This window comes from Paenibacillus gallinarum (assembly GCF_014836635.1).
In the GTDB taxonomy this organism is placed as follows: Bacteria; Bacillota; Bacilli; order Paenibacillales; family Paenibacillaceae; genus Paenibacillus; species Paenibacillus gallinarum.
In genome coordinates this window covers 1-115,343 of record NZ_JACSQL010000011.1, presented here as the reverse complement: position 1 = coordinate 115,343, position 115,343 = coordinate 1, and the positions used below count along the sequence as shown (strand labels likewise).

The 115,343-nt window shown below is 40.3% G+C and carries 105 protein-coding genes (1 of these 105 running past the window's edge); 75 read left to right on the top strand and 30 right to left on the bottom strand.

What is annotated here, in order from left to right; all coding sequences use genetic code 11:
* Positions 1–86, bottom strand: partial view of a helix-turn-helix transcriptional regulator gene (locus H9647_RS19975; RefSeq protein WP_191803324.1) — the 5' end (the start) only. Its footprint begins 403 nt before the window's first position; the window shows 86 of its 489 coding nt (coding positions 1–86); the start codon lies at positions 84–86; its stop codon lies beyond the left edge, outside the window.
* 59 nt (positions 87–145) lie between these two features.
* Positions 146–292, bottom strand: a complete 147-nt coding sequence (locus H9647_RS19970; RefSeq protein WP_191803322.1) for a hypothetical protein — start codon at positions 290–292, stop codon at positions 146–148.
* Between the two features lie 418 nt (positions 293–710).
* Between H9647_RS19970 and H9647_RS19965 the strand changes: the two genes are divergently transcribed.
* The 9 genes from H9647_RS19965 to H9647_RS19925 all read left to right on the top strand — a co-directional run bounded on the left by H9647_RS19965 (position 711) and on the right by H9647_RS19925 (position 5,407).
* Positions 711–1,058 (top strand): hypothetical protein, encoded by a 348-nt coding sequence (locus tag H9647_RS19965; protein ID WP_191803320.1) that lies wholly within the window; start codon positions 711–713, stop codon positions 1,056–1,058.
* 1 nt (position 1,059) lies between these two features.
* Positions 1,060–1,308 carry a hypothetical protein gene (locus tag H9647_RS19960; RefSeq protein WP_191803318.1) on the top strand — a complete coding sequence of 83 codons (249 nt, stop codon included), beginning with the start codon at positions 1,060–1,062 and terminating at the stop codon, positions 1,306–1,308.
* Positions 1,309–1,395: 87 nt separating this feature from the next.
* Complete coding sequence (locus tag H9647_RS19955; RefSeq protein ID WP_191803316.1) at positions 1,396–2,004, top strand: hypothetical protein; 609 nt, start codon at positions 1,396–1,398, stop codon at positions 2,002–2,004.
* Between the two features lie 125 nt (positions 2,005–2,129).
* Positions 2,130–2,366, top strand: coding sequence for a hypothetical protein (locus H9647_RS19950; protein ID WP_191803314.1), 237 nt, complete (start codon positions 2,130–2,132; stop codon positions 2,364–2,366).
* An 84-nt stretch (positions 2,367–2,450) separates the two neighbouring features.
* Complete coding sequence (locus H9647_RS19945; protein WP_191803312.1) at positions 2,451–2,744, top strand: hypothetical protein; 294 nt, start codon at positions 2,451–2,453, stop codon at positions 2,742–2,744.
* Positions 2,745–3,040: 296 nt separating this feature from the next.
* Complete coding sequence (locus H9647_RS19940) at positions 3,041–3,550, top strand: hypothetical protein (RefSeq protein WP_191803310.1); 510 nt, start codon at positions 3,041–3,043, stop codon at positions 3,548–3,550.
* Positions 3,551–3,801: 251 nt separating this feature from the next.
* The gene (locus tag H9647_RS19935; protein WP_191803308.1) at positions 3,802–4,077 is read left to right on the top strand and encodes a hypothetical protein; all 276 of its coding nucleotides are present in this window, start codon (positions 3,802–3,804) and stop codon (positions 4,075–4,077) included.
* A gap of 110 nt (positions 4,078–4,187) precedes the next feature.
* Entirely contained in the window at positions 4,188–4,706 is a 519-nt protein-coding gene (locus H9647_RS19930; protein ID WP_191803306.1) for a hypothetical protein, read from the top strand.
* A 179-nt stretch (positions 4,707–4,885) separates the two neighbouring features.
* Entirely contained in the window at positions 4,886–5,407 is a 522-nt protein-coding gene (locus H9647_RS19925) for a DUF5983 family protein (RefSeq protein WP_191803304.1), read from the top strand.
* 362 nt (positions 5,408–5,769) lie between these two features.
* On the opposite strand, the gene H9647_RS19920 is transcribed toward H9647_RS19925, so the two are convergent.
* The 20 genes from H9647_RS19920 to H9647_RS19825 form a co-directional block, all read right to left on the bottom strand.
* On the bottom strand, positions 5,770–6,198 hold the full coding sequence (locus H9647_RS19920) for an HU family DNA-binding protein (protein WP_191803303.1): 429 nt from the start codon (positions 6,196–6,198) through the stop codon (positions 5,770–5,772).
* A gap of 64 nt (positions 6,199–6,262) precedes the next feature.
* Positions 6,263–6,892, bottom strand: coding sequence for a hypothetical protein (locus tag H9647_RS19915; RefSeq protein WP_191803301.1), 630 nt, complete (start codon positions 6,890–6,892; stop codon positions 6,263–6,265).
* Between the two features lie 1,077 nt (positions 6,893–7,969).
* Positions 7,970–14,041: a fibronectin type III domain-containing protein gene (locus tag H9647_RS19910; RefSeq protein WP_191803299.1), complete on the bottom strand. Its 6,072-nt coding sequence runs from the start codon at positions 14,039–14,041 to the stop codon at positions 7,970–7,972.
* Positions 14,042–14,443: 402 nt separating this feature from the next.
* Positions 14,444–19,717, bottom strand: a complete 5,274-nt coding sequence (locus H9647_RS19905) for a hypothetical protein (protein ID WP_191803297.1) — start codon at positions 19,715–19,717, stop codon at positions 14,444–14,446.
* Positions 19,718–19,916: 199 nt separating this feature from the next.
* Positions 19,917–23,612: a type IV secretory system conjugative DNA transfer family protein gene (locus H9647_RS19900; RefSeq protein ID WP_191803295.1), complete on the bottom strand. Its 3,696-nt coding sequence runs from the start codon at positions 23,610–23,612 to the stop codon at positions 19,917–19,919.
* Positions 23,613–23,764: 152 nt separating this feature from the next.
* The gene (locus tag H9647_RS19895) at positions 23,765–26,107 is read right to left on the bottom strand and encodes a hypothetical protein (protein ID WP_191803293.1); all 2,343 of its coding nucleotides are present in this window, start codon (positions 26,105–26,107) and stop codon (positions 23,765–23,767) included.
* Between the two features lie 414 nt (positions 26,108–26,521).
* The gene (locus H9647_RS19890) at positions 26,522–28,372 is read right to left on the bottom strand and encodes an AAA family ATPase (protein ID WP_225229432.1); all 1,851 of its coding nucleotides are present in this window, start codon (positions 28,370–28,372) and stop codon (positions 26,522–26,524) included.
* A gap of 171 nt (positions 28,373–28,543) precedes the next feature.
* Complete coding sequence (locus H9647_RS19885; protein WP_191803291.1) at positions 28,544–29,215, bottom strand: hypothetical protein; 672 nt, start codon at positions 29,213–29,215, stop codon at positions 28,544–28,546.
* 152 nt (positions 29,216–29,367) lie between these two features.
* A complete protein-coding gene (mobL, locus tag H9647_RS19880; protein ID WP_191803289.1) occupies positions 29,368–31,581 on the bottom strand; it encodes a relaxase MobL in 2,214 nt (737 codons plus the stop codon).
* Between the two features lie 74 nt (positions 31,582–31,655).
* Complete coding sequence (locus H9647_RS19875; RefSeq protein WP_191803287.1) at positions 31,656–32,699, bottom strand: hypothetical protein; 1,044 nt, start codon at positions 32,697–32,699, stop codon at positions 31,656–31,658.
* 233 nt (positions 32,700–32,932) lie between these two features.
* On the bottom strand, positions 32,933–33,403 hold the full coding sequence (locus tag H9647_RS19870) for a hypothetical protein (RefSeq protein ID WP_191803285.1): 471 nt from the start codon (positions 33,401–33,403) through the stop codon (positions 32,933–32,935).
* Positions 33,404–33,731: 328 nt separating this feature from the next.
* Positions 33,732–34,136, bottom strand: a complete 405-nt coding sequence (locus H9647_RS19865; protein ID WP_191803283.1) for a hypothetical protein — start codon at positions 34,134–34,136, stop codon at positions 33,732–33,734.
* A gap of 32 nt (positions 34,137–34,168) precedes the next feature.
* Positions 34,169–34,846 carry a hypothetical protein gene (locus H9647_RS19860; protein WP_191803281.1) on the bottom strand — a complete coding sequence of 226 codons (678 nt, stop codon included), beginning with the start codon at positions 34,844–34,846 and terminating at the stop codon, positions 34,169–34,171.
* Positions 34,847–34,848: 2 nt separating this feature from the next.
* Entirely contained in the window at positions 34,849–35,484 is a 636-nt protein-coding gene (locus H9647_RS19855; protein ID WP_191803279.1) for a hypothetical protein, read from the bottom strand.
* Between the two features lie 221 nt (positions 35,485–35,705).
* Positions 35,706–38,165 (bottom strand): phage tail tip lysozyme, encoded by a 2,460-nt coding sequence (locus H9647_RS19850; RefSeq protein WP_191803277.1) that lies wholly within the window; start codon positions 38,163–38,165, stop codon positions 35,706–35,708.
* A 166-nt stretch (positions 38,166–38,331) separates the two neighbouring features.
* Entirely contained in the window at positions 38,332–39,654 is a 1,323-nt protein-coding gene (locus H9647_RS19845) for a hypothetical protein (RefSeq protein WP_191803275.1), read from the bottom strand.
* Between the two features lie 235 nt (positions 39,655–39,889).
* Positions 39,890–40,264 (bottom strand): hypothetical protein, encoded by a 375-nt coding sequence (locus H9647_RS19840; RefSeq protein ID WP_191803272.1) that lies wholly within the window; start codon positions 40,262–40,264, stop codon positions 39,890–39,892.
* A 210-nt stretch (positions 40,265–40,474) separates the two neighbouring features.
* Positions 40,475–45,409 carry a hypothetical protein gene (locus tag H9647_RS19835; protein WP_191803271.1) on the bottom strand — a complete coding sequence of 1,645 codons (4,935 nt, stop codon included), beginning with the start codon at positions 45,407–45,409 and terminating at the stop codon, positions 40,475–40,477.
* A 98-nt stretch (positions 45,410–45,507) separates the two neighbouring features.
* Positions 45,508–47,421, bottom strand: coding sequence for a type 2 periplasmic-binding domain-containing protein (locus tag H9647_RS19830; RefSeq protein WP_191803269.1), 1,914 nt, complete (start codon positions 47,419–47,421; stop codon positions 45,508–45,510).
* Positions 47,422–47,457: 36 nt separating this feature from the next.
* Positions 47,458–48,342, bottom strand: coding sequence for a hypothetical protein (locus tag H9647_RS19825; RefSeq protein ID WP_191803267.1), 885 nt, complete (start codon positions 48,340–48,342; stop codon positions 47,458–47,460).
* A 641-nt stretch (positions 48,343–48,983) separates the two neighbouring features.
* On the opposite strand from H9647_RS19825, the gene H9647_RS19820 reads away from it, so the two are divergent.
* Complete coding sequence (locus H9647_RS19820) at positions 48,984–49,685, top strand: hypothetical protein (RefSeq protein WP_191803265.1); 702 nt, start codon at positions 48,984–48,986, stop codon at positions 49,683–49,685.
* A 176-nt stretch (positions 49,686–49,861) separates the two neighbouring features.
* On the opposite strand, the gene H9647_RS19815 is transcribed toward H9647_RS19820, so the two are convergent.
* From H9647_RS19815 to H9647_RS19805, 3 genes are read right to left on the bottom strand one after another with little or no spacing between them, the layout of a single operon-like run.
* On the bottom strand, positions 49,862–52,177 hold the full coding sequence (locus H9647_RS19815) for a DNA topoisomerase (RefSeq protein ID WP_191803263.1): 2,316 nt from the start codon (positions 52,175–52,177) through the stop codon (positions 49,862–49,864).
* Between the two features lie 32 nt (positions 52,178–52,209).
* Positions 52,210–53,346: a hypothetical protein gene (locus tag H9647_RS19810; protein ID WP_191803261.1), complete on the bottom strand. Its 1,137-nt coding sequence runs from the start codon at positions 53,344–53,346 to the stop codon at positions 52,210–52,212.
* Between the two features lie 9 nt (positions 53,347–53,355).
* On the bottom strand, positions 53,356–53,778 hold the full coding sequence (locus H9647_RS19805; protein ID WP_191803259.1) for a hypothetical protein: 423 nt from the start codon (positions 53,776–53,778) through the stop codon (positions 53,356–53,358).
* A gap of 281 nt (positions 53,779–54,059) precedes the next feature.
* Here H9647_RS19805 and H9647_RS19800 point away from each other — a divergent pair, with 281 nt between their 5' ends.
* The 18 genes from H9647_RS19800 (at position 54,060) to H9647_RS19715 (ending at position 72,532) form a co-directional block, all read left to right on the top strand.
* The gene (locus H9647_RS19800) at positions 54,060–54,239 is read left to right on the top strand and encodes a hypothetical protein (protein WP_191803258.1); all 180 of its coding nucleotides are present in this window, start codon (positions 54,060–54,062) and stop codon (positions 54,237–54,239) included.
* A 198-nt stretch (positions 54,240–54,437) separates the two neighbouring features.
* Positions 54,438–54,659 carry a hypothetical protein gene (locus H9647_RS19795; protein WP_191803256.1) on the top strand — a complete coding sequence of 74 codons (222 nt, stop codon included), beginning with the start codon at positions 54,438–54,440 and terminating at the stop codon, positions 54,657–54,659.
* Positions 54,656–54,874, top strand: coding sequence for a hypothetical protein (locus H9647_RS19790; RefSeq protein ID WP_191803254.1), 219 nt, complete (start codon positions 54,656–54,658; stop codon positions 54,872–54,874). The genes H9647_RS19795 and H9647_RS19790 overlap by 4 nt, the downstream gene beginning before the upstream one ends.
* An 89-nt stretch (positions 54,875–54,963) precedes the next feature.
* Positions 54,964–55,113 carry a hypothetical protein gene (locus H9647_RS19785; protein WP_191803252.1) on the top strand — a complete coding sequence of 50 codons (150 nt, stop codon included), beginning with the start codon at positions 54,964–54,966 and terminating at the stop codon, positions 55,111–55,113.
* 195 nt (positions 55,114–55,308) lie between these two features.
* Complete coding sequence (locus H9647_RS19780; RefSeq protein WP_191803250.1) at positions 55,309–55,482, top strand: hypothetical protein; 174 nt, start codon at positions 55,309–55,311, stop codon at positions 55,480–55,482.
* Positions 55,483–55,875: 393 nt separating this feature from the next.
* A complete protein-coding gene (locus H9647_RS19775; RefSeq protein WP_191803248.1) occupies positions 55,876–56,310 on the top strand; it encodes a hypothetical protein in 435 nt (144 codons plus the stop codon).
* A 1,138-nt stretch (positions 56,311–57,448) separates the two neighbouring features.
* On the top strand, positions 57,449–57,937 hold the full coding sequence (locus tag H9647_RS19770; protein WP_191803246.1) for a hypothetical protein: 489 nt from the start codon (positions 57,449–57,451) through the stop codon (positions 57,935–57,937).
* Between the two features lie 722 nt (positions 57,938–58,659).
* A complete protein-coding gene (locus H9647_RS19765; RefSeq protein WP_191803244.1) occupies positions 58,660–59,619 on the top strand; it encodes an SAF domain-containing protein in 960 nt (319 codons plus the stop codon).
* A gap of 22 nt (positions 59,620–59,641) precedes the next feature.
* The gene (locus H9647_RS19760; RefSeq protein ID WP_191803242.1) at positions 59,642–60,313 is read left to right on the top strand and encodes a hypothetical protein; all 672 of its coding nucleotides are present in this window, start codon (positions 59,642–59,644) and stop codon (positions 60,311–60,313) included.
* A 1-nt stretch (position 60,314) separates the two neighbouring features.
* Positions 60,315–61,178: a MinD/ParA family ATP-binding protein gene (locus tag H9647_RS19755; RefSeq protein ID WP_191803240.1), complete on the top strand. Its 864-nt coding sequence runs from the start codon at positions 60,315–60,317 to the stop codon at positions 61,176–61,178.
* Positions 61,178–63,067 carry an ATPase, T2SS/T4P/T4SS family gene (locus tag H9647_RS19750; RefSeq protein ID WP_191803238.1) on the top strand — a complete coding sequence of 630 codons (1,890 nt, stop codon included), beginning with the start codon at positions 61,178–61,180 and terminating at the stop codon, positions 63,065–63,067. Before H9647_RS19755 ends, H9647_RS19750 begins: the two co-directional genes overlap by 1 nt.
* Positions 63,064–65,154, top strand: coding sequence for a hypothetical protein (locus H9647_RS19745; protein WP_191803236.1), 2,091 nt, complete (start codon positions 63,064–63,066; stop codon positions 65,152–65,154). Before H9647_RS19750 ends, H9647_RS19745 begins: the two co-directional genes overlap by 4 nt.
* A gap of 59 nt (positions 65,155–65,213) precedes the next feature.
* Entirely contained in the window at positions 65,214–65,678 is a 465-nt protein-coding gene (locus H9647_RS19740) for an ABC transporter permease (RefSeq protein WP_191803234.1), read from the top strand.
* Positions 65,679–65,757: 79 nt separating this feature from the next.
* A complete protein-coding gene (locus H9647_RS19735) occupies positions 65,758–66,141 on the top strand; it encodes a hypothetical protein (protein ID WP_191803231.1) in 384 nt (127 codons plus the stop codon).
* Between the two features lie 78 nt (positions 66,142–66,219).
* The gene (locus H9647_RS19730) at positions 66,220–66,717 is read left to right on the top strand and encodes a hypothetical protein (RefSeq protein ID WP_225229431.1); all 498 of its coding nucleotides are present in this window, start codon (positions 66,220–66,222) and stop codon (positions 66,715–66,717) included.
* The gene (locus tag H9647_RS19725; protein ID WP_191803227.1) at positions 66,704–67,678 is read left to right on the top strand and encodes a hypothetical protein; all 975 of its coding nucleotides are present in this window, start codon (positions 66,704–66,706) and stop codon (positions 67,676–67,678) included. Before H9647_RS19730 ends, H9647_RS19725 begins: the two co-directional genes overlap by 14 nt.
* A gap of 208 nt (positions 67,679–67,886) precedes the next feature.
* Positions 67,887–69,098, top strand: a complete 1,212-nt coding sequence (locus H9647_RS19720) for an S-layer homology domain-containing protein (RefSeq protein WP_191803225.1) — start codon at positions 67,887–67,889, stop codon at positions 69,096–69,098.
* Positions 69,098–72,532 (top strand): DUF5704 domain-containing protein, encoded by a 3,435-nt coding sequence (locus H9647_RS19715; protein ID WP_191803223.1) that lies wholly within the window; start codon positions 69,098–69,100, stop codon positions 72,530–72,532. Before H9647_RS19720 ends, H9647_RS19715 begins: the two co-directional genes overlap by 1 nt.
* A gap of 114 nt (positions 72,533–72,646) precedes the next feature.
* On the opposite strand, the gene H9647_RS19710 is transcribed toward H9647_RS19715, so the two are convergent.
* From H9647_RS19710 to H9647_RS19695, 4 genes are all read right to left on the bottom strand, one after another.
* On the bottom strand, positions 72,647–73,900 hold the full coding sequence (locus H9647_RS19710) for a ParM/StbA family protein (RefSeq protein ID WP_191803220.1): 1,254 nt from the start codon (positions 73,898–73,900) through the stop codon (positions 72,647–72,649).
* A 107-nt stretch (positions 73,901–74,007) separates the two neighbouring features.
* Positions 74,008–74,493, bottom strand: coding sequence for a hypothetical protein (locus H9647_RS19705; RefSeq protein WP_191803218.1), 486 nt, complete (start codon positions 74,491–74,493; stop codon positions 74,008–74,010).
* Positions 74,490–74,915, bottom strand: coding sequence for a helix-turn-helix domain-containing protein (locus tag H9647_RS19700; RefSeq protein WP_191803216.1), 426 nt, complete (start codon positions 74,913–74,915; stop codon positions 74,490–74,492). Before H9647_RS19700 ends, H9647_RS19705 begins: the two co-directional genes overlap by 4 nt.
* Before the next feature lie 462 nt (positions 74,916–75,377).
* Positions 75,378–75,881: a DUF5662 family protein gene (locus H9647_RS19695; protein WP_191803214.1), complete on the bottom strand. Its 504-nt coding sequence runs from the start codon at positions 75,879–75,881 to the stop codon at positions 75,378–75,380.
* A 403-nt stretch (positions 75,882–76,284) separates the two neighbouring features.
* Between H9647_RS19695 and H9647_RS19690 the strand changes: the two genes are divergently transcribed.
* The 20 genes from H9647_RS19690 to H9647_RS19595 all read left to right on the top strand — a co-directional run bounded on the left by H9647_RS19690 (position 76,285) and on the right by H9647_RS19595 (position 93,532).
* Complete coding sequence (locus H9647_RS19690; protein ID WP_191803212.1) at positions 76,285–76,563, top strand: hypothetical protein; 279 nt, start codon at positions 76,285–76,287, stop codon at positions 76,561–76,563.
* 32 nt (positions 76,564–76,595) lie between these two features.
* A complete protein-coding gene (locus tag H9647_RS19685) occupies positions 76,596–77,450 on the top strand; it encodes a hypothetical protein (protein ID WP_191803210.1) in 855 nt (284 codons plus the stop codon).
* Positions 77,451–77,876: 426 nt separating this feature from the next.
* The gene (locus tag H9647_RS26210; protein WP_191803208.1) at positions 77,877–78,854 is read left to right on the top strand and encodes a DnaA N-terminal domain-containing protein; all 978 of its coding nucleotides are present in this window, start codon (positions 77,877–77,879) and stop codon (positions 78,852–78,854) included.
* Positions 78,855–79,773: 919 nt separating this feature from the next.
* Positions 79,774–80,067: a hypothetical protein gene (locus H9647_RS19675; RefSeq protein ID WP_191803206.1), complete on the top strand. Its 294-nt coding sequence runs from the start codon at positions 79,774–79,776 to the stop codon at positions 80,065–80,067.
* Between the two features lie 875 nt (positions 80,068–80,942).
* Complete coding sequence (locus H9647_RS19670) at positions 80,943–82,040, top strand: hypothetical protein (RefSeq protein WP_191803204.1); 1,098 nt, start codon at positions 80,943–80,945, stop codon at positions 82,038–82,040.
* A 102-nt stretch (positions 82,041–82,142) separates the two neighbouring features.
* Positions 82,143–82,715, top strand: coding sequence for a WxL domain-containing protein (locus tag H9647_RS19665; RefSeq protein ID WP_191803202.1), 573 nt, complete (start codon positions 82,143–82,145; stop codon positions 82,713–82,715).
* Between the two features lie 11 nt (positions 82,716–82,726).
* A complete protein-coding gene (locus tag H9647_RS19660) occupies positions 82,727–85,813 on the top strand; it encodes a WxL domain-containing protein (RefSeq protein ID WP_191803200.1) in 3,087 nt (1,028 codons plus the stop codon).
* A gap of 168 nt (positions 85,814–85,981) precedes the next feature.
* A complete protein-coding gene (locus H9647_RS19655; protein WP_191803198.1) occupies positions 85,982–86,137 on the top strand; it encodes a hypothetical protein in 156 nt (51 codons plus the stop codon).
* 301 nt (positions 86,138–86,438) lie between these two features.
* A complete protein-coding gene (locus tag H9647_RS19650; RefSeq protein WP_191803196.1) occupies positions 86,439–88,112 on the top strand; it encodes a DNA cytosine methyltransferase in 1,674 nt (557 codons plus the stop codon).
* Between the two features lie 25 nt (positions 88,113–88,137).
* Positions 88,138–88,869 carry an N-6 DNA methylase gene (locus tag H9647_RS19645; protein ID WP_191803195.1) on the top strand — a complete coding sequence of 244 codons (732 nt, stop codon included), beginning with the start codon at positions 88,138–88,140 and terminating at the stop codon, positions 88,867–88,869.
* A 54-nt stretch (positions 88,870–88,923) separates the two neighbouring features.
* A complete protein-coding gene (locus tag H9647_RS19640; RefSeq protein WP_191803193.1) occupies positions 88,924–89,088 on the top strand; it encodes a hypothetical protein in 165 nt (54 codons plus the stop codon).
* Between the two features lie 98 nt (positions 89,089–89,186).
* Complete coding sequence (locus H9647_RS19635; protein ID WP_191803191.1) at positions 89,187–90,131, top strand: hypothetical protein; 945 nt, start codon at positions 89,187–89,189, stop codon at positions 90,129–90,131.
* Between the two features lie 10 nt (positions 90,132–90,141).
* A complete protein-coding gene (locus tag H9647_RS19630) occupies positions 90,142–90,369 on the top strand; it encodes a hypothetical protein (protein WP_191803189.1) in 228 nt (75 codons plus the stop codon).
* A 233-nt stretch (positions 90,370–90,602) separates the two neighbouring features.
* On the top strand, positions 90,603–90,884 hold the full coding sequence (locus H9647_RS19625) for an LPD11 domain-containing protein (protein ID WP_191803187.1): 282 nt from the start codon (positions 90,603–90,605) through the stop codon (positions 90,882–90,884).
* 163 nt (positions 90,885–91,047) lie between these two features.
* Positions 91,048–91,251 (top strand): XRE family transcriptional regulator, encoded by a 204-nt coding sequence (locus H9647_RS19620; protein ID WP_404822643.1) that lies wholly within the window; start codon positions 91,048–91,050, stop codon positions 91,249–91,251.
* Between the two features lie 52 nt (positions 91,252–91,303).
* Positions 91,304–91,570: a hypothetical protein gene (locus H9647_RS19615; RefSeq protein WP_191803185.1), complete on the top strand. Its 267-nt coding sequence runs from the start codon at positions 91,304–91,306 to the stop codon at positions 91,568–91,570.
* A 169-nt stretch (positions 91,571–91,739) separates the two neighbouring features.
* Positions 91,740–91,928: a hypothetical protein gene (locus H9647_RS19610; protein WP_191803183.1), complete on the top strand. Its 189-nt coding sequence runs from the start codon at positions 91,740–91,742 to the stop codon at positions 91,926–91,928.
* 65 nt (positions 91,929–91,993) lie between these two features.
* Positions 91,994–92,311, top strand: a complete 318-nt coding sequence (locus H9647_RS19605; protein WP_191803181.1) for a hypothetical protein — start codon at positions 91,994–91,996, stop codon at positions 92,309–92,311.
* Positions 92,312–92,511: 200 nt separating this feature from the next.
* Positions 92,512–92,985, top strand: a complete 474-nt coding sequence (locus H9647_RS19600; RefSeq protein ID WP_191803179.1) for a hypothetical protein — start codon at positions 92,512–92,514, stop codon at positions 92,983–92,985.
* Between the two features lies 1 nt (position 92,986).
* Positions 92,987–93,532: a hypothetical protein gene (locus tag H9647_RS19595; RefSeq protein WP_191803177.1), complete on the top strand. Its 546-nt coding sequence runs from the start codon at positions 92,987–92,989 to the stop codon at positions 93,530–93,532.
* 687 nt (positions 93,533–94,219) lie between these two features.
* Here the strand turns inward: H9647_RS19595 and H9647_RS19590 are convergent.
* Complete coding sequence (locus H9647_RS19590) at positions 94,220–95,104, bottom strand: hypothetical protein (RefSeq protein WP_191803175.1); 885 nt, start codon at positions 95,102–95,104, stop codon at positions 94,220–94,222.
* Between the two features lie 810 nt (positions 95,105–95,914).
* Here H9647_RS19590 and H9647_RS19585 point away from each other — a divergent pair.
* The 27 genes from H9647_RS19585 (at position 95,915) to H9647_RS19455 (ending at position 115,222) form a co-directional block, all read left to right on the top strand.
* Complete coding sequence (locus H9647_RS19585) at positions 95,915–97,036, top strand: replication initiator protein A (RefSeq protein WP_191803173.1); 1,122 nt, start codon at positions 95,915–95,917, stop codon at positions 97,034–97,036.
* 162 nt (positions 97,037–97,198) lie between these two features.
* Positions 97,199–97,642, top strand: a complete 444-nt coding sequence (locus tag H9647_RS19580; RefSeq protein WP_191803171.1) for a hypothetical protein — start codon at positions 97,199–97,201, stop codon at positions 97,640–97,642.
* A gap of 189 nt (positions 97,643–97,831) precedes the next feature.
* A complete protein-coding gene (locus tag H9647_RS19575; protein ID WP_191803169.1) occupies positions 97,832–98,209 on the top strand; it encodes a hypothetical protein in 378 nt (125 codons plus the stop codon).
* A gap of 64 nt (positions 98,210–98,273) precedes the next feature.
* The gene (locus tag H9647_RS19570) at positions 98,274–98,813 is read left to right on the top strand and encodes a hypothetical protein (RefSeq protein WP_191803167.1); all 540 of its coding nucleotides are present in this window, start codon (positions 98,274–98,276) and stop codon (positions 98,811–98,813) included.
* Between the two features lie 224 nt (positions 98,814–99,037).
* Positions 99,038–99,199: a hypothetical protein gene (locus tag H9647_RS19565; RefSeq protein ID WP_191803165.1), complete on the top strand. Its 162-nt coding sequence runs from the start codon at positions 99,038–99,040 to the stop codon at positions 99,197–99,199.
* Positions 99,200–99,239: 40 nt separating this feature from the next.
* Complete coding sequence (locus H9647_RS19560; protein ID WP_191803163.1) at positions 99,240–99,554, top strand: hypothetical protein; 315 nt, start codon at positions 99,240–99,242, stop codon at positions 99,552–99,554.
* A gap of 77 nt (positions 99,555–99,631) precedes the next feature.
* Positions 99,632–99,847 (top strand): aspartyl-phosphate phosphatase Spo0E family protein, encoded by a 216-nt coding sequence (locus H9647_RS19555; RefSeq protein WP_191803161.1) that lies wholly within the window; start codon positions 99,632–99,634, stop codon positions 99,845–99,847.
* 81 nt (positions 99,848–99,928) lie between these two features.
* Entirely contained in the window at positions 99,929–100,177 is a 249-nt protein-coding gene (locus H9647_RS19550) for a hypothetical protein (RefSeq protein WP_191803159.1), read from the top strand.
* 114 nt (positions 100,178–100,291) lie between these two features.
* The gene (locus H9647_RS19545; RefSeq protein WP_191803157.1) at positions 100,292–100,849 is read left to right on the top strand and encodes a hypothetical protein; all 558 of its coding nucleotides are present in this window, start codon (positions 100,292–100,294) and stop codon (positions 100,847–100,849) included.
* 209 nt (positions 100,850–101,058) lie between these two features.
* Positions 101,059–101,574 carry a hypothetical protein gene (locus H9647_RS19540; RefSeq protein WP_191803155.1) on the top strand — a complete coding sequence of 172 codons (516 nt, stop codon included), beginning with the start codon at positions 101,059–101,061 and terminating at the stop codon, positions 101,572–101,574.
* Positions 101,575–101,828: 254 nt separating this feature from the next.
* Positions 101,829–102,104 carry a hypothetical protein gene (locus tag H9647_RS19535; protein WP_191803153.1) on the top strand — a complete coding sequence of 92 codons (276 nt, stop codon included), beginning with the start codon at positions 101,829–101,831 and terminating at the stop codon, positions 102,102–102,104.
* Positions 102,105–102,308: 204 nt separating this feature from the next.
* Positions 102,309–102,656 carry a type II toxin-antitoxin system RelE/ParE family toxin gene (locus H9647_RS19530; RefSeq protein ID WP_191803151.1) on the top strand — a complete coding sequence of 116 codons (348 nt, stop codon included), beginning with the start codon at positions 102,309–102,311 and terminating at the stop codon, positions 102,654–102,656.
* Positions 102,657–102,721: 65 nt separating this feature from the next.
* A complete protein-coding gene (locus tag H9647_RS19525; RefSeq protein WP_191803149.1) occupies positions 102,722–103,039 on the top strand; it encodes a helix-turn-helix domain-containing protein in 318 nt (105 codons plus the stop codon).
* Positions 103,040–103,428: 389 nt separating this feature from the next.
* Positions 103,429–103,752, top strand: a complete 324-nt coding sequence (locus tag H9647_RS19520; protein WP_191803147.1) for a hypothetical protein — start codon at positions 103,429–103,431, stop codon at positions 103,750–103,752.
* 348 nt (positions 103,753–104,100) lie between these two features.
* Positions 104,101–104,343: a hypothetical protein gene (locus H9647_RS19515; RefSeq protein WP_191803145.1), complete on the top strand. Its 243-nt coding sequence runs from the start codon at positions 104,101–104,103 to the stop codon at positions 104,341–104,343.
* Between the two features lie 26 nt (positions 104,344–104,369).
* Positions 104,370–104,684, top strand: a complete 315-nt coding sequence (locus H9647_RS19510) for a hypothetical protein (RefSeq protein WP_191803143.1) — start codon at positions 104,370–104,372, stop codon at positions 104,682–104,684.
* A 150-nt stretch (positions 104,685–104,834) separates the two neighbouring features.
* Positions 104,835–105,752, top strand: coding sequence for a hypothetical protein (locus H9647_RS19505; protein WP_191803141.1), 918 nt, complete (start codon positions 104,835–104,837; stop codon positions 105,750–105,752).
* A gap of 163 nt (positions 105,753–105,915) precedes the next feature.
* Positions 105,916–106,299 (top strand): hypothetical protein, encoded by a 384-nt coding sequence (locus tag H9647_RS19500; protein WP_191803139.1) that lies wholly within the window; start codon positions 105,916–105,918, stop codon positions 106,297–106,299.
* Between the two features lie 129 nt (positions 106,300–106,428).
* Positions 106,429–106,674 (top strand): hypothetical protein, encoded by a 246-nt coding sequence (locus H9647_RS19495; RefSeq protein WP_191803137.1) that lies wholly within the window; start codon positions 106,429–106,431, stop codon positions 106,672–106,674.
* A gap of 4 nt (positions 106,675–106,678) precedes the next feature.
* Positions 106,679–107,341, top strand: coding sequence for a hypothetical protein (locus tag H9647_RS19490; RefSeq protein WP_191803135.1), 663 nt, complete (start codon positions 106,679–106,681; stop codon positions 107,339–107,341).
* Between the two features lie 13 nt (positions 107,342–107,354).
* Positions 107,355–107,738, top strand: a complete 384-nt coding sequence (locus H9647_RS19485) for a hypothetical protein (protein ID WP_191803133.1) — start codon at positions 107,355–107,357, stop codon at positions 107,736–107,738.
* Positions 107,739–110,706: 2,968 nt separating this feature from the next.
* A complete protein-coding gene (locus H9647_RS19480) occupies positions 110,707–110,856 on the top strand; it encodes a hypothetical protein (RefSeq protein ID WP_191803131.1) in 150 nt (49 codons plus the stop codon).
* A 656-nt stretch (positions 110,857–111,512) separates the two neighbouring features.
* Positions 111,513–112,331: a hypothetical protein gene (locus H9647_RS19475; protein WP_191803129.1), complete on the top strand. Its 819-nt coding sequence runs from the start codon at positions 111,513–111,515 to the stop codon at positions 112,329–112,331.
* Positions 112,332–112,471: 140 nt separating this feature from the next.
* Positions 112,472–112,729 carry a hypothetical protein gene (locus tag H9647_RS19470; RefSeq protein ID WP_191803127.1) on the top strand — a complete coding sequence of 86 codons (258 nt, stop codon included), beginning with the start codon at positions 112,472–112,474 and terminating at the stop codon, positions 112,727–112,729.
* Between the two features lie 291 nt (positions 112,730–113,020).
* Positions 113,021–113,893 (top strand): DUF4326 domain-containing protein, encoded by an 873-nt coding sequence (locus H9647_RS19465; RefSeq protein ID WP_191803125.1) that lies wholly within the window; start codon positions 113,021–113,023, stop codon positions 113,891–113,893.
* 62 nt (positions 113,894–113,955) lie between these two features.
* Positions 113,956–114,939: a DNA adenine methylase gene (locus tag H9647_RS19460; RefSeq protein ID WP_191803123.1), complete on the top strand. Its 984-nt coding sequence runs from the start codon at positions 113,956–113,958 to the stop codon at positions 114,937–114,939.
* A 70-nt stretch (positions 114,940–115,009) separates the two neighbouring features.
* Positions 115,010–115,222 (top strand): hypothetical protein, encoded by a 213-nt coding sequence (locus tag H9647_RS19455; protein WP_191803121.1) that lies wholly within the window; start codon positions 115,010–115,012, stop codon positions 115,220–115,222.
* Positions 115,223–115,343 lie beyond the last annotated feature (121 nt).

The window sequence follows — 115,343 nt, the reverse complement described above, 5'->3', positions numbered from 1 at the left end:
GATTGTTCACCACATTCTCCACACCTGGAGTCCTTCCTACGTTGTTGCCTGAGTCTTTTCATGGATATTGCTTCAGTACTCCCCATTATTTTCTCACCTTTTTTCTATTTCTTTATTTCGGATTCATCAGTGCTACACATTAGACCTACTCACAATCCATAGTATTGGTTTCAGCACCACAACACGGACAATCGAAGACAAACGATTCTAACCCTTCATATTGGTCCTTACGTTTAACTACTACCTGCTCAGGTGCAAAGTCGTTACCACATTCTTTATGTACGATATTCATAATAGTTCCCTCCTTAATTTCCTGTGACATAACAGCATTCTGCATACTGGAGTCTCTATAATTTAATTATTCACCTTAAATTATATTCCAAAAACTCTGAGCATACAACAATTTATAAATCATTTGAGATGGAATAACGATGAGAGATGGGCACATCATTTTATATGTGAAGATAACTAGATATATGTTCAGACGATAAGAAAATTAAAGATCCTTTGACTTCTTGAAGATATGTTTCATTACTTCCACTTATTTAAATGTGACCCATATATTCAACTCTATAATGAACATTAACTAAGTTATCCTGGTAAAGCTGGATAACCGGTAAAATAGATGAACTTTCATAGAAAATTGCTCAATCTTCAATGAAGATATCTATGAACATTCAAACAAATTAAAACAAAAAGGGGTAATTTAAATGAAAAATCAGAATCAATTATTCTTCGTAAACCAATCTAAAGAGCAAGCACAACAAAAAGGATATGCCACATATAACAATTGTAATCATTACTTGGTTGATATGTCACACTTAGCTCCAAGAACTGATGATTACATGAACACCATTTCTATCAAGTTACCAAATGGCAACTTTGCAACAATTTGCTTAATGCAGACAAGCAAAATTGAAACATGCATCGATACATCTTTCCATGGCGAAAACTTGAGAGAACACCGAGTGTATGCAATGGGCGGGGAAGGCAAAGACGAAAATGTATACAACAAAAACATATATGCATTGATTGCACAGGCAAAGGAGGTTAAATAGTATGGAAAGAGAAAGACAAAAGATGTGGTTTAGACTTGGTGTAGAAGTTGAAGTTGATCCAGAATTGTTTTTGATCGACCCAGAAAAAGCTATAAATGAAGCGTTAGAAAGTGGAAATGCCATAACCGATGGTGATAGCTATATACCTGATTCCGTTGATGAGGATGATAGATACGATTGGGCAGAAGATATTGATAAGGAAGAATGCAACTTAAATATAATAGCAGGAACAATTAAAATCATAATATGACAAACCTTTTGGAGAGTGTGGAATTCCACACTCTTTTTATGTATCCATTAGAAGATTAAAAAATATAGAAGGAAAAGGATGATAAGCATGAGAGAACATATCGTAAATGTATATACAGTAAATGAACTTGATGAGAGTGCGCTAAATACAGCATTGGAATATTTTCAAAACGATGATTTTTATCCATCAGTTGAGGAACATAGAGAAACGATAAAAGCATTTGAGGACTTGTTCCCGATCAGTGTTGGCGAGTGGTATTACAATAGCTTACATGGAATAGATTTTAGATTCACAGAAGATAATGACATTGAAAATCTATCAGGTATACGCCTTGCTACATACATTTATAACAATTATGGAGACCGACTTTTCAAAGGTAAATACTACTCAACTATAGGCAAATACATAGAAGGAACGTATACGTATAAGCACAGATATTCAAACGTAATTCTTCATAATAGTTGTGTCCTTACAGGATATTACATGGACGACAATATACTAGAACCTGTATACAGATTCTTAAAAAATTCCGATAAGGATACTAATTTTAAAGATCTAATGCATAAATGTCTAACTTCTTTCCAAGAGTCAATCGATTCTGATTATGAGCATTACTACTCGCTAGAAAACTTTAAAGATATGAGTATCAACAATGAGTGGGAATATACCGCTAACGGTAAAACATTTACACATTAACTCTCATATTCGATAAAACAACCAAACATTGAACTACCTGGGGTTTCAAAGACGGCTGTACCTGTGTATTCGATCCATCTGCAGGAAAATATATCACAAAATAAGTTATTAGAGGAGAATGTCGAATGAATCAAGCATCTACGAAATTTAGTAATAAAGAATTAGAAATGATGTGGCTCGATTTAGGGAATATACCTTTCGTTGAAGATCCGGATGATGAAGTGTTGGTACTTTCTGAGGATTGGACAGTCTTCAAAAAGGGAATGTCAAGAGAAATCATCTGGGGCTGGTTTGACAATAACCATGGCCGGGGGCTCGTCTATCTAATGGATAACATCCGTCCTAAGAACTGTATGAAGTAAGAATCTAACACAAACCTCGTAGACCATATCTTTAGAATCATCACATCAGTTAGATCGTATAAATTTTTTAATGGAGGCAAAACAATGAAGGTAGTGAAAACAGGGACTTTAAAAGACGGGACCAATATTCAAATTGAAGACTGGAGCGAAGACTACACCTTCCATAATCGTGCAGATGTATTAGCAAGTTATCCAAAATCAAAGACGACTCATAAAGGAGCTTATGCGCCAAAGGCTGGAGAAACTTATAGATTTTCTTTCCGCTTTAGAAGCGCTGAAGAAACCAACGCAGCATTTAATGATTTAAAAGAAGGAAGAAAAATCTTGTCGGATTTTAAAAACTATATAGATAGTAATGAATATATAGATTGTATTTAATTAGACTTTATGAACTTCTGCTTTAATTAAAAAATATATTTAAACAAGAGAAAAGCGTGTGCTTATAGCATACGGTTTTTTCATTTATATCTTTCTGTTATTAATTTCTTCTTTTTATAATCACTTACTAATGAAGTTCTGACGATCGAATGTCTCCCAATTCGAAGGAAAAGATACCACAAAACTTCAGCATCATGGAATATTACCGTCCAGTAACATTTTCAGTATTTTCATAAATTTTAGATGTAACCTTATATTCTCTCTACGATCAACATTAACTTAAGAGGAGTCGAAAAATGAAAAATCAAAAGGCAGTTATTTGGGGATACACTGGAACCCTATGGATGAAACGAAAACAAATTACACTCATTGGTCCGGGCTTGTCATGTGCTGACCTGGATACATTGAACGAATATGACAAGGAGCACGGCGGGCATCATGCTTATTTACCGATGGGAATTAACCCAAACAAGCATGCTGTTATTAACCAAATGCGATCAATCGCAGAAACGAACGTGAAGCACTATATAGGTGACTTCTATCACATAGACGTTTATCTATACTTTGAATATGGCCAATCGGTAATATGGATGACCAGAGAAGCCGGGACTAATATATATCCAGCATGCTCTTTCAGTTCCGAACAACAACGGGAAAATATATGTATCTCGTTTAACTATTATGCGAGCCAAGGTCGGATCACCAACAAGCTTTACAAGGCCGATACAACCCAAGTGGTGCCCTTAAAAACAGATAAGGCCCGGTTGATCGTCGAGGGGCTACCCATTCTTGAAGTGTCCGCATGAGCGAACAGGAACAACGGGATCTGGTCGAAGTATTTGCCCAATGGACACAGTAAGCTTTTTATTTAGTTTCGGATAATCATATAAGACAAAAAAGGCGAATCCGCGATTGGGTTCGCCTTTTTATTCAGGTGATTTCTCTATTTAGACATGACATTCTGGCTAATCTAATAGATATCTCGGTTATCTAAATAAACTTAAGATAACCAAATACAATATTTGAATATTTCTAATCAAAAAGGAGCTGAACCATATTGCTAGTCCATGAAAGCAGCAATAAAAATAAGACTAAAGAAATAAATGCAGCGCTTGAAATCAAGAAATTAGATCACCAACGATTCAACGTTCCAGGTGGTTACATACAACCTAACGGATACGCCTTAAAACATCCTGAGTATGGTTATCTTGGATTTAAAGATAGACATCTCCCGTATAATCCAATCGGTGGAAAACAAGCTTTAAAAGAGATTGTAGAAGCTGGTGGTTTCACTGATTTTGACGATGTGATTTGGTTGAAGCCTATTAAATAGTCTGAAAAATATCCGGAATTTTATCGGATCGCAAGGCTACAACTAGCTGATAAATTTCATCTCATTTCCTCTGCATAATTAAAATTTCTCAAAATAAAGGAGCCCTTCTTATGAACAATACGCTAGTTATACATATCAATGGCGGCGTTACCGACATCGTTAACAACCCGGAAGAATCACCGGTGGTTGTCATCAACTTTAACAATTATGCCACACTTCCCAACATGGGCATGGACAATGAGAAGATCCGATGCCCGAAGTGTCAACACAACGGATCTCAGATTGACTGGAACACAGCAACGTGCGATGACGTCAGTGGTGATCACTATACTGTCTTCACACGTATACAAGATGCCGAATCCGAATCCCAATTCACTTGCGCCTATTGTTATGAGACATCGACAACAGAGGAGCTCGGATTAAAACCAGTTGAACCTTTAGATAATGCCCATGCTACCGATGAGAATTCCGACGACCTGAAATGTCCAAAGTGCCTATCTCATGCTGAAAATATCGGCAGCGGCTTTATTGAATCCGGAGAATGGAATGGTAAGAACTACGAGATGGAAAAAAGTGTTGATCAATACCGCTGCGGCAATACGGAATGTGGAAAGGAGTTCTTCTTATAATCACAGTTGCTCCTAACATCACTAAATACTTCTCCCAAATAATATCTTTTGCTAAGCAACGCTTGGTAAGCGCAGTAAAGTGACCGTGTTGTGAAGAAACAAATTAATACTGCTTTGACCATAAATACAATATTTACTATACGAAATAAAACAAATCTACTATAAAAGAGGGCTAAACCATGAAAACGCAACTCATTCTATCTGTAAGGATGTTTAAATATGACATCCAAGAAGTCAAAACTTACTTTGAGCCAAATGCTTATGAAAATGCAGCTGCCGATTTTGAAGATTGGACAAAAATCCCTTATTCGGAATACCTGAAGCGCATACAAGCAGGAGAATATAATTTGGAGATTCTAGGAAAAGATTTAGCGGGTTCGACTTTATATTTTGCACCTTGTGCTTCAGCACCCTCCTTGAATCATATTGAAAACGAAACAATGGTTACCATTAGCACAGCGCACATTACTGAAGAGGTTAACAGCATACTTCTTGATGATGAGATTCAAGGTTTGATTCAATATAAAAAGGGTGATTATGGTTACTTTATTTATGTTCCTACAGAGGAAAAAGATGAAACTTTAGAGTTCCCAGAATGTATTCAATCCATTCTTAACTATGCTCATCAACATGATGCTACCTGGATAATGCTTGATCGAGATGCTGCTATTACTCCGGAATTACAGACATATGAATGGTAAATCGAGTAATTATTATGACCTTAATGAATAATTCAAAAGGATCATTATAGCATCAGAGATATAAACATAGTTGCTATTATTTATAAAAAAAGACGAACCCCTCTTCCTGGGTTCGTCTTTTTTTTTTAGTTCACGAGCCAATTAAATGTATATCTCATGAACTAAAATATGCTCTGATTAGTTGTTTATTGTCGCGTTTTTTGGTCACAGAACAATATTTGTCTTTGATATTAAAAGTGAAATTCAATTACCACTTTTGAGTTAATTCACTTATCGCATTTCATTCTTCTTTCTACCTGAACGCCTTAATGTCAAAAACATATCCCTCTTCTGACTACAAATCAGAATAGAGTTTCATCTTATCAGTTCTGGGAAGATTTTCCCCCATTTTGTTTCATTGAACGCTTGCGTTTAGCACGAATTTCACGCAATTGTTTTCCATACGCTGGGCTTGTTTGGAAAGCCATTGCTTCCCTCTCAGGCACTTCAAATTCATCCCCAGTCGCAGGATTTCGACCAATTCGTGCACCTCGTTTTGATAAATAAAAGGTTCCTTTGCCATGCATCTTAACCCAATTTCCTACTTCCAATTCATGTTGTATTACAGCCCAACATGTATCAAATGCAGTCTTGACCGTATCTGGATGAATTCCTGACGCTTCTGCTGCGACCTCTATGATATAATTCTGTTTTCTTTCAACTCCATCGCCATACTTCTTAGTTTTACTTTTATGAGAATCATCATTATCTTCTACTTCATCATTATGATTGTTTATATTTTTCCTGCTCATTAACAAAACACCTCTCAGTCCAGTTAATTTCCTGTCTTATAAGTATAAAATAAAATGTTGTTTTTTAGATTTCCGGCCCGTTGCTCTCTAATTCTTGATCATTTACGGCATATTGCCGCTTTGAGTTAAGCTCTGGTTCGTCTTTATCACCACGAATCAATTCAGACGCAGCCGGCTCATAATCATAGCGAGCAACAGGGGCAGAAGCTTGAGGAACGTGAGCCATATACGATATCTTTGTACCGGCTTCCCCGTATTCAATTTTCTTATTAGTTTGTCCTACCAGAATCGAAGAAATTCCGTCGTTATTTCGAACGCTTCTTTCATATTCAGCTGCAAGATCAACGGACTCTCCCTGGTAATTCGCTTCGTACATTTTAAATGTTACATCATAAAAATTATCCCGATCCTTTGTGAAACGATCAAAGTTTTTAGTAAACGCTTTAATTTGTAATTCTGTCGGATCTGATCCGCCCAATTCTTTCATGGATTCTTTGTAGGCGTCCAGCATTACTTCCCGGAGTTTCCCTTGGCTTGGCCGATCAGATAGGAGCACATCGTGATCAGCAAATGCTTTCTGAATTTGCTCACGGAGAATTTCATCGGCTTCAGAATCTTTTGAGTCCGAATAGTAATAAAGTGACTCATAGCTGTTTATGACCCGAAGTTCTGGCGACATATTCAAAATCGTCATGCTAAAATTAACTCCCCTTTTCATGTCGAATCTATGTCGAATAATGACGAATAAAGATGTAATTATTCTTAATTTGACGCCATCTTGTATTGGTCTAGCTGTACTTTAACCCAGTATAGCATGAACAAATACCTACATATACAACATTTTAGAGCATTTTTAATGGGAAGTTTGAAGGAGCATCGTATCCTTTGATACGGGGTTTGGATTTATGGGTTTACTATGTGAATTTTTCATATAGTGTAATTATCACAATAATAAAAACCGATCTAAGAATCAGACCGGTTTTCGTCAGTTTAAAAGCTGTCTTGTGCCCTCATCCTTAGTAACCAATCTTTCACTCCAAATTCTTACGATATAAATCGCAAGAATTTTAGGACTATCTCGTATGTGGGTCCAAACCTGATTAAGCCACCACTTACAAACCAAGCTGATGAACTTCTAAAAATCATATTTGTGGCTCCGTTATTTCTTTCAGTATACCATAAATAAATGTTTATCAAAACACTGAGTAGTCAATGTTTCCATTACAATTTGTGGATATTTCTAACAAAAATCGGTTTGATTAATAGTTCCACTAACCCGATTTACGTTACTTGAAGGGTCTAAAGACTCATCTCTTTCATTTACTGCTGGGTCCAACGACTTTCATGAATAAAATGCTTTTATTCATAGTTTAGACACATTTTTCATACCAATTGACTGACAGCAATCTTTCAAGTTTTTCTTTCAATCCCTCTCGATGGAAAGATATAATACCCTATATTTGCTATATGTACTTCTGATTTAGATCTGGTATAACCGATTCACATTCAGCATAACAACTGGAAAAGGCTGTAACCTATGTCCCACTATATGGTACTCATACGAGCTATCCTGAATCAATTCTCTCAATTAGTCATGTCATTAACCTCTTTCTTCCGAAATTAAAGTTTCTACACTTCATACAATATACCACAATCAAATGTTAATAAAAACACTGTACACTCACCATTTTTTAAAATATTTTCTTTATTTTTGCATAAGAAAAAGCGGGTTAATGGATAAGTCCACTAAGCCGCTTTTCTTCTTAAATCTTTATTTCGACCCGTTTATCAATTCATACATCCTGTAGATTAACGCTGCGCTCTCTGCTCTTGTTAATTTCCCTTTTGGTCTAAATGTTCCATCAGGGTAACCCTGAATTAATTGAGTTACACCTAATCCTGCTACTTCATCTTTAGCCCAACCTGATATATCGGACACATCAGAGAATACTATATCTCCATCCGGTATCATATAACCATAGATGGCTCCTGCTAGCATCTTTGAAGCTTGTTCTCTTGTAATGACCTCGTGCGGCCTAAATTCTGAAGAATTGAAGCCGCTAGCCACATTGTTCTCGACAGCAGCCTTTAAATCTTCAGCATACCATCCAGAAGTATTTATATCTTTGAACGTAAGGTTTACATTTTCACTGCTTTTCAGATCTAACGATCTAACCAGCAAAGATACAAATTCAATCCTTGTTATAGGTCTACCAGGTTCGAATTTTGAACCAGTCCCTTTTATAATCCCCAACTCGTACAGTTTAAGTATCTCTTCTTTTGCAAAAGACTTATTAATATCCTTAAAAGGATTATTAATTACTATTTCGGTTGGAATCTCGTTCTTATCTTCATCTACTTCTGGATTCTGTATTACAGGAGGTGTAGGGTTTACTGGAATATTAAATGTGCGCCCTTCACCTACTTTGCTTATTGATTTATCACCGATAGCATTTTCCGTCCATACATCAAATGAATACCTTGATCCATACATTAGATTAGGTAGTCTAAAACTTTTATCGGTGCCTCTGTACACCTCATTCCCTCGATACTGCACTACAAATATTTCATTCTGCAGTTCATGATCAAAAATAAATTCCAATTCACGATCGCGTGATCCTTGAATCATTACTTTATATTTGTCTGATGGCAAAGTATAGATATCTGGAACAACGATCGTAGCTGATGTGCCCACTTCATTAAAAGGTATAATAGACCAGCCTGTAATCATAGACGCGCTCTTGTATCCGTCTATTTTATAATTTAATTCTGTTATCGTATCAATTAATTCTCCATCCAGATATATTTTGTATCCATCCACACCTTTTACACTATCCCAAGAAAGAGATGCACCAGTTTCAGTTACTTCTTTTACGTTCACTTCTACTTGTGCTTTCTCTGGATGAGTACGAAATGTAATTGGTGTCGTCTTACTATATCCGGATTTATTTTTAGCCTGTACAAAGAATGTATAGTTCTTTCCTGGTTCAAGATTGGTTAAAGTTGCTCTTGTTTCTGATGATTCCGAAACTACTTTATCTTGATCTGTAATTACCCTGTATGATGTTGCAGACATAACTTTGTCCCAAATAATAGTAACGGTATCCGCTGATATAGTTCCTATCCTTACTTTTTCAGGATGTATTGGAAGTGTATAAAAAGAAGTTTTTTCTACTAAACCCTTTCCGGACAGATTCCCTGCAACTGCTGTAATCTTGTATTCTGTTCCTTCGCTTAACTCAGTGAGCAGCAATTCATGTGTATCACCCTGTAATTCATACGATTGCTCATTTACATTAAGAGTATAGTATGTTGCCCCTGTTACTGAAGAAAAACTAACTAGTGCTTGGGTCTCATCGATATCAGTAACGATTATTTCAGAAATCACTCCTGGTAATGTCTGAGAACTGACTTCTCCTCGTATCCCTCTACCAGAATCGTTTACTGCATTAACATAAAATATATACTCGCTTCCTGACTTTAAATCATTAATAAGAAATTCAGTACTACTCGTAGTGGCAATCAATTGCTCATCTTGGTCATATATTTCATAAGACACGGCTGATTTAACTGAATTCCATTTTAAAGTAATTTGATCTGCTAATGGTTTAGCAACAACATTCTCTACTTGATCTGGTAAAGTAATAAATTCTCCCGAGAATTTCTCACCAGTTCCTCCTCTATTCCCTGCAGCAACACTATATGAATAAGTTGTACCTGGAGTTAGATCAGTTAAGTGTAGCTGGTTATCATTGACGATCTCAATTTGTTCATTAGTTTCAATTTCATAATAAACTGCACCATGTACCGTGGGAATACGAATAGTAGCTTCCTTTTCACTTATATCAGATACAGTAACATCTGTTGGGAGTGCAGGAATTGTTACATAAGATATAGAAATACCCTTCCCTGAACCTGATGGATTCAATGCTTCTACTGTAAAAGAAAACTCAGTTCCTGCTTCCAACTGTTTGATTTGATAATTTGCCTCCATTATCTCATCAATAAGTTCCTTCTGCTCATTGTATACTTTATAACTTGTAGCTGACTCTACTTTCTCCCACTGAAGAGAAATAGAATCTTTTGTAGATACTGCCTTTAATTTCTCTATCTTATCTGGAAGAGTCATGAAGCTTCCTCTATAAGATCTTCCTTCACCGGCTCTATTTCCGGATTTTATAGTATACTCATATGTTTTACCGGGTGTTAAATCAATGGCTTGTAGATTTGTAGAATTACGGATATATTTCTGGCCATTTAGTGATATTTCGTAATAGATGGCTCCCTCAACTTCGGAATATTTAATGTTTGCTCCATTTTCTGTGATCTCATCGATTGTTACTTGCTCAGGCATATCAGGAACAGTCCACCATGTGAATGAAGCGTTTTTACTTTCTCCACTTTCATTGATTGCTCTAATATTAAATTGATATTCCGATCCTGCTTCAAGGTTATTAACACTCAAGGCATGGTTATTCGTTTTATCTATAAGGTTGTCTTGTGTATCGTAAACTAAATACTCTGTAGCTGAAGGTACAGCATCCCACCGTAAGTTAATTGAATTTACCGTAGAATCTCCTTCTACATTGTTCGGCATGAAAGGCAACGTTAAGAACTCCCCTGTCGTTTCCTCGCTATATCCTGCCATATTCCCTGCTGCAACTTGGTATGAATAGGTTTGTCCTCCAGCAAGTCCTGTAATTAATAATTCCCCGGAAGATGTTTCATATTGTTGGCCATTTACAGAAACTAAATATTTGGTCGCCCCTTGAACCTCTGGAATAAACAATGTTACTTCTTGTTCCCCGATATTACTAACTTCAATATTATTTGGTACATCGGGAATTGTAGATAATACTAAAGAAGAAGATATTCCTACTCCACTTTGATTTTGAGCTGCCACAATAAACTTATGAGAGCTACCTGGTTGTAGTCCTGAAGCAACAAACTGCGTTACATTCTCCGGAAGATGAATCATCTCTCCCCCATCAAAGCTTAATGTATAACCATCTGCACCCCGCACCGATTCCCATTCTATTGTAATTTCGGAGGTGGATACATGATTTCTTTTAAGCCCTAAAACTGCTGCTGGTAGTGTTTTTACGTCATCTAAAGTTGAGTATTCTCCAGAACCAGATTCATTTTCCGCTGAAATTCGATAACTATATGAAGTGCCTGATTCCAGTCCCTCATCATGGTAGGAAGTATCTTCTCCTCCATAAATAAGGTTTAGATCTCTTTCTAGCTCAAAATATGTTGCTGATAAGACATTGTTCCATCCGAGCGTTACTGAATTGTCCGTTATTTCAAGACCACTAAAACTAGATGGTGCATCGGGCAAGGTAAGAAATCCAACCTGTTCTGCTTTACCTTCTCCAGTTGCATTGATCGCAGAGACTGCAATATTATATACCGTCCCAGCCAGTAAATTAGTAATCGGTTGATACACGGTATCTGTAACGGTTTGATTAAAGACTTCTTGATCAGTTACCGCATCGGTGGCAACTATGCGGTAACCCGTTGCAGAGTGCACCGGCTCTATTGTAACGAGAGCTCGATTGGCTTCTCTTCCATCTTTACTTACTTTAATACTGCTAGGCTTTCCTGGTAATGTCACAGCATCAACAATATTACTTTCTCCTTGGCCAACATGATTTTTAGCCACCACACGATACTGATAGCTACTCCCCTCATTTAGAGAGGAATCCGTAAAATGATTGGTAGGATGCTGAACTTGCCAGCTCTGTCCGGTGGTTAGATTTTCAACATGATAGCTATAACCATCCATAAGAGTAGAGCCGTTAGGTAAGGTCCATTCTAGTTTAGCTTCATCTTCTTCTATCCCATTTAACTGAAGAACAGGAGACTCAGGCATCCCTTGTAAGCGCAATGTATCTGTCTTACTTATAATCTCATTGCCCACCCGATCCGTTGCTTTAGCATGAATATACCAAACTCCTTCTTCTCTTATAGTAAGGACTTGGTTATCAGAGGAAGCTACTTCCCAATCTGTTGGGGGATTAGGACTATTAGTCGCTTTAAAAAGACGTTTATTTGGATCGATACCCGATTCAAGATCCTTATAATTAATTACTATATCAATGTTCTCATCGGACCATGGTCTATCCTGTGGTGAAATATTGATTACTGGATTCGTAAGATCAATGTTTTCTATAACAATATTTTTTTCTCTCTTGTTTCCTGCATTATCCTCAGCTACAAAACTATAGTTTCCATTTTGAGTTGCTGTATAATTGGCTGAACTTTCATTAACTGAGGTCCCATCCGGTAATTGAATCTTCTTTATACCTGTTTCGTTATCGCTTGCTACTACCGTCAGAACAACTGAATTCGATGTCCAATCATCGTTGTTAGAAGATATATCCAAATTTGGATTGATAGTGTCGTTATAAGGAATGTGTACTACATTGGAAACGTTATTCTTTTTATCAACAGCTGCAATATGTACATAAAAGTTCCCTGTAGCTGCATCTGAAGCAGTATAACTTGTCCCTGTAGTAGTAATAGTTGCTGGTGGTGTTGTATTTGGGTTTTGATCAATCACAACACTATATCCCTTTATACCTGAAGTTACTGTCACCGGATTTTTTACCGACAATGATGTTTGACTTGTATTTTTTGGATAACCTTTAATCTGATAATTATATGTAGTTCCTGTATCTAAAACAGCATTCCATGTGATTTTCGGCTTTCGATCTGGCCCGATAGTCACTCTTGTATTGCTCGGCTCATTTGGTTTTGCTTTATCTGTTGCTGCCATATCTTCATAGTCCGAAAGATATCCTCTATAAATGGTTTGACTATCTCGATAAACCTCTACCTCTGTAGCATATCCTAACTTGTAATCATCTAACTCGATTTTCCCATCCGTTGACCATGTAAAGTAAGGCTTAACACCGCGTTCAGAAAAATCATAGTCTGGATTATCAGATATATAAACATTAGCGTTGTACGTAGTCCAATTACCATCTGATGTAGTCCATCTTGTAGGGAAAGTAGCAGCCTGCTCTCTGTAGACCAGTAAAGGTTCTCCAGAACTAAAAACATCTTTCCTCATTGTCATTTGTTGGCCCAATGGAGTTGGATTATTCCAGACACCAGATACAGAATCACGAACAAATTTACCCCGTTTTTTATCCCAGTTATAGTAGATCACCCCATAGTCATAATTCGTACCGTGAGAGCTAACTACTACAAGCGTAGTTCCATTGTTCATAGATAGATTTCCATCATCTACATACGCAGCAAACTCGGTTGGAGGATTATTAAAATCTACATTTTGACCAAAACGAATTATTCGTCCGTTATCGTCAGTTCTTTCATAACCTTTTTTAAACCACCCTGTTGATACAAAAGGATATATCATACTTGATGTAGATCCGGTTGTTCTAGCTTTATAACTTAAACTAAGGGTAGAACCCGAAGGAACTGATTTACCCTCGTAATGATTTATACTTGCTGTTGCTTGTGTTTCAGGATAGTTATACCAATTTCCTTTTTTACTTATAAATGTATCCGTTAGCTGAAGGACTTTTGTTCCATTTGATCCTTGAACAATAGACTGATTCCCAGGCTGTGCAATATCCCATCCCCAAGATAAATTAGGAATCTCTTGACCAGTCTCAAAAGAAGTTTCAGCAAGAACATCCGATGGGTGCATTTCAACTGCCCATTCCAATTTTACGTGATCATCTTTTTGAAATACTCCTGTAAAACTAGGAGGACTGGCGGCTGCTTCAATTGTATGGAGTGGTACTATTATAGATACTCCAAGACTTATAGTAAGTAATGCAGAAATAGATCTTTTCTTTATTATTTTCATTTAATATGTAATCCTCCCTTTTGCGCTAGATAGATCCAAAGATCAAACGGTTCTTTGTTGAGTATTCTCTACATAAGAGGTGTACTTTTGTTACCTCCCGCTCACCTGGTATAAAATCAACTCGTTTTCCTTCCCTTTAAGGAAACGGGGGACTTCATATGTACTTTGTCCGGTGGCTATATGAGTATCTCTCTCACCGCTATATACCAACTCTTTTCTTCTTCCTACTAAATACTAACAAGTCCCTTTCTTTAAATTCAGTTCATAAACTGATTATATCACATACAAATATTTAACAAAACACTATATAGTCAGTGTTTTTAATCATCTTTACACAAAATATGTAAACAAAAAAGCGAGCGGATGGACTTTACACCAGCTCGCTTTATTGAATTAGAATTACTAGAGAGTCATTCCTATTTCTTCAACTTCTTCAACATCCGAACCCAACTGAGCCACAGGAGGGGTAAGAGATGGTTTAATCACACGCTGCGTATCCTTCTTCGCAAGCTTCGTCTTCTCATTCGCATTTCGCATGGAGAACGGGGAAAATAACTTATTCTGTTCCCCATCCAGAAGTGACTCACCAACATTAGCAATGCTCTTCAGCTCGTCATATCCGCCGCCATACGCCACACGATCCATTGGGGAACCTTTAAGACTCATTGCATCTTTAAGGGAGATAATCTGCCCCTGATAGGTCAGCGTATCCGTAACGGCTTTAATGAACTTCTCATTGACGTCAACCTTCATCTTATTTTCCATGATATTAGTGAGCTGCGATTTAAATGTGTTTGGTGTAAGAGAACGCTTAGGATTATTCATATCCTTACCTCGGAACGTTTTATTCATGTCCTCGGTTAGAATTTCATTGACCGTTCTCGCATGCTCCGCATCATGTTTAATTTGAAGCGTTCCTTGGGTCAACGGATACATCGATTCAAGTGCAGCTGTAATGTTTTCATTACGCATAATCGCAACAAGCTTTTGACTAAATGCACCAGCAAGACCTGTATCATCGGATTTTACGCCAGTCGCATATTGGATCTCACGAGCGTCATGTCCCGTTTTAACCCCCATATGGTACCGCATGTAATCATCAAGCTTTTTCGTACTTCCTTTTGCTCCGTTATCAACCATTTGCTTAAACGAACGGTGAACGGACTTATCATCAGTTAGTGATACGAAATCTCCACCAAATCCATGTTCACGGAAGCATTTGTGGCTGTAAGCCGTAAGATCTCGAAGCGATTGTTGAAGCACTTTCGGACTTTTCGATCCCGCGTTTTTCTTCGCACGGTCGTACAGCTCCTTAGGCGAGTTATCTCCGAGTTTAACCGCCCTCGCTTCAGCTGATGCCAAATCCATACCTGTCTGGTAATACAATTGGTCTTTCCCATTTCCCTTATCAATCATATTCGCCCAATGGGAGAACTTCTCGATAAGATCACTATTTGCGGCAGGCGTATCAAATTTGATAAGACCCACTGAATCTCCATCGAAATCCATATCATGAGACTTGTCAGCAATCGGATTAATTGCTAGACCGTGAACACTGTCATCTTTAACGACTGTAATCGCACGGATCGCACCGTCACGCCAAACCGGGTCACGCCACATCATGACGGTATCTCCTTCTTTTGCACCCAGAGAATCCATCATCTCTTGATTCATAGCACCTTCGCCAATTTTAAGGCGAGGATCAACCATGGCGACGGCCGTAGCAGAGTTTTGTTGGCGTTTGCCCATAATCTTGTCCCGAAGGAAACTATGCTTACCGTTATGTCCCCCGTTAAACTGCCGATCAATGATCGTCGATTGAATCTTATCAAACTGCTCTTTTGCCTTCATTTCAGCTTTCCGACGACCTTCATCATCTACAGATGCTTCATATTCTCCTACCGCCTCATAAATATTGGCATAATAGTTTGTATAATCAGACCGCCGCATAGATCCGTCAATCAATTCAACATTCTGCCGTAAGCTTGCCGACAGCACCGGAATTTCAGATGTTAGTTGGCCTGTCTTGAATGATATCTTAAACGGCAAATCCAAGAAGCCGCCATTAGACTTAATTTGTTCGAGGAAGCTAGATGCGTCCACATTAGGATCATATTTAAAATGATTCCGCTGCTCATCTCCATGAGGATGATACTTAAAAGCAAGCGTGCCATCCGGCTTCATATCCAGACCCGTTGCAATAAGATACTCCCGGTACGTGCTCCATGCAGCGTCATTACGTCCATAAATCTCATTTAGAATACCTGTTGCATTTTTAGATTGCAGTGCCCATGCAAGTTGTCCACTCGCTTTACGACCCTTCCCGCTTAATACGTCTTCACGGCTGTAAGCATGCGTTTTATCGTCTACCTTCATATCTGTGACTATGATGTTAAGTCGTCCCATCGCCGCTTTAAATACTTCACCTGTATCCGGATCTACCAGGTCTTTAACTTCTCCGTTCATCAATTCCTTCACGACACCCGCGTTATGACGCGAGAGCATTGAATATGGAGCGCTCACAACATCAAGATCTGGATTTGCTCGCATGAAACGAACTTCCTTATCTAGCTTCTGAGCCTTCGCTTCATCATCTGGCATATGTCGGTCGATGACGATACCAATCGTACCTTTGTTACCACCAAAATCTGAGAGCTTATCCCCCCGTTGCAACGGACGGAACTTTCCATGTTGCTCCAAATATGCATCGAACGAAACACCTTCTTCCAAATCCGAACTCCAAGCACGAACGCCTTCAGTAAGTACTTCATTTGACCACATCATACCTGTACCATTCAAAATCTCTTGCTTATCGCCACCATTTGCCATATGAGCTACAGTTTCTTTCAACACTTCCATACTTAATTCATTTGGGGTATTACCAAATATCTTATTACGCTCCGCGAATTCTTTCGAAACCGCGTAACTGTCATCAAACGTCCAACCACCAAAACTCATCAGCGCTGTACCGACACCTTCATCGACTTTTAGCGCTGTCATAAGCTGATTCGAGGACATTTGGTTACGATCCCACGCGTTATGTACCTTATTATCGAAATACGGAAGCTTTTGCAATGCCGTATCATCAGGAATCAACTTGCCGCTATCCGCTGCAATACCTTTAGACGGAATCAAACTTCCATCTTCGTTTACTTTGGCACCGTCGGTCAGATACCAGATCAAACCTTGCGTTTTGCCAGTACCCGTCATTGTCATGTCGGCATAATTCTCAAGATCTTTGCTCAGCACCCGCATATTTGTTTCGCCAGCTGCTTTCCAATAACTAAACGATGCAAGATCGTCCCCTGCACCTTGATCGCGTTTAGCTTGCGTCTCCGCACTCGTTGTTGCATGCTCTGAAAACTGGTTATCAAAACGAACTCGATTCGAAAGAGTTTTCAAAATCGCTTCTTTTGTTTCCATATTGAGCTGGTTTACTTCCATGAAATCCAGTTCAACACGCTTTCCGTATACATCACCGTGATAGAGGCCGTTAATGCTGCTTGCATCAAGTGTTGTTGGTATATTACCAATCGTTCGGTCAAAAGGGCGTGTTAGTTGATGAGTGACCTTCGCACGAATTTGCTCCGTTAAATGACGTTCAAAACCTTTGACGCGGAACCGATTCATTCGGTTATCGTAGTCACCTTCGAAGGAGAAGTATCCTGTATAGCCAGGCACAATACCGTAGTTATTGCCCCCTAAGAATTTGGTTTCGATAATACCGTGTTCATTAGGAACCAATACTTGGCCGATTTCACCACTAATTTTTTGCCATCTCTGGGCCTCCTTATTGGAACCAGTTTTCCGATGACCTTCCCACTGGATAATGCCGTTATCGTCAATTTTTACTGACGTTTTAGAACCATATCCTTGGTCACCAATCACGCCTCCTGCTTTTAACGTATCTTGAACGGTCTGTAGTGCTTGTTTCAGCATTGGATCGTCAATCTCATCAATAGTTTTAGCCGTTTCATTGTTGAATGTAATCAATCGATCACGGGTGGCGCCAACAGCAAAATCATTACCCTTGATTTTCGATATATCGTACTTCGTAATTTTCAGTGCGGAAATCATTGCATCTCTTTCATTGCCTCGACCGGTTTGCATCATGTGATTCATCACAACTTCCGGATTGAAACCCTCATCGTAACTACCAACAAGTTCGTTTTGAATTCGTTCCAGATACTCACGACCGCCATCCTCTGAATGGTATGCAAACTTAGTTGCTCGCTCCTGTGCTTCCCTAATCATATCGTCCGCTGATAACAGCGTTTCAAGCTCACCTTGGAATTCTGGTCCCGTAATCAAAATGTCATCATCATCTAAAGCTTTGTCAATTAATGCTTGAATCTCATCAGCTTTAAATTGATTGTTGATTGAACGATGAGCATCCGCAATCGCAGTTTCGATATACAATTGCGCTTCAGCTTCGCTAGTGAATACGAGCGAACGGTACCGTCCTGCGATCGGTTTTACTTGTAGAGATTTTTTTGAATCCACCCCAGCAATCTGAACACTACTAGATTCTGTACCAAAGGATTTCAACACACGACCCGTTTTATTTCCCGTTACATAATCGAGCAACGCAATCGAATCAGCAGACGTAAACTTGGTAGCTTCTTTAACGTTTTTCGCACCTTTAACATTGAAATAATACGCGTTCGATGCATCATAGATACGGCCGATATAACTCCCGTTAGCTTCTGGATCAAACACACGAACATTCGTCCTATCACCGACCGTCATCCGAACCTCAATTTGATTTCTATTCCCGTTATCCCGGACGCTAAAATCATAACCGTTGGAGCGCATGTGTCTCAACAGCTCTGCGCCGTTATGAGCCAATTCAGCATCAAACAGCATATCGATGTCGATATTCTTTGCCACTACCTCAGCATCAGCCTTTGTTAGATACGCCCCCAACACATGGCGAAGACCTCTATGGTGCCGTAATTCAACAACCCCACCATCCCAGCCGAGGAGCTGCTCTCCGCTCTCAAACTCAGCATACCTTTCAGGATCACCAACTGATGGTTCCTTTTCCGCTACTGCTTCAGAAGGTGTTCGTTCAGATCCCTCTGCCGTTCGCTGACCAGACTGCGTCACTGCTGCCCGATTAAATCCTTCACGCACAGGTTCCACTTCAGCCGATAGGCGGCTAGTATATTGATATGTTGTATCAACGCGATCATACAAAGTAACTGAATCTCCTGGATTCATCTCTCGAAGTGATTTCGAACGATGAACAAAGAAAGCTTTACTCATAGGAGTCTGACCATTACGGAGTACGTGATGACGAATTTCCGGGTCGGTTACAACATGTAGAAAGTTTCCCTTTGCAGCAGCATTATCATATTCCTCCACGCATTTCTTCCAAAAACTAGTCACTCCTTCTTCGAGTGTGTCATTTCCACCGATCTCACCGAAAGTGGTTGCACCTGTGTCGCGCAGCAACCTAACAACATCGCTCTGTCTTACTCGCATTGTGGTAAAATCAAACGTCTGGCCATTCTGTTCCCAGGTGTCTCGGAACTCTTGCATCATCCTCGCTGTGACGGTTATACCCTTCTTTTTTAAATCGGGTATTATCTGTGAAAGCATTCGCATCGTTATGTATTCCGCAAGATCGCGATAACGTCTATCGTTTGTATTTTCTCCATACTTTCCTATCATTTTCGCAAACCCCTTTCACTTCTAATATTGCACTCGTATCGCTCTGCGTTCAGTGTTTTTATAACAATTACTTAATAATATTATACCATATAAAAAAGGAGCTTTCGCTCCTCATCCCCTTGCATTTGTTAAACATTCGGTAGTCTCTAGTAACAAAACAACTATTTTAAAAAAACTCAATGTCTATTTATTTCTTGACTTATTGCATGTTCCGTTGATATGCACGATTTGCCTCTTTATCGAAGCGACCCTGTGCTAGATCCCTCCATGATTCAAGACCTGATAGATACCTAATAAACTCATCCGTTATTTCGTAGAAACTTTCATTTCCGGTATTTTCTTCACCGAATACGCGGGACTCCTCGTTGCGCTCTGCTTCATGTAGAGCATCGATGTCAGCTTTATTCGATCCAAGCGAGCTTCGGACATACACCATACCGCTGTCACTCTCCAGTTCTCCATTCTCTCTCGTACGGAAACCCGGTGCATCTTCAAAATACAATCTCGATTCCGAGTAAGCCGTCGCCAATACCTTATCGAGCTGCCGGTTAACCTGGCCGCCGATTGAAATCAAATCCTCACGACTGATTTGTCCGCCGGCATAACGTTTTTGCTGATGTGTGCTTTGCGTATTCTGAGCTTTAGCCGCTTCTTGTGCTACCTCTACGTTATCGACTGCAGTATCTAAAATGGTACCGAACTCATCCATCTCAGGTATGTTTTCCATATCCTCAGCGCTAGCTGCAGGTCGATGAGAAATATTGAAGAGCTTACTGTTAATCGCATGCATGATGTCATCCGCTACAACGTTTTGATCTTGACGAATCAAATCAGTTTCGCTGAGTTCATACGCATCCAAATATGCCTGTTTCATCATATCAGCCATTCTCGCTTGTTTCAGACGTTGTTCCAACATATTAAAAAAGTCTGGCTGATTTTTTCTGACGTCAAAATCTTTCGCCGATGAATTCGTCGGGATCGTCTGCAGACTGAATTTCTTACCTGGTAGACTGATCTGGTTTTGAAAGAGCCGGAAAGACATCGGATAGGCTGATTCATTACGATTCCAGATCGGGCTCGTGCCCGCCTTAATGATGATTGAATTACGTGCTTCAATAAACATAAAATCATTAAATTGAAGTACCGGACGCTCTTTTGTCTGCATGGTGTAACTAATTTTACCTTCATTTTGATTCAGAATCCGCTCGTTATCACGCGTGACTGTTTTTTGATCGACCCGCGCTTCGTGCGTTGTGCCGCTCATTTTCACGAGCGTATCAATCATGGAATCATCGGTCGATTTTAGGAAAACAATGTTTTCCGTATTACCTTGAATTATTTTATCGACGGATTCCCCGTATACATCCCGGAGTTGCTGCAACGTCTGTAAAATCAGAGTGAACTGCTGATCTTGGCCCAGACCGATCGAGAGCATTGTTTGAAGCGCAGGGATACCATTACCCTCGGATTGTAAGTTTCCGACCTCATCGAGCATGTAGCGGGTCTTATAGAGTGGCTTTTGATTATCTTTCGTCATATATGATCCTTCGAAATTTACATCTACCATCTGCTTGATTAAAATCAGAATCAATTTAGCATAGCTCATAAGGTGCGGCGGTGTAATAAAGAAGATCGCTTTCGGACGCTCCGTATATTTCACTGTCTTCTGACTGAATGCAGGAATTTCGACGACCTGCTCTCCAAGCTCTGGGTTTAGTAAATCATGGTATCGACGCTTGACCAGTGTGTCTTTGTATTCGTACTCGCCTTTTTTTCGATTGAAGCGCATTTCACGAAGTACACCATCTTTAATGATTTTTTCGTTCAGTACCGGATCTTTAACATACCGGCGACCTGAAAGATCAGTCTTATAGGTAAGTTCCACTTCAAAATAAAACGTACGAACGAGGTTCTGCGTTTTTGGATTGCGAATTTCAAGCTTGATGTAACTCTTACGATCAGCAAATTTACCTTCAAAGAAATAACGAGCCCAACCTTCACGGTCAATAATTTGAGTGTGACCAAATAATTTCTTGTCCAGTTGCTTTTCGAATTTGGGATCTTCATACGCCGACCAAACCGACTGTAGACCAATTAAACGATACTTTTCTAAATACTCTGAAGCGAACCGAACGCCAATACGACGTGGAAAAGAGAGCCCTTGCGCATCAAAATTCTGGGACGGTTTTCCGCTAGTCAACGTCGATATCGTAGGGTCGGTGAAAAATGACATCGCTGTTAGTGCGATTCCATAAACTGATGCTATTGTTTTATCCGAGCCCGCCATGGCACGCAGCGCATTATCCGTATTCTGTACAAGCTTCCTCATTTCATTTTGCGGCAGTTTAGCAGTTGCATCAAAAAACAGTGTTAAGAAGTCCTTTTCCTTTGACGGATCGTCTTCTTCAATACGGATCGTTTCCAAAACTGTTGATTTCTTTGCTGATAATACAACGAAGAGCTGATATGCATTATATAAGGTTACTTTCCCCCACATGTCATCAAGTGCCTGCATCAATACTTTTTCAGGTCGCCCGTCAAGTTCTGCCTCCTTTCGAATTCGTTTTTCTTCTTCCAGGTAGAAATCGATCAATCCGAAAGCCGAACGCTTAAAAGCGTTGTTCGCCGCATTCGGCCACATTGGATCGTCCGCACCTTCCTTTGGAAAGAAAATATCGCCGATGTTTTCGATGTATGATGCTGCTTTCGTGAAGTTACCTTCACGTGCACTTTCCGCCGCAAAACCAAGTGGATTATATATATCAGTATTCAGCGGATTGATTAGATTGAACTGTACAATTTCATAACCTCGGATCGTAGCAGGGATGAAAAATTTAACAAGTAGTTCGCCCTTAGGGTCATTTATAACAATGTTATTTTTACGCTTTTCGCGGGTCCACATATCAATTGTCGGTTCAATTACCGTCTGACCTTTACCCGCTCGCGTAATGGCGAGAACCATTGTATTGACCGGCGCAGTATCGACCAGATATGCTCCAGCTGGCCTCTGTACTTCATGATCTAGGAACGTCCAATCGTTATTGATTAAATCCGCTACCATATCATATGGCTGCTTATCTCGGTCACTTCGATCTCCCGCTTCATTGATTTCGTTGTATTCAATTTTACGAACATCAACTGGAGTACGAATATCTTTTTCCGATAAAGGTATTCCGCTAGCAGTAAAAAGATCACGTCCAAATTCCTCGTCAATGATGGGCATTTTTTTAGTTATTGGCTGACCACTGGCGTTGTACATAATTTCACCTTTATGCGCAACTATTACCCCGTCCTCAACAACATCATCCTTGTAACGCTGTATCATCTCAATACTTTTGAGTCCCTTGTTGCTTAGCATAACGTGACTGAGCATACTCGATACCTGGACGCTTGATTCAGCTCCTGCATCCGGAAACCAGTCATACATTCTACGCATTTCTTCCGGAAGAGCGATATGCTGATCATTTTCGTATGTATTAATATCTGTTGAATCAATCATGCTATTTCTTGACCGCCATAATGCCATCATGCGGTCGTTCACAATCAGCCAGGACATTAATAAAACAAAACCTGTCCATAAAAACAACTGCCAACTCGTAAAAACACCATTAAGTGTACTTAGATCAAATTCTAGAAAAGAAGCCCCACTCGATGTCGTGACAAAATCAAAGAAGGCCCTACCAATAATAACGAAAGCACCAATCACATAACCCAATCCAGCAAATAGTACCGCAATAAATACGGCAGCAACTCGCTCTTTTATCGGCTTATCAACTTCGCCCCGTTCACCGCGCACCATATTTTGCGTCTCATGGACTTCTCGGTTTTTTACCCGCTCTTTATATTTTTGGTTCTTTATCTGTTTCCAGTTTTTCGATGCTTTTTTCTTCGCCACAGAACCACCCCTTTATTTGTTAAAACATCCACTAGACCCCTTGGATAACAAAATAAAACCGCCCCAAGTAGGAGCGGTTCATATCTAAACGTAAGCGCTAGACTACGCTGCCGTTTATAGGCTCCGTGCCTATCGATGAAACGTCAGCTCGATTAATTATTAATTGTACTAACCGGCTGTGTCTGTGCCACTGGAGCATTAGGCACTGGCTGATGTGCAGAATTAGCGCCAAACACGAAACCAAAGAGGACTCCAATCGCAAGAGCTGCAGCTCCAATCGCTGTGTATACCAACGTCAATTGCTTTTGTCCTTTTCCTGCGCGATCACGCGCGTAGGCCAGTTCTTGTTGTTGCGCTTCAATCTGGTTCTCGTACACCTTTATCTGATGTTTGATTTCAAGATCTTTTTGATCGCCAATTTTAACATTGTTATCATTCGCAAGTCTCAGAAGATCTCGTAAACTTTCGTTCTCCTGCTTCTCACGATCGATGTTACGCTCATAATCAGCTTTTAAATCATTGATCTGTTCTTTTTGCTTGTCTTCAAGCTGAAGAATCGCAATTCGAGCTTTTTCATCCGCTTCTTTAAGCAGCTGCGCTTTGGTTGTCAGCATCTGCTCATATTCACGACGTACGTGATCTGCTTCTTCATTTTGCTTGAGTCTTTCTGCTTCCGCTTTTGCTCGTAACACTTCATCAGCAAAATGTTCACGCAAGTACATTTCAATGCTTTTACGGAATGCGTCGTACATATGCAGTTCTTTTGCCATGATCGTTTGATACTGCTCATGCAAACTTTGTAGCAGTGCTGTTATCGCCTTATCATATAAGCTGGCTGCAACAGTGCGGCGATCATTGTACAGCTCTCCACGAGCCACGTCTCGATTCGACTTGATCTCACTTTTTAGCGCGTCTTTGACGCTCTCAATCTTACGATTTCGTTCGTCACGGTAACGAGTATCGTAGACAGTCATTGCTTCACGCTTCGCATTTTCTCCATATGTTTCTCGTTCTTCGTTATATGCCGAATGAATATTTTTAACTTCATTAGAAACCAACCTGTCCATATCCGACATCGCAACATCAAACGTCGTGTCGATCTCATAGAATCGATTTCCGTATATGGTGCCTTGATCATTATGATCGAGTGAAGTTACTAATTTAGTGTGAATATCACGAAGGTTTGTAATGTATGTATTGCGCAGCATGGAAATTTCTATTTCGTGATACTTCTCTATCTCAACGTTCGCATCTTTACGGAAATTCGAAACAACACGTTGAAGCTCGCTGTCATCAGTAGTTTTTTCATCGAATTTAACAACTGACAATGCACCGAAGTAATCATCAAATTTAGTAAGATCGATTGTCAGATTCAGTTCCTGATTGTTAAATGAATGTTCCAGGGCTTTCGTGACTACCGCTTTCGATTCCTCAACCGTCATATCAGATTGATGAACACTTAGGTTGGGGGAATACCCACCGTCCACGTCCAACTCTAGTTCATCACTAGTCCCATATATCTCATCTTCTTCCGAATAACCCTCCAGTTCATCTTCATCCGTAGGGAATTCATCTGATTTTTCTACATCGAAATTATCAACTTCTAGGTATCCTGATTCTGTAAAACTCTCTTCTTCAATATTAAAATCATTATTGTTTTCAGCTAAAAAGGGGTCGTATGATCCATCTCCGATATCTTCTGAAGAGCTGTAAAATGTACCATCGAACGGTTCGGGTTCTACATCCATTTCAGCTTCGTAATTCCTGCCGGCTTGCTCGTCATCTTCATGATCGTCACTTTCGTTCTCCCATGTTTGCTCGTTATCTCCGCTATCGACAACTACGTTGCCTTCAACATGAAGCTCAATAGATGGCGATTTAGCAATTTCTATCAATCGATCTAAATGGACTGTTGAATCAAGTAGGATTAAACGGGAATCGTCGGTCAAATCAAAGGGTACAATCGCCCATTGCAATGGCATATCGTGAATGAATTCAAATTCATCAAGAGAAACAAGTGTATCCATTGAAGGAATGATACCTATGATGCCATTTTCTAAGTCATCCGCTAAGGTCATAGAGTCAATCGATTCCGATATAAGCGCTTCTGCGAACGAGCCAAACTCTTCACCAGTTGGGTCAACACCCGAAGCAACAAGCATATCGTTCGTGATAACAACGATTAATAAACCATTATCTACTTCACGGACCGCCGAATCATCAAGCCCTACCAATTCATGAAGAACATCAAGCGAAGCAGCTGCAACCGATTCAACAAGTTGCATTCGTTCGACGAGTGTCATATCTTTTTGCTTCCCACCGAATAGTTTCGCTTTCCCCTTCTCTTTTCGGTTGTTCTTTACCCCACGACTTAGAAGTTTTGAGCCCTTTTCATTTTCTTCCGATATTTCTTCTTCATCTTTACTCGCGACCGCAACTGTGCTTTCTTCTGAATCGCTCGGCTTAACTTTCTTACTTCGTGTGAAAAATCCCATTAAACGAACCCTCTCTTCCTTTAATCAACTACACCACGCAGGTGAAAAGCGTGTCTGTCACCAGCGTGAATTTGTTGTTCGTTTCCCGTTTATCAAGTTTTCCGAACCATCCATCCACTCTTCATCAGTTTCGATGACTTCAAGAAATGGATATAATCGCTCAAAATCTGATCCTTACGATTAATCTCGAAACCCCTTACTCATTCCCCCTCATTTCTAACAAAACATACGACATATTGCCTAAATTTATATTAACATAAAAAACATACCGATACAACACGAATATTACTGTCCACTCAACGTTTTTAAATGAATTTAAAAGTAGTATGTAACGACACACTATTTATTTTATGGGTCGTTTGAACCAAGAATCATTATTATCTAAGGTCATATTCTAAAATCTAAAAATCTAATTTACATTCGTCTCATTTTCTTTTTGTCGATAGACCCTATTTCGATACTCGCTGACGATTTCAACATCTCTTTATTCTCATATGCCATTTTTCCTTTGACATACACACCCATATGTTTGGTATCTGGATGATTATTGATATAACGAGAAAGCGGCGCAACAACATGTGTTTCCATCAAGGAAACTAATCCTCTTGCCCCCCCGGAATTTGTATCTATGTCAAAAAGATCATGAACCAAATAAATAACAACTTTATCTTCAATTAAAAGTTCTACACCATGTGTTTGATAAACAGCAGATTGTAGGTATTCAAGCTTTTTAATAAGAATATGTTCGTAAGTCTGTGATGAAAGAGGTTGAAAAGGAATAATGGCATTCATCCGATTGATAATTTCCGGTGCAAACGAGGAGTTATTCATCAAAGATTGACGAATGACTTTCCAATATTTCTCCATTCCATCAGAACCATCATCACTACCAGAGTAATGAGCAATGTCTTCATAAACTTCATTACCTGCGTTCGTAGTTAAGATAATATACGTATTGAGAAAACTAACTTCACGCCCTTGTGAATTTGAAAGTCTACCATCATCCAAAATTTGAAGCAGCAATCGTGTAATAGATCGGTGAGCTTTTTCAATTTCATCCAAAAGGACAATGCAATGCGACCGATTCCAGACGCGATCTGTAAGCTCCTCACGGAAATAATTAAGGGAAGATTCCATGGCATATTCAGACATATCGAAACGAATCATCGCACGGTCATCACCAAATAGAAGTGCTGAAAGAGCTTTAGCCGTTTCTGTTTTACCGACACCTGTGGGACCCGTAAACAAAAAACTTGAAATGGGACGCGTTTTATCGTGCAAGTCAGCCACTGCAATTTGCAATCGGTTTTCCAACGTCTTCATCGCAAATTTTTGGGAAAAAACCCGCTCATTAAGCTGATTTTCAATTGTTCGGCCATTCACTTGGAATGTAACCTGTACACCCGTACTATCATAAATCACGTCGCCTAGAAGATTCTTATCCATCTTGTATTCGCCCGGATACGTACGCATCCAACCAATCATACTATCGAGCATCAGAATACTTTTACGAGGCTGTGAATCTGCCGGCACATACCGATTGCTTAGTTCATAAATCAAATCATATAAATGATCATCATATATCGAATCCGCCACCTTATGCGTTTTTGCGATCGACTGTAAGATAGCAATAACCGTTTCTTTATTAGGTTCGCGAATATTGATACGTTGCAAGCGCTGCATGAGAGCTTGGTCTTTTTCAATATACTCATGAAACTCAGCAAAAGTCGTAGCCGCAATCACCTTAATTCCGCGACGTCCACTTTCGGCAAGTGCTGGTTTAATCGCTTGAGCTGCAGCAGGGGAGAGCTGCACAAGCAGATGAAATTCATCCATAAACAAAACGAGCTCTGAGGATTGGTCACGAGAAAGATGACCTACTTCACTCTTGAATTTTTCAGCATCATCAAACAATCCTTTGACCCGAGATGCCATTTGTGTAGCTCCGTCCTCACCGTTATCACTCGCTGCCATCTTTGCGAGATCCACTTCTACATAAATTCGATCAGCATCCCGCGCAAGGGTCCCTTGTACAAGCATCGTTTTACCCGATCCTGCATCCCCCAGTAAAAAAGCATTAGATAACTCCGCGCGATTAAGTGACGCTAGAAGCCGCCGCATTTCACGTTCTCGGCCAAGAACCGGACGACTGGGGGACTTCATAAACGTTGCGTATTTTGAAAGGAATGGGTATTTCTCTTCATCAAAGCCCTCTTCTTTTCTGAACACCTTTTGTAATTCTGGCGATTCGAGAATCATAGACATAGAGATCTCTCCTTTATTTCTGTGACTCATCTTTATAGGAACCCGCATTGTTATTTCACAGCGGATAAATCAGTAACGGTCCATAAGAAGGACCACACGGCAAGACAAACAATATGTCTAAGCAATGTGGCCGTATACGTTTCATCGGCAAATGTTGAAAAAAACATCAGTCTATTCCACAACGACAGCCTGTTCGTTTTCTACATAGTCAGTTCGCAACTTGCGAATATCTGTCTCAATCAATCCTGGAACAAGTGAACTGGTTCTTATAGTCAAATATTCATCAAGATTAATATCCGTTCCTTGCCGTGTTTCTTTGTGTTCACCACTTTTTATCTCATTGCCTTCAAGCGGAATACCCTCTGTCGTATGTATTAGATCATTGTTCTCGCTAAATTCCGAAACACTTAACGTTTCAGTTTGTACTGAACCTGGAAGCACTTCAAATGGGCGATCATACTCCGGTAAATGGTGAGCTATATCACGCGGTGTAGTTTTCGTATACTCTTGTAGAATTTGATCGGCTCTCTGCTGTGCAGGTGACAACGTAATCATATCTTCCGACTTATTCATTAATTGATTTTGCTGTACATTTTCCTGTACCCAATCTGTTTTATTACTATAGGTTGGAAACAACTTCATTCCCGGATTACTTGTAAGTGCTCCGAAAAGCTCATTCAACGTATCTGACAACACGTTAACCTCCGAAATACGAATCGATCTTTCCATTTGTATCGCTTGATTGTTTTGATGCTTAATCCCATCGTTCAACCTATCAAATTCTCTCGAAAAATACTGAGTTAACCGCTGCGTGGCAGTCAGCATCTCCAATTCTTTCATCATGCGTCACCCTCTCTAATAATTGATGATATCTATAACGGCAAATTTCAAACAAAACGCTCAGTGCTCAATATTATCTAGATTTTATTATACCATAAATATAGAATGTCGTATCCTGTTTCTTCTAATTTTTTAAAACAAATCCAGTGGTTTGATCACTCTAATTCTTCTTCCTCCTCCTGTTCCATCATTTCAACTTGCTCAAGGCTTTGTCGCACCTGTCGTGCCACGTTGATTGATCGATCGAGTGGTAATGTATAGAGCTGACGTTCATCCTCCGAGCTTAGATCCGAAAGCATCACTGTTTGAATTAAACCTTCATCCACCGCTTTTTGGACAACCTGTTCCATATCGTCAATATCACGTTTTGCCGTACTAAGAGCTTGTAGCTCCTGCCCCGTCTCTTTCACGTAAATTTCAGCCGCTTCAGCACGCTGTTTACGTGCTTTAAAAACTCCAGCGAACGATAATGTGTTCTTGGTGTCGATCCGAGCATCAGGCTTATTGTAATAATCGAGTCCAAGATGATGAACATCCCATGCTTTAACTGCATCAAAGTGAATTGGACTTAAATTTTCAGCTCTCGTTTTTGGGCGAACTGGCAAAACAAACAGAGTTTCAACGGTTCCCGCTTCCCGATCATAATTTGTAATTGCCCGCCATTCCTTCAGCGATCCTATTCCTTGCTGAAAACAGTCAAAAGTGTATGCCCTCAAATCACGTGCATACTCATTTCGTCTCTGCCGATCAACGCTAAGCGTCTCCTTTTCCCTTTTTGCAATCTCTTGATAGCGACTCACCAGCACTTCGTATCTCGGAGTCATATGCTGAACACTTTCCACATCCTTGTTATGATGAAAGGAAAGGAAGGTACGATATTTATCGGCAACCCCCATATGATATTCCAATTCTTCTTCGTAAAAGAGTCGCATAACGTGAGCAGTCTCATCAACAAGTCCGTTTTCTTTGGCCGTATCATACTCCATGGCAAGCGTATAGTACGTACCTACACTTTCTGTATGCAAGTCTTGTCTTTTATTGTAGCCTCGGACTCGAAGCGCAAATGCTGCCGGATCAAACGCCCCTGATTGATTCGATTGTTTAAGTGCCTGTGCTAGCTTCTCATCTGAACTTGACTGAATATCGGTCATCGTCGTCCGGGTCGTAAATTCTGCTGGATCGATCCGTTTGAGCATCTTATATAGCCCATTGACGGACCTCTTTATAATCCTCTCTAGGCCTTCTTTGATAAGCCGCTTTTTCGAGCGATCATTCAACTTATTTTTCACACTGGATTCATCCGCATAATCTAATACAGCCTTCATTGCTTTGTTATACCCGCTTTTTTCCGGTTCTGTTGCAAATGCTTTCTCTACAATCTGCACAGCAAGAGCGTTGGAATGCCTCATTGATTTTCGATTCGTTCCATATCTCCATTCTTTCTTATTTTTCGGCAACCCTGCGACTAAAAGCTGAATAGCAGCGTTCTCATGAAGTGTCGCATAAGCATAATCCTTAACAAAAGCAACAACGTTACGCCGTTCAACTGATGCTTGCCCGTGAAACGATTTTAACTGACTCATGTCTTCTAAACTGAAATGAATACCTTTACGAAGCATCTTTTTCTCACGTTCGTTTATTTTCCCACGATCCGCTCCGTCGTTTTTCATCCGCGATTTCGAGAATTTTGTATCTGCCAAGGCGATATGAACGTGTACATGACTTGTATCGAGCTGAATCGTACCGACCCACTCCGGATCAATAAATCGGCCAACCTTCGTCATCCGTTCAACACCTTTCATAACGGCATGTCTCAACTTAAGTTGGTCAATATGTCCTTTATACGAACCTCTCCCTTTATGCTTAAATTTAGGATCTAGTACGCCTGTTTCTCTCAAGTAATCCTCAGTAAAACTCAAAACGATTTTTTGAACCGAATGCCCTTCATCAAATGCATTTTGAATGTTCTGGGAGGAACTTTCTAACTCTTCATGCGTTAAGCTAATTCCGCCTTTCCCGAACGCTCGGCCAGACATCTTATCAATCTTACGAAATTTATGTTTCAAAACTAGCGGAGAACCAAAGTCATTCTCATTTTGTAAATCTTCATCATCTTTAGATATGAGACGCTCTGTTGCTTGATCGCGAGCCATATACCTAGTAAATGTCGCGCTGTCATATGCTTCGAAATTCTCAGTTCCGGATGCTTGTGACATCCGAACGGGTGCAAGCACTTCTGTAGCATCCTCACGCGCCATATAACGCATTACATATTGTCCAGGCGACGAACCTCTCGATCCTTTTCCAGAGCTACTACGTGCGTTGTTTGTATATTCACTTTTGATCACGATGTCTTGCTTCATTCCCATCGTGGATCTCCTTTCCCGCAAAAAAGCGATAAGGTTAACCCCTTATCGCTTTCGTTTTATTAGGAGCAATGTCCTTATAGACTTGGACCTTCATCATCTTTAAAACGATCTTCGTTCTCCTCCGACGACCGCCGTTTTGAACCGATGCCTCCCACAAATAGGTTCGGATCAAGTGGTTGCTCTGCTTCCAATGTTTTAACATCATTTATGGTTTTCTGACTTATCGCAGCTGCTTCCTGTTGCTGCTTTTGCATTTTTTCATAACGATCGCGCTCTTTCAAATCACGAATACGATCATCCTCGCTTATACGTCCCAATCCCAATGTGCTTTTAATTTGTTCAGTCACATCGATTTCTTCATCCAACAGACTTGATGTTGTTTTAATCGAATCAACATCATCAATAATACGCTGTTCATTGCGGGTCACAATAACGTCTTGAATCGTGTTCTGAATTACTACTTCCTTTATTTCTTCTGGTTCTGAGTTAACTAAATCTTCAGTTTTAACGCCTTCTCTTTGTAGTTCAATCGCATTATTTGCGGCCAATCTAACAAGTTCTGCTAAATTTGTACGTTCCGATGAATCATGCTTGTCATGGACAATATTCACTGGATCAACCAGTACTAATGGAGCCTTTCTTCCTGAACCCATGCCTTCTGCTATGTCCAGATACGCGAGATGCATATTTCCTTCGGCATCAAACGTCTCTCCTGCCATGAGCTTGCCCATCAACTGTTCGAAACGGCCATCTCTATATAACCCAGCGTCAATCAGTACTTTAAGTGTTTCATCTTCTAGCGGTTGTATGTACGTAAGGGGGAGTTCTTGTTTTTCATGCTTAAAGTTCAAAGCCGAAATGTGGTCAGCGAAATCTCCCCATGCCAGTTCCACATCTGCTTCGACGTGAACTTGAGGTCGTTTGAACCCCGATAAATTACTTTCAAATAGAAACTTCACTTTATTCACTCTGCTGTGCATCACTGCAGGAACCTCATACAATCCAAACGTTTTTGTCTTCCCATCTACATCAAGCTGGCTTTCGTTGTATTGAACATCTAGGAGCCGGCGTATGCGTACTCCTTCATTACTCGCTCGATTATACGAGAAAACTTCCATTTTTACTTTCGTCCCTTCTCTTTCGGCTGCTCGCCGATGGTATTTGACTCGGGTTAGTTCTAGGCTTCATTATATCATGGAATTTATCAAATTAACAAGACAAATCACATGTAAAAAACTATGCACTCAACGATTTCGGATTAATTTCGAGAAATATTAAGGCCTTATAATCCATAAAAAAAGACACTGAACAAAAAACGTCCGTGTCTTATGTAGATTCAAAGATTGTCCTCCTAGACCGAAAGCTCCTCTTCACCCTGCTTCTGTGACTCTTGTTCAGCCTTTGTTTCTTTCTTTATCTCTCGTGCAGCTAACGTATTGGCCTTATGCTTTTCTCGGTCAAATGGAATTTCTGGTGTTTTTAACGTGTTCGTGTTCACAAGAAGACCCGGTCCACTTTTGCTCATAAAGAGATCCGCTTCAATAACCAGGTCATCACCATCTTTATTCGCTGCGGCTTCAATGGCTTCCCACTGTTTTGCCGAATACTCTGCCGTGAACGAGTTTTGTTGCTTCCCGTTTTTATCTACATATGAATCGTATACCAACATCGGGTCCGTAAATATGTCATCCCCATCGCGAGTGTCATTTGAAATACTGAATGATACATTTTTTCCACTCATGCCTCTCCCAGTTTGATCAAACGCACCTACGACGTGAACTCGCTGATTCTTAAAACTCTGACCTTTTTTAAATCTTGCCATGAGTAGATTCGCTCCTTTATTTTGCGTTTTTTACTTATCTTATACGTTAATTATACGCTAATAATGCTGAGCAGCAAGGCGTTTATCAGAACAATTAAACACATTTGTTAAACAATCGAACTAAGAAATATAACATAGATAATGATCTATTGGGGCTCACGCTAGAGGTTCTAAGTCGACCCACTACGCCGACTAAGGGCCTCTATTGCGCCGCTGTCCGCTACTCAGCGCGATAACTACAACCCCTAAGCAGTAAGACTGCTAAGAGGTAGTACGTTCCTGCCCTTCGCTTCACGCAGCCACGGAGCGGAAACAAAAAAAGAGCCGATTACTCGGCTTCCTTCTTTCGGCGTTTTATAAATAAGAAAATCGACTTCGGTTGGCTAATCAAGCGGCGCCATACAAACTTCATCCAAGCGATAAAACCATATACAATAACGAGCATGATCGTGACACATGTAAGAATCCAAACCATCGAGTTCATATTGTTTAAAGACTTGTCGGCTGGAATACCTATATATCCTGCAACAAAGAGAAATACAAACGGAACAAGTTGTACAAAAAGCGAAACGCTCAATCCGAGCGTGAAAATTCCAAAAACTCGGGTCATAAACAGGGAAGCTTTACTCATGCTTGATTCGCCTGCAGGCAATCCACCGTCCTGCAGTTCTGCTTGAGATGGAACAAGATTAAACCTACGTTCAGTCTGAGATACAGCTTTATTATTTTTCATCGAAGTACAGTCTCCTTTTTCCGTGCCTGTTTTTAATTGTCGAGCAAACCAGCACTATAACCGGCTCTCGCACTAACCTCTGTGATCCGCCGCTCTCCATCAGCAGATTCACCGGCTGCCGTAAATTCAATAATCGCTTCACTTCGTTCCAGTGCATCTGTATTCTCTAAATCTGTTCCATCTTTATGCATGATATATTGCACAAAAGCAACATAACGTACACGGTTACCCTCGGCTGTAATCGGTACGACATAAATGCTATCCATCGTAGTTCGTAAATTTTTAAAGTCAATATAGGACAACATACCATCGTTCGTTTCGATTTTAGTATCAGGTGGGAGATACGTTTTCGTGAATGAATTATCTTCACCCAATGATTCAATATACTGATTTCGAACCCCTTCATATTCAGCCCCGTTGCTCCAACTAAATGCAGCCACAAAGTATTTCTCGGCTTCCGTCGAATCCGATTGAATAAGTCCAGGATCAAGACCTGTTACTTTTTTAACTGTCTGTGTTTTTTGTTCCGTTTCCTCAGCTTGCTTTGTAGCAATATTCTGCTCTGTTTGATTAAGTTGACTATTTAATGCCGCATATTCAGTATCAAGCTTTTTGATCTCATTATGATTTTTTATATATGTGATCCCCGACAGCACCAACAGCAAAGTTGCTGCCGATATAAGCAAGAGAAATTTACGCTTTGTCCCCATCCTTATGCACCCCCCACATCGACTTCATCATCTAAACCATCCGTCGTATAGTGCCGACTAATATTGGTCAGTTTATAGTTGACCACATCATATACGGCATAAATTAGACCTGCCGATTTCCCGCTTTTTGTCGTCATACTAAACAAAACAGGAACGTTGTCGGTATCCTGGTATGTAACGATCGATTCAAGCTTGAGTGTCCATTCAGGATTCAACTTCCATGTTTGAATGTGATCGCCCTCAGTTGCATTTGTTAAACGAGTATTTTCAGCTTTCGCTTTTTCAAGGTCTTTAACTATTTTGTCATACTCGTCTTGATCATCGGGCAAGGGCTCGTTTGATTTATAAAATGAAGTGAGCACATCTTCCACTGCAATTATTTCTGCTCCGATCTTCTTCGCGGAAACCGTTCGTGATTGAAGAATCTCTTCATGTTCTTTTGAATCGAAAGGCTGATCCACCTTTTCCTTTGTCGCCTGCGCACCCTGTAACAACTCTTGAGTTCCTGCAATGTCGGATTCTAACGCTTCGATTTTTTTGTTCTGTTGCAAGATTAAAAAAACCAAGATTAAAGCAAACAAGCCCAAAACGATTGGTATCCCATATGCTTTCAAACCGCTAACAGTTCGACTCTGCATATTTCAAACCCCTCTCTATAATATATTCATTTTTATTCACACTATTTGCACACTCTATATGCAAAATATTCGTAATTTATGTTTGTATAGTATGTAAGTTATATAGTACGAAGATTTTGTTTATCAAACGCATATTTCATATCATACGATATGATAAAAAAAGAAGGTATGGCATGAATATTATTCCAATTATACTGTATGATCAGCGTTTTATCAATCTTTTAGTAAACATCAAGCTCGGTCCATTGTGGTACTGCATTTGCAGGTTTGAAGAATTTCCAATGAGCTTTCTCATATCGATCTTTCTTAATCACACGCCAGCTCCACGAATAACTAAGACCTGGTGCATTTCGCCCACTAACACCCCGAATGTTCTGTTCATTAACGAGAATGTCTCCGTTGGCAAATACGTGTTGGACGATACCTGTGTGTCCATATCGACTTGTTGTTGTATCACTGAATACAGCGCCAGAGGCTGGTATAGCTGATACCGTTTGATCGTAATGCTTAGCCCATCCATCCGCAACGTCCTTCCCGTCACCATACGGTCGCTCTGTCGCCTTTCCTCCCTGGTTCCAGTCCGGATACAGGCGCATAAAGTAACTGTGCGCAAGCGCGGCGCATTGGTCCGCTATGATCCCATTTGCCCATCCTGTCGCATTCCCCCACGCAAGCCCTGCATCTTCCGGATTCTTTGCATAAGTTCGAAGAGATGCAGGTAACGTTTCTCGTGACCATGGAACCAAAACCAAGTCAGCTGGAACCTCTCCTGTACCGTCAATCGATTGATTTCCGTAATGAGACTTTATCGCATTGCCACAGCCATCGTCCTGGTAATAAGCCGCTACTGCACTATTGCCTTCAGCTCTTCCTATGTTTACATCGCTCAGAATGCTATCGGCATACGCTGTATCCGCCGTAGCCCGCTCTAGCACAAACATGAAATTAGTAGAATTCTTAAGTCGCTGCGATAGCGATTTATTTGGAGAACTCAAGCCAATCCATGTATTCATAAAACGCTCTGTCTCTTTCTGTACGTTGCTTGGCGGAGTATGAAGGAAGTCGATCAATTGTTTTTGTCGAAGAGTATCATCGCCTTCAAGCATAAACTTAATCTGTGTATCAAAATCATACCAATTCGCATCGCGTGACTGTGCATATTTGACCAATAAAGTATTTCGCCCATTTGTCCACTGAGCAATTCCGATTCCAACATATTTTATTGCCGGATATTTCGCAGCATATTTCGCGTCGATCTTGCTTACCAGGAAGCCCGCACTCATAGCGGTCTGTTTACGCGGACCAATCTGAAACGGCTCATTATAAATCGTTTCGACACCTGTTGGGTCGAGGGCGCTTTCATGCTGTAAGTTTCCAAGCACCGCTGCTGTCTGTTCTTTTGAACCACCAAGCCGCTCATATACTGACCAAACCTTAACAGCATTTGCCTCACGAACGATTTCCAATTCTCCATCCAGTAAATAATCCTGCGAGCCCGCTCTTACGGTTGTTCTCTCCGGGACGCAATTTCCTATTGAATCATCCTTCAAGTTCATTTCTTCTATGACTCCGTAACCAAGTGCACTCGTTACGGTAATTGAAACGGCTACCACTCCCGCTGTGATCGCATTACCAATCGCAGTACCTACGCCAAGAACCCCTGAAAAAAAAGAACTAACTGCATTAAAAACCGTTCCAATGACGCCTGCTACCTTACTAATGGCCGCCACAGCAACCCCTTTGAGCATCATTAACATTTTCATCATCATGAGGCCCATCAGAGCTTGGCCAGCCGCGTTGGTACCCGCCGCTGAAGCTGCAAGGATCTTCGTTGCTTTGATCCCTTTATCCACGGCTTTGTCCGCCGTGTCCTCTACTTTATTCGTGATGCCGTCGTCTCCGCCGCCAGCGTCTTTTTTTTGTTTGTTGAACTCTTTTAATTTTTTTCGCGCGCTGTTCGCTTGTGCCAGTCCCGGCGTAGAATCCATCGCTACATCCGCTGCTTGGTGTTCGAGCTGATCCTTCATGCTCTTGTCACTATAATCGACACCAGTAGCATTAGAAGTCATACCTTTTGCTTTATCCATTAATCCATCTTTTTTACCAGATCCAGTTTCGGTGTTTTTAGAAGCAGCCAGGTCTTTCTCTTTAGAATCTCTGTTAGACTGCTCTACCTCATTACTACCTGTTAGGTCATCTTTTTTCTCTCGGCCTAAGTTAGCATTATTGACGCTAGTTGCTCCCCCATTATTGAAATGACTAGGCCCCCTAGCGCCATGGTTCTCTCCTCGTTTACCCGGAGTTCCAGTATCAGGATCTCCATTTGCCGATTTTGCTGACGTTCTATCAGGGCTCTCTCTTTTATTCGCCGCATTCACAGCACCTGATGGTTCCTTCAATTCGTTTTTCGAACCTGTGACTGTTTTTGATTTCGAATTATCTGGTGACTGTGGCAGATCCGAATCTTTTAATTTATTTATACCGCTAGAGGGCGATCCGCTTCGAACACCACTCGAAAGTTTTGATTTAACATCACCACCACCTTTTGGTGCCTCAAGGGGGGCGCTTGTACTTTCCGTTGCTTTGCTTTGTGGCCGCTTCGGAGCTGCTCTACCCGAGTTGTTGCTAGTACCGTTCCCCCCTGGCGGTTTCGATCCTCCTGCTCCCCCGTTCATACCCATGTGCATGACTCCTCTCTCTGCCCCCGATTTGTTATCGGGATTTAACCTTTAGTCAGTTAGTCACTTTATATTAGTTAAAAATAAAAGCCTGCTGAGCTGTGAAATCTTTTTCACTCAACAGACTCTATGGTCACACATTTCACATGAATTTGATTAAAAGCTACGCTTAGTAATACGTTACACTTTTATCATTCTGTTGCTCTGAAAAACCAAGTTCTTGCGTTAGAACATCCGCATCAAGCACCAATAAACTACGCATCAAATCCCTTTGAACCTTTTGTTTAATGGAAAGATAGGAACTCCATGTTTGCTGAAGCGACTCCGTCGAATCTTTTGCTGCCACCTGAGCAGATGGGCTGCTGCCCGTCGATACCAAGCGTAGATCAAGTGTCGATCCATCTTCATTTTTCAGGGTTTCAACTTGTTCAACCCGCTCTTTACGAGACGCGTTTCTGTCATCGGTTGCGATATTAGTAGATTCTGTCTTCTTTTTCATATATACATCAAATTCAGAAAGACTACCCATCACCTGTTTGATGTAACCATCCCTGATCGTTTTTGTTGAATAATCAATAAGGTGCGCCCCTGTCAAATTCTTCGCTACAACCAATCCGCCATTTTCGTCGATATAATCACCTTGTACAAACCAAGGCGTTTTAGGTGCTTCATATCCAGCTGCCACCAAACGGTTTGTGTACTCTTTTGCTCGATTCAACAGGTTCCCCATTTCGCTCACTTGTCCTTTAAGCTGTTCCCGAATTTGAGCATCTTTGGATTCCGCTACAAGCGCAGTATACAACTTCGAAGGATTCTTTTCGCCAGGTGTCAGCCAGTCCAATATTGTGATATTATCCGCCCCAGGGTTAACATAGAATCGACCCTGATCATACTTTGCAAACGACCCATCCGTGTTGCTTTTATTTCCGCTCGTTCCCGATCCCTCTTGACTAGAAAGTTGTTCGTTCGCTCGAATCGTCACGTCTAGAATCTGTTTCGACATTGGTTCATCACTTTGGAAACGGAGTACCGCATACCCAGTTGAACCAAACATGGCGAACGACGTTTTTGGACCCGAATCAATACTCTTCTCTAATCCAGTGATAAAAAATTGATAATTACTTGCATCTACCGACATTCCCTTCGGATCTTGTAAACGCAGAAGAACCATAACATCCGTATGATTCTGATCACCAAAAACCCCATCAACATACATTTTCTGACCAGACAAAGAGAACGCAAAACTTTCAGTATACCGCGCTTGAGACGAGGCCTGTTTCGCAGTATTCGATCGATCTTGTGCTAACGATAAACCGGAGAACAATAGAAGAAATGCAAGCGTTGCACTCAGCGTAATAGTAAAACGTTCCATCCGATGATGAGGGCCCAATTTAAATCGATCACGTAATTTGATGAGACGTTCGAATATCGGATCTTTTTCTGTATTATCTACTTCGTCATTTTCAGGATCACGATTTTTTAGTCCTTTCATAAGGCTTTTTCCCATACCGCCTTCACCCCTTTCAGCTTTAAATATTAAACCAATATGTCTTGAATAACACTGAGTGTAAAGTGTTATTGAAAACACTCTTAATTAATATATCATGTAACTATGCATTTGCATAACCGTAATTCCCACAATTTAAAATGATTTTTATTTGCTACTTCAATCAAAAAAAGAGAGCGGTTAATCCGCTCTCTTTCATACCGGTCGCGAATATCGAAATTCACTTAAAGAAGAAAAACTTCGAATATTCAAACAATAAAATTGCTCCGCCGCCCAAATCTTCGATCGTTTTCCGTCCACCGCCAGCAATTGTTTTAACAAATTCAAAGCCTGTTGATGCCGATAACACACCGCCTACGAGCAACAAGACAATAGAAATGAACCAGTTTGTCTGCTTTTTCCCGTGAGACCACAGTCCTGTTGCAATTTGCCAAACTGCAAAAACCAAGCAAATAATACCGATAATCATGACGAACCTGCTGCCCCACGTTCCCAGCGTATCGAAGGAGTTTTCTAAAAAACTCCCCAGATCCCAGGAGCCACCTGTACCTGTTAAAATATCCACCTTAAAAACGTTCTCTTTAAAATCTCCCATGAGCCTACTTTGCCCCTCTTTCATAAATTAAATGTGAATGAATTGGGTATAAAATTATGAACAAATCACTGAGCACTCAATGATTTAACAATGGAATTATTATAACATAGCCCTTTTGGGAAGACAATACAATTTGGTAAACATCTTGCATACTTAGGTTAACAAATTGCACCGTCTTCTTAATTAGAACTATTACTCACTAACGGCTAATCACTCAATACTTTTACCTTGCACAAATGCTTCCCATGACTGCTGCATTTGTTTGGTACTCTCCACGATTCTTCCTTGATCACGTAACGCATCCTCGCGAATACCCGCGCCGACCAATTCCTTACGCATGAATGAAAGACGATTTCCCAAGGTTTCAAGTTGTTTACGGCCAGCTTGTGTGATCGTACCCGCTTTTTCCTGGTGTGAAAGACTATCGTGTAAAGCTTGAGTATGACTCAGATTAACCAATTGATTAATGATAGATGAACCATCCTTACGAATCGGACGACTTGCTACAATAGGCTGAAAGTTTTCTGTTTTTAAAAGTCCTTGTGCATGATTCATTAGATGCCCCATTTTACCCTGAGCACTCTTCATCTGATTCTGCAATCCACGTATCTCAGACTCTGCATGAGAAATTTGGAGCGGAGAACGATCCTCACTACGAAGTGATGCCAGACGTTGCTGAGCTTGTCTTAACTTTGATTGACCTTGTCTAATCGTTGCCGATTGCTTAGTTACTTCTCGGCTATAATCACCATAATTATTGATTCCCGCTGTCGCTAGCTCCGTGAAGCTTTTGTTTGGCGTTACTTTAGGCGTGTCCTGAACAGTTGGAGATTGCACGTTATTCCATCCTGTAGGACTCGTCATTTTCAACTTTTCCCCGTACGCTTGCGAAGCTTTACGCTTCGCTAGTGCTTGCTTACGCTGAGCCCACTTAACGTCGGTCTCTGAAGCGCCACTTTGGACAAGTTGTTCCACTTGACTCTGCGCTTTTTTATACTGCACTTGAGCTTGTTCAAACATTGCAGTCGCCTGATCGATCTGTTGAGGCGTACCACTTGGCGCCTGAGAAACCCGATCCATATTACGCTGCGAATCCGACAAGTACTTCGATGCTTTGTTAACCCGTTCTTCATGTTTCGCAATCACTTCTTGCGGTGCTTTCGAAGCAACAGCTTGAGCATGAGCCGCTTGAGCATTCATAAAGAATTTTGAAGCCTTCTCAACTCGATTTCTTGCTCCGCTGACTTCGCCATACGAGCGGCCAACCGCTTGAGCTGCTTTCATATCCTGCTCAGCCGCAATAGCTTTCTGAACAACTTGACGCTGATCATCAATTCTACGCTGTTGACGTGCAATTTCCTTAGTAGGAGCGCCTTGCGCTTGTTTTACACTAAGTTGACTAACTTCTTTTTGAAGCCCTGCTTGCTGTTCACTCAAATGACGAGATGCGCTCGCCACATGATCATTTGTTACAAGTGCTACAGGTTCTAATGTAGCCGCTTGTGCGGCTGCAGGTGACATACTGCCACTGCTTTCCATCGCCTTATTAAATGCCCCTTGTGCTGCTTTAGCATCTTTACCTGCTTTATTGGAAAAACGCTGTGCTTGCATAACGGCATAAGGTGAAGCTCCATTCGATTTAAGCTCTTCCACGCGGGCATTAGCTCGCTGAGCTATCTCATTAGCCCTATTCGCTTGCTTAGAAAGTGTCGTCAGATTTTGAGCGACTCCTGCAGTAGCACCATTCATCGAAGTAGCAGATTTAATCGCGGCATCACCTTTATGACGTAGGTGCATCTGTCCCGAATCTTGGTCCATGACTTCTTCAAAGCCTCGGCCGTCTACTGATCCCACAATTGCTGCCGCATCTACGCGATTACCATTTTGATCTGTAACGAATCCTTTTTCGTCAAGCGAAACGGGTGCCACACTGTTCCCAGTACGATGTTTCAGCAATTCGCCCTCCGTACCCACGACGTTCCCATTTTTGTCCATACCGAAATGGGTAGCATCCTGCTGATCTTTCATTGCCGCAAATTTCTCAGCATTAAAACGCATATTATCTAGCTTTTTGGCTTCTTTTTCAGCTTCTACCGGTTTACCGTTTCCACCTGGAACGTTCGCTATTGGAGTTAATACACCGTCATTACCAAGAGCAACGAACTGTCCTTTGTGATCAACAAGTTGACCTTGTTCATTCTGATGGAACGCGTTGCCCGCTTCATCCCTATATGTGTTACCTTCGCTATCCATAAGCGAACCGTCATTTGCTACCATTGCTTTGGCGCCAATTTCGCCTAGTGGAGACATTGCGCTAATTTGCTTTCCTTCACTGTCGAGAGCATGCCCTTGAGCATTATGCAAAATCTCGCCGTTTTCATCGGTTTTTTGACCGCTCTTTGTGGTATTCGGTGATTCAATACCACCGAGTCCGCTACGAGCATCATCAAATTCATCCTGCAAAGGCTTACTATACGGAAGCGCGTTGATCCCCGCTTCCTTGGCCTGCAATTCACGAGCATACGACTGTCCGTCGATACCCACCACGCCTTTCGCGAAGTCCTTCCCTTTCGCGCTAGCAAGATCTTTCGCCGTACCCATGCGGGCCTTGATTTTATCGCGAACTGAGCCGCCTTTCTTGTTCATCTCTTCGCCGAGCTGTTCTCGTCTAGCCTCGATACCATGAGCTGTACCCAGAATACCGCCCGCTCCAAACAGCCCGCCAGCCTTATCAGCATTTCTTGCATCCTGTGTAAGTCGTCCATCCCCACCGATACGACCTTTCGACATTTGTCCCACATCAAGACCTCTGCCACCGGTTCCTGTATCGAGTGCACCCATCATACGATTAATCGCACCAGATACAACTTCTTCCATCAATTCGTTAAAGACTGTCTTGTTTTTAATCATAAAGAGAGTCGTAGCAATCGTAATCGCGATAGTAAGAAAACTACCGACAAAATCGAAAATCAATCCTGAGCCGAAGTATTCTCCTCCAGCATCAATCAGATCACTGAAATTGAGCAATATCGTCATAATAAGGTTTTCGCTCAGAGCGTAAAAGAAGATCATTCCAATGATTTGAGCGATCAACACTGCAGTAGAAATCAGTAGCTTTGTAATAAAGGCTATCGAACCGAGTGCTGTTCCGAACACACCAGAGAGAATACGAGGAATGCTTCTGATTGCGACACTGATCATAGCGATACCATACATAATTGAAAGGATCGCTAGGCTAAGCATAACTGTTACGTTTTCTATCCATCGCGTAAACGACGACATACCCGAACCGCCAAATGCAACTGCCGCATATGAGTCACGAGATAAGTCACTGGACGATTTAACAGGTGAATAAACGGTCAGTCCAGAATTTGAAAACGTAGTATTCAAGAAATTGTACATCGCGATCGGTGAAAGACCGCCAACCGTACTCGCCTCGTCACCGTCACTACCGATCGGGGCTATTTTTTGTGTAACTATTGAAGGCATACCCGGAACATAATATCCTTTGTCGGCATTGTATTGTAAATTTCCCGCGTTATAGATGTTATAACTGTAAATACCAAACTGAAATACAGGGTAAACAGCTCCACCTTTCGTGAATAATCCCTTCGCACTGTTAGCTACGTTGTTATCTACCCCGTTCCAGTGGATCGGTTCCATCCAATCGGGATTACCGCTCCACGGATTCAGTTTAGAACTCCACGTTCGACTGTCACTGGCAGAGAGAGAATACATGTGTGCGATTTCCTGATCGTTCGTTTCTGATGGATTCAACGCACGTATTTTTTGAATCTGACCAGCGACCTCACCGTCATAGTCACTACCCGAATAAAGGGCGCTATTCATATGGCGGCTCAATATACTATACACTTTTGAAAACGAACCCCGATTCAGTTCACCCGCTGCGGGCGAACCCGGAGCGCCTGGGGGCATACCTGGCACTGTCGATGTAGGCACATCCACATCCGTACGACCGCCACCTTCATTAAAGATTTCACTAATATTCGATGTACCCGAATACCGATTTTTCAGCTCTTCGGCTCTTGTATTCGCCGCTCGGGTTCCGTTAATTTCTAAAATGAGTTTCCGGTTACTTAACGTTCTCCGCTCATCTTCCTCATAGCGAGGATTGTGAATGTTACTTCCTTCTGGTGGTGCTAAACGGGAATATTTCACCCAATTTTCAAAATCCACATATGAGGACAAAACTAGATAGTCAGCATATTCAGAACCAACCGCTACTTTATTGTTCAGATCTTCGACGACACCCGTATAGCAGGCGCCGATCAGCGGTAGACCCGCAAAAAGCATAAATACCCGAACTCCATATCGACCGAACTTTTTCATCGCCGATCCTTTTTGGCTAAATACCAGAACGCTAAATACAGTCAAAACCAAAAGTAGAGGGAATAATAAGTAGATCGAAAAATTTTGTACCGTTTTGTAAATTGAACCGACGTATTCCGCAGCTCCTGACAAAATCCCTAAATTTGCGCTCGCCGTTCCATTAATAGCAGTCTCGAAAAGTTTAAACGGATTCAATGCACTCAAAAGCATGAGTGCTCCGCGGAACAAAAACGGCGCTGCATTCGCAAGTAGGTACACTAGTAGCATAAATCCCGACGCCAACAGTCTACCTATTGAGGACCCTGGCCGAACCGTCGTAATCAAACCCATTTCTGTCAACACGTCACCATAACCTGCATACTGAAAAAATGGATTATTCAACCCTGCATGATAAATTGAATTCCCGCCGTTATCAACGACATTCATCAACTGATCGTAGGTAATTGTAGCTGATGCCGCAGTGTAAGCGCTCATTAGCCAGCCTTTGATTCCCGTATCGTCTGATAGAATCTCAGCGTAGCCGAGCAAACCTCCCGCATTTCCGGCGGGTAAAAGGTCCGTGGTGTCGTTGCTTTCAAGCATATACATGTGCTTAACTTGAGAACCCGGTGCAAGTGCGGTTCCGAATTCGCGCGTTAACTCACTAGCTCTCTGATACAGCGATAAATCGGACACTCCATCATTAGCGGCAAACACATTACTTGCCGGAATGATAATGGACAGAGCAAGCAAAAGACTCATGACGCCCAAAAGCACTACACGTCCGGCCGTTCGCCTTGAAAATATCAATCGCATGTACCCCAATCTCCTTGCCCCCTTATTTTTCTTCTATATATGGAGCAAGCACACCCTGGACTTTCGGACGCGCTTTTTGATTCAAAAGACAAAAAAGTTTATTGAAATCCCATTTGAATATCGTTTGCAAACACAATGTTATCGAACCCACGGCGCAAGTAATACCGATATCTCTCTTTATGTTCCAACAACACTTTAAGATCACTCGGGACTTCATTTTTCAATGTATCTTCATAGTTATTGATCGTAGATTTCGACATGCCGCCAAGAAGGGTATAATCAGCGCTATCAAACTGATTGAACGAACGATCTTCGATCATTCGATCGATTGAAGCGTAAATGTATACAACCCGTACACCATTATCATTGAGTTGCCTGAATTGTTCATTGACGTATTCTTTGACATTTTCGTCCAAGTGATCGGCACCATGTAAAATCACCACGTCGCCCACAGAAAGATTCCCCACTGCATAACCAAGCGCATTTACAAATTGCGCCATCATCACTCCACGTCCTCGCTTCAACAGGGAACTGAAATCATAAACCACCCGACTAGAAACCGCAGCCCGGTCGATAATTGCTGAAGTCGTAGTATTGAACAAATCACCATTTGTATCGAGCATGTCACGAAATGCAGTCTTAAGAAATCCATAGGCATCTCTTACAGCTGGATCAGACTTATCGGCATATACCTCGCCTTGATAACCTGCATTCAGATAAGACAAAAATTCAGGAAGCTTGGGAACTTCTTGGTGAGGAATGCCCACCAAACGGAGCTTGTTTCGGTTCTCCATCGCATTTTTAGCCCACATCCGCTTATCTGCATAAAATTTGTTTAAAACATCATTTAATTCACCTTTAATGCGAGCCTCTTGTCCTTCCGGCATTTTTTGTAGCATCTGAACCATCAAATTAATTTTCAAAAGATGTGCCGCAAATATACTCAGTTCATCTTCTACTGGTCCGAACAGTTCAAAGGGGTTGATATCCCCTCGTGTCATGTCAACATTTGATGTGATATCAGAAAGATTAACTCCAACCCCTGAGACCTTTGCACCGTTCAACACTAAATGAACAACTCGCCGATTTCGAACCAGAGCACTCATGCCAAGCTTCGCTCCCCACACATCCACGCCTTTCTGTCCCCCAAAATTCCAAGCAGAAAGTGTCTGCGCTTCTCCCTTGCCGGCAATGACCACATGTGAATCATATTTGTCGACATCCAGGATTACCGCCGAATTGTTCACATCTCCTTCCATCTGCCCCACGTATTCGCCTTCCGGATCTTCAATTCCCCGCGTAACCAAACTATAATTGCCGGCGAACTCACTTGAAGTAAACATAAAATTACGACCCATCTTGTTTTCTACTTTCCCAAAAAGGTTCGATAATTCTCGTTTTTGCTCCCCTGTATACGGCGCGGCAGACACCGTCTCAAACCGGTCTTTATACTGACGATTGATTTTGTTAACCGCTTCATCAAGCTTTTCTAGCGACGGAGCTTTGACCATAAGACGAAACGCCACCCGTAGATAACTTGACCCATTCATCAGATCTGTTGCAACTTCAACCAGCTGCTGCTGTCGTTTGCTGAGCTTCTGCTTCGATGTGAATGATCCGCCTTTATTGGTCTCTCCTGCTTGGTTATTGAGGAGTCCTTCAGCCCTTCCTTGATGCTGAGCAATCCATGACTCACTCATACGACCGACGTGTTCATATCGTCTAACACTAACGTCATTCCCAAGGTTTCGTGGAATGAGATGAATACCCCAAAAATAGCTAAGAGCATCATCAGCACCGTTCTGGTGCAGAATCGTAAGTATCGTGGCATAGGAATTATCAATCTGGAAGTAATCAGATTTAAAAACAAATTTAGTTTTCGGTTTTATTGCCTTAAAAAATGGGAAATCACGAATCATCGATTTATTTGCTTTTTTATTGCTTCGTTCTTTTTCCTGCCTCTTCTTTTTTTTCATGACACTACTTAATCCTCGTGCTGGTGCATCACTCATAGAAGCTATTTCCCCTTCCAACCGGTATTCCATTTCTTACTGATCTAGGACTTTTATGACTGAACCCAAATAACGTTCCATTTCTTCGTAACTAAGTGTCTTCGCGAGTCTGAACATTAACCCATCATTTTCCACATCTCCGATTAGCAAGTTCTCAAACTCAGATAAGGCAGCTTCACTCGGTGCGCGAACAATCAAATACTGATGAAGCGACGTTAAACCTTGTTGGTCATTGATCGCATACTTCAAAATGTCACGTTGCTCGTCAAGTAGAACATTAAGCCCTTTTGATTTGACCTTGAGATTCGCTTTGGTCTCAGCTACCGCTGCCAATTGTTCATCGACTATATGACCTTCATTAACGGTGTCATAAATCACTTCGACGCCAACTGGGAGTTTGCGGTAAAAACTGTCCACTTTATCAAGGACTCTTTGCTTGTCCTGATCAAACATCAAGGCAGAGGCAGAACCCACAATGTGATAAGCGTGACCAATCTGTCCGTCTAAATAATGAATCATCCCATCTTCCGGATCGACATCCTTGATGTTAAGTAACTCTTGAAACCGATAAACCGAATCGCTCATACGGACAGGAACATACCGACCACTTTTAGGTAAGTAATTAAGCATTGAAAAAATCAATTCAATACCCATTCGGTTTGTCTTATCTGCTTTTATCAATAAAACTGATAAAATCGTCCAGCAAATCGTGAAGCCCATGATTACCGGGAAACCACCTTTACCGACGAATGTTTGAGCAACCAGATAAAACCAGCCAAACCCGGAAAGCAGCACCGATAGTATGATTTTGGCGGACACGGGTCTATTGATGCCAACACCGCTTTTTGATTGCAGATTAAACTCCATATCGAAGTATGTAGCGTCTAACGTCGTGGGAATTTTGAATCTTGTTTTTGCCACAGCAGCCCCCCCATTTCTATGTAGTTTTCAAGGATAAACCAAAGTTAAATTCCAAGTATTTCCTTTGATCATAACTTCATTATATCATACCAAAAACACTGAGTCACCAACATTATTGAATACTTTTTGTTTATGTATTTATATAATTTCCGTTTCATATTCCCTACCTTTATCATAAGAAATAACCAACATACAACTTGAAATCAGCATATCTAATCGGAGCCTTTATATGAGACTAAACCAAACGATCACAAACCCACAGGATACCCCTCGAAACGCAAAAATTCACCCACCTGAACATAGCATGAGAGAAATGTGTTTCACGAGTGAACTAATCCACCTTAATTTCACTCTCAACTCGACTCATATATTAACGGCATCCTTCATGTTTATATTGAGCCACGGACTATAATTAAATAAATAAATAAATCATATATAATATATAAAAGAACTTAAATTAATACCAAATCAACTGGACATACAGAGGTATTGAATTCATATAACATAAATTTATAAATATTTCCATGTTATAATTGATAAGAAAAGCAAACATTTTAAGGACAACTAAACGATACTATTAATAACTAATTTATAAATTAATACATAAACACCGGTTATATATCCAGAGGAGGAATACCATCATGATCGAAGCACCAATTGCGTCAGAGGTACCAGCCTGGCTGCGTGAGTGTTTTGAGCAGACCCCGAAGCCTGATCTTTTAACGACATCATTCTTAAGCCAATGGGGGCCAACCCTGCTCGATGCAAAAATAGAACATCGTAAATATCTTGATCCCATATTACGTGGGGGACCTAAACCAACAAAACTTGCCTTTGACGAAATCGGAGCGACGCTCATGAACCTATTTTCCTTCAAGCGGATGGCTCTACCGGCAAAAAGAGACGCTCTGGGTATCCGCATTGAAGGGCAGGAAGGTATTTGGGAAACTACTTCGAAAAGAATTGGCGAGTACCTGACTGACACCCAATTCATCTATAACGCTATGCTTCTTATTACACCAACGCATAGAAAACACGATACATCTAACGTCACCCGATACATTCGAATTCACGCGCCTGAAATGATTCTCCCAATCCCGCCACAAGACATTCAAAACGAGTGCACAATGTCTAATTTCTGGAAGAACTTCGAAGAATTATACGATTGGGACATGATACCATTAGAACTGTTGTATCGGACTTATAGACAATGGTTCATAAACAACCAGACGAAGATCCAAGATAATACCCCAATAAGTCCATTGCTTTTTAAGGAGAAACTTCGCCTCTTATCCTCCGAACGATGGGTCATTTCCGATAGACGACAGATGAATAAAATATAAAACACGAAAAAACGACCTAACCCGAATCATCGAGTAGGTCGTTTTTTTGTCTGCTTTGGAGAGCAGGAGACTGTGTTCGACAAGAGTCTCACACAGAACGCTTATGATCTTATCATAGCGATAGTCCCCCGTCCTTCCTCACTCCATTTGTGAGCATCCATTAATCTATACTGGAACTAAGAACGTGATTTCCGAGTAGTCTTAGCTGCCGCCGATTTTGGTCTTTCCTTGAAATGGGGTTTTATTTTCCAAGATGCTACGCCTTTGAACGTTTCAACTTCAAACGTTACCTCGACTTCATAAGGATTTTTCGATTTGCTAATCGCTTTGATTTTAATCTTCTCGCCAGCACGTAATCGAGCCTGATCATTAGGAGTAAATTTATACCCTGACCATTCAAGCGGAAATGGAGCCGTTTGCGCCGTATATGCATCTGCTTCAAGTCGCTTGAATCCCCAAAATATGTTTCCTTTATATTTGCCTTTCGCCAGTTTACCTTCGGTCCGATAAGGATTCCCAGAGGTAGGATTCTTCCCTTCAATCGTAATCACTTCGCCCTGTAAAAGCTTCTGCACTTCTTGATCAGAAAACGCATATCCGTTCCATTCTCTATTAAAACTCACTTTCTCGCCTGTCGGAACATATTCGCCCTCGGCTTTTTCTTTCTCAACGATCGGTTCAGGCGCCCCAACTTTACTATGAAGTTTCAACGCATTATGGTAAAAAACATCTTTATCGTGCTTTACTAACTGGGTAGCTGTATGAAGCACGGCGTCCGGCTTCATTTTAAACTGGCCTGCATCCTTCATTGCGTTGAACAACTTTTCAGTAACCGCCGGATCTCCGATCATCGAACCTTCTAGCATAACGGCTGCAATCTCACCGGTTGTCGTCAGGTCAAGTTTTCCTCGCTTATCAGTAAGAAGTGCCGTTTTTCCCGTCGTGACTTCCGACAACGTACTAACGCGCGTTGCACCCGTACCAACTTCATATCGGCTGAGCTGCTTTTCAAGCCATTTATGCGTTGGATGCGCCGGCTTTTTATTTACACCTTCGAAAACAAATCGATCTGCTGACGCTCCCAGCCCCGTGCTGAGCGAATCACTGCTCTGCTCATCGTCTGCTGTTTCTTTATCAGCATCGAAAATCGCCTTAAATCCAAGAGAAAGAGGAACACTTATCGTTGCTGTAAAATCAGGATACTTTTCAATGTGACCCTTGATGGAGTTATATATGTAATTTTCGCCAAACATGGCAAGAAAGTTCTTTGCCAGAGTTTCATATATTGCTACCCCGCTCGGCCCATAAGCTTTGAGATCCGCGAGCGATGTTGGAATAGTCGTACCTGGACGGTTTGCACCATGAGCCCCACCGTCTTTGACATGCGTTTTACGAGGATTACGATGTGTCAAAAGATTTACATCCGCACCTACTACAGCTGCAATTTTGTTGACCAGGGGTGCCATTTCGTTAAACTGCTCCGTTGAAATAAACTTATCTTCAGTACGTGGATAACTGACAATCTTCGCTTCATACATTTTTTGATACGTTGCGAGCACTTCCTTCGGTTTATAACCCTGCGCACCTAGGATCGACGCTAGGCCCCCGAGGTCAAGCAATTTACCTGGTGGAGTTTCTTTCTTAGTCACACTATCTTGTACAACCTTCGACGGTCCGTATTTCCTTGCGTCAGCTTCCGCATCTGCTTTAGTTTCGTAACGGAATCGATCCCGGTCTTCGTCAAATGTTCGAGAAAACACATTCGCTTTGTTATCTTTATATTTAACTTCATAAAACGGCTTCTTTTTATAAGCCTTAACCCGTGCAATTTGATCGGCAACAAGTTTAGTCATGACAGATTTCAAGCGACCCTGCCGGACGACAACCCGGTAACCTTGAGTTCTCGCCGCATGAGTGGAAAGACGTGTGAGCTGTAGACTCAGATAGTCCCACTGGCTTCGCACATTAGCCTTCACGTACTCTCCATCTTTATCGTACGAAGGCAAGTCCAGGATATTAGTGAAGCCATTTTGCAGCTCTTTTTCAGATTCATCGATGAAATACAGCCGTTTCACGGGACCTTTCCAACCAATCGCCTGTATCACTTCCCAGCCGATAAGTTGACCTTCACCAGAAGGGTCTTTATCCGTGGCAATGACAATCGCACTCACACCTTTAGCGGCAATCGCTACGTCGGCAATTGCTTTCGCCTTTGATGACTTTTGGCCGGTTGCATTCGTCGTCACCTGTGCCTGCTTCTTCCAGGTCAGCTCCGAGGCATCCCAAGGCATAGTCTCCGGTGTCCATTGTTTGAATCGTTCTTTTGCTTCCTCCCCACGAACCATTTCATGAGGCTCTACGAATTCGAGCATGTGACCATATAGTTTTTGTATTTTATAGGGCTGACCGTTAAAAGTACCACTCATCCCACCAAGTGCTTTCGCAAAGTTATTAGCTGCACTTGGTTTTTCCGCAAGCAATAAATACGTCATCCATTATTCATCCCTTCAATATCAAGTTCAGCTCAGCTTCGTCTGTCATTCTGATACTGCCGAATCCGTTCTTCCCGTAGCAACGTTTTTTTACGTTCCTGTTCCGCTTCCATATGTTTGTTCACGGCATCGTTCGTTTTTCCAATCACATCACGGTTTTCTTCCATCATACGAATAAACTCTCCCATATCACGCGGGAGCGGACCGTTTAGCATCCCCATCCGATCGAGCAGCATAACGGTTTGAATCATATTACTTTGTTCCGCTTTCTCTTGGATCATCTGATCTTGTGCAGTCAATTTGCTGAGCACACGATCCACATTCACACTCAGCATAGAGAGTCGCTCCATCGCTTCAAGATCCAGGCCCACACGGCTATCATCCACGATGGAACGCTCTGGTTCCGCAGAATGAGCAACATGCAAAAGAGCGTAGACATCAAGTTCATCACTGCTGGCGTTCATGTCTCTTTTGGGCTTAAACTCTGCGTAAAACGATGTCGGATACTGTAAAGCAAACCATTGTCTCGCATACTGAACATGCGTACCGGATTCATCTCGAAGCGAGTCAAATAACAAATAACGGACAAGTGACGTTTTTGTCGTAAACACTTTGTTCGTCTCCTCAATTCGGTAAGCCCCCCAGGGAAAATCAATCACTGCGCCTAGATGACGTTTTTTGAGTAGATCTTGAATGATCGAAACCATGGGTTCCGGCACTCCGGAAACCTGTACTCTTTTAATATTTTGGTTAAGCATCACCGGGCGATCTCCACCAACATGTTCAAACACACCCGGTAGCGTCTTAAATTTCTTCCAATAAATCGGGTTAGCATCTGTTTTCTGAGTCGATCCCCCACCCCCACCGAGGTTTTCTTCATGAGAATGCTTCGCCTTTAATCCAGATTTATCTGCAGGTAGATTCGTCTCACGTTCGGAAAGAACATTCGGCTCAGTTAGTGGCTCCGCCGTGGATGTCTGCTCGGGGGGTTGACTTGTAGACGTTGCTGCTGCTGAACCGCTATTACCTTGGACCGACCTAATCTGGGGTTCTACGTTTGGTTTAGGTATATTAATTGTTGGATCTTTTGGTTTTTCAGGTGTTACTGAATTACCTGAACCTCGCATATTTTCCAACTCACTATTAAAGTCAAAGTCAAAACCTGACATGCAACACACCTACTCTCTTTCGTTTACAAGATCACCATTCTCTGGTTCAAGAAGATAGTTGTCACCACGCATAATTCCCATCATCGCGTCAAATCCGTTTGTCACGGTATTTGCCAACCTATCATTACTAGACGCCATGTTTTCCATCGCATCAATCAGCTGATTAAGACGTTGTGTTTCCGCTGTCGGTAAATCAAAGTCATGATTCTTCCAGCCGACATAGTGGCGTACCGCCCTCATCATAAGCTCTGTTGAATCCATATCATAGACTTGTGCCCAGTATGCTATAAACGCCTTATCTTCACTGAGAAGCCGCATTGATGCTCTCGCTGATTTAATTTCCTTTACTGATTTTTGTTTCTTAATCTTCTTTGTTCCTGTTATATTTCCGTCGTTTATATCCTTTTGGATCTTCTCCTGATTATCGCTCATAACCTCACCTCTCGTTGTGCACAAATCATCAATTTCAAAAATTATACAGTTTGCGTATGTACAAGTATATACCGCAAATCCCTAAGCACACAAGGTTTTTATAATCATTTGTCATACATAATTGCCAAAGAGACGCCGTGCAAAGAGAAACAATATCGACTTGCGGAAAGAACAAACAATTCAAACAAGCGGCTAGATCGCCGCCGGTAAATCAGGTGAAGGACGAAACATCATAACAATTCAATAAATAATAAAAATTTTATATAAGGGAGTGGATTTTCATGGAAAAGAAAATAGTAGAGGTACGTAGCAATACTAACGACAATGTGGTCATTCGTTTCGAACACGTTGAAGATAGTTCGATAAACATCTTCACTGAAGGATACAAAAAAATCTGCAATCGCTTAGGCATTAACCGCGTACAAGCAGAGGAGCGGTATTACGTGACTGAAAGTAACTGATTTTCTACAACAAAGAGAGTCTTTCGAATACTCGGATAACTCTCTTTCTTTGTTTCATCAATTAACAATTTTCAGCACATCCTCATCTCCAGAAACATTATTATCCATCAGCAAATCGCGATCCCTTTTGATCGCCAGTACAACGAATAATAATAAGGTCTAACTATTTTAACTAAATAATAGAAAAGAGAGTGAAAAATGGAAAACGCAAAATGTGTAGTAGGAAGATGCCAAGGAGGAATTACTTTAAATGGATTAGAGTTCCTATTAGATAGCAATGATGAGTTGATGACGTTTGAAAACGAAGACGAAGCAAAAGATTATTTGAAAGCTCAAGGTGTGTCCGAAGATGAGATTGATACCTATCATTTTATTAAAGAGCATGAACAACAATTAGATAAGAAGGAGAACCAATTATGATCTTAGGAGTTAATATTCCAGATGGTGCAAATGTTGAAATTTCGAATGGTAAAGTGCATTTTATTTTTGATGAAAAAGATACTCGAAGGGATTTATGGAAAGCACGTTTTGAGATATGGGTCACAGAAGGTAAAACAGTAAATGATTTTCAATTAAATCCACCTCATGAAAACAAAGGATTGATTCTAACATACAGAAACAAACTTAAATTTTAAATTGTTGCCTGCTAGGAATATCTAAGTAATAAACTTTAGATATTCCTATGGAAGTCGCAATACAATTTACGAGAGTTGGTGAAGTAATAATGGAAGAATTATTGTTAGATATTCTGTATTCGCTAGTCAGGACTGAACAAAATAGGAAACTGACGGAAGTTGAAAACGCTACATATATTAAGATTGCTGATTATTTCCATGCAAATAATATCGAAATTCCGTTTGGAATAGAAATGTAATAAAAAAACTAAAACTATTTAAATTGCTAGAACAGCCATACCGAGCATAATCGGTATGGCTGTTTTTCTTCCCGATACAGGAACCACCTTATCCATAACAGGCAAAAGCGCGATCCGTTCGATCGCCAATAAAACGAATGACGAACAAATAAATAAGCAGCTATGCATTTCATATATTTTTAGGAGGCAATTACTATGAACGATTATCAAACAAAACAAGCCCTACTCGGACAGTTGTCAAATTGGTGGATACAAAACGGCTGGCGCCTCGATACGCTTAAAGCAAAAAGTGTACCAGAACTACTTGGTATTCAAAGCCGCGCTCGGGCTCAGAGATTTAACATTTCGAGTCATCGCCGACGTGCATAAAATCATTAATCTAAAATCTTCATTAAAAACATGCAAACCACGCGACTCATATGTGTCGCCAATTAAACGGGTGAAGTTGAAGCCAAAAACGTCTGACGTTTGTGAGTTAAAGCGGGGAGCAGCCACGGGTTCGAACCCCGTTGCGTCGGTAAGTGCAGAGTGAATACTTTAAAGTCTGAGAAACTTTAATCATTCGACTTGATTCTGTCTCTCAACAGAGTTTATGGCATGTTGACCCGGCGTATCGCTTAGCGGTGAAAGCGGCTCTCGTCTTTAGCTCACAAACGTAGAATCAAAATGAAAACTACGCGACTAACGTCGCCAATTAAACGATTGACAGTGTTAAACCAAATTAAATTAAAAATACATTATACATAAAGGGAGAGATTTATCATGGCAAAAGCAAAAAAATATCAGGATCTGACACCAGCTGGACAAAAGAAAAGACTCGCGAAGTACGAAAAAGAACATGAAGCTAATGGCACTAAGGAAACTACAGCTCGCTTAGTTCAACAAGCTGTAATTAAAGAAATCAAAGATGGCAACAAGCAAGCAATCTTCCGCTTTGCCCTACATGAAAAAGGAGCAGAAAAGCCACGATTCGAAACAATGAAAGCCTTTATCGCTAAAGGTAAAGACAGTCTCGAAGAATTCTATAGAAGTCTTACGCCGCAACATTTGCTCTCAGTAACATACAAAGAATCCAATGGATACAAGAACGTATGGAACCTAATGGATCGCACCGAGGCTTATAAAGCAAACAAAGCAAATAAAGCAAACATGGTAGATAACGCTGAAGTACAAGGAGAACTACCACTTGAAGTTTAAATCACAAATAAAAGCCACGGGATTTATTCCTGTGGCTTTTTTTTATTGCATCGAAGACTTTCAGGAACTTACTCCCCTATCGCCTCCCCTTCATTGATAAAAGACAGTCTCCCCCGACCCTAATAACGGATCACCGATCCACCAAGTGACATAGACTATGGCTGCCACGTCCATACCCTTATCTGCCGATTCGAGTTGTACATATCCCCTTCTACGCAGAAATCATTATGAAATATATCCATAGCATCAACAGCAAACTTCTATTGATCAATATATACCTGTATAACTGTTTAACTGTAGAACTGAAAAACATAAATCTTAAATGTGCAATGTAAAATAGATCCTTCACAATAGAAGAGTCTTACTCTCTAATTCTGTAATTTATACTTGGCAAGCTCCATTCTAGGAGTCGTGTAGATCATCGTCATTTTTAATATTCGGGGGCTCATCTCTTTTAAAATGACCCATTAGTATGGATACTGTTGCAAGTCATTTCTGGAGCTAATTAAATCGTGGCCAAATGTATAACGTAGAGCAAGACGCATTAAATGTTCTAACTTTTTACCTTCTATAATTCTCAAAAATAGGTTGCACACCACGTGCAGCTAATTTCTTTGAATACTACAAACAAAAACATATGGACACGTATCCTCTCGACCATCAAAATATACTATTAGTGCAGAACGAACCTTACTACTTAGCGGTACTTCCAGGTCCTCCTTATCTCCCTTTCCTCCAACATATACTCTCCCCTATCTTGCGCTCATTGTTACCTCATTTTCAAAAGTTCATTAACTCGCTAGACAGCATGAGAAGAACCAATTACATAATCTCATTCATTTTTTCCTTGAATTTTCTCCACAAATGCATTCTGTTCGTTTCGGCTTAGCCATTTTGGCGAGCGACTAGCTGCCATTTTTTTAAAATTGGCCCCACCGATTTATTTTGGGTAAGTCCCTGGTTCACAAAAAAAAGGAAAGTAGCGTTTTTCGCCATATACATAAATGACAAATAAAGTATTTATAACTATAACTAGTCATATCTTGTATTACAAGGTAATATGGTCTTAATGCCTTGTATCCCCTTTCAGGATCTTGGTAATATTTTATATATCAACGATATTAATGGAGGAATGAAAATGAAAAAGTTCAAGAAGAGTTCTTTAATCACTGCCGCAATTGTCGCAACAATGTCGTTGTCATCTAGTTCAGTTTTCGCAGCTGATATTGTAGTACCAACAACTAGTGTTCCCGAATCTTCTAACAGTGTTGTAGCACCACCTACCATTGTAGATTCATCTAACAGTAATGTACTACCGAGAACTAGTTATTTAGTTATTGATAACGCTAATCTTAATGCTGGTGGAAATTCGTGGAACCAACCATCGGGGTTCAATCATGCTAGATTGTATGTCTCCAACACATCCTCCAAATCACTAACGATAACTGTCTCTTATAAATCGGGTAGTGGCAAGGTAAAGCTTGAGAGTTACCTTATTTCCGCTAAATCAAGTGAAACTGTCACTATCGCTGATGCTTCTGGGCATACTTTTTATGTAGATTATAGTACGTCTGATGGTACCGTAAGTGGTAAAATCAACGTGCGAGTATCTGATGTTGAGTTTTAAGATTACCTAGTTCGGGTATCCAAAAATTATTAAAAGGGATTATCAGATTAAAGACGTCTGATAATCCCTTTTTTATTTGTAGATTTTATAGCACCTAAATTATTTAGTGATATTGTTTTTCATCTCCTTTATAATACTTCCAGCGAATAGTCTTTTACTGACGTAGATGATAAAACATACAAGGAGTTAGAGATAAGCTTAGATAATCTCAAGGTCAACACTTCTTATTTTTTTAGATCTATAATCGACCGCCATATGGACTTAGTGTCTTCTGGTGTTTTTGAAAAACTTAAGATTGGACATAAATAAGATTGAGATTTAGTTTTCTTTGAATCACTTAAAGAAAAAACAACAAAAATAGCCTCCCAAATAATGGGGAGGCTTTTCTTTTTTTTAACGTAATAATGGAGAACAAAGTCACCTGTAACCTTATAGGACAATAGTTGTGTAATGAGTCCTTTGAATCATAAATACCTGCGCCCTGACGCAGGTATTTTTTTGTTCAAGCCCTTTTTTACCTAATAAATGACGAAATATAACAATAATCATCAAAAGATCATTTACTAAATTGGTTAATTGATATAGACTGATATTAGTTGCATATCATTGAGTGCAGAGGGGAGTTGAAACATTTTATAATAATAATCAGAAAAAAATAGCATCGTAAAATATGTCGATAGTCCTTTATATTTATCGGACTAAGACTTACGAATCATAAGATCGTGAAAACAAAGACCACGATCGAAGGGAGAATCGAAATGGCGAAAAATCGCTTGCGTAAAAACAAACACCTCGTCCCCGCCTTAATTGGGGCTGCTATCGTATTCGTCCCCTTTGCGGGAATCGGTGGATTCTACGTTTACAACTTGAACCAGGAACACGCACAAGAAACAGCACAGTATCAAACTCAGGTCAGTCAACTTTCCGGGAGTCAGACTATCGTATATGGGATATCTCGCGACATTAAAGCGGGTGAAAGAATCAGATCAGAGGATCTTCAAAACGTTTCGATCGATGCAAACAGCGTTCCTGCTGATGCAATTCTCGATGATACCGTAATTGGGAAATACACTAAAATCTCACTAACGGTAGGCACGCCTCTCACTCAAGAGATGGTGTACGAGAACGGTGTCACGCCACAAGATTTGCGAAATCAAGAATTCCGCATGATCGAACTGCCGACTAAGCTTGAAAAAAACGATTATGTGGACGTCCGGGTCAAATTCCCGAGCGGTGAAGACTTTATCGTCCTTTCCAAGAAACAAGTCGAAGATCTGAACGCCGGCACTGTATGGCACACGATGAACGAACAAGAAATCCTTACAATGTCTTCGGCCATCGTGGATGCCTATCTAAATGACGCATCGATCTATTCGATTAGCTACGTCGAACCAGGATTACAACAAGCAGCCAAAGTTACATATCCAGCAAACCAAGCTGTTCTCGATCTTATAGAGAGCGATCCAAATATCGTTCAGAAAGCCACAACGGCATTAGAACGCAATCTCCGCCAAAAACTTGAGCAGAACTTGAATGAATTGACACCAGAACAAATCCAAAAATATCTCAGCAACAAGCAAAACGCATCCACTATCAACCCGGATACGCAAACAAATCCACTTACGGAAGGTCAAACAACAGACCAACCGCTTGTAGATGACGGAAGTACTACAAACCCTTAAGGGAAGATCGTGAGGTTATACGATGAAAAAAGCGTATTTTATCGGCGATTATGAGAAAAGCGATCTGCTGTTTTATCTGGCAAAAGTATTGTCGATAACCCGCCGCGTACTTCTCGTGGACGCCACCAAGAATCAAAATTATCAATATCTAGTCCCCCGGATTGACAACGAACCGGGCATTGTTACTTATGACGGATTCGATGTCTTTACAGGTAGTGAAGATGAATTAAAAAATCAACGGCTCGGTGTCTATGATCAAGTAATATACGACATTGACGATGCCGAGCGATTGCCCCCTTACCGGTCAACGCATCGGTTTTTCTTTGTTACTAGTATGGATAAAACATCCATTATTCGGGGCGAGCACTTGATACAGGCCTTTACAAAACATCTTCCAACACCCGATGCCCTTCTCTTTTACAAATTGCTTATCGAAGACGCTCGACTACCGGGCGAAGCATATATAAACGAAATATTTACAGCCTACCCGATTACCTGGGAAGAAACCCTGTACTACAGCCCAGATGATCGTGACCACACCCAGAAAATTCACAATCAATACTCAGGCAAACTTCATATGAAGCGATTATCGTCTGATATGCGAAACGTGATTATAGATCTCGTATCACTCGTAGATAATGCAACTGCCAAGAGCGCAGCCCAGCTTTATAAGCAGGCAGAAAGGAGGAAATAACTTGGGACAAATTGCATTCTGGAGTCCTTATCCTGGTAGTGGTCAGACCAGTAGTATGGCAGCCATTGCCGCTGTTATGGGCAGCGAATACCATATTCGATGTTTGATTGCCCAGACCAAAGCTCGTGAATCATCACTTGAGCATAGTTTCTCTCGCTCACTGAACACCTTTAGCCGAAATCTCGGAAATCTGTCCGGAACCCGCAGTATATCCGGTACAGGACTTGACGCTGTAATCCGAATCGCGAGAAGCGGTAAGCTCGAAGGTGGCGCTGTTAAAAATAATACTCAAATAGTCGAACAAGGTAGACTGGATCTGCTTAGCAGTTCGGATCAAAAAGACCAAGCAAAATTCGAAACAGCATCAGAACTGATCCGATCCGTTTTCGACCAAGCGAGCAGATATTACAACGTGATATTACTTGACCTTCCTGCAGGAGATGATAGCGAGCTGAGCCGGAAACTAATAGCTTCATCGGATGTCGTTGTAATTTGCTTACCACAATCGTGGCGCTCACTTGACGCTTACTTCAATCAGAAAATTTGGCCAAGAACACTGAACGGTAAAAAGACCGTGCTCCTTTTCACTCAGCACGATCCTCACTCTAAATACAAAGCTGCTAACGTCACGCGGAAATATAAAAGTCCTAAAGGCTTAATCATCCCTTATAACACCACGTTTAAGGACGCGTTGAATGACGGCGACACTAAAGGTTTTTATAAAGCGAACCAAGCAGTAGAACGCCGGCACCCTAATAACGATTTCATAATTGAGGTACAACGAGCAGCAAAGCAATTGCTCGATGAAATAGGCATCGATTCCAAAACGAAACGAATAGACGCCGAAGAAAGAGGGGCTTCCTGATGTCGTGGCTGAATCTGCTCATTATCATTGTCATAATCGCAGGCGTCGGGTTGGGTTTGTACATTATCCTACGTAAAAATCCATACTCAGGAGCTGAGGGCTATGATGTCGATGCTGAGCACATGAACATCGACTCAATAACTGAATTCGCTACTGAAGTGATCAATGACTATGTCAATACCAACTTACTAGATCTTGGACTCACAGCCGAGGAATTTGAGCGCCGTAAAGAAGTTGTTGCGGATCTTAAAACAGCACTGAAAAACTGTAACACCGGAAGCCTAGCAGACAAGCTGTACGTGAAGGAGTTCATCTCCGATATCTTGTCTCGAAACTATGGAATTACTGAACAAAATATCAATCAGATTTTACCATTTCACGATGAATACTTACTCACCGACCAAGACAAGTTTGAAATTTTGCTCTATCTGTACAAGCAAGAGCACGGTTTTGACGGACTGAGTAAACTAATCGAGGCGTATGATCTCGCGAGACTCAAACGACTAATCGAAAAGGGACAAACCGAGTCCTATATCATCACGGGTGAGGAAATACGAAACATTTATCAAAAAGAGAACCCTAAGCTGACGTTTGAGGACAAATTTCAGATTATTGTACAGCGCGTATATCAACAGTACAAAGGTTTTGGTCCTATCGATGAGATTCGCGATCAAACGATTGACGGTGTATCGGGTGGAGTTTCCGGAGTTCCAGTCAACATGAATACTGTTGAACACGAAATTGACATGATGCAAGGTATGGGCAGTAAAGTACCCTACGGATATGAAAGCATTTGGATGTTTTATCGAGGTAAGTCTGTCCACCTCTCCTTCCTTAGCTTTGGCTCAGATTTAGAACTCCGCCGCGTATGTCAAAACGTTTACAAGTATGGTAATCCAGGACAACTCTCCGAAGCGAAGTCATTCATCGTTAATGATATGCAAGATGGATCACGTGTCGTTGTCGTTCGTCCTCCGTTTGCCGAAAGTTGGGCTTTCTTTATTCGGAAGTTTGACTTGCCGAATCTGGTTCTCGACCGTCTCTTGGCTGCAGACCGAGTGAAGAACGCCCATATCGCGATGCAACTGCTCGACTACTTGATGAAAGGCGGACAGGTTACCGCTGTGACCGGCGAACAGGGCTCAGGTAAAACGACCCTGCTGATGGCAATTGTTAAATCAATCTATGGGACGTACAATTTGCGGATTCAAGAACTCGCCTTCGAGTTACATCTCCGCCGACTGTACCCAGAGCGGAATATACTATCTTTCCGGGAAACCGAAAAAATCACTGGTCAAGAAGGTCTCGACATTCAGAAAAAAACCGACGGTAGCGTTAACATCCTAGGTGAAGTTGCAACCGACCCTGTCGCTGCTTGGCTCGTTCAGATGGCTCAGGTAGCCAGTAAATTTACCGTATTCAGTCATCACGCCAAAACCATGAAGGATCTGATCTGGTCACTTCGAAACTCACTGCTCAAAACCGGTACGTTCCAAAATGAACGAATCGCAGAAGAACAAGTTGCTAATGTGATCAGTTTTGACGTCCATCTGGATAAAGAGCAAAACGGTACACGTTACATTGAACGCATCACTGAATGTGTAGTCATCGATCAGCACGGTACCCAATTCTCAGAATTAGCGGAGAAGCTAGAAGACGAAAACATGGATCTCAGAACAATTGCTCTTGCAAACCTCAGCTACTACCAGAAAATGACCAGTAGCCCGTGGAAAGCAAGTAACATCCTTGAATTTAGAGACGGTGCTTACATACCAGTGAATCGGCCGTCAGCTAAAAAAGTCGAAGATATGGCTAAAAACATGACATCCAAAGACGCTAAAGCGTTTCGTGCTTTCCTGGATGAGTATTGGGGGCCAGAAGCCGCATGAAATTAACCACGATCCTCTCGCTCTCTATCGTAGGATATGCCGTTGTTTTTGGTGTAATTATGCTGATCTTGGCTCTAAATAAGCGGAAAACGAAAAAACAGCTAGACCGAATAAATCCCGGAGAATGGATGGCCCAAAAACGAAACGGTACACGTAAGGAGCATCCGAAGCTCGTTGAGTTTTATCAAAAATCATACGTCCGCTCGTCTCGCATTCCGTTCTTCGGTGCACAGGTACGGCGCATACGTCAACGACTGGCTGTTGTGAATCCATACAATGAATTCACACTCCGAAAAGAAACGATGCGAATCACATACATTACCCTGATTATTACGTTTTTTCTGATCTTGGCTTTCGCCCTACTTGGGAAAAGCTTACTCATGATCTTTCTCGGCATCATCGGTTGTATCGCGTTAAACGGGATGCTCATAGACGTGTTTGTTCATAGAATTGAAAGACAACTTCTTCGTGACTTTCGTGACTTTCTCGAAGATAACCGTCACCAGTACCAATCAACAAAAATGATTGATGAATCGATCTATCAGGCGTCACAGATTGCCGTTCACGACATGAAATTGCACGGAGATCGAATACATCGTGTACTTACAGCTAGGAACCCAGAACGGGCGCTTAACGCATACTACGAAGTCGCTCCCAACCGATACCTGAAAGTCTTTACTGGTATCGCACATATGATTCGGGAATACGGAGACAAAACCACAAGCAAAGGTTCCTTGTATCTCGGAGCAACTAATAAATTTGTGCAAGACATCAATTTTGATATTCTTCGGCAGGACCGGCTTAGCTATCAACTCAATAGTCTAACAATCATCGCCCTGGTACCAATCCTGCTCTCCTTCCCAATTCAAAGTTGGGCAGAAACTTATTTTCCGAGCATGAGCGACTTTTATAGCGGCCGAATCGGATATATCACACAGCTCACCATGTATGCTGTGTCCCTTGTTGCTTACCTACTGGTCCGTAAATTAGCCGAAACTGAAGAATCAAAATATATTCCTAAACCCTCGCGTAAGCGTTGGGAGAAAAAGATATACGAAATTAAAATTGTAAAATTTGTTGTTGATCGATTTGTCCCAAGCTCACATACCAAAAAATATTACTTAACAACGCAGCTCATTAAAGATTCAAATTCTCCGTTGCTGATCCAATGGTTAACGCTTAAACGCCTGTTGCTCGCTATCAGCACTGTGATTATAACGATTGCAGTATCCTTTGGCCTTCACTTTAATGCATCTCATCAGATTCTCCATGCGCCCACCTACAATAATGGTGGACTTATGATCGGCAAAATATCGCAGAAAGATCAAGAATCTGCGATCGCGCAAACTGAATTTGATAGACGCGTTATCGAGAATCTGAAAGGAGGCGATGCTACGCACAACGAACGCATCAGACAAGAAATCGAGGTCATGCTCAGCGGAACCACAAGCGTAGCGGATATCAATCAAGACGTGAGCAGAATTGCGGCTAAAATTGAGCAGTTGGATACCGAATATTTTAAATGGTACGAGCTGATCATCGCTCTGGCACTCGGAGTTCTTGCTTATTATGCTCCTATTTGGATGATGCTGTTCCAACGAAAAATACGCCGGGTAGACATGCAAAATGAAGTTGAACAATTTCGCATGTTGATCTCAATTTTAAGTCAATTGGACAGGATTGACGTTCGGACAATTCTCGAATGGATGGAACGTTTCAGTACAATCTTTAAACCCGCCCTTCAGCGGTGTCTAAGTGACTACGACAGCGGCGCCAGCGGTGCGATTCTAAGACTTAAAGAAGACGCCCCTTATCCTGAGTTCGTACGACTTGTTGAACGTCTAGAAAATAGCGTGGAGCGTATATCGATTCAAGAAGCTTTCGATGATCTGGAAATGGAACAAGATTATTATCGTGAACAAAAGAAAGAAACGATGAACCGCTTGATCGAAAGTAAAGCAAGTTGGGGAAGAGATATTGGATTCGCTCCAGCCATGTTCTTACTAGGTGGATATATTATCGTCCCCTTCCTCTACACATCGTTTATGCAAATGAAAGACCTTGTTACTCAGCTTATGCACCTCTAAAGTCAAACCAAGTAATTGTTTTAAACACTACTACTTAAATTCAAAGGAGATTATCTATTATGGGAAGTAATGCAACTTCAGGTCTAAAACTAGCAGCTGGTATTTTCTTAACACTCGCTCTTATCACAACTGTCGTAGTCATATTCATTTCGTCGCAGGATGCAGCAAAAGAAGGACAAACACAATTTTCCAACATTCAAACTCAATTATCGCAAACACGTTTCAATATCTATGAAAACACGACTCTCTCCGGCAGCCAAGTTATGAATGCCGTTCGTCAGTTCAACAACGAAGATCAATTCGGCGTTTACGTTCAAACAGGTAAAAATGGTGTTACATATTACGGAAGCACATTCAACCAAACAACAGGCGTGATCGATGGTACCGCCAAAAACACGAATTTAGTACCGGCGTTAGATGAAGCAAATAACAACTTCATCAACCCGTCGGGCAAATTCAAATCTTCTATTGTACGAGATGCCAACAACGCGGTCCGTGGCATTGTATTTACTCAAACTAAATAATAAACAACCCTAACCCGTCGCTTCCCCGAACATATCCGGGGAAGCGATTCTCTTGTTAAACCAGATTGGAGAGGTTCGAATGGGCAAAAATGCTCGCAGTTTTATGATACTGTCCGCTATCTTCTTTCTCTTTCTCGGATCAGTTACTTATGCCGTAAATGTCGTCAAGACAATCAATGACAGTACCGAAATTGCTTATAAACTTAATGCAGATAACGACAGGCAGGTCAAAGCAAAACTAGCTACGCCTGGCGAAGAAATGTATAGCGGGGCCACAATCGTTAATCTAATCCGAACAGAGGAACGAGATATTGATATCGAAGTTGGCGGCGTGCTATATAGTCGGCTTGATAACTACACTTCATTCAACCCGTCAGTTATAAATTTAAGTCAGAAATACAAAGCGACTTACAGCCGCGATGAGTCAGGCTATTTACTTAAAGTTTCTTTCACCAGTCTATAAGGACCAAAAAGGAGCCATGTACCTATGAAATACGTAACCGGCATATTCGCCGCCCTACTGGCCGTTCTGCTGCTATATATGTATCCACTCTATGAACAGGCTCGTAGTCAGGATAAGATCGCCAATACAATCGTACAAAGCGCATCTACTCAATTTATTGATAGCGCGCGAACCAAAGGATATATAACACCGCAAATGTGGAACGATTTCAATAGTCAGCTTTCGGCAACAGGTAATCAGTACGATGTGAAACTTGAGCATTTACATAAACTAACCAGTCCAAATTACAGTGATCCGGCCGACCCGGCTACATTTAAAGGCGACTTCACAACCTACTATACCGCCTATTACAACGATCAAATCATGCCTGTCATGTTCCCTAATAACGTTTTACCAACCGACGATTCATCGCGACGCTACACCATGCAGGTTGGCGACTATATCGGTATCAATCTAACAAATATCAATCGGACAGCTGCTACTCAGCTCTGGGACTTTCTTATGAACGATAATACCCAGCAAACCGCATCCGTCTTAATGAACTATAAAGGAATGGTTCTGAATGAAAATTACTAGTTTCTCTATTATTTTCGTTATGATTTTTCTTCCTTTATTTCAAATTTCGTCAATGCGGTTGAATGACCTTGAACTAGCCATTCAGCTTACCAACCGATACGACGTGGTTATGAAAACAGCAGTCCAGGATGCAGCCAATGTAATGAACGATACAGTTGACCAGGACTATGAGCCTGGTTACGGCTCGAAGAAATTCTTTCGGGCAAACAAAGAACGAGCTGTCGAAAGCTTTTACCGCACAATGACCTTAAACTTCGATATCAATGGTGATGCTGTTGCCGTAGGAAACCTTGCGGGATACATCCCAGCGATCCTTGTGATCGACTACGATGGATATTACGTCTATTCAACCGAGTCATTCATCGACTCCAAAGGTCATACTCAGCTCCGTCCCGTTTGGTCGCCGAAAAAACCCTACTCCTATTCTGATGTGCAAGGGAACATCGTACAGTTTTCCCTCGACGACTTCGTGAAAATTTACAATAAAGGCACTGACCGTTGGATTCAGGGAAAACGTCATGAAATAGCAGGCCAAACACAAATCACTCTACTGAAAGATGCACAAACATTCGAAAGCGTACGCCGGCAGACGATTATTAACGGCATTCAAAATGATATGGCCTACGTCATCAACCGGCATAATCAATATGCTACACGCTACGGCGTCGATTACATCTTCACGCTGCCGCAGATCTCGCAGGAGGAATGGGATAATGGAATCGATGATATCGGTATCGTTGCATTCGTTCAAGGCATCCCCGTCGGCGATCAGGCGTATAACAACTACGCATTCGGCGGCGGCCGGCTACAAAAGAAAAAAACACTTTATGCTGCAACCGATCCAAAAACCGGGATCAAATATTACGATCGTGATGCATCGAAACTTCCAGGCCGCGTAGAAGAGCGATTTGAGAACGAAAAAGACGCGGCAAGGTATGGATATTTCCCCCTTACGAAATAGAGAGCAAATCTCTAAGCTCATGTTGACGATAAAAGAATAGAGAGTGGTGTTCTCCCAATGTTAATCTTCGGAAAAACAGGAGTCCCCCCCTCTCGTTGCCCCGACGCGACAAGACAAGCAAAGCTTGTCGCAGACGGATGCAACCGAGCAATGGAGCGAAGTAGGAGTTCTCCCAAATAAAGAGCCCTAACCAAAAGGAGAGAGTCAAATGAAAAAACATTTTACCAAAATCGCAGGAATCGCACTGGTAGCAGCACTTACCGTAAGTATGATAGGTAACGCCGCTCAAGTCGCAACAGCAGCAACGACGCAATTTACCGATGTTAAACCGAATCACTGGGCTTACAGCGCCATTAATAAAGGCGTATCTAAAGGTTATATCGAAGGATACCAAAATGGTACATTCAAGCCTAACGCCAGTGTAACGCGAGCAGAATTCGTGAAAATGGTCGTATCCGCTATGAAACTTGAAACCACACCAGCAAGCGGTAAATGGTACGTTCAGTATGTTAATGCCGCAAGCAAAGCAGGACTTTACGCATCCGCTGATTTTTCTAATAACGAAGCAGCGTGGACGAAAGTCATGACCCGTGACGAAATGGCCCGTGTTGCTTCTCGTGCAATCGGAGAAACAACAAAAGAGAATGACAAATGGATGTACCTCGCCACAAAAACTGGATTGATCGAAGGTGTCGGTAAAGGACAGATTGCTCCTAAAGGATTGACCACACGTGCGCAGGCTGTTGTTCTGATCGAACGTATCCTCTCGAAGAACTCCGGCGGTTACCTTGAAGCCGATAAGTATGCAGTCGGCAGTGCCGAAATTTATTGGCATGGTACAAACATCTTCACCGTGATGCCAGAAATGTGGGTAACACCAGAATCCGATTTGAAACAAAATGGGAAGTCGTCGGTCGAAGATATGTGGAACGAAAATCTTATGACTATTACATCGAAAGATAAACTATATCAAGGTAAACTGGACGCTCTTATCGCCATTGACCTAGCAGATCCTAACGACCCTAACCTTGGGTTGATTACACCCATCAATACGCTCAAATGGTACAATAACCGCCCTTCCATCACTAATCTGATGGTTAAAGACCAGAAAAATAGTTACGTCCTGTTTTTCAAAGGTGGAACAGTCTATAACAAAGACACCAAAAAATATAACCCTAATAAAAATCTTCAATTCCGGGTCGATGGATTTGATAGCCCTGATCTTGATGCATTTTTCAAAAAAGGTGTGCTGAATACAAGCGCCCGCGTTTATCGCAATAGCCTGACCGATACTCCTGCCGTAATTATTCCAAAAACAGGAACTATACAACAAGGCGATTTAGTTATTAGACTACAAGCACCAGCAGGCGGATCACTATTCAGCGAAAATATTCTACTCCGTCTCGTAGGTATTCAATAATGAATATAAACCGACGACGCTTACTGCTTGTCGGGCTCAGTATACTTCTCCTATCGAGCAGTATACTGGGTGTTTTTTTTCCTTTAGCAGGAAAGTCTGAAGCTGCCGCTCCAATCAAAAAAGAAGTACCATACGATAGTGCATCCGGTGCGAAAAAACATCCGCAAAAACAAGCTTTCGTTTTCGCAAAAAATCCAACAGCCAAAACTACTATCTCTGAAGATGCTGGGGCTAATAATAAAATACAGAAAATTGTGTTTTACAAAGGAGACCAAGCCGTCAGAACAATTGACGTCAATGCCCAGAAGTTCAATCAAACCATCTCATTTAACGGAGAAAAACACGAAGTATTATCTAAAGAAAACGGATCTTCCGGCTCCTATTTCGCATGGAATCGTGGTGAGACTCTCGATTGGTTCGCAGCAGGTGAAAATGATAGTTGGCGAGCACTTAGCAGTCTTTCCAACGCAGAAATCGGTACTGAGACCATTAATGGAAAAACACACAGAAAATTTCCAGGTAAGAAAATTCAGATGACCATCAAATATGCACGAACTCAGCCCTTTTATAGTACGGTTGACGGAACAAAACTTTCGTTTGAAAAAGATTTAATCGACGACCGATCCAGCATCATTCGTACACAAAACCCCAGTACTCCGTCGTCAGATCGTGTAGAAGTTAACTACAAACAAGATGTAGCAACGGGAGGGCTAGGCATTACAGGAACAGCTGATTTCTCAACTGAAATTGTTCAAATCGTAGCCGGACTTGAAAAAGGCGCAACAGATGGATCAACCCGAAGTCTCGATTTTGCAACAATTACGTTTAATCAAGAGCATTATGCTGATGGTCACAAATATTATGTCAGACAAAACAGTTCTGATCCAATGGTTTTGTATGATGATTCAAAAAAGAACGCACAAGCAATGGCCTATTACTACGCCGCTTATAATTACACATACTCGTCATTTACATACCAATATCCGGATCATTATGAGGTCTACACCGATAACGGTGTTTTGCCACCGACTACTCCACCTTCTAATAGTAATAGTTGCACCATCAGCGACGGCCGCGTCATCGAGGGGGAGAAAATGACTCCAAACGCGAGCGCCGTAATCAAAGCTGATCAACGTGACCGGGAAACCTTTGACGTGCTGCTAGGAATCCCAACATCCGAGAATCTTTATGGTAATGTACTAGCAAATAGCTACCTACACCAGTACAAGTTCCAAGAAAAACTCGGAACATGCGTGTATGACCTCACAGTCACACGAGATTATACATTTAACTGGGACCCTGGAAAGGATGAACCAAATGCGGACGGTAAAGGAACACATAAAGTACCAGATCCACAAACAGAGAACAGCTCTCAAGATTATCCGGTCCGTATTGAACGTACTTTCTCCTATTGGGTCGTAGATAAACTTGGTGTGTACTCAATCGACAGCTCTCAACTGAAAAACTATGCTTTTAACGGAGAGACGATTACGATTCATCCGGCCGGATACACCCCGCCTAACGTCACGCTTACCCGAGACGGTAAATACGTCGCTGATGAGGGGCCCGGCAACTATACTGCTCCATCAAAAACCTTAAGCGGTGGAACCACTAAACCATCTATACCATCCGGTGAAAGCGCGGAGCTAACTAGTTTAACCGAATCTAAGATCAAACAAGTCAAAGTCAACAATGATGCGCTTGTGTTTAATGGCCAAACCCTTATGAACGGCAGCGTGGTCGAGAAGAAAACGCAAGACCCAACACGAGTACCGGACCCGACGATAATTAGTCGTGATGTCCTTTACAGCCCCGGAAACATGATTCCGAGCAGTAAGACGAATAAACAGAGCCAGGCGAGCAGCGGAACCATCACTTATAAGCCGCTCAGCGCCAATTATAACGCCGCTCCGGGCGATACCTACCCGATAGGCGGAATCAACCCTGTAACTGTGCATACGCCCGTGGTGAACTACTCATCGGCATCTGACGATCAGGCACATAACCAAAAAACGACACCGAACTACAGCCGGATGGCCTTCATCCTCGATCGTCCATTCACCGTGACGATACCAACGAGTGGGCAGCATCAAAACTATCCAGGCTACGGGAATCGAGATTACGCGAAGTATTTCCGAAGCAAAGAAGTCTACTTCCCATTCGACGTCTATTCTGGAGACAAATCAACATTTTATCCGAAAAACACCTGGATCAATATTCCGGTCGGACAGATCACAACAGATTTCTTCCTGCCCGTGTGGGTCGATGAAGGGGACTATACCGTCTATTACCGAAACATCGCGGAAAACGCGCCAGGCATAACCCCAACGCAGCAGGACGCAAACTTCGATCTAACCAACCATGTAGCATCGGATACCGTTAATGTAGAAGTCATCGGTCGTTTGTATGATTTCCACATCACTGACATCGCAGACTATAACTGGGAGATGGTCTTCCGTACACAGTCAGGCAGCCTTACGCCAACCGGCAATAGCTACTGGACCGGGCTACTTGGTATCGATGGTGCCGCGCGCGGCAACAACCAGCCATTCACACTGCCTATCCTGCCGGGTAAAAACCCGATTGAAGGCACAAAAAACGTGACTGTTAAGACCGGATATCACGTCAAATTTGATCTCAAAACAAAAGGAAATATGTACGGCAAGCAAGACGGTATCCGTATCACGCCAAGCTTCACGTTCGTCAGTCGCGACGGCAAAACAAAAACACCCGTCGACCTCTACTACAATGACGATCATCGGACGTTTATCAAGATCGGTTCACCAGAAGATACCGAAGAACGGTTTGTCATCTTGAACGACCGGCTTCGAAACGTGCCAGAAGAAGAACTGACCGATACGGCTCGCTATAAGTACGATAATTACTATACCTTTGCCGAAATGAACGGCGTGAGCCGGGAACTGTTCATCGCAGACTATATACGCCGGTTTACCAAGGAGAAAACTCCGGTTGGGGGATTTGACCTGATGCTACTTCCGGAACAGATCCGTACGCTCATCGGACCGAAGACAAACCTGCCAACTTCAGTCGACAATGCGAGAGCAAACGCTGCCGTACAGAAATGGTACGGTCAGTATTCCTTACCAGGAGATCCTTACGTCGTCAAAGCGGGAACCAACTTGGCTGAATATAGCCGTACAAACGGAGCCCTGACCAAGCGTGACCCGATCTTTCTAAAAGATGGATATATCATCCTGAACTTCAACATCGAAAGTATTAAAAATGGCAACCTTAGTCAACCTCACCTGCAGTACATCAACGCCCCACTGATGAATCAGTGGACGATGGAAGGCTTCAATCGCAGTGTACAGGATTCCTGGGGCCGAACGTTCTCTTTGAAAGATGGCGACATTGTATTCTTCAACGCGGATAAGTCCTACAAAGACGATTTCCAAGCTGAAGTAACGCACTAATTTGAAATTACCAAAAAAGCCCAACTCCATAAGGAGTTAGGCTTTTTTTTGTGAATATATCACTCAGGGAAGAAGAGAAAACCCTCTCCCCTTTTCTTCTACACTATCTAAATCTTACTTTGCAACAGGCACCGAAGCTTCTTTACGATTAGGACGCAAGCGAAGCGCTACTTGATACAATCCTTGTACATTTAGAAAGCGTGAGAACGCACTATCAAGATAAACAATTGGAATCATGTTATCTTTACCAAATTCAGAAATACGCGCTTGTAACTTTCCAAAAAGACTCCATTCAAGAGGTGTTGCTCCGCCACCGAATACAAAAATGACCTCAATAAACCCTGCTACTTTATCAAAAACCTTGCTAACCTCAGTCGAAATTGAAGATGAAAAGCGATCTTCTTCCTTTTGATTAATATTTTTCACATGTTCCCATTTATTCTTAGTGAAAACAGATGGTTTAGTGTGAAGAAATTCGGAAAGTTCTTTACGTGAACGGTAAGGATATCCCTCAGCTTGCAATTTATGAAGTGTAGCTTCGAGAACAGCACCATAGCCCTGTCTAAATGTGGAACTGGCATCTGAGTTGAATTTACGATTAGTAAATACGGCCCAGTCAATTGTTCCTTCGCCGATGTCTATACCGAGAGTATTAGGTGCTCCGACGAGATCTTTACCCGTGATACCATCCAATTCACCGTTCGGGAATCGTTTGACCGCTTCTTTAAGAATCATGTCCAACATCTCTTCTTTTGCAAACATCAAGCCGTACTGTGCTGATTCTCCTTCGTTAATGACTATTGCATAATCAAAGGTGATTTCTAAACGAATTTGCTGTTTAAAATTGTGGAAAGTGACAATATGAGCATTACCATTATTCAAAAATAAGTCACGAAAACGTTCCATGTGTTGTTTGTGCTCTTCGATCGGCAACGCCGTCGCAAGATCAACATTAACTTTCAATACGCCATCCTCTGGCAAGCTCCCTGTCTTTTCATAATGGTTTTGTAAACGGTCAGCTGCTATCGTACCGAGTGCAAGCACACCAGACAGATCAACTTCTGATTTTCCGACACGAGAGAATACATCGAATTCTTCAAGACTCATACCCGATTTAAGCGCTCTTTCACCGAATAAGCGCCGCTCTGTCGATTTAACCAACGGACTCAAGAAACTTAAATCCATTTGGTTGAAAATGTCTTCTATTACAGAACCAATTGCATCTGCGCTAACTGGCGGCGTATCTGGGTTAAATTGCTTAACTGCGACACTTGGGTGTACCCTAACCCGCCCATTAATATTCTGTTTAACGTAGCCATTCCCCAAATCGATACCGGCTTTAATTGGTTCCACAGTCGTTTTCGCCATTGTAATATCTTCTCCCTTTTCAATCATGAATTTTAATGGATTTTCTACTTTTTTGGAACCGTAGAATTTATATCTGACCAGGACGCCACTTTCTGAGTCTTGTCCGTTTATGGTCTTAAACCGCTTCCCGCATCCCGTAATAAAATGTCGATTGGATTGTAATCGTCTTCACTATCACTCTCTTGTACTTGAGTTCCTGACAAATTATCATCTGTGGAAATATTGCTTATATCTCCATGTTCGGAATTTCCACCTCTTTGCGGATCTACAAACCCAGCACCCTCGCTAGCATCCGCAAATTCATTCTGATATGTCTCATTTTCTCGAAAACTAGATACTTGATCTCTATTCGGCAAGCCGGTCACTGGTGGCTCTTGTTGTGAAGGAACGTAATTTGCGGACCCCTGAGACTGCATGTCCATCATGCGTTGATTTAGATAAGCTTTGATCACATCGCCTTTTCCATAAACCTTAATCGCATCTGCGATAATAAGGTCGAGACTTGTTCCCAAATTTGTTTGATCTTTGCACCATTGCCTAATTACTTCATTTTCTGATTCCCAGAACGAAATCCGTTTGGGTTTTTCACTCATTTAGGTTCACTTCCTTTCTCAAATTTCACCTTCCCAGACCCCATCCGTTGAACTTGAAGCTTTTTGGCGTATTCAGACAACTTGATGGCTGTTCCGAAACGAATAGCGGGCAGAGACGTCTCTCCACTTGTTATGCGGGAAAGTGTCGATTCACTAACATCGGATTTTTTACTTATCTGGTAGCAGGTCACACCACTTTTATTCAGCAACCACTCTATCAATCGGCTATCTGCATAACCGTTCCCACAAGCTATACTCTCCTGATACCGAACCATATTTCCAAGAGTTTGTAAGCTAATGACTAATGAAGTAATGGCTTTTTCTGCTGAAACTTCGTGACCATCTAAAAAATAGCTTCCATCTTTTACTTCAAAATGGATCGAGTTTTGTTGTCGTAAATCAACTGAAATCGGATCAACCATTACGAATCACACTTCTGTTTCTCACTAAACACTCTCTCCAAGTAGAGGCAGAGGCGAAATTCACTTGTGTTCATATTCGTCTCTCCTTTTCATATGTAAGAACTCAGAATTCAACACCAATATGTACCACAAAGGCTCTTACTGGATGTAGGAATATTGTACCATCATACTTTCGTCCATGCAAGTAATGCATATAATATATGCTTTTTATCCGTAATTAATAAGATAATTTATGTGTTTTTATATGCGTATATCATAAAATATTAAACTTTTTTTATTAGAATCCTCTTACTTCATTTCATATTTTATATGGTAAACATTTATTTTAATAATTATTTTCATATAAGATGCATTAATTATTACATATAAAATATTCTCGTATTTAATTATTTAATGGGAATTAGATTCAAAAAACACACGCCAAAATAATTTCAGCGTGTGTTTATCTTCCACCCTTACATCTTATTTTTGATCCATTAAGGATTGTTTACGAAATCGCACTGAAGTATTGATCAATATTTGAGCTAATTCATCCGAGTAACCAAAGCGCTTTTTGTTCTCCAAAATGGAATGAACAATATCACCGTCTCCATGTTCTCTGCATGCCACCATCCAATCACAAAACATTTCAACGACATCCAACAGATCCATTCCAGCAACACCATTCTTGTAATGTTGAGGGTGATGCGAATTCATCTCGTAATGATGATCGAGCGCAATCTTCACTTTCTTTAAATGAGCTTCGTACTCCTGACTACCGATTCTATATCTTCTATACTCTTCTGTGTTTTGGTGCAGAATACTTTTCTCTGGTTCTTCGAGCTTGGATATATCATGTTCTAATGATCGTGCATTGAGTAGAGTTGCGAACGCCTGCATATGTCGCTGTACATTTGCAATATGCGCACGAGTATCTCTTAAATAATCCTGCTCGGTATACGTAAGTTCTTTAGTCAATCCCGTCATAAAATTGTTCATCCTTTGCGTCTTTTTAGGCTTGGTCTGATCCATCGCAAATTCCCGTCTATGTAACCTTACGTACTTCTACTTACTCTTCTGAACCTCCCCCATTGGAAATTGTTCTCATTTCCTAATATAACTCTTGTCTATCTTTTAGTATAACGAATGATTGTAAAATCACAATATAATTTAGATAAAAACGTTGAACATACAAGTGTTTATTTAACACTTTTAATATTTTTGTGTTTTTAATATCACTTCACTAACCACTGTGCGATAAACCATCCGCACCAATCAAACATGTGTAAAATTGTATTCATCAAAGAAGTACATATAGGTTTCGCACCAATGTTGATCAAAAATAATCGAGCGTGACGTGTGATCGCTTTAATAAAGAGGTGATTGTGTAATGACACAAGCTAAGAAGTATTTCGTAGTTGCAATTGACAAGTTTTTGAGTGGTTGGGGCACTTCTGAAGGCAAAGAGACTGTATTTGTTATGGAATGCGATACCTTAGAGGAAGCAAATATTGTTCGTGATAATGCTAAAAACCGCACGGATATGACAAAGGTACGTGTCTTAACAAGTAAGCCATATCAGTATTACAACAACGGCAGCTACTATGTTCAATATATGACCAAAAAAGACATCCCAAATTGGTTTAGATCAGGATTCTTCAAACAATAGGAACCTATATAAGATAAAAGGAGAGATTAACTATGAAAATACGTTCTGTTCATTTTGAGTCAATTGCTAAAGAATTTGCACGAAAGCTATACCCACTACTTACTAAGGATGCTAAGTCTAAAATGTTTAACGAAGATGGTGAGTTGGTCGAATCCTTCTTAATATTCAATGAGTATGGAGACTTGTTCGACAAATTAATTAAGCCGCTAACGTTCAAGACATACATGGGTGTAACTGAACAAGGTAAGCAGCACCTTGTACGGACCTACGGCATAGACCGAGACGTGCACTCTTTGTTCATCATGATGCAAATTATCGAATGGATCTTGGAGGACACTCACAAGAATACGATTAGCCAGCAGCAACTTGAACAAGAGAAAGTACAGATAGCTGAGGGATCTAACGAACCATTACAACCATCAGATGTCATCAATATGACCCGAATAGCTGCTCAAAATATCTTAAATAGCATGAGCCCTGCTGATAAATCCGAGATGTTCGACGAAAAATCTGGTACCCAAATCACATCTATAGAGCATACAAAGTGGAACGCTCTGCTGAATCTAAAATATATGATAAAGATCAAAAACGCATACGCCCATATGGGTCTGACTGAATACAGAGAAATGATGGATATTATCCCTACTGACTATAATATTGAACACCACAGCATTCAGGATACGGTTGTTCAGATGACAAACTGGTTTTTACAAGATCTGCATGTAGGATCACTACTCACCTACAAATGCATGGTTTGCGGAACAATGATCCCTGAAGACTACGGTTATACTGCAAACGACGGATCATGGGTCTGTGGCGATTCCTGCGGTCCATTAGAGGATGATAAAGATCGAAATCGACAATCCTTACTTAAAGAGGTAGGTTAATCAATATACTAGTAGTTCGTGATCAATTGATGTACAAAAAGCCCATACGGAACTTCCGTATGGGCTTTTTTTTCTATATAAATCAACAAAATATTTAACTACTACATAATATCTTTTAACAAATATAGACTTTATATCCGATAAAAATGAAATAGGGATTCTGACCTATTGCGAATAAATACTTAAGATCTTGTCGTTAATAACATACGTTAGCAAATGTTATAAAATGTGGTAATATGATGAACAAGGAAAAGAGCCACCCCTTTCGCAGTAGGGAGTGGCTCCGGCGATACAAATCGCTATACTCACCAACCTTAAAGAAGACGTAAATCTTCAAAGAAAGGGAGTCTATAACAAATCAGTTTTATAGTTACGGTAAGTATAGCGGATAAATCACCCCTTTGTCAATTTTAGGAGGGCAATTCCGTGAAAAAACAAAGCAATGAAAGTGTCACCTATTTCCGTTATGTATCTACAGCTGAAAAGGTGCCTCGTACGAGAAAACGCGACGATCAAAATATAGAAGATCTCGTCACAGTAAACAAAAAAATCTATTTCACAGCAAGTGAAGTTGCTGCATTCAGTCTTGAAGGATTCGGGAAATCTTTAGTCGCACAATCTGGCAATAAAACGATCATTGAAAATTATATTTTGGATTACTGGCAACCCATTCTCGGGTTTCAAGCTACAATGGTATACATTAATTATCATAGAATGTGCATTAACAACGATATGCCCTTTCGGTCAATCGATAATATGGCCGAAATCATGGGGATCACCCGCCAGACGCTTTCCAAGTACCTGGAAATATTGGAATCGCACGCCTTTGTCATGCGATTTTGGGCAGAAAGTAAAAAGAGATCCGGTATGAATGATGCTACCCGAGTCAAAGTCCGAGCAACTATTCCACTGCTCAGCGAAGATTTGGTTGCTCAGCTACCTGACAATATTCGGGAAAGTCATAATGCATACATTTTAAAACTTAGTGAGTCATACGACATTGAACTCGCTGAAAACAGTCCTGATGTTTCCCCGGTTACGATAATCGAGAATCAAGGTTTCGAAAGAAAACCCCAATCCGCTGTAATTGGATCTGGAATCAAAGAACACATAGAGAGAAAAAACGAAGAAGTAAAATTATCTCGTACGGTCGAAGAAACGCGATTGTGGGAAGAAGCTTGCTCATTCATAAAGACCAAAATGACATTACCGTCTTTCCAAACATGGTTCGGAGAAGCCTACCTCCTAATTAGAGAAGGTAAGATCATTATTGTCGCCAGTCATGACATGGCGAGAGACTGGCTAGACAGAAACTACATGGATTTATTAAATTATACTATCACGCATTACTCCGGAATCGAACGTCCTATCATCATCAAAACTGCAGATCAAATCATTTTTTAATATGAAAGCGGGAGAATTTCTCCCGCTTTTTTTATTGTACGTCCTCTTTTGCTACTAGAATCCCCTTGGTTAATATTTCTAACATAACGAAAAAGTGGATAACTTTTGTTTGGTTAATTTTTCTAACATAAGCTTTCGTTAATTTTTATAACATAATGAAATCCATTTGGTTAAAAAAAATAACACTAGTTATCCACAGAAATCGTTTAGTTAATATTTTCAACATAATGTTTTAGGCTATTTGTTTGGTTAATATTTTAAACTAGGGGGGTTTAAAATATTAACACAAAGAACTACTTATTTAAGAATTACATTAATACATCTCCATATATAGCTGCGCTTATGTCTCGAAACTAAACTTCATGATTTCTCTAAAAATTCACAATATGAAATTGAAGACAAAAAAGAGATTTAAAGTAAATGACACCATTTTTTCGTCCCGAAAAAAGTCGCGTTCTTTCCGCGACCCATAAGCGATTTGATGTTTCCTTCGATTTCAGAATCATACATAGGGATATTAACGTTACGGAAAAGTCCCCCTTCCCATACTGAGATTTTACCCTTTTGGCCTAAATATGAGAAATCGATCATTTCATACACTCCCTATAAAAATCGCTGCTGTAAGGGAAAACATTATCAGACTTACATCCATCAACTGGAGATCTATCTTCATGAACTACAACTTCGATTCTTTAGTCGATAAAAGACGATCTGTATCACACCCAAATCTATGATGTCGAAAACAACCGTATGTAATTAACTATCACAGGTACTTGCGTTTCTCTCTTTTCTTTTTTACGATTGTTTTATAACACTTACGTCTTGTTCTTACACCAAACGTAAACGAACTACATTTGCTACATCACGCCGATCATGGCGAATATACTCGGCCTAAAGCCGAAAGGAGAAAATATATTATATGAATACCATCACTTCTCAGATACATAAAGGTTCCACAAAGGAGGACACTTTCATCATCACGAAAACTGAAACAGACGGTCAGTTCAACATCTACCAGTTATTTGATGAGCATAATGATGATGCAACGGCGTCAGATATCCGTGCTGCATCATCATCACTAAAGGATATTCCAGATGAAGAAATCATTGTCTCCATTCCAGGTGAAGAGAGAAATGCTTTTCTCATTAAGTATCACGTCGATATTCATGAAATGAATTCTTTCAAACTCACTTTGAATGAAAATCCGTTATAAATGTCAAAGTGCTAGGGATTTGGGGGATCTATGCAAGCTGCGTTCGAAGAAGCAATAATTAGTATTTTTATCCTCTCTTCTAACTACCAAGAACCGATTACGGATTTATCCGAAATCGGTTCTTTTTTATACTCAAATAATAAAGAACGTAATAAATATTAGGTCTTAAGACTTTATATCGTTCATAAAACCACCGACACAAAGTACTTATTATAGCAAAATCCTACAATTTTCTTGGAAATTTACGTAAAACGTATTATAATATGTTATGTACAGAGCATTATTATTTATTTTTATAATCCCTTCTTTAGTCCTATGTACCTAATACCTTAACTGAGTGCTGTAAATATCATATTTAGGCCTTTCAGCTTCTCATACATGAAATACAATTGATAAGGACTGAGAAAATTATGAAAACATGTAATCATTACAAAAAAATGATGTTTAACGAAGATAAAACAATAAGATATTGTTCTAACTGTGGTGAGATCCTTTTAAGGAGAAAAAATTTTGTTGGTATTCCTATATCACAGAATTCCAGAAAACTGACTGAAACACTTAATTAGTAGAATATAAGCACTTTATGTCACACATTATATGTTTGAGATTATTCAGTAACTTAATATATTACACGAGAATGCTTGATTAAGAAGATTCCATACATAACAACTAACAAGGCACGTACTGGTGTATCCCGTATGGTGACAGCTGAAGTTATTGGAAGATGTGCTGATTTGCATGAAGTTATGAAACTTGATGGAATTAAAGAAACGAGTCCGTTAGCTTAGGATCAGTGAGGGGTGCAATTGCACCCCTCTTTATTTAATGTATCGTAGCAAGTTAGTAAGACAAATAGAAGGTGATTGGAGATTATTATGAAGCAAGTGAAATGGAAAGTTGGTTTAATGTCGTTGTTGCTATCACTGTCATTGGGTTCGACAGTTGCAGGTGCTGAAGAAGGAAGTAGTTTCTTATTAACTCCTGTTAAGGAGATAGAACAGTCAACTGGTTTTTACAGAGACAAAGTGGCTGGTGGAGAAGAAAAGAATTATGTGTTTTACCTTTCTAATTTAACTAACAAGCCGTTGGATCTTTGGGTTTATCCAGCCGATGCCAGACCTGGGGTTAATGGTGGGAAAATGTTTTCAACGCGTGGTGATTATCTAAATTCGGTTGGATCATGGGCAGAGCCAAATGGTAGTTATAAAGTAGCACTCAAAGCGAGAGAGAAAAAAAAGCTCTCATATGACTTTACGATACCTAAGGATCTTAAAGCCGGACAATATGTTGGAGTAGTTGCTGCGGAAGAAGTTAAAGATGAAATACTAAACAGTGGTACGACTGAGAAGGATAAGACCACCTTATTAATCGAGAAAATCCAAAGAATTGGTGTGCAGGTAGTCTTTGAGAAGGACGTAGATAAAGCAACACATAGCATGAGTATTGATGGATTTAAGCACTCATACATAGCAAACGGTTATTCTCAATTGACTGTTAAACTTAGTAACAACGGAACTATTTTAGAAAGACCTAGTGGTTTTATCAGAGTCAAGGACTCGAAAGGAATAGAAATGTTTAGTGAGGAGTATGACGCTTCTGCTATGGAAGGTTCTATTTATGGATCAACTACGGCAGACATGGTTTATACCGTGCAAGACAAAGTTCTTTGGCCGGGAGAGTATACAGCTTATTATGAAGCCACTTACTCTGGCGAAACTATCAGCAAAGAATTCAAGTTTACAGTAACCCAAAAAGAAGCAAACAAGTCTCTAGAAGAGTTAACCAATGCTGGTGTCATTGCCGGTGGTGGATTGCTTGAATGGATTAAAAGTCATCTTTGGTTAACTATCATTATTATCTTTATTTTGATCATCTTTATTGTTGGATTCTTCTTCCTCCTTTTCTTGTTATTGAAACGTAAAAAGAAAGAAGATGAAGAACGTCGTAGGGTTAGGAGAGTTACAAGACGATAAGTTCATAACACACATTTAATGTTATGTATGCTAGGAGGTGATTCTCATGTACCTTGGATGAAGTGTCTCCGCTAACCAATACAAAAAGGATGTGAAAGAGTAATGAAGAAAATATTGCTTGGAATCTGCGCACTAGTATTAACATTCCCGTTAACTACATATGCGGCAGAGCAACAAAAAGAAGTGGTAGTATCAGGAGGTAACTTGGCTTTTAACCAAGCTCAGTTAAACTTTACTGATATCACACTAGCTTCAACTAAGTCAAACCAAACTTCGAAAGCTACAACTAAAGTTAAAGCGGTAGACTCTAGAGGTAATGGAAGTGGTTGGACATATAGTGTCTCGGCTACAGACTTCGTAACTACGATGGGTGAGGAACAATTCACTTTGCCTATTAGCACTGTTAAGTATTCGGCAACTGTTGTGGATACGATTAGTGGTGTGCCACTTGATTTTACTAGTGGTGGGGAAATTGCACAAAACAAAGTTTTATCAAATCAACCTGGGGTAGTGCTTTCTGTGGAACCAGGAAAAGGTCAGGGTGCCTATGAATTTGAAGTAGCGTATAACTTGACTTTACCTAAAACTATAAGAAACACTCAAGGTAAAGAAATCGGTGTAGTTGCTGGGAAATATCAATCTGTGTTCACTTATACAGCTACTTCCGGGATATAGGAGGGTGAGAGATGAATAAGAAGAAATTTGACTGGAAGAAAAGTTTAACTATTACCACAGCGATGTCCCTTCTGTTAGGTTCGTTGTCATTGACAATCCCACAGCCTAAGGCGGAAGCGGCGGATTCTCGAAAGGTTGTAAGTATCGAACCTTATTATCCCGATAACTTTACATTCTCCACAAATCAGGGGATAAAAATAACACTAAACGATGCAACGTCACTAATTCAGAAGACATTACCAACTACTGCACTTATCCAAACTCCGCCTAACCTAAAAAAGTATGATACATACTATCAAGGGGACGTAGAGTATCTTGATAATAACGGTACACTTTGGTATGGTACGAAATCTACTACTGTAGCAAAAGTGCTCGACGGTGTTAAAGATTATGCAACTAGGAATAAGGCGAGTAGTCCGGCCGGTTCGGGACAGTATTTCGCATTGATGGAGGATACTAGTGTTCTTGCATGGGGAACTGGGGAATCCGGCGGACTAGGTATCGGAGTTAAACAAACTAAACTAGTGCCTACAGAGGTTGTTGACCCTGAAACAGGAGACCCTATTAAAGGCATTAAAAAGATCTTTGAATTAGCAAACACGTCTATTTTATTAGTAGGTGATGGAGTTACGTACCTCATAGGTAATGATTTCAAGCTCACAAGTTTAACTACTGCTAAACCGTTAAAACTCACTCAATTTCCTGTCTTCAGTTCGGCTGATGAATTCCATATGGAGTTTCTTGAAGGGACTGTGCATTCTCCCGAATACACGGGTTCCACCACCAGCAATGCTGCTAAACGTATCTTTACTATCGCAGGTAAGAAGTACACTCTAACAGATTTAACTAAGTATGACGATCGAAATGCTGGAGGCAATGAAGCATTAAAAGCCTTAAGTTTAATAGAGGTGCCAGCTGATATAGATATCGATCATGTGACTAGAATGGCGAACTACACCAGTAAGTTTGGTGGAATCTCTAATAGTACTGGTTATTTACAATTAAAAGATGGCTCCTTAGATTATTGGGGTACCTCTCCTACAAACTGGGAAGCCCCGTTTAATACGAGTTTTGCCGAAAGAAGAACTATAGCAAGTAGTGGAGTTGTTTCAGTCTTCGGAACGAACAAGGGATCTATCCTGTATCTTAAAGATAATGGGTATGTTTATGGCTTAGGTTCCAACTCTGACTTTACATTAGGTCTTTCAGGAACATCTAATTTAGAAGACCCCGTTAGGATATCAGGAACTTCTAATGAGGTTAAAGACATAAAAACATTTGCTGTAGATAACCTTACAAGTTCATATGCAACCGTTTTTGCTTTAAAGAAAGACGGGACTGTGATTACATGGAAGAACTCGGTATTTACCACGTTATCTAAGAAGTTCTCAGAACTGTATAATATAAAGAACGGTATTGACGGTAGATCGTATGCATATGCGATAGATGAAGATGGAGTTTTAGGTAGTTTCAACAGTAGTGGAACATTCACGCCTATAACCGGTGGAACTAATCTTTATCCTGCTGACTTCGTACCACCTGCAACACAACCAACTACTCCAGTAGTTGCAATCACTAGCCAAGACAAATTTGATCGTTCTGTAGTTGGAATTAACTATGGTGCTGATGCTGACTTGGCAACTAAAGAATATCAAATTAATGATGGTGCTTGGACAGCTTATACTGCACCTATTACGGTAACACAAACAGGTACTGTAACTATCAAAGCACGTTCAACTAACACTGGTGATTTGACTAGTGAGATTGGAACTTTGACTTTAGATAATGTACCAATCGATATCACTAGTGGACATCCTTTGTTGGATAAAGTAAGTGGTACCGAGTTTAAAGTTAGCGCAACCTTTACAGGTAATGCCAAAGTTCAAGTTAAGGTAGATAATGATGCTTGGCAAGATCATAATGTTTTGAACAATTTAACATTAGCTCTTGGCGATCACATAGTACAAGTTAGGGTAGTAAACAGTAGAAATGAAGAATTAATTAGTAAGTCCTTTAATGTAACAGCAGACGAAGTAGCAATTCCGGATGTAGTGACTAAACCAGTGATTTCCCAGACTGGATTGAATGATGATTTCGATTTAAATATCGAAGTGCAATATGAACCAAGCGAAGGTGTTGCTTGGCATTCAATCGATGGCGGAAGCTGGATTAAGACTACTGGTGTTGTGACAGTCTCAAATAGTGTACATACTATTAGAGCCAAAGTAGTAAGTGCTGGCGGAACAGAAAGTGAAGTTGCCGAATTTATAACTACAACTGTTGACCCAAGCGTTAGGGCAGTTAATAGTGAAATGGTCATTGATCTTGGCGTATCTGCAACTGGTAAACAAGTTTATTATAAGAGCGATCTAGCTGATACTTGGACTTTGTATAGTGGGCCTGTAGTGTTGACATCGGGCACGCATAACATCCGTGTAGAAGTTAGAGAACAAGCGGATGGTACTGTTGTTTATTCTGGTGGACCTTTCGTCCTAGTGGTGCCTTCGGGCGAACCAATCATTCCTGAAGGTCCTTTCGAGAATTCAACTTCCGAAGATGTAAATATTAATATCAATGCAGGTGCTTTAATGTCTAGATTTGAAGGCGCTGACCTTTCTACAATAGTGATTGATAGTACTAAACCTTACCAACAAATCAACTCCGTAAGTAAAGCATTAGTTGACGATTATCGTGGTAATGGTAAGGGTTGGCAGTACAGTTTGAAGATCGAAGACTTTGTTTCAGATCCTTTGAATGATAACTCTACTAACACACAATCATTAGTAGTGAGTATCCCTGCAAGTTCATTAGCTGTAGATGTAAGTAATAGTAAGACTGTATCTGGACCTGAATCTGAACTAGCTAATGTAGGCAAGAAAGTATTTACGCCTAACATATCACAAACATTAGCAACTGCTCCTGCATTTGAAGGGATGGGTTCTTATGAGATTCCAATGGACTTCACCTTGAGTGTGCCTGATAGAGTTAAAGTTAATTCTGCAGGTGAAGGTAGTAATTACACAGTTGGTGGAGATACTGGTCTTATGGCAGGTACTTATCGTTCTGTGTTTACCTTTACTTTAGTTTCAGGACTGTAAGAAATCGAGGGGTGAACTCACCCCTCTTTATTTAATTAGTAAGTAGTTTAGATAGTAATTACAAACTAGATTGATCACAAATAAAAACCCGAATGGTGAACTTTAATTACTTATAGTGATTGAAGAAGGATAGGAGACAAGGTGAATAGTAGCTGGTTATCGGAAAAGTTGGCAGAAAATATGACTACAAAAATCATGCTGAGTTACGTGGAGACTAATCCATATGGGGTGATGTACATAATTATGTTAGCGTTGGTGATTGCTGTGTTAGGCTTTGTTGTAATTGAAGCTATGCCTTACAGAAATGTGGTTGAGTATGAATAACAAGGATCGCGTCAAAAGATCTCTCCCCCCCATCATATTTACTATCTAATAAACCGGTATGCAAGCCTGCATGCCGGTTTATTTTTTTATCCCTTTCTCAAGCAAATGGTTCAAACACGTCGCCAACCGCGACCAATACATAATACGAAATTAAAGCTTTTTCTGAACAAGTAGTATTTAAACCATTACGCTGAGCCCAGAGTTCATTTTATTCTCCAATGTGCTCGGTGTATTAACCATAAAAAATTGATACGTGACCTGGTTTAAGAAAAGCCTGTGCTCATGTAAATGGAGGATATACATGAAGGAAATTATCATAGACAACTTTGCTGGTGGAGGCGGCGCCTCAGTTGGTATTGAATTTGCCACTGGAGAAAGTCCAGCAGTAGCCATTAACCATGATCCGGATGCGATCGCCATGCACCAGGTAAATCACCCAGAGACAGAGCATTACTGTGAATCGGTATGGAACGTCAACCCGCGCGATGCAGCAGCAGGTCGGCCGGTTGGCTTAGTCTGGCTCTCTCCAGACTGTAAACATTTTTCAAAAGCCAAAGGCTCGAAGCCTGTTGAGCAAAGCATACGAGGGCTTGCATGGGTAGCGGTTCGTTGGGCAGCCACCGTCCACCCCCGCGTCATCATGTTAGAAAACGTAGAAGAATTCAAAACTTGGGGACCTGTTATTCCAGAACGTGATAAGGAAACGGGCCGTTTAATGAAAAAAGTTCTGAATCCAAACGATCCTAACAAGTATGAGTTGGTCCTTTCGGAGCCTGGTGAAAAAGTACCTCATGAACTAAGAGTCTACTACCCTGATCCAAAACGGAAAGGATATACCTTCAATTCATTTGTAAGCGCTTTAAAACGCCAAGGATATGATGTTGAATGGCGCGAATTACGCGCTTGCGACTACGGCGCTCCGACAAGTCGGAAGCGACTGTTTATGGTCGCTCGCTGTGACGGTCGTCCAATTGTATGGCCAGAGCCGACCCACGGGGCTCCTGATAGCCCTGAGGTACAGAGCGGGAAACTCGCACCATGGCGTACCGCTGCGGAGATCATTGATTGGTCTATTAAGTGCAACTCCATTTTTAGTCGCAAAAAAGAGCTGGCTGAAAATACGAAGCGCCGGATCGCTCGCGGGATTGATCGCTACATCATCAATAACCCCCGCCCTCTTGTCATGACATCTAAAAATGCCGTCACACCACGCATCGCCCAGATACGACAGACAAGGTTCGGAAGCGAGCAGCTGCAAAACGAGCTGCTTAGGACCCTTGCTTCGGGTGGGCATCACAAGTTAATTAGCCCGACACTCATTCAAATGGGCTACACAGAGCGAAACGGACAAGCCCCTCGCGTCCTGGACCTAAATAAACCAGTAGGTACGATCACAGCTGCAGGCAACAAGTTTGCAGTCGCCGAAGCAGTTCTAGCGCTACCAAACTCTATTCCATCAAAGAGCGCTCCAATTGACACCGTAGCGGCCACTGCTAGTGACAAGAGCGCTTTGGTTACAAGACCTCTACTCAAGTATCACGAGACTGATAAGGTCGTACAGCCGCTCACAGAGCCGGTACCTGCAGTTACTGCAGGCGAAACGCACATTGACGAAGTCCGCTCCTTTCTACAGCAATACTATAGTAGCAACAAAAGCAGTCTGAAAGATGATTTCGGAACGGTCACAATCGGAGACGTTGACTATCAAATTATAGACATCGGTATGCGTATGCTTGAGCCACATGAACTGTTCGCAGCTCAGGGTTTCCCGGAAAACTATATCATCGACGTGGACGCAGACGGGAAAAAGTATCCAAAAAGCAAACAACTTGCCCGCTGTGGCAATGCTGTCCCTCCGCTTTTTGCCAAATCACTCGTTCGATCGAATGTTCCGGAGCTATGCCTCGGAACCGGTAAAATACTTAAGTTCGAACGGTATAAACCAATCAATGGCCAAATGGCATTCAGTATGTAATAACAAAAAGTTGGAGGGAAAAATAATGAAAAACAACAAGACCGGTCTGCCCCCGGCACAAAAACGTTTCATAGAACTGTTTACAAAACTCACGCACCGACATAGTGCTTGGCAAGTATGGAGCGACTTCATTGAGATGGCAGCTAGTGGAATCTCTAACACTATCAATCATACCCACAGAAATGTCCGCGAAGCCAACTTTTTTAGCTTAAATGCAAAATATAATCCTAGCGAGCAAAAAATCTTTCCAATGCTCCTTGCTGAGATCGTGCAAGCTCTTGAAATAAATCCCGAACAAGACTTTCTCGGCGATTTATTTATGCAGCTAGAATTAAGCAATCATTGGAAAGGTCAATTCTTCACTCCATATAACATATGTCAGCTGATGGCTCAGATGGAGATCGCCGATTTATCTAAGAAGCTCACCGAAACGGGATTCATAACTGCAAACGACCCTTCTTGCGGTGCCGGCGCTACGCTCATTGCCTTCGCTAACGAAGCCCGCTCTCAAGGCATCAACTTCCAACAGAGCATCCTCTTTACCGCCCAAGACATTGACCGGACAGCCGCGCTTATGTGCTACGTACAGCTCTCCCTGCTCGGCTGTGGCGGATATGTAATCATCGGTGATTCGCTAAGCAAGCCCGCCACCGAATCCGATCTAGAAGGCCCGGACGTTTGGTATACCCCCCTTTACTTTTTATCAAATTGGCCAATGCGCCAAAGACTAGGACTTAGCAAAACTTCCCGATCGTAGAACGTACAGGGGAGTACCAATACTCTCACAATATAAAACCTATGGAGGAATTACATGAACACACAAATTGCAAAATCTCTTAAGTATGACGACATCAGGGAAGATGGAACTGTGCAGCTATGTGTACAGTGCGCTAAATTAACCATCTCGCCAGGAGCAGTGGGCATCTGCAGTGTTAAAGGCTGTACAAATGAAGCTGAATTCTACGAAAAACTTTAGCTTTATTAGGAATTGCTGAAGCCCCTCACTATTGTGAGAGGCTTTTTGGAGTCCCTAATGATCCCTACTACAAATCTCATAAAACAGGAGGAATTAATATGAATCAAACAACGCCAGTATCAGAAAAAGTTTTCGAGGTGAGCTACACCTACACGTATAAGGATGGTACACCTGAAACTTGTAGAGAAGAAATGAAAGAATCTAAGATCCATAACATGGAAAAGACCATTGCTAACGGACCTACATCCTGGGGAGCAACATACTCAAACCTGGTAATCCTCAAGGAGCTGGGTTATACAGATTTGTCCAACATCGAGACCTGGTACAAGATCGGGAATGAAAATCCATGGATCAGACAGGCCTACGACCCAGAATTCACACGTACAACCTTCAGTGAGTGTATGACTATCGGTACCCTAGTCAAGAAGCTACGTGGGGGAAATTGGTGCCTTGGCCAAGCGTTTTACTTCAAAAATTTGTGCTTTATTAATCAGATCGACGGCGGCGACGAGTGGCTGGTTATAAGAGATGGCATTTCTTTTGATAGCTGGAGTTGCGGATATGTGATTCGCGAAGACGGCGAAGAAAATTTCATTAACCAGATCAACCGAATGCTTGCAGCTACAGATGAACAGTTGCGTAATGGAGAATATATGGACGCTGGAGAGGTTTCCCGTTGCGAGCATTGCGCGAAGAAGATGTTCCCTGGATGTGAAGAGATATTTTTAGAAGGAACTACCTGTGAAAACTGTTACATCAGCAAAAAAATGTACCTGGATGCTATCGTAAATAAGGTTAAGGCGGGCAAACGACTGGTTAAATCAGACCTATCGCGTCTTCAATACTCAGACTCCTTTCTTGGAATAGGTAAAGGTATGGAAGGTAACGGAGGCCTGATCTTCTGGGACAACGAAGTTGCTATCGGCTACCCGTACGGGGCACGTGACGCAGTAGATATTAAGATCTATAAGACAAAACCGTATGAGGCGGCTAACCCATCTCTAGTGGAATGGGAGCTAGTTGATGAATACAAGGCAGAATAGGTCAAAAACGATGAGCATACCAGATAAATCACACCTGGATGCTCTTTACGTGCGGCTCTCCCATGAGTCCTCTCGTTTAGATGCAGCTAAAACTGATCAGGAGCGCGAAATACGTGGCATCTGGGTTAATGGCATTAAGAAAGAGATTGAATCAGAAAAGAAATTTCTTGGGATCACGGATAGCCAAACAAATCCCCCTCAAAGCGACAATGACTTGTTAAAGCTGTTGTATTCTTAGAATCCTCAGAGGGTCGGGAAGGCCCTCTCAGACATGATACACATTATGGAAAATTAGAAATGTGAAGGATAGAAAATGATAGCACCATTAATCATGGTAACAGTAACCACTGGGTATACACGTCGATAACGACCGGTTAAATCAGTGGTTCGCCTAGCTTGGGAAATTAAGCTAAACGCTCGATAAGATACGTTACAAATTATGATTGCGAAATAACAACGGAGGTTTTGGCGATGCAAGGTATATTAAAATCAGATGCAACATTTCGTTATATGATGTTAGGCAGGTTCCAAAGTGACTGCGAGTATTATTTAAACAACGGTAACAGAAATACCAATATCCTTTGGGCTTTAGATGAGAAAGAGCATATCGATAATATGAAAAAGCTACACAATAGTTTCGCTGAAGATGATAAACCTGAATGGCTTACATGGGAACAAATCTTAGACTATGAAAGAAAAATGCTAAGTCTCGAAAATGCTGAAATAAATGAAGCCAAAGATCAGTTAAATTAGCTGTTCTCTTATCTAATCAGGGGAGGTCTTCCCCTCTTCCCCATACAGCAATAAGAACTACAAAGGTGCCCGTAAACGATCGCCTGTACATGTTTGTCTATCTCTTAACTCTGGTAAGATAAAAATAAGGTTAATCTATTGAAAGAAAAGGAGATGATCCTACGTGATACAAAGTAAGGTCACACCTTTCGGCTGGGCAATTAAAAGACGCCTAGCTGAACTCGAAGTAGATCAGAAAACATTCTGCGAACAAAATAATATACCACAGGCTCGCTTATCAGATCTGATCCATGGTAGAAGGAAATTAAAGCGCTATAGAAAGCAGGTTATTTTACTCTTAAATTTACATGAGTACGACATATCTTAATCGTTCCTCAAAATAAAGGTGCATTTTACGCCAAAAAGGAGATATATGATTGATGAAACTAACGAAAAAACAAATAGAAAGATATGAGGTTCTGATTTCTCATAATGCTCCGGGGGAAGCCTATGAGCAAATTGCAAGCGATGTAGGTCAAATTCGGTTCATGAATCTCTTTAAAAATATCAACCAGATCCATACAATTGAGGGCTATTTATCTTATGACATTCATGCTGTAAGAAACAGAATTAAAGAGGAGTTCAAAGAATATTTACAGCAAAGTCTGACAAAAGAAAGTTATGAGAATCTGGCACGATTCATTTGATTACACGAAGGATTCGCTGATTGGATGCAAGAAGTACGGAAATTCGGACTGGTGCGATAAACGTGCCGGTCTTTTTCGTATATTCTCCTAAATGGATCTATTTGCGATAAATATGCTGAGAGGTAGGAATACATATGAAATTTTCAAAAGTTGAGAGGTAGGAATACATATGAAATTTTCAAAAGTTGAAATGGAGAAACTCAGAGAAATAAAAGCACTTTTCGTACAAATTCAAGAGAAATTTGATGCTCTTCAGAATGAGACTCAAGAAAATATAAAGGATTATCATAACGAAAACCACAGCTTAAATCATTGTATTAGATGGGGGGCTCAAGCATCTGACGAACTAACGAGATAAAAAGCGCCGTCAAGGGACACTCTGCTTCCCATAGATCAAAAAACTAAATAAAAGGAGCAACATCAATGAATAAAACAGCATTTAAAAAATCCCCCCAGCATCATGCAGCTACACCCAACCCAATGACAGAAGAGGTAGCAGGCTGGACCCTTAGCGGCTTCATAGAAGGCGGTCAGAGTACAAAGCAAGCATATACACAATCCGTTGCCAATTTTGACTGGGAGGAAGGCGAGACAGCCCCAAGTTTTGCGGAAATCATACAATATTTCAAGGACCGATCAGACGAGCTTGAACAGCTTGAGCGGAGCGGAGATAGCTTCATAGTAGCCGAGCAGGATGAATTACAGTTCATTCAGCTGCTATTACAGCAGGAAAACAATTAGAAAGAGATCTTAAGCCCCATGATATGCGTGTAGCAGCCAGAGCAAAGCAAGTAAGACGTAGCAATGTAGCAATCGGGGGACTCATAAGGCGATGATTTTAACGAAATAACCCCTGCTCAGACTGCTCACCATAAGTTTTCGTCTTATAGAGCGGTTAAAGCGATACAAAAAATGGCATAGCGCAGAGAGGAAACTTATATATGGGATTTACTAAAGGATCATGGGACATATTCAAACCTTTGATCGAAGCATTATATCCTAACAGCAAATTTCATCAGGTCCATCAGGGAGATTTTATCCTCATTGTTGAACAATTCGAAGATGAAACTTATGTTCACCGGATTGTTCCAGAAACAGGTGATTTACAGACCTTAGATAATTGGTGCTTGTGGATGTGGAAACAGAACCTGTGGCTTCAAGAACCAATTAAGATTATAGCAACATGGTCTTTACATACCAACAAGAATGGCTACTACAGCGTTTTTGATGACTACGATGTTGCCATAGAGTTAATGCAGCTTACTGGCCATACCGTAGTGCAAGGATTCTCTACAGACCACCCACTCCCAAACGTAGGTAAATTCTATGTAGACAAAGATGAACTTATTGAAGACATTCTCAACGAAGAATATATGACTCAAGATCTTATCACAGATACTACGGAGGTAAAATAATATGACACATGGTAAAGAAAAACTTACGCAAGAACAAAGAGAAACACTGTTACATGAGAACATTGCTGAAATTGGTACCCTTGTAGGTTGCCTAATCAGTAGCGGTGCTTTTCCGAAATCTGATTTAGACGTCCCTAGCACAGATGTAAGTCAGTCCATCATATCGTGGGCTAAGGAATTTGAAGACAAGTATCAGGGCCCTGATTTTGATTACAGTAAAGGTGTCCCTGAATTAGGTAACCCAGCAGGCTACCTAGATGCTATAGACCACTTTACGGAACTGAAGATGCGTGAAGCAAAATGGCTTACAGAAGACTACATGAATGACAAAAATCGCTTCTGGAACATGGAGTATTACGTCGATATAGAGTTCAGAGTTACTCGAACGATTAAGGTCACCGCAGTCAGTGATGAACACGCTAATTCACAGGCACAAGAGTGGTGGGACCAAGTATCACTAGAAGAAGCTACTGCAGATGCCGACAACATGGATGAATTCTGTATACGAGAAGTTCTTAGCGTACAAGAATCAGAAAAATGGCAATAACAGTTGAAACTTAAAGGGAATTGCTTAGCGAGTTAATATGCAAAAGTACTTTCCCTCATATAAAATTCAGACCAATAATCTTAAAATGGATCTTTGAAGCTCTTCCTAAAAGGAGATTCTAAAGGATCTGAAGGAGGAAAATTATACTACAGTCAAATCCACAACAAACAATCATTGAATGGGCCTGTCCAAACGAGTGCGAAATTAGTCATGTTTTAGTATGTGGTGGTGATTTTGGAAACACAGAGGTCCCTGACCAGTGCTTTCAAATGCAACTCGACGGGCTATATACGAACCGTTTTAGTGATGGATCATTAGGTGTGCCTAATGAGTGCTTTGAACACGCTGATGGCGGTTGTGGAACTGAACCAATCTGTCCGGAATGTCGTACAGAATGTGTAAATAAGAAAACGACCCACAATGGATAAATTCAATCCCCTTTTGAAGTGCAATGACTGGTACAGAATAAGACCCCTCTTTGGATCTCGTGTCTGTTTTTAATGGTCTCCCTTACTACATCGAAGCTGAATTATCGTTTAGCTAAAGAGATTTTAGTGAAAATAGAAAGTCTCTAAAGTTCAATTACAAGAAAATAGCTGTGAACTGTTCCATCCTGGACCTGATAAATAGCTGCTAGTACTGGAAAAGACCATCCAGTAAGAAAAATATGGCAAGATCTGTAGAAAATTAAGAGACTTGTCCGGTTTTCATCAATTCTATCTCCGTGCGCACCTTTAAATCTTCGTTGCTGAAGGTAGCTTTAAACCACGAAATTGGATTATGAATTTTGTTTTTAGCTAAATACTCCGTAAACTTCTCAAGTGACCTAAAAATCGAGTCAAAATGGTGCTTTTGTATGCTGCTCTCGATATGCGGATATAGCTTAGAGATCAGACGTGGTGGAAGATTAAAGTACTTGCAGCATGATAAAAATTCCTCTTGGAGATAACAAATCGTGCCTGTTCCTTGAAACTTGATCATTTTCTTAACCACGTCTGCATATTGTGCATATTTTGACAATTCAGACATGTGTTCGCGCGTATTTGGTGTATCTTCTTCTTCTTTTAGATCTGTTGAAGTATAAAGATCTAAAGAATCTTGATTAATAAAACCTGCATTATAGGGTGCATACTGTGCACATGGAAAATTGATATCAGATGCATCTTGTGCAGAAAATGCATGCTCTGCATGATAAATATCAAATTCAGGTGTATCTTTTACATTTATTGGTACTGTTGAATTCATTTCATTAACTGCTGAAGAAGATTCGATCACGGTATATAAATTGGATGTCTGTTTAACTGGACAACCTACGACTTCTTTAAACCGAGGTTTTTTTTCAATTTCATTACGATCAACCAAATCTTTGACAACATACTGTGCTTTGCGCTTCGACATGCTGCCAGCTGCTGCAATCGTATCGTAATCAGGAAAAACACTTCCATATTCCGCTTGATAGACTTTGAATATAATCATTACCATTTTCTCGTATATTTTAAGTTCCTGATTATCAAGTACACTTTTCAGACCTTTAACTAAATGTTGTTCAGATGAAATAAAATTTGTCAGCATGAATAGTCCTCCCAGAGTCCAATCATGCCAATCCCCTTGAATTTAAAGCTGATTTTGCGTATAATAAGGGAACTGGCATGTTAATTTTTGGCATGTTAATTTTTGCGAATTTAACACGCCCCCAGGATATCTGTTTTTTCCAGAAACAGTTACCTGCGGTTTTGTTTAATTGCTGTCAAGAGTTCGTACCTCAAGATAGCGAGTGATTCTAATCATTTTCGAATTGGCCATAAGGCCTGCTCCCATTGGGAGCTTTTTTTTTAGAAATTTTTAAGAGAATTGTGGTATAAACTAGTAATTTAACATTAATGCCATTGTATTTTGTCGTATTCTCTGAGTCAAGGTATCGTGGTTGAAAGGACATTTACTATATGTCGTGGTCGAAAGGACGATATATCGTGGTTGAAAGGACGGTATATCGTGGTTGAAAGGACATAATATCGTGGTTGAAAAACAAAAAAGTCCTTCGAAAATATTTTTTAGTATGGAGGTTGAAAGGAAGCTTATACTCAAAAGTTCATTCGACCTCGTATAGATCACTACTTTCAATTCATGATTATTATGGAACGCTATGTTATGGCGATTATTACTTTTTTTTGAGCTTAATAGAGAGAATGGTATTAAAAGTTGATAGCCAGATACACATAAAGCTAAGAAAAACTATCGTGGTTGAAAGAACATATTATCGTGGTCGAAAGGACGATATATCGTGGTCGAAAGGACATTTTAGTCAAATTTATAGTCAATATTAAAAGGTATGGTATTCTATATATACGAAAAATGCGGATATAAGAAAGGAGCTGTTATCAAATGCCTCCTCGAAAAATTAGTTTAGAACAATGGGTTGGTAAAATAACAGCGTTAGATCTTCCTATTGAAGATCCTAAAGTACAGGAACTCATTACTAAGGCAGCTGACCAATTAAAGACGAAAACAAAAGAAGTTGCTTTAAAGCAGATACAAATTGAAGGAACCAGTGAACTCCAACTAGCTAAAAGATTAGTCCAGGAGCAACTTACGGATGAAGAAAGAGACCAGATTAACAAGGAAATCTTCGAACATCAAATAAAACAAAAAATTTGGGTAGAATCGCAGGTAATCAGACGAGCTACCTACTACAATAAGCCTTCCCATCCCTATGGACATATTTTCTCGGAGAGTGCGATCAGTTCAATATCAACACCAAGGGCTAAAAAAACAGCTACTGAAGTGGAAAATACTCTCGTCCGCGACAATAGAAGAACAAAAATCTATCATCCAGCTAAGAAAGAACTGACCCTACAAGATGCAAAGGTATTAATTGGGATTCATAAGCTATGGGAAGTAAGTGGAAAACAGAAAGAATTCGAGTTCACTATTTATTCTCTTGCTAAAGCCATGAATCGTAATACGAGTGGAAGGACCTATCAAGAAATCTGGCAATCCCTTGAAGTACTCCAAGATAGTAAGTTTGAATTTACCTACTATCATGAAAAAGGTTTAATCGATTCATTAGATCGGATAAATATCTTACAGGCAATTGGGCGGCGCGATAAAAATGAAACATTCAAGATCATGTTCTCTGATCCAGTTTACCGTTCATTACAGTCAGGAGCTATTGCTTACTTAAGTCTAGCCATTCTTGAAGACTTAAAGGCAGGCACAGCACAGAATTTATATCTCTTTTTACCAGCACAAGTTGCTCAAGGTATCACACGCTGGCCTTTAGATGAAATTGCACTCCTCATGGGAATAAAAGCAAACAGACCTACTAAGAAAAAGCAGATCGTAGAGGAAGCATGTCAGAATATGATGGAGATTTCTCTTTTGGATGGTTATAAATTACATGAAGATGAGACTGGGTCAACTTTCCTAGAGATTAGACCTTCCAAACTATTACTCTCTTCAGGAAATAGTGTTAACACCGTGGAACAACTTACATTCTCACTATAAGAGAATGTAAGTTGTTTTTTTTATTTACGAAACCTGCCGGCTTTACCGACCGATAAAGAATATAGAAATATGTAATAGACATAGGACTTAGAAAGTATGAGTGTGCCTTTTGAAGTTATCGAAACAGAATGGGATGTAGTAGAACTTAGGAGGGCTTAGAGAGTGTTAGAAACACTAAAGAACCTTAGAGTGGTATGTGTGGTGCTTGGTACAGGGGCACTTGTGGTAGACTTGGTATTCTTAGATGGGGACAATACAGCTGTAATAGTTGTACTGACTCTAATAGCGATGTTGGTTCTTACTAATAGCGTAATCAAGGCATCTTCCCAAAATCAGGTTGGTAAAGAATATATTGACGTTAATCTCACTTTATCCAATGCTTTTTGTGACAAAGGTGAGGAAGACGGAATTACGTGGCAAGTTAGAAAAACAAGTGATGTTTGCTTTACGATTACGGTAGGGAAAAGAACTGATCACGTCTATGTAAAACGGGAACCAATCTTTGGCTTACCCGCTAGGGAACTGGATAAAATTAAGCTAATATTAACTAACGCGGTTAATATAGTTAAAGGGGAACAGAAGTATGCTGAAGATATGGAGTTTTAATGACTCAAGGCAAGAAATTAAATAACAATTAGCACAAATCATTGATGTTATATTTAATAGCATTAAAGAAGTACCATATTACCTAGAAACGGATGAATTGCTTTGTATTATTGAGAGGTGACTCGTACTTGGAAGATCGGTTGAGTTTGCCTACAAACTAACGCAGAAAGAAAGAAGGAAAGATAGAAAATGAGTATCAGTAGTTTTGTGCTTGGTCTGTTGGGCGGTTTGAATATTCCGTTTCTTGACAAAGCATCTAGAACTTCCGAAGCAAGCGGGGAAATAAGACATCAAAAAGTTATGAAACTGAAGGTGCCCAAGAACCCCACACAACCAAAGAGAAAAGAAAGGGTAAATTTTGCACAGTTTGATAGAAGAGGTGTCGAAGAACATATCACATGGGATGTTATCAGGACAGCGGATAAAGAGTTCATTGTCAAAGCTGGTAGGCATGAGGAAGTAGTAACTATTGGGCATACGCCTAAGTTTGAAGTTGCCCCAATGGACACGGTTAAAATAAATAGAGCCTTAGTCCTAGTGCTAGACTTTGCTAAGGTAGATAAATAGGAGAAATTAAATTGCTTAATAGAAAAGGTAAAGCAGGTAGTGAAAAGGAAGGAGGGTGTTTTAAGTGAGAAAATTGCAATTATCTGAATTGGTATCTTTATCTATACTTTCAGCATTTTTCGTTTTGGCTGGGGGTGCTGTCCTTACGATCGTTGGTGTAATAGAGCATCCTATGTTTGACAGATTTTATATCTTTGCATTGCTAATAACCATTTCCGGTCTCATAGCAGCACTTGCTATCTTGATGTATTCGGCAATCAAAACTAAAGAACAAAAACCTTACGGTTTTTACAACGTAATTTCTGACGTTGTAGAATTCCATATTGGCTCAAAGGTAAAGAGACCCATTGGATTAAGAAAATCGATACGCGTTATGAAAAGCTATGCAGAAGAATTAAATAAGGATATTGTATTCTGTACAAATCTGCTCGACACGGAAAAGATAAACAATTTAGAAAAACGGTTTAATGTAAAGATAGACATTTATCCAGTCAGCAAATTTAAAAAGGTATTATTTTATTTTCCATATCTGATGACATTCGTCTGGGTGAAAAAAGTTAAACGGTATCCGCTCGTTAAGGGAGTAGTACGTATCTCCAAATGACAGTTAACGGTTGAAACCTGCACTGAAGACGAATTTTATGGTAGTAAGGGTAATAGCACCGGCATGATTTTCATGCCGGTGTTTTTTTGTTGAATTCCACGAATCCTATGATCAATAACTCGCCCGAGAAGAACTTATTTCTGTCTTGGATAAACGAAAAGCGCCGGCAAGCCGGCCAATAAGCAGGACGAAGTAAAAAAACAAATCCATAGGGGGACTTAATAATGAACCTTAATAATTATAATGCCGTAAGCGCAGTGCCAACTGAACTGATCTCTGAAGACGTAATGCCGTTTGGAGAGGAAGTCGGCGCGATATACGGGCAACTCAAGTGGGAACGCCAAACGGATGAGATATTTGGAGAAGTATATGTCGCCAACATTTAATCCAAATCCTAAACAAAGAAAATTTGAGGAGTGATCATAAATGAAGATGAACATTAATAACTACAATGAAATTAGCCCACTGCCGGTGGATGTGCTCACAGGGAAAGTGATTCCTTTCGGATCTGAAATTGTACTCTATGATGACGAATCGATGTCATTAGCCAATGGAACAGTACCTAGTTGGTCTGTAAGTGCTCCATTTACGCTCAGAAGGGAGTGGTGGAATAAGCACGTTGAGCTTGAACGTAGTGCTTTTGCTGATGCTGCGGAGTACCTGGCATGGGAATATGAGCAGACAGATCTCGGCTATCTATTTTATGTGCCGGAATTTGATTTAGAGCCAATTGCAGGCTAAAGGAGTGAAGGCGGATTTCAACCCATAATTCTTTTTAATCGTCGTTGAAGCATTAGCGGAGAGGGTGTTGCTGAGATATGGAAAATCCAAGTTCACTAGAGGGAATACAGGATCAAATTCAGATTATTTGGACGGATCTGGAGGCGCTTCGATCATTGATGGAAAGAATCGGCTCAGAGCTTGGACTACTCAGTCAAGAGGTGATTGAAGTATCTCAAAAACTGGATGAGAAAATCAATCAATATATTCTACTTACCAAGCAATTGAAAGACATGAAAAAACCGACTACCTAAGTAATCGGCTTAATCCTTGAGGCGTAATAACTTTGCGGGTCATACGCCTCTCCATACTAACAAAACAGGAGTGATTGAACAATGAATATTATTAACACGCCTTGGTGGCAAGCAATTGGAGCATTTCTCTTTATCGGACTTATCGTGGTCTGTATGTATAATCTCTGGGACCTAAAGCGTGAACAACAGGCAGCAGATGATGAAGCTGAAGCTATAAATAGAGCTAAACAGGAATCAAAAAATGCAACAAAAATTTATCTCAAGCCAGCCCAATACATTTATCCAAAAACAGAGGATGTAGCTGTTAAAACCAGCTCACGCCCCATATAACAAATATATCAAAATAGCCATGAACCGTTAACACGGTACATGGCTATTTATTTTATAGCTGTTTGTGGGTGAACAAAGAATTACCAAAAACTAAAATAAGAGGAGCTAATTATTATGAATATTCAAACTGACTTACAGGTTCTTATGCCTACAGCCCAAGCAATCGAGTTCAATCATCTACAAGGATATACAGGATCTATCACCGAGGACATTAAGACTTTCCGTGGTATGCCTTATTTTATAACTGATGGCCATCGAGTAATGGCATTTGAGTTCGTGACGTACGCCGACTATCTTCTTATTGAAATTGCGTGTGTCGCTACGAACAATATTGACTACTACGCTATCCTAGCCGATGGATATGGTGCTCGTTACGATGGACCGAAAGTGGAATGGAATGACCCTCAATCTTACCAGTTAATGACTCGTGCATTAGAAGAGGTTGTTATTCCTGAAGCTCGTAAGGCGAACATCAAAGGGCTAGCACTTGATAGTCAGCTAATCACTTATAACAAAGAGTGGATGAAGATGTGCGTAGATCGTGGAATCGTTACGAACATGAATGGTGCTTTTGGTATTCCATTCACCACCGATTTCGGAGCTTACACACTTAGTAACGATGATCCTGTATTCAACAGAAAGATGGACACCGACGAAGATTTACCATTCTAAAACAAAGCAGAGAGGCAGAGAGAATGAACCTTATATTTCTGTCTCTTTTCTCAAATAAATTTACTATATCCGTTGATAAATCCCTTTGTTATCAATGGTTTTCTTCCTCCATCGGGAATCTCTAAAAGGAGTAATTTGATATATATAATCGATATCGGTTATGATTATAACCAATATCGATTAAATGTTTCGTTTGGAGGAGTTTATAAATGTCCATAATTGAAAGTACTAAAGAGAAAATTGTAGAGCTGGAGCGGGCTGCAGACCAATTTGCACTGATAAAAGACACGCTACCGTTTGAAGTACGGTTCACTACTCAAGGGCTAATAGATAATCAGTTAAAAGATTTGAGATATCGTCTCGAAAAATTAACATCCTTACGATCAAATAAAAGCTGTACTGTCTGTGATAATTGGATAAAGGAAGATCAAGAACCGGTACAATTATTTTATCAATATAATAACACGGCAGATCCAGCTAATATTACTGTTTGTCCATCTTGTATCGGTTCGATGAAAAAAGTGATGTTTACAAACGAAGCGGAAAAATTATGGGGATTGCAACCAGGAACAATCAAACAAGACCGCAGGCTAGGTAATCTGCAGGCATTTGAAGAAATAGGTTTGGTATATCATACAGGTAGATACATTAAGATACATGAGTTAGTCATGAAAAATTATTACGAGCCTAGAATAAAAGAACGTGAGAAAAAAGCTAAAAAATAATTGCAATACTCCATTAATCAAATTAGTTTGTCAGAACATATAGAGTAGATCTTTGCTCCAATATAGACTGGGGGCGGTTTGGTTACCCCCTCAGTACCTTTATTACTTAGTACGGTGTAATTTATACCTAGTATGGCGTAAACTCTTGGTCCTCAGAAGACGAGCTTTAAATAAATCAAAAGCGCCGGTAAACCGGCCGATAAAAAGCTTGAAATTAAACGAAAAGATAGAACGACTACATAGGAGGTTAATCAATGACAAGAATGCAACATATTCAAATAAAAGGGCATAACGGAACATGGAGCGAAATCAGTAATCGAAACACATCTGACGGACATAAGCTCTTCTTAATGGAGCACGACCAGTACGGGGAGGATGCAGCTAGCGTCATCGTTGATGAGAACGGTGAATTGCTATTAGAAGATGTTATGAACGGATTCGCTGATTACGCTTATGCGCTTGCATCAGAATCGGATGAGGAGACTCCTGACAGCCAAAGCCTGACTCGCAGAGTGATGGTTGACCGATAATCTTCAAAAAGCGAAAAGATGGGTAAGTTTGTGTTCTTGCCGAACAACCTACCTTCTACACAAACTTCTATTATAGGGCTCTCCATTGTGGAGAGCTCTTTTAATCGTTTGTAAATATTGTAATTTTATATCGTTGGAGATATAATTATATCGAGAATGATATAATTTATTCTTACTACTATCGACACAAGAAAGAGGTTATTCATGGCGGAAGTTATATTTTACTACACGGAGAAGGGCAACTCAGAAGTTGAGAAAGTCCTAACCGAATTAAACGAAAGTGCTAAGAAGGGTAATCGACAAGCGACGGCAGCGCTTGAAGCAATCGAATACTCGATAGACAAAGTAGAACATGGGATGCCCCATACAAGGCAACTCCAAGGTCCACTTTACGAAATACGAGCCAAGCGATACCGGATTACGTATTTCCGATGGGAAGGTTACATAGTGCTTTTGACGATATTTGTGAAAAGCACCCAACAAACCCCCAAGGCTGAAATTGATAGGGCTCGAAAACGAATGAAGGATTGGGTTGCTAGGGAAGGCTCGTAATATAGTGAAATAGGGTAGAAGATATGTGTAATCTTCTACCCAATCATAGTGGAGGTGATAATCAAATGAATAATAATAAAAAACTCAGAACATGGAGTAACTTCAAAAAAGAATTGGATTACAAGTCTGAGTATGAGAAAAAAGTGATCAGTGAGATGGCAAAATTGGTTGTACAGATCGTTAATAGACGTAAGTCTCTTGGACTCACTCAAGCCCAAGTTGCTGAACGAGCAGGAATAACCCAGGCTCAGGTAGCAAGGTTGGAGACTTCATCATCAGTCCCTTCCATCGAAACAGTGATGAAAATTGCAGTTGCTTTGGATATGACTGTTGGTCTGAGTGCTCTGGATGAACAAGCGGCGGGAGTAATGGCTCATGCTTAAGTAAGTCTAGGAACGTTGATCTTTAAATGATATGTAGTATTTAACCGCCATGAATAATAGAGCCCCTGCCGGGGCTCTATTTCTTTTGGCAATTATAACAATGAGTAGTAGTCGAAGTGATTTAAATAAACGATTGTTATAAAGAAGTTTAGCACCTTAATACCGCACCCATTAATGGGTGCGGTATTTTTTTTAGAAAAGCGCAGCTTACGCTGCCAATAAAACTAATGATAACGAAAATTAAATTATCACTACCGATTTAACTCTACCAGACATATTTAAGTTCGGTAATTCTTGAAAAGCGCGGCTAGCGCCCCCAATAAATAAAATGAAGTATGAAATAAAAGTTATAAAACTATCATTGATTTTATATAGAGGAGGATATTTTTATGAGAAAAAGATTTGAATTTGATTTTGAGGGAGAAAAGATCTCAGGAACGGATTGGGCAAAGCCCAGCAATGGATTATTTCAAGCACATCCGAAGACTATAATTTTTGATGAGCATGTAGCAAACAGAATTATAAGTTATCAATCTTTAGATGAAGATTTAGAAATCTACGACGATTATTTAAAACGTTTAGCTGATGCATTTAATCAAACAAAATTGTTCGATTATCAATTTAATAATAATGTTCTTGATTATTTTATGTTAACACATGATCATCATTTGTTAGTTTCTCCAGAAGAGGAGGATGCTGTAAGATGCATGTGATAGAAATACATGGGTGACGTATATGATAGGGACGTTCTGATGCTGATCAGGGAAGGCACGACTACATCATGCTCGCTACGACTTGCTGCGCTCCCATCAAGTAGCCATGCATAAGGGCAGCATCATGATTTTGCTACGCTTCATCATCATGCAAGGACCTATACAATAAGAGATGAAAAGGATAGAACCGATATAAGCCGAGACACTTCTAAGAAGTATCGTAAGCGAATTACAGAGACTAACCATTCTTTAGGTAACAAAGTACCAAGCTTGTTATTCATTAATAAATATAAATAGCGGAGAATTGGCTGAGATTTAAAACGATAAATTTAAGAAGGTGGAGATAAAATGTTTTATGTGGCAGTTAAGAGTGGAACGAACGGGTATGAAGACATTGATAATTGCGACATGCTTCTCACAAAAATCCCAAGCAACGATATTCCAAGAAAGGGAGATATCTTGGAATTTAACGACATCGAGGACAAAGTACATAGCAAATATCTAGTGAGAGAAATAAAGAGATATTACCAACGTGCAACTGAACAACAAGTATACGCTGAGTTCATTTACGTATATGTAATTAACGCATAATTTTACTTAAAGAATGGAGAATAAAAATGATAACTGTTGAAGCAAGTAATGAAGTCGTAAATGAGTTGTTAGATATAGCGGACAAACATGGTATTTCTTATGATAGTTATGATGGAGTTTTATTAGACAATTATATTATGCATAACGCTGAAATTATTAATATCGGAAAAAATAATGCACGCTATATTATCGTTGAGGAAACATGCTTAAATGAATGGTCTAGTGGTACTAGGTTGATTTTAACTAATTCATACGATGAAATGATGAGTTATGAGACAGAATTTAAAAATAGAATTTCAGAGATAGAAATTAAATATCTTTTGTCTCAAAATATGAGCTAAAATACCGAACCTCTAAGGTTCGGTATTTTTTTTGTGGCAAGCGCGGCTTATGCCGCCAATATACGAAATGATGAACAAAAGTACATAGTAAGACATTAATATTTGTCATTGAGTATTTTGCGAGAAAAAACGATAAAGGGGATTTTTAGAATGGAGAAAACATATCGAATTAACTATATTGAAGGCAACAAAAATAAATTTATAGATTTACCTAAAGGCGCTGATATTGAACAAGTATATAATCAAATGAATACGTTAAAGTTTGAAGGATACACCGATATAGTATTAGGTTTCACTCCTTTCTTTCCAGTGGAACAATATAGATTACTGGAAAGATTATTAGGGGTAATGGAGAGTTTGATTACAGCCATTGAATTAGATGATACCGAAATCCTAGAGAACCAATTAGCTGAAATGAAGATTTTCGGGAGTTCTATAGATGAAAGTGCAAGAGAATTAAGCTATGTTTTGGAAGGTATGAAGGGAACTATTTTGGATACAAGTTACCCCAAAAGCCTAAATTTAGATGATGTACAATCATTCTTGAAACATATGAACTCATCAAATTCTAATCTAATGGATCAATTGCAAGATCGCAAAATTGGGTATACGAATGATTATGATGTAACAATGACACTGAAAGGACAATCTATCAATTTGCCGATGAATGCGGATCTTTATACTGGATTAGATGCCCTTATAAGAAATGAATTAGATTATTCGAGTACTATTTCCCCTAAGTTAACAACTTTTGGATTAGATGCAAATGAGGGAATCGCATTTGAAGGTTACACACTTGGTGAAAAGTGGAATGGTTGGGCGATGCCGTACTTTACTAAAGATCAAGCTATTTTGATCACCCAAATATTTAATAATAACAATAAAGATAAAGAAGATTATTCTTCTAGTCATTATGATCCTACCAATGATACTTTTGAATTTCTTCTGTTCGGACAAACAGAAGAAGAAAAAGAAAAATATGATGCTACTGAATTATGCATTAATGGTGTTATAACTAAAGTTTACCAAATCGGAGCAGGTTCATGGACATGGGATGAAATAGAATAGGAAAGCAGCCCCCTTTGCAGGGGGCTGCTTGCTTTATAACTACCTGAAGCATATAAAATCTGATTACCGATCCCATTAAAAGGATTGGTAATTTTTTTTAACAAAAGCGCGGCTAACGCCGCCGATAAAACAAATGACAATGAAATATTAGGAGCGTGACGATATGTATACAACTGCCTATAGACCAACTCAAGATTTTCTGATTACTGATCTGTCAGATAGTCATTATGATAAACTGATTATTTTCAAGCACTGCGTGTGCCAAATCGGTGATATTGAAAATTATATGCCTTATTGTTTCACAGGAAGTATTCTGATTGATATGATGGCAAAGATGGGCGCGAAAAACAACGATAGATTCCTAACGTGTCGAGTAATTAATGGTAAACTCGAAGACGGATCTTGGGCTTTCGTTAAACTGAGCCGCAAAGACGATCTTCGCGTTCTAAGTAACCGTACTTTAGTCCAACACTGTCCTGATTCGCTTGTAGGAAGTGTTCTTACTCAGGTACAACGAAAAATGCTAATAAAAGGATTATCTATATAAATTTATTACATGCCACCTATACCTAAGTAAAAAAACCGATCCCATAAAAGGATCGGTTTTTTTTCTAAATCGCGGCTTGTACCCGCCAATAAATCAAATGACAATGAAATATTAGGAGCGAGACGGGATATGAAGACTACAACTTCTGATGTATTGAGCAGTAGGGGTGCTATAGGATCGGAAGGCATTAAAATAATTGGTCATAGAGGAACATGGTACACACTGGAAAGTTCGCACTATGAAGGCGAAAGAGTATTTCTACTTGAACATGAGCAGTACGGTGACGAAGCAGCTCACATCATCGTTAACCAAGACCGTAAAATTATAATGGAAAATGTCTGGAATGGATTTTCAGACTTGTGGGAGGGAAATTAAAAAAATGCCAAAATTTGAGATGGAAAGAAACTACGAGAGTCGAGTTACCCTAAAAACAAATGACATACTCGTCGCGATTAAAATGAATAGTAACTATGAAGGTGATCTATACGTAGATGGCCAGCTAGCAATGTCATGTCTAGGCCTCCCAATGGAAGAAAACGCAATAAAGCTTATGAAATATGGTATCACCGCCTATGTAAAGAATGACAGATGGAGATATAAGTATACCGACGAGAGTAAGAATGTTAAGCGTTACTACGTAAGTCCCTATGCTTACAAGTGGGACGGCGTTGAGAAAATCCAGTACAACATTCACGATTATCCAACTGATAAAGACGTAGAAGAATTTGAATCATTGAAAGCAGTATTTAAGAATGTTAGGGATTACACCGAACTCTTAAGCTACGATCCAGAAGATGTACACGTTGTAATTTGGGATGATATTTGGGGATGCCATACCTTCTCTCATACAGACTGGAAAAAGGACGAAGAGCCAGTAAGGCATCACCTTTACTACGGAGATGAAACACACTCGAACTGGAGTGGAACTAAAGATGCTTGCGAAAAACTGATCTCCAGGCTTACTAAACTGAGCCCTAATATATATAAAGAACCTAAGCTGTTCAGCATCATTCCTCATGAAAACCTACCAAATAAAAAATAAAAGGATGATTACCATGAAAAAAGTTATCTGTTTAGCATGCAAAGAAATATCAAGTGAAAACGAATGGTCAGCAGCAGGCATCGAAGAAATAAACGGAATCAGTAAGTTTAGTGGCGGTTGTCCAACATGTCATGGAGAATTCTACAAGCAATTACCAATCTTAATTGCATTATTATTAGAAGATAATAAAGGCAACTTTCCATATCGTTCATTGGTTGGAGGTCATCAATATATATTTCATGATCAATCTAAAGATACATATTGTACTGATTGTGCCAACAAAAGCAAAGAGGAAATAACAGGAGTAATGGTTCATTTGGAAGGTGAATCTTTGCAATGTAAATCATGTAATAAAGAAATCAAATCAGAATATGCAAACAATAAAAAAGCGGTTTGAAAACTGCTAGGATGCTTAAACAGGAATGTTTGAGTATTCCAATGAAGATTTTAAACTATTATGACCCCTCACAAAATTCCATAACATTTATTAACCCTCGCCCCAGTGGCGAGGGTTTCTTTTTTTACAACAGAGAAGAAGCAGGTATATCGAAGCAACAGAAGAGAAATTTGTAGATGTAGAATCGCTCACTAGTTTGGATAGTTAATTTATACGAAAAATATGTATAGTGGTGTGAGACACTCTTAACATTTATCAAAACAGTTATGAATTTTACATTACATATGAAAAATAATGTAGAATTATATTCATATTTATTTGATAAATTATTTCGTATTTTTTAATTATATGACGATTAATTACATCAAATGCGTAATTATTACACATATTATGCTGTATATTGTATGTAAAAGGCGAAAATCTATGATTTTAACGATTCAATTACTATAGTGTATAATATATATTTATTTTAAGGTAATAAATGATTAATATTTAGCGTATTAAATGAATAAAATTTTAATTATAGTATGCCATATTGAAAATAACGATAATAAATTAGTAATTATATGCTTTATTAAATGAGTATAAAATATCATATTTTTTAAGATCCATAAATTAATGTAAAATGCGACACAATGACTTCTAAATAGTCGAATATATAGCTTAAATTCCTTCAATACATCTGTAAAACGGCCCATACTCGACAAAACTAGGTGAAAAATGAGCAGCTGGGAGCCAAACCAAGGCTATTAGATCAGTTTAAAAAGGGCTTTACATAGGACATTTCGTTTTTAATTATCATATAGCAAAAAATACAAACAATCAGATGAAGTAAAACTAACGAATTATCTTAAATAATAAGGCTTGAAACTTCGTATTCGATCAACAACTCAGCCTGAACTGCGTGGTCCCCTCGTCACTCTAAAACCGTATCGTTCCTACCCCCACAATCCACTCCTAAGGAGAATTTCCTGAACCGTCAATCTCACTAGATTGACGGGATTTTTTGACAACAGAATGGACCAATTTGATTGATACCAGAAAGAACTGAAAAGCAGATATAAAACCTTGGTTCGATCAATAAACCGTCTTGAATTGAGCGGTCCCCTCGTCACTCTAAAACCGTGTCGTTCCTACCCCCACAATCCATTCCTAAAAAGAATTTCCTGAACCGCCAATCTCACTAGATTGACGGGATTTTTTGACAACAGAATGGACCAATTTAATTGGCACCAGAAAGAACAGAAAAGTAAATATAAAACCTGGTTCGATCGATAAGCCGTCCTGAATTGAGCGGGCCCCTCGTCACTCCAAAACCATGTCGTTCCTACCCCCACAATCCATCCCGAAGATGAATTTCTTGGAACCGTCAATCTAACATCAAATTGACGGACTTTTATGACAACAGAATGGACCGATTTAAATTGAACAACAGAAAGATCTGGTCCGAACAACAAACCGGAATGGATTGTACGGGCCCCTCGTCACTCCTAAAATCATGTCGTTCCTACCCCCACAATCCATTCCGAAGAATCCCTCTCTAAAACCGTGCGGAACCAACTTTTCTTCACCGCGTACTTTGTACGCACAAAACATATTTTTTGAAGGAATAACCCCCCTAATTCTCGCGCCCGATCTTCTCGATGGATTGACTGTCTGGTAAACCTAAAGCGGCTAGATCAACGCTCCGCTCACGCTACGCAAGACCGGTCCGAACAACGTACCCTAGTACAAATTTTCTGACAACTCCGATCAGCAGCGTGCAAAAAAACCGGCGTGATTGCTACCCCGAAAACACCGTCCCGGAAAAGCGTCAGTCGCAAGCGACCGGGTCGGAAATACCGGGCTGAAAAACGCCCGGAAATATCTGCACGTTACAGCAATGTTGTCATACGCCGTGACACATCGTGCAATTCGCGACAATTTTCACGAATCCCATAATAACGCCGTTTTTGCCATACGGAATACGCGGCGTATTTTACTTCGGTTCTCGCACAAATCACTTCGAACGCTTGCCACGCCTAAATTTATCGACAACGCACACTATATAACGTTGAATCGGAATGCACTAGAGTAAAGAGCATAAGAAACACGTATGACATTCCGCTGCGCTTCATGTCAGTCGGCATAGCCGACCGTGTTTCCCACTGCGTCGTTTCGATGCCATGCATCTCGCTCCTTGCCCCTTCGGGGTGCTCATTCGAAGCTTCCTATTCGGGCGCTTCTACCGTTTGAAAATCAACACTGCACTATCGCTCAAAACACATGGTTTTTCTCTTTCGTTCCGTAAAAACAAGAAGTAGTTCAACCGCGCCAGTTGCCTTCGGCAAAGCTGATCAAACGTGTACGTTTGATTAGCAGAGCGCGAATAAACCTTTGTACATACACCAATCTGAAATACCGGTCGTCAACGACATGCGTTGCCAACTAAAAGGGAAAAAATCCATTAGAAATTTGACATCCTTATAAAACAAAAATGGGTGCCGTAGGGTAAGTATATACCGGTCTGAAATACCAGTCGTCAACGACATGCGTTGCCAACTAAAAGTAAATATCCGGTATACAAGATGGCACCCCTATAAAATCAAAATGGCTCAATATACATCCACACCGATCTGGATTACCAGTCGTCAACGACGTGCGTTGCCAACCAAAAGTAAATGAACGGTGTATAAAAACGCCATTCCTTTTAGAACTAAAAACGAAAGACATCGAACTGAAGTACCTCTTGTCAACGACATGCGTTGCCAATAAAGAACTATATAATTAGCGTTAAACACAGCAACCTTTTTAATCAGATAATCAGCTGCCAAGCATATGAAAAATGATCTGAAAAACCAGTCGCCAACGACATGCGTTGTCGACCAAATTTGGCTACGGGAGACATGCCCCCTTGCCAAAATTTTTTCGTAATTCAAAAGCGTATTATAAGATAACTTTCCTAACGATCACGATGACAAATTCATAAATGTATACTGAAAATAAATACTTTTCTAAGATCATGAAAATCACAAAGCATGACGAAAAGACGAAAGTAGCAGCCGTATTATTTGTTTTAAATACTGCATCGAAGAAAGAAGAAATTCGTTGCACAAGACGACATTTTAACTATACCTAAAGGTTATATTTTTTTTAGGAATCAATTCATGGTTATTAATAGATAGTCTTAATATTCATATGTTAAAATGTGCAAATATTTTATAGGCTCTTTTACTAGAATGTTACTCCTAAATATAAAAAGAGCTGCATCAGAAATAATCTATCCAGATCGATCTTTGAGACGAAACATTTAATCATAAAAGACTTTACTTATACCAATAAGAAAATGTTCAGATATTGCCTCCAACTAATCTTAAAATTCATCAGCAATTCGTTCAAAAGCTATGGCTATTGTCCAGCTCATTGCAAGTTCAGTTAACTTAAAATGAGAAAAATCACAAAAATCCATATTAAATTGTATTAAGCTAAATTCTAATCTTCTATTGAATTCATATGTTAAGCGCTTACATTTTGTTTATGAACGTAATCAATAAGCACTAGAAGTAACAAGATATGATACACTGATGGATGAAAAACCCAATCTTATCTATTATTTTGTGGTGCTACATTGCGACATGCCCAGACACTTGAGAACTTATAAAATGTGTTGCTATCACCTGGTGTCGTCATGTCCGGTACAAAGAGTGAGTTTAGATTAAAAAATCAATTTACATAATTAGAGCAAACAATATAAAAAGATTGAAATAACCAATATAACGTAGAGAGGTGAATATCATGAATTCAAGAACTATAAAGAATCTGAAAAAAGAAAATACCCTGCGTAGAGAACATCTAAATCATCGCAAGGTATCGATACCTAGAAATGGAAACTTCGATCGGCATGTTCATGAACCATTTACAGAGCATTTCAAAAAAGGCATTTTCAAAAACGACATTTATTTTACAATAAAGCCAGGCTTCATTGCTTGGGTCTATATTAAAAATATTCTACTTTTCAATATACCAGCATTCGGTATTCATGCTGTTCTGCTCTTTTTGAGCTTCATGAACAATATTGTACTTAATGAGAACAGCTCACTAACAACAACTGCAGGTGGTGCTCAGTTACTTTTTCTGTCATATGGTTTTTGTACCTTGATGGCGTTTCGAAGAATTAACGATCATATGGCGTATTACAATAACACGATGTTAATCAGTAAATATGACATAAACCGAACTCTAATTAAGATGATTTGGAGAACAATCGATTATAGTGAAAATAAAGAAATCGCGGTAATGGATCACTACCGTCTTAAATTCATCAAGCCGAATTTATTCCCTACAACAAAAGAACTCGCTCTTGAAGAGCAACTATACATAAGAAATCAAAAAAGTAGACATGAAGTAGTTCGTCAAAGTTCTGAAATGAGATACAATCGGTTTACCATTGAAAACAAAAGAGAAGAACATATTGCTGCCAAACATATTGCCGATTGGAAGCAAAATGAATATGGTGGTTCAAACGAATATGACATGCTGGTTCGTAAATATAGTCACCGTGCTGCTCCCGTAATTCGGGACATGATCAAAGAATTAGAAAACCATTCAATCTAAAAAGCAGAAAATCCAGCTGAGATCCGGTGAGTTCTAATATGTTAAAATGGTAAAATAAAACGATACTAGAGAAACATGGCGTCGCCCGATAAAAAATAAAATTATTCATTATACTTCAAACCAAAAAAGGATATTAAAATATGAACGAATCTAAAAACGAAAAAGAATTAAGTGAAAATAATCTTGTTATTAGTTACGATATCGGTGGTGTCGTTGGTCCTGGACCCTTAATTGGTCCACATTCAGATCCCGAAGAAGAAGCGCTTCGGCAAACTGAGATCAAAAAGAGTATCTGTCCGACTTGCGGTGGTCGCCTAATCCGAGGAAAAAAGAATAAGCTCATCGAGTACAAGCGTACATGGAACTGTATTAATTGTGGAACACGACACTACAAGTAAATAGTAAAAATAATATAGTCACCGTATAGCTTCCAAGAGGGAAGATCTAAATATTAAAAGCACCCGACGAAAAATCGTTGGATGCTTTTTTTTTGTTGCTTTGAGTCCGATAACTATACTTTATAGATAGTAAAGAATGTACAGTAGTTCTGCCCTCTAATAAATAAGGTAAGTCAAGAAGCTACCCGATCCGTGACCAAGACTTTATTTTTCCGATTTTCATACTCTGAGCAACAGAAAAAATAAACGATGGACAGTGTGCTACAAAATATAATAAAAAGGGTGGAAAATATGAACAAAAAAACGACCGTTGTAAACAAACATAGTGGAGACGCATACGACATATACATCGGCCGTGGTTCGAAATGGGGAAATCCTTTTTCTCACATGGACAACACGACAGCAGAGTTTAAAGTGTCTACGCGTGAAGAAGCAGTACAGAAACACAGAGAATGGATTCTGACGCAACCCCATTTGCTTGCCGATTTACATGAACTAAGAGGGAAAGTTCTTTGTTGCTTTTGCGCTCCAAAAGTATGTCATGGACATACCTTGGCCCAAATGGCTGACGCACTTGACGATACTGTTATGGTAAAAACTGTCGTACATATTGGTTTTACAGGACATCGACCGGACAAATTGGCTGGATACGATTTATCCGTACCTGGCTATCGTGAGATGCAAGACGACCTAGAATCCTATATCCGACGTAATTTAGAAGTTTATGATCAAGTAGTCGGCCATTCAGGTCTGGCATTAGGTGGTGATACGATATGGTCCAAGGCCATTCTTGCAATGAAAGATGCTTTTCCCGGCCGTGTTCTATTTCATGCAGAGATTCCGATGATGGAACAGGCAGAAGCATGGTTTAAATCAACTGATATAGAATTCTGGCATAAACAAATTCACCATGCCGATTTTAAGACTATATATGGATCATTAGAAGAATGTAATAAAATTTCAGACAAAAAAAGGCGCGATGCTGTTCGAAAAAAACGAGCCTCGGAATTTATGGATCTGCGCAATAAAGGGATGCTTAATCATTCCGATATGCTGCTCGCATTACATAATGGTTCGAACGGCGGAACTGGCAACGCCGTAGCATACGCTAAGGAAATCGAATTAGACATGTATGTAGTACATCCAGATGTATATTTTGCATAAAATCATAAGCAGACGCCATATTGGCGTCTGCATTTTTTTTATAGAAGAAAGAAGGTTAAACTGTGATCCTGGTCTGCCAAAAATGCGAAGCTACTTACGACTGTATAAATGATATCCCACCCGATAAAAATTCTGAGGGGTTCTGGTGCGATGAATGCCAATACTTTTCATACTTCGATCCTACTAAAGAACGTCCGTCATTCCTTCTCTTTTTAGAAACTGCATCGTCTGCAGATTCTCCTATCACTTCAAAACCAAAAATTAAATTAAAAAAACAACTATCCCCATTACGATATCCAGGTGGAAAAAGCAAAATTGCAGATCAGTTGCTCTTATCTATGCGACCCGAACAACTGGATACCCTTATCAGTGTATATGCGGGAGGGGCTAGTGTTGAACTTGCCTTGCTAGACGCTAAGCAAATTAAAAATCTAATTTTAAATGATATTGACTTCGGTATATATTCGCTATTTTACTTAATAAAGAACCATCCTGAAGATCTAATATATAGAATTAAAAACTGTGAGCCGACTCACGATGAATTTTTTAGGCAACGAGAAATAATTAAAGAAGATTACAGCGGTGTCGATATGTTGGATGCAGCATGGGCGATACTACTCGTTAACAGGCTTGCCTACTCAGGCATTTACAAGGCAAATCCTTTAGGTGGGAGATACGGTACTAAGAATGATCTACTCTCTCGTTTCAATCCAGACACTTTAAGTAGGCGAATATCTCACATTCATAGTATGAGTGATCGTATTGTTATTCACCATCAAAATGCATTGGAATTCATAGAAGACCAAATGTGGTCAAATCAATCCACACTCTGGATTGATCCACCATATTTTGAAAAGGGTCACGCTTTGTATCGCCACTTTTACACTGAAGAACAGCACATAGAGGTGTGTGATTTACTAGACAGTTGTTACGAAGAATTCCCGAATGCTGATTTTATTGTTACTTATGATAATCATCCATTCATCCGAGAACTGTATGATAAATATGCTACTAAAATCGAGTTGAATCGACGTTTTAGCGTATAATGAGGAAAACTGTATAGAGATTAGTAAGCAGAAGAAATCATATTATAGCTCACAAGAAGGGAGTCTTGATATGCTCACACCAACAGGGAAAATTAATATTGTACATATGTTGCCTGGGGAACAAGTTACCATTGGAGGATATGCAGTAGGAGAGGATATACGTTTTGAAGTAAATCGTACCGATTCGAAATATACTGTAAAGGTCTTTGATCGTCTAGTTCTTTTAGACACTGAATCTTTTCCAACCTCGCATGAAGTAATCGAGTATATAGAGAGATTTTAGAAATAAGATGGGGAAAGTCGCAAGCATGATCAATTCATACGATAACTCGCTCATGCTCGATATCATCTATTCTATTTTTAAATAGACAAAAAAGGGGACCTTTGCGGTTCCCTTTTTTTTT

Bases quoted from the DNA above. Each gene is read 5' to 3' on its own strand.
- H9647_RS19970 (WP_191803322.1), bottom strand. From the start codon at position 292: ATGAATATCGTACATAAAGAATGTGGTAACGACTTTGCACCTGAGCAG.
- H9647_RS19965 (WP_191803320.1), top strand. From the start codon at position 711: ATGAAAAATCAGAATCAATTATTCTTCGTAAACCAATCTAAAGAGCAA.
- H9647_RS19960 (WP_191803318.1), top strand. From the start codon at position 1,060: ATGGAAAGAGAAAGACAAAAGATGTGGTTTAGACTTGGTGTAGAAGTT.
- H9647_RS19955 (WP_191803316.1), top strand. From the start codon at position 1,396: ATGAGAGAACATATCGTAAATGTATATACAGTAAATGAACTTGATGAG.
- H9647_RS19950 (WP_191803314.1), top strand. From the start codon at position 2,130: ATGAATCAAGCATCTACGAAATTTAGTAATAAAGAATTAGAAATGATG.
- H9647_RS19945 (WP_191803312.1), top strand. From the start codon at position 2,451: ATGAAGGTAGTGAAAACAGGGACTTTAAAAGACGGGACCAATATTCAA.
- H9647_RS19940 (WP_191803310.1), top strand. From the start codon at position 3,041: ATGAAAAATCAAAAGGCAGTTATTTGGGGATACACTGGAACCCTATGG.
- H9647_RS19930 (WP_191803306.1), top strand. From the start codon at position 4,188: ATGAACAATACGCTAGTTATACATATCAATGGCGGCGTTACCGACATC.
- H9647_RS19925 (WP_191803304.1), top strand. From the start codon at position 4,886: ATGAAAACGCAACTCATTCTATCTGTAAGGATGTTTAAATATGACATC.
- H9647_RS19920 (WP_191803303.1), bottom strand. From the start codon at position 6,198: ATGAGCAGGAAAAATATAAACAATCATAATGATGAAGTAGAAGATAAT.
- H9647_RS19915 (WP_191803301.1), bottom strand. From the start codon at position 6,892: ATGACGATTTTGAATATGTCGCCAGAACTTCGGGTCATAAACAGCTAT.
- H9647_RS19910 (WP_191803299.1), bottom strand. From the start codon at position 14,041: ATGAAAATAATAAAGAAAAGATCTATTTCTGCATTACTTACTATAAGT.
- H9647_RS19905 (WP_191803297.1), bottom strand. From the start codon at position 19,717: ATGATAGGAAAGTATGGAGAAAATACAAACGATAGACGTTATCGCGAT.
- H9647_RS19895 (WP_191803293.1), bottom strand. From the start codon at position 26,107: ATGGGATTTTTCACACGAAGTAAGAAAGTTAAGCCGAGCGATTCAGAA.
- H9647_RS19890 (WP_225229432.1), bottom strand. From the start codon at position 28,372: ATGTCTATGATTCTCGAATCGCCAGAATTACAAAAGGTGTTCAGAAAA.
- H9647_RS19885 (WP_191803291.1), bottom strand. From the start codon at position 29,215: ATGATGAAAGAATTGGAGATGCTGACTGCCACGCAGCGGTTAACTCAG.
- mobL (WP_191803289.1), bottom strand. From the start codon at position 31,581: ATGGGAATGAAGCAAGACATCGTGATCAAAAGTGAATATACAAACAAC.
- H9647_RS19875 (WP_191803287.1), bottom strand. From the start codon at position 32,699: ATGGAAGTTTTCTCGTATAATCGAGCGAGTAATGAAGGAGTACGCATA.
- H9647_RS19870 (WP_191803285.1), bottom strand. From the start codon at position 33,403: ATGGCAAGATTTAAAAAAGGTCAGAGTTTTAAGAATCAGCGAGTTCAC.
- H9647_RS19865 (WP_191803283.1), bottom strand. From the start codon at position 34,136: ATGAAAAATAATAAAGCTGTATCTCAGACTGAACGTAGGTTTAATCTT.
- H9647_RS19860 (WP_191803281.1), bottom strand. From the start codon at position 34,846: ATGGGGACAAAGCGTAAATTTCTCTTGCTTATATCGGCAGCAACTTTG.
- H9647_RS19855 (WP_191803279.1), bottom strand. From the start codon at position 35,484: ATGCAGAGTCGAACTGTTAGCGGTTTGAAAGCATATGGGATACCAATC.
- H9647_RS19850 (WP_191803277.1), bottom strand. From the start codon at position 38,165: ATGGGTATGAACGGGGGAGCAGGAGGATCGAAACCGCCAGGGGGGAAC.
- H9647_RS19845 (WP_191803275.1), bottom strand. From the start codon at position 39,654: ATGAAAGGACTAAAAAATCGTGATCCTGAAAATGACGAAGTAGATAAT.
- H9647_RS19840 (WP_191803272.1), bottom strand. From the start codon at position 40,264: ATGGGAGATTTTAAAGAGAACGTTTTTAAGGTGGATATTTTAACAGGT.
- H9647_RS19835 (WP_191803271.1), bottom strand. From the start codon at position 45,409: ATGCGATTGATATTTTCAAGGCGAACGGCCGGACGTGTAGTGCTTTTG.
- H9647_RS19830 (WP_191803269.1), bottom strand. From the start codon at position 47,421: ATGAGTGATGCACCAGCACGAGGATTAAGTAGTGTCATGAAAAAAAAG.
- H9647_RS19820 (WP_191803265.1), top strand. From the start codon at position 48,984: ATGATCGAAGCACCAATTGCGTCAGAGGTACCAGCCTGGCTGCGTGAG.
- H9647_RS19815 (WP_191803263.1), bottom strand. From the start codon at position 52,177: ATGACGTATTTATTGCTTGCGGAAAAACCAAGTGCAGCTAATAACTTT.
- H9647_RS19810 (WP_191803261.1), bottom strand. From the start codon at position 53,346: ATGTCAGGTTTTGACTTTGACTTTAATAGTGAGTTGGAAAATATGCGA.
- H9647_RS19805 (WP_191803259.1), bottom strand. From the start codon at position 53,778: ATGAGCGATAATCAGGAGAAGATCCAAAAGGATATAAACGACGGAAAT.
- H9647_RS19800 (WP_191803258.1), top strand. From the start codon at position 54,060: ATGGAAAAGAAAATAGTAGAGGTACGTAGCAATACTAACGACAATGTG.
- H9647_RS19795 (WP_191803256.1), top strand. From the start codon at position 54,438: ATGGAAAACGCAAAATGTGTAGTAGGAAGATGCCAAGGAGGAATTACT.
- H9647_RS19790 (WP_191803254.1), top strand. From the start codon at position 54,656: ATGATCTTAGGAGTTAATATTCCAGATGGTGCAAATGTTGAAATTTCG.
- H9647_RS19785 (WP_191803252.1), top strand. From the start codon at position 54,964: ATGGAAGAATTATTGTTAGATATTCTGTATTCGCTAGTCAGGACTGAA.
- H9647_RS19780 (WP_191803250.1), top strand. From the start codon at position 55,309: ATGAACGATTATCAAACAAAACAAGCCCTACTCGGACAGTTGTCAAAT.
- H9647_RS19775 (WP_191803248.1), top strand. From the start codon at position 55,876: ATGGCAAAAGCAAAAAAATATCAGGATCTGACACCAGCTGGACAAAAG.
- H9647_RS19770 (WP_191803246.1), top strand. From the start codon at position 57,449: ATGAAAAAGTTCAAGAAGAGTTCTTTAATCACTGCCGCAATTGTCGCA.
- H9647_RS19760 (WP_191803242.1), top strand. From the start codon at position 59,642: ATGAAAAAAGCGTATTTTATCGGCGATTATGAGAAAAGCGATCTGCTG.
- H9647_RS19750 (WP_191803238.1), top strand. From the start codon at position 61,178: ATGTCGTGGCTGAATCTGCTCATTATCATTGTCATAATCGCAGGCGTC.
- H9647_RS19745 (WP_191803236.1), top strand. From the start codon at position 63,064: ATGAAATTAACCACGATCCTCTCGCTCTCTATCGTAGGATATGCCGTT.
- H9647_RS19740 (WP_191803234.1), top strand. From the start codon at position 65,214: ATGGGAAGTAATGCAACTTCAGGTCTAAAACTAGCAGCTGGTATTTTC.
- H9647_RS19735 (WP_191803231.1), top strand. From the start codon at position 65,758: ATGGGCAAAAATGCTCGCAGTTTTATGATACTGTCCGCTATCTTCTTT.
- H9647_RS19730 (WP_225229431.1), top strand. From the start codon at position 66,220: ATGTATCCACTCTATGAACAGGCTCGTAGTCAGGATAAGATCGCCAAT.
- H9647_RS19725 (WP_191803227.1), top strand. From the start codon at position 66,704: ATGAAAATTACTAGTTTCTCTATTATTTTCGTTATGATTTTTCTTCCT.
- H9647_RS19720 (WP_191803225.1), top strand. From the start codon at position 67,887: ATGAAAAAACATTTTACCAAAATCGCAGGAATCGCACTGGTAGCAGCA.
- H9647_RS19715 (WP_191803223.1), top strand. From the start codon at position 69,098: ATGAATATAAACCGACGACGCTTACTGCTTGTCGGGCTCAGTATACTT.
- H9647_RS19710 (WP_191803220.1), bottom strand. From the start codon at position 73,900: ATGGCGAAAACGACTGTGGAACCAATTAAAGCCGGTATCGATTTGGGG.
- H9647_RS19705 (WP_191803218.1), bottom strand. From the start codon at position 74,493: ATGAGTGAAAAACCCAAACGGATTTCGTTCTGGGAATCAGAAAATGAA.
- H9647_RS19700 (WP_191803216.1), bottom strand. From the start codon at position 74,915: ATGGTTGATCCGATTTCAGTTGATTTACGACAACAAAACTCGATCCAT.
- H9647_RS19695 (WP_191803214.1), bottom strand. From the start codon at position 75,881: ATGACGGGATTGACTAAAGAACTTACGTATACCGAGCAGGATTATTTA.
- H9647_RS19690 (WP_191803212.1), top strand. From the start codon at position 76,285: ATGACACAAGCTAAGAAGTATTTCGTAGTTGCAATTGACAAGTTTTTG.
- H9647_RS19685 (WP_191803210.1), top strand. From the start codon at position 76,596: ATGAAAATACGTTCTGTTCATTTTGAGTCAATTGCTAAAGAATTTGCA.
- H9647_RS19675 (WP_191803206.1), top strand. From the start codon at position 79,774: ATGAATACCATCACTTCTCAGATACATAAAGGTTCCACAAAGGAGGAC.
- H9647_RS19670 (WP_191803204.1), top strand. From the start codon at position 80,943: ATGAAGCAAGTGAAATGGAAAGTTGGTTTAATGTCGTTGTTGCTATCA.
- H9647_RS19665 (WP_191803202.1), top strand. From the start codon at position 82,143: ATGAAGAAAATATTGCTTGGAATCTGCGCACTAGTATTAACATTCCCG.
- H9647_RS19660 (WP_191803200.1), top strand. From the start codon at position 82,727: ATGAATAAGAAGAAATTTGACTGGAAGAAAAGTTTAACTATTACCACA.
- H9647_RS19650 (WP_191803196.1), top strand. From the start codon at position 86,439: ATGAAGGAAATTATCATAGACAACTTTGCTGGTGGAGGCGGCGCCTCA.
- H9647_RS19645 (WP_191803195.1), top strand. From the start codon at position 88,138: ATGAAAAACAACAAGACCGGTCTGCCCCCGGCACAAAAACGTTTCATA.
- H9647_RS19640 (WP_191803193.1), top strand. From the start codon at position 88,924: ATGAACACACAAATTGCAAAATCTCTTAAGTATGACGACATCAGGGAA.
- H9647_RS19635 (WP_191803191.1), top strand. From the start codon at position 89,187: ATGAATCAAACAACGCCAGTATCAGAAAAAGTTTTCGAGGTGAGCTAC.
- H9647_RS19630 (WP_191803189.1), top strand. From the start codon at position 90,142: ATGAGCATACCAGATAAATCACACCTGGATGCTCTTTACGTGCGGCTC.
- H9647_RS19625 (WP_191803187.1), top strand. From the start codon at position 90,603: ATGCAAGGTATATTAAAATCAGATGCAACATTTCGTTATATGATGTTA.
- H9647_RS19615 (WP_191803185.1), top strand. From the start codon at position 91,304: ATGAAACTAACGAAAAAACAAATAGAAAGATATGAGGTTCTGATTTCT.
- H9647_RS19610 (WP_191803183.1), top strand. From the start codon at position 91,740: ATGAAATTTTCAAAAGTTGAAATGGAGAAACTCAGAGAAATAAAAGCA.
- H9647_RS19605 (WP_191803181.1), top strand. From the start codon at position 91,994: ATGAATAAAACAGCATTTAAAAAATCCCCCCAGCATCATGCAGCTACA.
- H9647_RS19600 (WP_191803179.1), top strand. From the start codon at position 92,512: ATGGGATTTACTAAAGGATCATGGGACATATTCAAACCTTTGATCGAA.
- H9647_RS19595 (WP_191803177.1), top strand. From the start codon at position 92,987: ATGACACATGGTAAAGAAAAACTTACGCAAGAACAAAGAGAAACACTG.
- H9647_RS19590 (WP_191803175.1), bottom strand. From the start codon at position 95,104: ATGCTGACAAATTTTATTTCATCTGAACAACATTTAGTTAAAGGTCTG.
- H9647_RS19585 (WP_191803173.1), top strand. From the start codon at position 95,915: ATGCCTCCTCGAAAAATTAGTTTAGAACAATGGGTTGGTAAAATAACA.
- H9647_RS19575 (WP_191803169.1), top strand. From the start codon at position 97,832: ATGAGTATCAGTAGTTTTGTGCTTGGTCTGTTGGGCGGTTTGAATATT.
- H9647_RS19565 (WP_191803165.1), top strand. From the start codon at position 99,038: ATGAACCTTAATAATTATAATGCCGTAAGCGCAGTGCCAACTGAACTG.
- H9647_RS19560 (WP_191803163.1), top strand. From the start codon at position 99,240: ATGAAGATGAACATTAATAACTACAATGAAATTAGCCCACTGCCGGTG.
- H9647_RS19555 (WP_191803161.1), top strand. From the start codon at position 99,632: ATGGAAAATCCAAGTTCACTAGAGGGAATACAGGATCAAATTCAGATT.
- H9647_RS19550 (WP_191803159.1), top strand. From the start codon at position 99,929: ATGAATATTATTAACACGCCTTGGTGGCAAGCAATTGGAGCATTTCTC.
- H9647_RS19545 (WP_191803157.1), top strand. From the start codon at position 100,292: ATGAATATTCAAACTGACTTACAGGTTCTTATGCCTACAGCCCAAGCA.
- H9647_RS19540 (WP_191803155.1), top strand. From the start codon at position 101,059: ATGTCCATAATTGAAAGTACTAAAGAGAAAATTGTAGAGCTGGAGCGG.
- H9647_RS19535 (WP_191803153.1), top strand. From the start codon at position 101,829: ATGACAAGAATGCAACATATTCAAATAAAAGGGCATAACGGAACATGG.
- H9647_RS19530 (WP_191803151.1), top strand. From the start codon at position 102,309: ATGGCGGAAGTTATATTTTACTACACGGAGAAGGGCAACTCAGAAGTT.
- H9647_RS19525 (WP_191803149.1), top strand. From the start codon at position 102,722: ATGAATAATAATAAAAAACTCAGAACATGGAGTAACTTCAAAAAAGAA.
- H9647_RS19520 (WP_191803147.1), top strand. From the start codon at position 103,429: ATGAGAAAAAGATTTGAATTTGATTTTGAGGGAGAAAAGATCTCAGGA.
- H9647_RS19515 (WP_191803145.1), top strand. From the start codon at position 104,101: ATGTTTTATGTGGCAGTTAAGAGTGGAACGAACGGGTATGAAGACATT.
- H9647_RS19510 (WP_191803143.1), top strand. From the start codon at position 104,370: ATGATAACTGTTGAAGCAAGTAATGAAGTCGTAAATGAGTTGTTAGAT.
- H9647_RS19505 (WP_191803141.1), top strand. From the start codon at position 104,835: ATGGAGAAAACATATCGAATTAACTATATTGAAGGCAACAAAAATAAA.
- H9647_RS19500 (WP_191803139.1), top strand. From the start codon at position 105,916: ATGTATACAACTGCCTATAGACCAACTCAAGATTTTCTGATTACTGAT.
- H9647_RS19495 (WP_191803137.1), top strand. From the start codon at position 106,429: ATGAAGACTACAACTTCTGATGTATTGAGCAGTAGGGGTGCTATAGGA.
- H9647_RS19490 (WP_191803135.1), top strand. From the start codon at position 106,679: ATGCCAAAATTTGAGATGGAAAGAAACTACGAGAGTCGAGTTACCCTA.
- H9647_RS19485 (WP_191803133.1), top strand. From the start codon at position 107,355: ATGAAAAAAGTTATCTGTTTAGCATGCAAAGAAATATCAAGTGAAAAC.
- H9647_RS19480 (WP_191803131.1), top strand. From the start codon at position 110,707: ATGTATACTGAAAATAAATACTTTTCTAAGATCATGAAAATCACAAAG.
- H9647_RS19475 (WP_191803129.1), top strand. From the start codon at position 111,513: ATGAATTCAAGAACTATAAAGAATCTGAAAAAAGAAAATACCCTGCGT.
- H9647_RS19470 (WP_191803127.1), top strand. From the start codon at position 112,472: ATGAACGAATCTAAAAACGAAAAAGAATTAAGTGAAAATAATCTTGTT.
- H9647_RS19465 (WP_191803125.1), top strand. From the start codon at position 113,021: ATGAACAAAAAAACGACCGTTGTAAACAAACATAGTGGAGACGCATAC.
- H9647_RS19455 (WP_191803121.1), top strand. From the start codon at position 115,010: ATGCTCACACCAACAGGGAAAATTAATATTGTACATATGTTGCCTGGG.